Annotated in this window: 98 protein-coding genes, 1 tRNA gene and 1 pseudogene; 47 read left to right on the forward strand and 53 right to left on the reverse strand. The window is 48.6% G+C overall.

Annotated elements, in window-relative coordinates; genetic code table 11:
• Nucleotides 1-588: 588 nt before the first annotated feature.
• Nucleotides 589-1194, forward strand: coding sequence for an FHA domain-containing protein (locus AC5I6P_RS22890; protein WP_495696076.1), 606 nt, complete (start codon nt 589-591; stop codon nt 1192-1194).
• A gap of 56 nt (nt 1195-1250) precedes the next feature.
• Here the strand turns inward: AC5I6P_RS22890 and AC5I6P_RS22895 are convergent, their stop codons facing one another.
• The 5 genes from AC5I6P_RS22895 to AC5I6P_RS22915 form a co-directional block, all read right to left on the reverse strand.
• Nucleotides 1251-3257 (reverse strand): ribonuclease catalytic domain-containing protein, encoded by a 2007-nt coding sequence (locus AC5I6P_RS22895; protein ID WP_495696077.1) that lies wholly within the window; start codon nt 3255-3257, stop codon nt 1251-1253.
• 110 nt (nt 3258-3367) lie between these two features.
• A complete protein-coding gene (rpsR, locus tag AC5I6P_RS22900; RefSeq protein WP_162422596.1) occupies nt 3368-3583 on the reverse strand; it encodes a 30S ribosomal protein S18 in 216 nt (71 codons plus the stop codon).
• Nucleotides 3584-3715: 132 nt separating this feature from the next.
• Nucleotides 3716-3910 carry a 50S ribosomal protein L33 gene (rpmG, locus tag AC5I6P_RS22905; RefSeq protein WP_495696078.1) on the reverse strand — a complete coding sequence of 65 codons (195 nt, stop codon included), beginning with the start codon at nt 3908-3910 and terminating at the stop codon, nt 3716-3718.
• Between the two features lie 231 nt (nt 3911-4141).
• A complete protein-coding gene (locus tag AC5I6P_RS22910; RefSeq protein ID WP_495696079.1) occupies nt 4142-4987 on the reverse strand; it encodes a cyanophycinase in 846 nt (281 codons plus the stop codon).
• A 453-nt stretch (nt 4988-5440) separates the two neighbouring features.
• Nucleotides 5441-5638, reverse strand: coding sequence for a hypothetical protein (locus tag AC5I6P_RS22915; protein WP_495696080.1), 198 nt, complete (start codon nt 5636-5638; stop codon nt 5441-5443).
• Nucleotides 5639-5900: 262 nt separating this feature from the next.
• Between AC5I6P_RS22915 and AC5I6P_RS22920 the strand changes: the two genes are divergently transcribed.
• Nucleotides 5901-7811, forward strand: coding sequence for an ATP-binding protein (locus tag AC5I6P_RS22920; protein WP_495696081.1), 1911 nt, complete (start codon nt 5901-5903; stop codon nt 7809-7811).
• A gap of 38 nt (nt 7812-7849) precedes the next feature.
• Here AC5I6P_RS22920 and AC5I6P_RS22925 read toward each other — a convergent pair whose 3' ends face one another.
• On the reverse strand, nt 7850-8761 hold the full coding sequence (locus tag AC5I6P_RS22925; RefSeq protein WP_495696082.1) for a mechanosensitive ion channel family protein: 912 nt from the start codon (nt 8759-8761) through the stop codon (nt 7850-7852).
• Nucleotides 8762-8892: 131 nt separating this feature from the next.
• Between AC5I6P_RS22925 and AC5I6P_RS22930 the strand changes: the two are divergent.
• The 6 genes and pseudogenes from AC5I6P_RS22930 to AC5I6P_RS22955 all read left to right on the forward strand — a co-directional run.
• Nucleotides 8893-9195 (forward strand): annotated as a pseudogene (locus AC5I6P_RS22930) (efflux RND transporter permease subunit); the annotation flags it as partial.
• 384 nt (nt 9196-9579) lie between these two features.
• Nucleotides 9580-12093 carry a beta strand repeat-containing protein gene (locus AC5I6P_RS22935; RefSeq protein WP_495696083.1) on the forward strand — a complete coding sequence of 838 codons (2514 nt, stop codon included), beginning with the start codon at nt 9580-9582 and terminating at the stop codon, nt 12091-12093.
• 76 nt (nt 12094-12169) lie between these two features.
• Complete coding sequence (locus AC5I6P_RS22940; protein ID WP_495696084.1) at nt 12170-12781, forward strand: hypothetical protein; 612 nt, start codon at nt 12170-12172, stop codon at nt 12779-12781.
• A gap of 158 nt (nt 12782-12939) precedes the next feature.
• Nucleotides 12940-14388, forward strand: coding sequence for a hypothetical protein (locus tag AC5I6P_RS22945; protein ID WP_495696085.1), 1449 nt, complete (start codon nt 12940-12942; stop codon nt 14386-14388).
• A complete protein-coding gene (locus AC5I6P_RS22950) occupies nt 14385-17879 on the forward strand; it encodes a TonB-dependent receptor (RefSeq protein WP_495696086.1) in 3495 nt (1164 codons plus the stop codon). Before AC5I6P_RS22945 ends, AC5I6P_RS22950 begins: the two co-directional genes overlap by 4 nt.
• Nucleotides 17876-21085, forward strand: a complete 3210-nt coding sequence (locus AC5I6P_RS22955; protein WP_495696087.1) for an isopeptide-forming domain-containing fimbrial protein — start codon at nt 17876-17878, stop codon at nt 21083-21085. Before AC5I6P_RS22950 ends, AC5I6P_RS22955 begins: the two co-directional genes overlap by 4 nt.
• Nucleotides 21086-21107: 22 nt before the next feature.
• Here AC5I6P_RS22955 and AC5I6P_RS22960 read toward each other — a convergent pair whose 3' ends face one another.
• The 3 genes from AC5I6P_RS22960 to AC5I6P_RS22970 all read right to left on the reverse strand — a co-directional run bounded on the left by AC5I6P_RS22960 (nt 21108) and on the right by AC5I6P_RS22970 (nt 24179).
• The gene (locus AC5I6P_RS22960; RefSeq protein WP_495696088.1) at nt 21108-21668 is read right to left on the reverse strand and encodes a hypothetical protein; all 561 of its coding nucleotides are present in this window, start codon (nt 21666-21668) and stop codon (nt 21108-21110) included.
• A 42-nt stretch (nt 21669-21710) separates the two neighbouring features.
• Nucleotides 21711-21974, reverse strand: a complete 264-nt coding sequence (locus AC5I6P_RS22965; protein ID WP_495696089.1) for a YkvA family protein — start codon at nt 21972-21974, stop codon at nt 21711-21713.
• A gap of 585 nt (nt 21975-22559) precedes the next feature.
• Nucleotides 22560-24179: an MHYT domain-containing protein gene (locus tag AC5I6P_RS22970; RefSeq protein ID WP_495696090.1), complete on the reverse strand. Its 1620-nt coding sequence runs from the start codon at nt 24177-24179 to the stop codon at nt 22560-22562.
• Nucleotides 24180-24374: 195 nt separating this feature from the next.
• Between AC5I6P_RS22970 and AC5I6P_RS22975 the strand changes: the two genes are divergently transcribed.
• The gene (locus AC5I6P_RS22975) at nt 24375-24599 is read left to right on the forward strand and encodes a hypothetical protein (RefSeq protein WP_495696091.1); all 225 of its coding nucleotides are present in this window, start codon (nt 24375-24377) and stop codon (nt 24597-24599) included.
• Here AC5I6P_RS22975 and AC5I6P_RS22980 read toward each other — a convergent pair.
• Both AC5I6P_RS22980 and AC5I6P_RS22985 read right to left on the reverse strand, forming a co-directional pair.
• Entirely contained in the window at nt 24596-24982 is a 387-nt protein-coding gene (locus tag AC5I6P_RS22980) for a hypothetical protein (protein WP_495696092.1), read from the reverse strand. The two genes, AC5I6P_RS22975 and AC5I6P_RS22980, sit on opposite strands and share 4 nt — an antisense overlap.
• Before the next feature lie 131 nt (nt 24983-25113).
• Complete coding sequence (locus tag AC5I6P_RS22985; RefSeq protein ID WP_495696093.1) at nt 25114-25428, reverse strand: hypothetical protein; 315 nt, start codon at nt 25426-25428, stop codon at nt 25114-25116.
• Between the two features lie 79 nt (nt 25429-25507).
• Between AC5I6P_RS22985 and AC5I6P_RS22990 the strand changes: the two genes are divergently transcribed.
• A complete protein-coding gene (locus AC5I6P_RS22990) occupies nt 25508-26092 on the forward strand; it encodes an endonuclease dU (RefSeq protein WP_495696094.1) in 585 nt (194 codons plus the stop codon).
• Nucleotides 26093-26136: 44 nt separating this feature from the next.
• On the opposite strand, the gene AC5I6P_RS22995 is transcribed toward AC5I6P_RS22990, so the two are convergent.
• Nucleotides 26137-27189: an alpha/beta hydrolase family protein gene (locus AC5I6P_RS22995; RefSeq protein ID WP_495696095.1), complete on the reverse strand. Its 1053-nt coding sequence runs from the start codon at nt 27187-27189 to the stop codon at nt 26137-26139.
• Between the two features lie 180 nt (nt 27190-27369).
• On the opposite strand from AC5I6P_RS22995, the gene AC5I6P_RS23000 reads away from it, so the two are divergent.
• A complete protein-coding gene (locus AC5I6P_RS23000; protein ID WP_495696096.1) occupies nt 27370-28401 on the forward strand; it encodes a glycosyltransferase family 2 protein in 1032 nt (343 codons plus the stop codon).
• On the opposite strand, the gene AC5I6P_RS23005 is transcribed toward AC5I6P_RS23000, so the two are convergent.
• From AC5I6P_RS23005 to AC5I6P_RS23025, 5 genes are all read right to left on the reverse strand, one after another.
• Nucleotides 28357-28674, reverse strand: a complete 318-nt coding sequence (locus AC5I6P_RS23005) for a hypothetical protein (RefSeq protein ID WP_495696097.1) — start codon at nt 28672-28674, stop codon at nt 28357-28359. The genes AC5I6P_RS23000 and AC5I6P_RS23005 overlap by 45 nt on opposite strands.
• Nucleotides 28675-28701: 27 nt before the next feature.
• Complete coding sequence (locus AC5I6P_RS23010) at nt 28702-29223, reverse strand: pentapeptide repeat-containing protein (protein ID WP_495696168.1); 522 nt, start codon at nt 29221-29223, stop codon at nt 28702-28704.
• Nucleotides 29224-29330: 107 nt separating this feature from the next.
• Nucleotides 29331-29546 (reverse strand): hypothetical protein, encoded by a 216-nt coding sequence (locus AC5I6P_RS23015; protein ID WP_495696098.1) that lies wholly within the window; start codon nt 29544-29546, stop codon nt 29331-29333.
• A gap of 4 nt (nt 29547-29550) precedes the next feature.
• Nucleotides 29551-30243 (reverse strand): HAD family hydrolase, encoded by a 693-nt coding sequence (locus tag AC5I6P_RS23020; RefSeq protein ID WP_495696099.1) that lies wholly within the window; start codon nt 30241-30243, stop codon nt 29551-29553.
• 88 nt (nt 30244-30331) lie between these two features.
• A complete protein-coding gene (locus AC5I6P_RS23025) occupies nt 30332-31900 on the reverse strand; it encodes a metallophosphoesterase (protein WP_495696100.1) in 1569 nt (522 codons plus the stop codon).
• 393 nt (nt 31901-32293) lie between these two features.
• On the opposite strand from AC5I6P_RS23025, the gene AC5I6P_RS23030 reads away from it, so the two are divergent.
• The 5 genes from AC5I6P_RS23030 to AC5I6P_RS23050 all read left to right on the forward strand — a co-directional run bounded on the left by AC5I6P_RS23030 (nt 32294) and on the right by AC5I6P_RS23050 (nt 37368).
• The gene (locus AC5I6P_RS23030) at nt 32294-34003 is read left to right on the forward strand and encodes an iron uptake porin (RefSeq protein ID WP_495696169.1); all 1710 of its coding nucleotides are present in this window, start codon (nt 32294-32296) and stop codon (nt 34001-34003) included.
• 455 nt (nt 34004-34458) lie between these two features.
• Nucleotides 34459-34905 (forward strand): RrF2 family transcriptional regulator, encoded by a 447-nt coding sequence (locus tag AC5I6P_RS23035; RefSeq protein ID WP_495696101.1) that lies wholly within the window; start codon nt 34459-34461, stop codon nt 34903-34905.
• Between the two features lie 55 nt (nt 34906-34960).
• Nucleotides 34961-35929, forward strand: a complete 969-nt coding sequence (gene cysK / locus AC5I6P_RS23040) for a cysteine synthase A (RefSeq protein ID WP_495696102.1) — start codon at nt 34961-34963, stop codon at nt 35927-35929.
• A gap of 97 nt (nt 35930-36026) precedes the next feature.
• On the forward strand, nt 36027-36752 hold the full coding sequence (locus AC5I6P_RS23045) for a J domain-containing protein (RefSeq protein WP_495696103.1): 726 nt from the start codon (nt 36027-36029) through the stop codon (nt 36750-36752).
• Between the two features lie 364 nt (nt 36753-37116).
• Nucleotides 37117-37368, forward strand: a complete 252-nt coding sequence (locus AC5I6P_RS23050; protein ID WP_495696104.1) for a DUF7219 family protein — start codon at nt 37117-37119, stop codon at nt 37366-37368.
• A gap of 112 nt (nt 37369-37480) precedes the next feature.
• On the opposite strand, the gene AC5I6P_RS23055 is transcribed toward AC5I6P_RS23050, so the two are convergent.
• The 4 genes from AC5I6P_RS23055 to AC5I6P_RS23070 form a co-directional block, all read right to left on the reverse strand.
• A complete protein-coding gene (locus AC5I6P_RS23055) occupies nt 37481-38614 on the reverse strand; it encodes a glycosyltransferase (RefSeq protein WP_495696105.1) in 1134 nt (377 codons plus the stop codon).
• A gap of 26 nt (nt 38615-38640) precedes the next feature.
• Nucleotides 38641-38928: a hypothetical protein gene (locus AC5I6P_RS23060; protein ID WP_495696106.1), complete on the reverse strand. Its 288-nt coding sequence runs from the start codon at nt 38926-38928 to the stop codon at nt 38641-38643.
• Nucleotides 38929-38931: 3 nt separating this feature from the next.
• On the reverse strand, nt 38932-40083 hold the full coding sequence (locus AC5I6P_RS23065) for an NAD-dependent epimerase/dehydratase family protein (RefSeq protein WP_495696107.1): 1152 nt from the start codon (nt 40081-40083) through the stop codon (nt 38932-38934).
• Nucleotides 40084-40456: 373 nt separating this feature from the next.
• Entirely contained in the window at nt 40457-40645 is a 189-nt protein-coding gene (locus AC5I6P_RS23070; RefSeq protein WP_495696108.1) for a CsbD family protein, read from the reverse strand.
• 537 nt (nt 40646-41182) lie between these two features.
• On the opposite strand from AC5I6P_RS23070, the gene AC5I6P_RS23075 reads away from it, so the two are divergent.
• Nucleotides 41183-41599 carry a hypothetical protein gene (locus AC5I6P_RS23075; RefSeq protein WP_495696109.1) on the forward strand — a complete coding sequence of 139 codons (417 nt, stop codon included), beginning with the start codon at nt 41183-41185 and terminating at the stop codon, nt 41597-41599.
• Between the two features lie 344 nt (nt 41600-41943).
• Here AC5I6P_RS23075 and AC5I6P_RS23080 read toward each other — a convergent pair whose 3' ends face one another.
• Nucleotides 41944-42792, reverse strand: a complete 849-nt coding sequence (locus AC5I6P_RS23080; RefSeq protein ID WP_495696110.1) for a universal stress protein — start codon at nt 42790-42792, stop codon at nt 41944-41946.
• Nucleotides 42793-42913: 121 nt separating this feature from the next.
• On the opposite strand from AC5I6P_RS23080, the gene AC5I6P_RS23085 reads away from it, so the two are divergent.
• Nucleotides 42914-43393, forward strand: coding sequence for an acyl-CoA thioesterase (locus tag AC5I6P_RS23085; protein WP_495696111.1), 480 nt, complete (start codon nt 42914-42916; stop codon nt 43391-43393).
• A 70-nt stretch (nt 43394-43463) separates the two neighbouring features.
• Here AC5I6P_RS23085 and AC5I6P_RS23090 read toward each other — a convergent pair whose 3' ends face one another.
• From AC5I6P_RS23090 to AC5I6P_RS23105, 4 genes are all read right to left on the reverse strand, one after another.
• Entirely contained in the window at nt 43464-44465 is a 1002-nt protein-coding gene (locus AC5I6P_RS23090; protein WP_495696112.1) for a DMT family transporter, read from the reverse strand.
• A gap of 813 nt (nt 44466-45278) precedes the next feature.
• A complete protein-coding gene (locus AC5I6P_RS23095) occupies nt 45279-47003 on the reverse strand; it encodes an ABC transporter ATP-binding protein (protein ID WP_495696113.1) in 1725 nt (574 codons plus the stop codon).
• Between the two features lie 67 nt (nt 47004-47070).
• A complete protein-coding gene (locus AC5I6P_RS23100; protein ID WP_495696114.1) occupies nt 47071-47301 on the reverse strand; it encodes a hypothetical protein in 231 nt (76 codons plus the stop codon).
• A gap of 278 nt (nt 47302-47579) precedes the next feature.
• Nucleotides 47580-47652, reverse strand: a tRNA-Arg gene (locus AC5I6P_RS23105).
• 364 nt (nt 47653-48016) lie between these two features.
• Here AC5I6P_RS23105 and AC5I6P_RS23110 point away from each other — a divergent pair.
• The 3 genes from AC5I6P_RS23110 to AC5I6P_RS23120 all read left to right on the forward strand — a co-directional run bounded on the left by AC5I6P_RS23110 (nt 48017) and on the right by AC5I6P_RS23120 (nt 50773).
• The gene (locus tag AC5I6P_RS23110) at nt 48017-48691 is read left to right on the forward strand and encodes an Npun_F0813 family protein (RefSeq protein WP_495696115.1); all 675 of its coding nucleotides are present in this window, start codon (nt 48017-48019) and stop codon (nt 48689-48691) included.
• A gap of 85 nt (nt 48692-48776) precedes the next feature.
• Nucleotides 48777-49883 carry a hypothetical protein gene (locus tag AC5I6P_RS23115; protein WP_495696116.1) on the forward strand — a complete coding sequence of 369 codons (1107 nt, stop codon included), beginning with the start codon at nt 48777-48779 and terminating at the stop codon, nt 49881-49883.
• A gap of 272 nt (nt 49884-50155) precedes the next feature.
• Entirely contained in the window at nt 50156-50773 is a 618-nt protein-coding gene (locus tag AC5I6P_RS23120) for a DUF1003 domain-containing protein (protein WP_495696117.1), read from the forward strand.
• 79 nt (nt 50774-50852) lie between these two features.
• Here the strand turns inward: AC5I6P_RS23120 and crtO are convergent, their stop codons facing one another.
• From crtO to AC5I6P_RS23140, 4 genes are all read right to left on the reverse strand, one after another.
• Nucleotides 50853-52547 carry a beta-carotene ketolase CrtO gene (gene crtO, locus AC5I6P_RS23125; RefSeq protein ID WP_495696118.1) on the reverse strand — a complete coding sequence of 565 codons (1695 nt, stop codon included), beginning with the start codon at nt 52545-52547 and terminating at the stop codon, nt 50853-50855.
• Nucleotides 52548-52642: 95 nt separating this feature from the next.
• Nucleotides 52643-53683, reverse strand: a complete 1041-nt coding sequence (locus AC5I6P_RS23130) for a bifunctional heptose 7-phosphate kinase/heptose 1-phosphate adenyltransferase (protein WP_495696119.1) — start codon at nt 53681-53683, stop codon at nt 52643-52645.
• A 99-nt stretch (nt 53684-53782) separates the two neighbouring features.
• Entirely contained in the window at nt 53783-53950 is a 168-nt protein-coding gene (locus AC5I6P_RS23135) for a hypothetical protein (protein WP_495696120.1), read from the reverse strand.
• Nucleotides 53951-54068: 118 nt separating this feature from the next.
• Nucleotides 54069-54482: a hypothetical protein gene (locus AC5I6P_RS23140; protein WP_495696121.1), complete on the reverse strand. Its 414-nt coding sequence runs from the start codon at nt 54480-54482 to the stop codon at nt 54069-54071.
• A gap of 227 nt (nt 54483-54709) precedes the next feature.
• On the opposite strand from AC5I6P_RS23140, the gene folD reads away from it, so the two are divergent.
• The 3 genes from folD to AC5I6P_RS23155 all read left to right on the forward strand — a co-directional run bounded on the left by folD (nt 54710) and on the right by AC5I6P_RS23155 (nt 57211).
• Nucleotides 54710-55579 carry a bifunctional methylenetetrahydrofolate dehydrogenase/methenyltetrahydrofolate cyclohydrolase FolD gene (gene folD / locus AC5I6P_RS23145; protein ID WP_495696122.1) on the forward strand — a complete coding sequence of 290 codons (870 nt, stop codon included), beginning with the start codon at nt 54710-54712 and terminating at the stop codon, nt 55577-55579.
• 121 nt (nt 55580-55700) lie between these two features.
• On the forward strand, nt 55701-56624 hold the full coding sequence (gene crtE, locus AC5I6P_RS23150) for a geranylgeranyl diphosphate synthase CrtE (protein WP_495696123.1): 924 nt from the start codon (nt 55701-55703) through the stop codon (nt 56622-56624).
• A gap of 107 nt (nt 56625-56731) precedes the next feature.
• Complete coding sequence (locus AC5I6P_RS23155) at nt 56732-57211, forward strand: divergent PAP2 family protein (protein WP_495696124.1); 480 nt, start codon at nt 56732-56734, stop codon at nt 57209-57211.
• Between the two features lie 87 nt (nt 57212-57298).
• Here AC5I6P_RS23155 and AC5I6P_RS23160 read toward each other — a convergent pair whose 3' ends face one another.
• Genes AC5I6P_RS23160 through AC5I6P_RS23170 form a run of 3 tightly spaced genes read right to left on the reverse strand, consistent with a single transcriptional unit; the run spans nt 57299 to nt 59110 of the window.
• Nucleotides 57299-58042, reverse strand: coding sequence for a hypothetical protein (locus AC5I6P_RS23160; protein ID WP_495696125.1), 744 nt, complete (start codon nt 58040-58042; stop codon nt 57299-57301).
• Between the two features lie 17 nt (nt 58043-58059).
• Nucleotides 58060-58386 (reverse strand): MgPME-cyclase complex family protein, encoded by a 327-nt coding sequence (locus AC5I6P_RS23165; protein WP_495696126.1) that lies wholly within the window; start codon nt 58384-58386, stop codon nt 58060-58062.
• Between the two features lies 1 nt (nt 58387).
• Nucleotides 58388-59110 (reverse strand): pyridoxine 5'-phosphate synthase, encoded by a 723-nt coding sequence (locus tag AC5I6P_RS23170; RefSeq protein ID WP_495696127.1) that lies wholly within the window; start codon nt 59108-59110, stop codon nt 58388-58390.
• A gap of 478 nt (nt 59111-59588) precedes the next feature.
• On the opposite strand from AC5I6P_RS23170, the gene AC5I6P_RS23175 reads away from it, so the two are divergent.
• The gene (locus AC5I6P_RS23175) at nt 59589-60464 is read left to right on the forward strand and encodes a tRNA (5-methylaminomethyl-2-thiouridine)(34)-methyltransferase MnmD (RefSeq protein WP_495696128.1); all 876 of its coding nucleotides are present in this window, start codon (nt 59589-59591) and stop codon (nt 60462-60464) included.
• A 2-nt stretch (nt 60465-60466) separates the two neighbouring features.
• On the opposite strand, the gene AC5I6P_RS23180 is transcribed toward AC5I6P_RS23175, so the two are convergent.
• Nucleotides 60467-61621, reverse strand: a complete 1155-nt coding sequence (locus AC5I6P_RS23180; RefSeq protein WP_495696129.1) for a hypothetical protein — start codon at nt 61619-61621, stop codon at nt 60467-60469.
• A gap of 117 nt (nt 61622-61738) precedes the next feature.
• The gene (locus AC5I6P_RS23185; protein ID WP_495696130.1) at nt 61739-65095 is read right to left on the reverse strand and encodes a response regulator; all 3357 of its coding nucleotides are present in this window, start codon (nt 65093-65095) and stop codon (nt 61739-61741) included.
• A 663-nt stretch (nt 65096-65758) separates the two neighbouring features.
• Between AC5I6P_RS23185 and nrdR the strand changes: the two genes are divergently transcribed.
• Entirely contained in the window at nt 65759-66313 is a 555-nt protein-coding gene (gene nrdR / locus AC5I6P_RS23190; protein WP_495696131.1) for a transcriptional regulator NrdR, read from the forward strand.
• Between the two features lie 164 nt (nt 66314-66477).
• On the forward strand, nt 66478-68220 hold the full coding sequence (locus tag AC5I6P_RS23195; RefSeq protein ID WP_495696132.1) for a hypothetical protein: 1743 nt from the start codon (nt 66478-66480) through the stop codon (nt 68218-68220).
• Between the two features lie 231 nt (nt 68221-68451).
• On the opposite strand, the gene AC5I6P_RS23200 is transcribed toward AC5I6P_RS23195, so the two are convergent.
• Complete coding sequence (locus AC5I6P_RS23200; RefSeq protein ID WP_495696133.1) at nt 68452-68814, reverse strand: hypothetical protein; 363 nt, start codon at nt 68812-68814, stop codon at nt 68452-68454.
• 243 nt (nt 68815-69057) lie between these two features.
• On the opposite strand from AC5I6P_RS23200, the gene AC5I6P_RS23205 reads away from it, so the two are divergent.
• A complete protein-coding gene (locus AC5I6P_RS23205; RefSeq protein ID WP_495696134.1) occupies nt 69058-69594 on the forward strand; it encodes an orange carotenoid protein N-terminal domain-containing protein in 537 nt (178 codons plus the stop codon).
• A gap of 29 nt (nt 69595-69623) precedes the next feature.
• Here AC5I6P_RS23205 and AC5I6P_RS23210 read toward each other — a convergent pair whose 3' ends face one another.
• Genes AC5I6P_RS23210 through AC5I6P_RS23220 form a run of 3 tightly spaced genes read right to left on the reverse strand, consistent with a single transcriptional unit; the run spans nt 69624 to nt 72673 of the window.
• Entirely contained in the window at nt 69624-70235 is a 612-nt protein-coding gene (locus tag AC5I6P_RS23210) for a pseudouridine synthase (protein ID WP_495696135.1), read from the reverse strand.
• Between the two features lie 18 nt (nt 70236-70253).
• On the reverse strand, nt 70254-71480 hold the full coding sequence (gene hisC, locus AC5I6P_RS23215) for a histidinol-phosphate transaminase (protein ID WP_495696136.1): 1227 nt from the start codon (nt 71478-71480) through the stop codon (nt 70254-70256).
• The gene (locus AC5I6P_RS23220; protein WP_495696137.1) at nt 71381-72673 is read right to left on the reverse strand and encodes a cytochrome P450; all 1293 of its coding nucleotides are present in this window, start codon (nt 72671-72673) and stop codon (nt 71381-71383) included. The genes hisC and AC5I6P_RS23220 overlap by 100 nt, the downstream gene beginning before the upstream one ends.
• An 88-nt stretch (nt 72674-72761) precedes the next feature.
• Here AC5I6P_RS23220 and AC5I6P_RS23225 point away from each other — a divergent pair, with 88 nt between their 5' ends.
• Nucleotides 72762-73748 (forward strand): carbohydrate kinase family protein, encoded by a 987-nt coding sequence (locus AC5I6P_RS23225; protein WP_495696138.1) that lies wholly within the window; start codon nt 72762-72764, stop codon nt 73746-73748.
• A gap of 6 nt (nt 73749-73754) precedes the next feature.
• Nucleotides 73755-74219 carry a CYTH domain-containing protein gene (locus tag AC5I6P_RS23230; RefSeq protein ID WP_495696139.1) on the forward strand — a complete coding sequence of 155 codons (465 nt, stop codon included), beginning with the start codon at nt 73755-73757 and terminating at the stop codon, nt 74217-74219.
• Nucleotides 74220-74332: 113 nt separating this feature from the next.
• On the opposite strand, the gene AC5I6P_RS23235 is transcribed toward AC5I6P_RS23230, so the two are convergent.
• The 3 genes from AC5I6P_RS23235 to AC5I6P_RS23245 form a co-directional block, all read right to left on the reverse strand.
• Nucleotides 74333-75421: a DUF8738 domain-containing protein gene (locus AC5I6P_RS23235; protein ID WP_495696140.1), complete on the reverse strand. Its 1089-nt coding sequence runs from the start codon at nt 75419-75421 to the stop codon at nt 74333-74335.
• A 537-nt stretch (nt 75422-75958) separates the two neighbouring features.
• A complete protein-coding gene (locus AC5I6P_RS23240; protein WP_495696141.1) occupies nt 75959-76585 on the reverse strand; it encodes a hypothetical protein in 627 nt (208 codons plus the stop codon).
• A gap of 397 nt (nt 76586-76982) precedes the next feature.
• Nucleotides 76983-77411, reverse strand: coding sequence for an HHL1-like protein (locus AC5I6P_RS23245; protein WP_495696142.1), 429 nt, complete (start codon nt 77409-77411; stop codon nt 76983-76985).
• 122 nt (nt 77412-77533) lie between these two features.
• Here AC5I6P_RS23245 and AC5I6P_RS23250 point away from each other — a divergent pair, with 122 nt between their 5' ends.
• From AC5I6P_RS23250 to grxD, 4 genes are all read left to right on the forward strand, one after another.
• The gene (locus AC5I6P_RS23250; RefSeq protein ID WP_495696143.1) at nt 77534-77725 is read left to right on the forward strand and encodes a hypothetical protein; all 192 of its coding nucleotides are present in this window, start codon (nt 77534-77536) and stop codon (nt 77723-77725) included.
• A gap of 2 nt (nt 77726-77727) precedes the next feature.
• On the forward strand, nt 77728-77805 hold the full coding sequence (locus AC5I6P_RS23255) for a hypothetical protein (protein ID WP_495696170.1): 78 nt from the start codon (nt 77728-77730) through the stop codon (nt 77803-77805).
• A gap of 139 nt (nt 77806-77944) precedes the next feature.
• Nucleotides 77945-78190 carry a BolA family protein gene (locus tag AC5I6P_RS23260; protein ID WP_495696144.1) on the forward strand — a complete coding sequence of 82 codons (246 nt, stop codon included), beginning with the start codon at nt 77945-77947 and terminating at the stop codon, nt 78188-78190.
• 36 nt (nt 78191-78226) lie between these two features.
• Nucleotides 78227-78547, forward strand: a complete 321-nt coding sequence (grxD, locus tag AC5I6P_RS23265; RefSeq protein ID WP_495696145.1) for a Grx4 family monothiol glutaredoxin — start codon at nt 78227-78229, stop codon at nt 78545-78547.
• 202 nt (nt 78548-78749) lie between these two features.
• On the opposite strand, the gene AC5I6P_RS23270 is transcribed toward grxD, so the two are convergent.
• Nucleotides 78750-78998, reverse strand: a complete 249-nt coding sequence (locus tag AC5I6P_RS23270) for a DUF6761 family protein (protein WP_495696146.1) — start codon at nt 78996-78998, stop codon at nt 78750-78752.
• Nucleotides 78999-79234: 236 nt separating this feature from the next.
• Here AC5I6P_RS23270 and AC5I6P_RS23275 point away from each other — a divergent pair, with 236 nt between their 5' ends.
• Nucleotides 79235-79984, forward strand: coding sequence for a response regulator transcription factor (locus AC5I6P_RS23275; RefSeq protein ID WP_495696147.1), 750 nt, complete (start codon nt 79235-79237; stop codon nt 79982-79984).
• Here AC5I6P_RS23275 and AC5I6P_RS23280 read toward each other — a convergent pair.
• From AC5I6P_RS23280 to AC5I6P_RS23300, 5 genes are all read right to left on the reverse strand, one after another.
• Complete coding sequence (locus AC5I6P_RS23280; RefSeq protein ID WP_495696148.1) at nt 79981-80766, reverse strand: ABC transporter ATP-binding protein; 786 nt, start codon at nt 80764-80766, stop codon at nt 79981-79983. The genes AC5I6P_RS23275 and AC5I6P_RS23280 overlap by 4 nt on opposite strands.
• Nucleotides 80767-81270: 504 nt before the next feature.
• Nucleotides 81271-82323 carry a PstS family phosphate ABC transporter substrate-binding protein gene (locus tag AC5I6P_RS23285; protein WP_495696149.1) on the reverse strand — a complete coding sequence of 351 codons (1053 nt, stop codon included), beginning with the start codon at nt 82321-82323 and terminating at the stop codon, nt 81271-81273.
• 29 nt (nt 82324-82352) lie between these two features.
• The gene (locus AC5I6P_RS23290) at nt 82353-83765 is read right to left on the reverse strand and encodes an ABC transporter substrate-binding protein (RefSeq protein WP_495696150.1); all 1413 of its coding nucleotides are present in this window, start codon (nt 83763-83765) and stop codon (nt 82353-82355) included.
• A gap of 16 nt (nt 83766-83781) precedes the next feature.
• Nucleotides 83782-85203 carry a protein kinase domain-containing protein gene (locus AC5I6P_RS23295; protein ID WP_495696151.1) on the reverse strand — a complete coding sequence of 474 codons (1422 nt, stop codon included), beginning with the start codon at nt 85201-85203 and terminating at the stop codon, nt 83782-83784.
• 261 nt (nt 85204-85464) lie between these two features.
• Nucleotides 85465-86496 (reverse strand): LysR family transcriptional regulator, encoded by a 1032-nt coding sequence (locus AC5I6P_RS23300; RefSeq protein WP_495696152.1) that lies wholly within the window; start codon nt 86494-86496, stop codon nt 85465-85467.
• 577 nt (nt 86497-87073) lie between these two features.
• On the opposite strand from AC5I6P_RS23300, the gene AC5I6P_RS23305 reads away from it, so the two are divergent.
• The 4 genes from AC5I6P_RS23305 (at nt 87074) to ndhD1 (ending at nt 92351) form a co-directional block, all read left to right on the forward strand.
• Nucleotides 87074-87787 (forward strand): NnrU family protein, encoded by a 714-nt coding sequence (locus AC5I6P_RS23305; protein ID WP_495696153.1) that lies wholly within the window; start codon nt 87074-87076, stop codon nt 87785-87787.
• Between the two features lie 38 nt (nt 87788-87825).
• Nucleotides 87826-88179 carry a thioredoxin family protein gene (locus tag AC5I6P_RS23310; protein ID WP_495696154.1) on the forward strand — a complete coding sequence of 118 codons (354 nt, stop codon included), beginning with the start codon at nt 87826-87828 and terminating at the stop codon, nt 88177-88179.
• A 293-nt stretch (nt 88180-88472) separates the two neighbouring features.
• Nucleotides 88473-90554, forward strand: a complete 2082-nt coding sequence (locus tag AC5I6P_RS23315; protein WP_495696155.1) for an NAD(P)H-quinone oxidoreductase subunit 5 — start codon at nt 88473-88475, stop codon at nt 90552-90554.
• A 213-nt stretch (nt 90555-90767) separates the two neighbouring features.
• Nucleotides 90768-92351, forward strand: a complete 1584-nt coding sequence (gene ndhD1, locus AC5I6P_RS23320) for a photosynthetic/respiratory NAD(P)H-quinone oxidoreductase subunit D1 (RefSeq protein WP_495696156.1) — start codon at nt 90768-90770, stop codon at nt 92349-92351.
• Nucleotides 92352-92462: 111 nt separating this feature from the next.
• Here the strand turns inward: ndhD1 and AC5I6P_RS23325 are convergent, their stop codons facing one another.
• Nucleotides 92463-93182 carry a Crp/Fnr family transcriptional regulator gene (locus tag AC5I6P_RS23325; RefSeq protein WP_495696157.1) on the reverse strand — a complete coding sequence of 240 codons (720 nt, stop codon included), beginning with the start codon at nt 93180-93182 and terminating at the stop codon, nt 92463-92465.
• A 275-nt stretch (nt 93183-93457) separates the two neighbouring features.
• Between AC5I6P_RS23325 and AC5I6P_RS23330 the strand changes: the two genes are divergently transcribed.
• Nucleotides 93458-94360, forward strand: coding sequence for a DALR anticodon-binding domain-containing protein (locus tag AC5I6P_RS23330; RefSeq protein WP_495696158.1), 903 nt, complete (start codon nt 93458-93460; stop codon nt 94358-94360).
• 315 nt (nt 94361-94675) lie between these two features.
• Here AC5I6P_RS23330 and AC5I6P_RS23335 read toward each other — a convergent pair whose 3' ends face one another.
• Entirely contained in the window at nt 94676-95500 is an 825-nt protein-coding gene (locus AC5I6P_RS23335) for a Cof-type HAD-IIB family hydrolase (protein ID WP_495696159.1), read from the reverse strand.
• A gap of 181 nt (nt 95501-95681) precedes the next feature.
• Between AC5I6P_RS23335 and AC5I6P_RS23340 the strand changes: the two genes are divergently transcribed.
• Nucleotides 95682-96632, forward strand: a complete 951-nt coding sequence (locus AC5I6P_RS23340; protein WP_495696160.1) for a cation diffusion facilitator family transporter — start codon at nt 95682-95684, stop codon at nt 96630-96632.
• Nucleotides 96633-96679: 47 nt separating this feature from the next.
• On the opposite strand, the gene AC5I6P_RS23345 is transcribed toward AC5I6P_RS23340, so the two are convergent.
• Nucleotides 96680-97270 (reverse strand): chromophore lyase CpcT/CpeT, encoded by a 591-nt coding sequence (locus AC5I6P_RS23345; RefSeq protein WP_495696161.1) that lies wholly within the window; start codon nt 97268-97270, stop codon nt 96680-96682.
• A 193-nt stretch (nt 97271-97463) separates the two neighbouring features.
• Between AC5I6P_RS23345 and AC5I6P_RS23350 the strand changes: the two genes are divergently transcribed.
• A complete protein-coding gene (locus tag AC5I6P_RS23350; protein WP_495696162.1) occupies nt 97464-97670 on the forward strand; it encodes a hypothetical protein in 207 nt (68 codons plus the stop codon).
• 52 nt (nt 97671-97722) lie between these two features.
• Here AC5I6P_RS23350 and AC5I6P_RS23355 read toward each other — a convergent pair whose 3' ends face one another.
• Entirely contained in the window at nt 97723-98943 is a 1221-nt protein-coding gene (locus tag AC5I6P_RS23355) for an esterase-like activity of phytase family protein (RefSeq protein ID WP_495696163.1), read from the reverse strand.
• Nucleotides 98944-99073: 130 nt separating this feature from the next.
• Between AC5I6P_RS23355 and murJ the strand changes: the two genes are divergently transcribed.
• Nucleotides 99074-100699: a murein biosynthesis integral membrane protein MurJ gene (murJ, locus tag AC5I6P_RS23360; RefSeq protein WP_495696164.1), complete on the forward strand. Its 1626-nt coding sequence runs from the start codon at nt 99074-99076 to the stop codon at nt 100697-100699.
• 51 nt (nt 100700-100750) lie between these two features.
• Nucleotides 100751-101173 (forward strand): thiol-disulfide oxidoreductase DCC family protein, encoded by a 423-nt coding sequence (locus AC5I6P_RS23365; protein WP_495696165.1) that lies wholly within the window; start codon nt 100751-100753, stop codon nt 101171-101173.
• Here the strand turns inward: AC5I6P_RS23365 and AC5I6P_RS23370 are convergent.
• Complete coding sequence (locus tag AC5I6P_RS23370) at nt 101154-101360, reverse strand: hypothetical protein (protein ID WP_495696172.1); 207 nt, start codon at nt 101358-101360, stop codon at nt 101154-101156. The genes AC5I6P_RS23365 and AC5I6P_RS23370 overlap by 20 nt on opposite strands.
• Here AC5I6P_RS23370 and AC5I6P_RS23375 point away from each other — a divergent pair.
• The 3 genes from AC5I6P_RS23375 to AC5I6P_RS23385 all read left to right on the forward strand — a co-directional run bounded on the left by AC5I6P_RS23375 (nt 101294) and on the right by AC5I6P_RS23385 (nt 104170).
• The gene (locus tag AC5I6P_RS23375; protein WP_495696171.1) at nt 101294-101785 is read left to right on the forward strand and encodes an MEKHLA domain-containing protein; all 492 of its coding nucleotides are present in this window, start codon (nt 101294-101296) and stop codon (nt 101783-101785) included. The two genes, AC5I6P_RS23370 and AC5I6P_RS23375, sit on opposite strands and share 67 nt — an antisense overlap.
• A 192-nt stretch (nt 101786-101977) precedes the next feature.
• Nucleotides 101978-103459 (forward strand): DUF3370 domain-containing protein, encoded by a 1482-nt coding sequence (locus AC5I6P_RS23380; RefSeq protein WP_495696166.1) that lies wholly within the window; start codon nt 101978-101980, stop codon nt 103457-103459.
• 36 nt (nt 103460-103495) lie between these two features.
• Complete coding sequence (locus tag AC5I6P_RS23385) at nt 103496-104170, forward strand: lysophospholipid acyltransferase family protein (protein ID WP_495696167.1); 675 nt, start codon at nt 103496-103498, stop codon at nt 104168-104170.
• The last annotated feature ends 94 nt before the right edge of the window (nt 104171-104264 follow it).

The following is a 104264-nucleotide window of genomic DNA, read 5'->3' on the forward strand; positions in this document are numbered from 1 at the left end:
AGAAGAACTTGAAAGGTCATGTTAGCTACCTTTGTTTTTATTTCCCGACAACTCTCTTATTTAGAAGAAGTGTCTGCGGTAGCAAATTTCATCAGGAGTTCAGAAAGAGAATTGATTTCAGACCTCATGTAAAGCTTCCGAGAAGAAGGCAATGCAGCCTATTGTCACTTGTACAGAGAATGGTGTTTATTCTACTTAACACAAGCAAGCTCACACAAAAGGGTGAGAACGGCTCCGGTCCAACCCACCTGTTTTCATCCAAACGGCTTTTTCAAGTTTCGCTACCACTTCATTAACCTGGCAACATTTAACCTAGCAACATTTGATTTAGCATCCGAACCGCACTCACCCTAGCCCTCTCCCGCAGGAGAGGGAACAAGAGTTTGGCTCCTTCTCCCCTAGGAGAAGGGTTGGGAAGGTCTTTGACTCACTTCGTGAGGAGGGCAGCAGTAGTATCAATATTTAATATCAATATCAGTAATCGTCGAGTTAATCGCTGAAGTTCGTCAGCTTGATAGGGTCAGGTATTTAGGGTTTGGTAAATTGTTGGCTTATTGGCACAGTACGGTTACTTCTCAGATAGACATTATGTTAAATCCGTCACCGTCTAGTCAGGAAGAGGATTGTTATCGCAATTCAGAGTCGCTATCCTTCGGAGCTTCGTGCAGCGAATCGCACGGCTTTCTCAACAAGCATCCTGCCATTTCGCGATCGCGGCTTGCGGATTTTGACGATAACGTGGAGCAGTTGTCTACTTTAGTTGAGCCACTTTTAGAATCCCCCAGTCAGTGTACGACCCCCTATTTCATTCAAGGGGCAACGACAGGAAGAACGACATTTTTGACAACAAATCTAGCAGACACTAGAGAAGCTAAGCCTGTGCTGCGGTCTGCGCTAACAGCGTCTACCTGGCTGATTGGACGCAGCCACAATTGTGCAATTACTGTTTTAGACCGATCTATTTCACGCTGTCACGCGGTCATTGGGCATCATCCTGTGCAGGGCTTTTATGTAATGGATATGGGTAGCACCAACGGGACGTTTCTCAATCGACAGCGTTTGCCAATCTTAGAACGCCGCGTGTTGCAAGATGGCGATCTGATTGCGTTTAGCCATCTGCAAATCGAGTTTTTTATGATGAGTACTAAGAAAGAATCCGATCCGAACGATCGCACAATTATTGGTCAGCCCTGATCGTAGGCTTACCGAGCGATCAGTCTATCAGAATGCAGCCATCTCAGAAGGGCAACTTAGCCTACTGCTTGTGCCGCTACCTCTTGGAACCGAATTTCATCTTGACGCGGATCGACGCGACTGACCTTGAGGAGGAGTTGATCGCCAGGCGCGATCGTCCGGTTGAGCAGAACAGGCAACTCTAGCGCCAAATCTTCTAACAAAACGAGGGCTAAGCCTTCGTGTTCTCGCAGCCAGCGCAACATCAACGCTTGCCAAACTTGATCTGCATGGCGACGCAAGAATTCCAGTCCCCAGTATCGGTTCGTTTGACGCTCGACTAGGACCGCTTCATACGCGGTACTGCCGATTGTTAGCATCAGTTCTTTCACGGCCTCCTCCGAAAAGGGAGGAACGTCGCCCCGCAAGTGCGCCTTGATTTGAAAGTGAGCCAACAGATCGCTATACCGACGAATGGGAGAAGTGACTTGGGCATACGTGTCTAAACCCAAACTGGCGTGGCGAGCCGCCGTCACCGTCACTTCACTGCGCGGCATACAGCGACGAATTGCACAAGCGCGGACTGGACCCGCCGGAAGCAAGAGAAGCTCTTCCTCGGAGGGAAGGTCTGGCTGCGGCTGAGAGCGGAACGGTAGCGGAAGGCTGTGGGTCTGAGCGTAGCGAGCCGCGACTTCCCCTGCCAAAATCATCATTTCTGCCACTAGCTGTCGAGAAATGGAGTCCTCCAACACCTCGATTGTCACTTCTTCGTCCTGCACTTTGATCGACGATTCGGGCATGTGAATCGTGATCGAGCCTTGGGATTGCCGCCATGCCTGCCGCCGCTTTGTCCACCTGGCGATCGCTTCTAATTCCGATTCTGCCTGTACGCCCCACTGCACCATTTCATCAACATCTTCATAAGTGAGGCGATAGGTCGATTTGATCAAACTGGCGTGGATGCTGTAGTCCTCAACCGCCCCCGATTCATCCAAAATCACACTAAAGCTCAAGGCGCAGGATGTTTCTCCTTGATTGAGGCTCATCGGACCTGTCGCCAGTTCAGGCGGAAACATGGGAATCATGCCCGTCGGCAAATAAATTGTCGTGCTGCGGCGACGAGCTTCTAAATCAAGCTCATCTCCTGGCGTCAGCCATCGGGTTGGGTCAGCAATGTGAATCCACAGTCGCTCTCGACCATCTGGCAAAATTTCTAGACTTAACCCGTCATCAATTTCGCGGGTACTTTCATCATCAATGGTGTAGACCTTTAAGTGCGTTAGATCGAGGCGATCGCGGTCTAAATCATCGGGCGGAAACTCCAAACGCTGATGCGACACTTGCAGAACCTGGGTAGAAAACGTTGTAGGAACTTGGCTGCGCCGCAACGCAAGATTTTCGTGAGGACTCCACATCCCAAGTTCAACGAGAAGCGCCAGCGCAGCTTGAGGGGTTTCATGACGCTTGAGGGCTGCCAAAGTTTCCAGAGCGGGAGTGCGATTGGTCGCTTCCTCACCAAAGGTCGCAAATCGCTCCAGCGAATCGAGGCGTGGGCGATCGCTCGGTTGCCACTCAACCGTTTCGCCTGTTGTCGCGTGCTGCACTCGCTCTAAGAAGCTTTGCCATTCCCGCTGGCGTTGCGCCTCTGCTTCACCTTGGTGCTTCAGTTCGGCGACTTGAGCAGCAGGACGAGGTTCGTAGCGATCGCCCTTCTGTTTGAAATAAATTTTATCGTCGCTGAGAAGATGATGGGCAGCATAGCAGAGTGCGGCGCTCTGTTCAGAAAAGAGCAGCAGTGCCATCTCGCTAGGGTTAACGCTGTCCCCCATCTCATTCAGGATCTCCCACGCGACTTCCAAACTTGACGGATCGAGGTAGGGTTGAATTGTCTGGAGAAAGTGAGGAATATCGGAGGGCTTATAGGTTTGGTTTGAAATCTCGTATTCGATCTGGCGGGGATGAAGGGTGTGATGTTGACCGCGTTCATCAATCACAATCCAGTGCTTTTTGCCTTCTGGACGCTCAGCGATCGCAAGGCGGCGGTCTCCGTTGGCGCGAAATTCGACTAAAGTTCCCTTCTCCATGGAGGTCGTTGAGGTGTTATGTGTTAAATGCTACTAGTCAACAAAGTGAAGTACCCTTGGTTTAGACGAACCAAGTTCACATCCTAACACCTTAACAACACTCCACGGACTTAACCTTCTTGGTTAATAAAAGGCAACAGCGCAACAATTCTGGCTCGTTTGATAGCGACGGTTAAGTCTCGCTGCTGCTTAGCGGTTAGGCCAGTGATGCGACGAGGCAAAATTTTACCGCGTTCTGTGATGAATTTACGCAGAAGATCAACGTCTTTGTAGTCGATCGGATCACCTGGCTTGATGGGAGAGACGCGACGGCGGAAGTAACTCATGGTTCGACAATACGATAAGAGGTCAATGGGCGGTAGTCAGCAGGATAATCTTGCAAACTACGGGCAAAAACGAAGCGCTTTTGCTGACAACAAGCAGGCTATTGGATACTGCTAGCTATTTAATTTTGCAAGCTATTTAATTTCTTTGTGGTCGGTGTGTCTGTTACAGTGCGGGCAGAATTTTTTCAATTCTAAACGCGCTGTGGTATTCCGACGGTTCTTCATGGTGGTATAGCGAGAAACACCCGGAGAACGCTTAGCTGGATTGGTTCTACACTCAGTGCATTCCAGCGTAATCACAATTCTTACGCCTTTGTTTTTAGCCATAATTTCAGCAGCTTTGAGAAGATGATGGTGTCAAGACACGAATATCCATTATTTCACAGGACGGTTGAGTTGAGCAAATATTTGACTAAAAACAAAGATCAGCGCTCAATAATTCTCTTGAACGCTGGCTGTCGTACTTCAGTTTAATGAAAGGAGCGATCGCATTTAGCGATCGCTCCTCTCGATCATCTTTGTTGATTAAGGCAATAAGTGTTTCGCTCAGACAGGCGTTTAGGTCATTGGCGATCGCTTCTCTAAATCAAACTTGTATCCATCCGGCAGAATGTGCAGCGTGGCTCCGCACAGCGCTAATGGCTCGTCTTTTAATAATTCACCAACATTGTTGTGAGTGATGTTTGCAATATCAACAATAGTCACGGCTCCTTCACCGATGACTTCTAACTCCTTGCCGTTGACTGCGATCGCGGTATTTTCGTCGATACCAAATCCTAGATTGACGGGTTGTTGCGCCACCGCAGATAGCAAACGCCCTAATCTACCGCGTTGAGCAAAATGCTGATCAATGATCACACCCGGCAAAAATCCCATGCCCCGATCCATATTGACAACTTCCATCCGGGGGTTGGTTTCTGACTCACCTTCGACGATCATCATATCCGGCATCATGGCGGCTCCGGCACTCGTGCCTGCAATCACAATGCCTTCTGAGAATCGTTTGTGCAACATTGCGTCAAGTTGTGTATCTTTCATGCACTCGGTAATGCGAGCTTGGTTACCTCCGGTGAAAAAGATGCCTGTAGCTTGGGTAATCGTCTCCAAGGCCCTAGCATCATCTGCATCTTCGCGCCTTGCTGTGTCCACAACCTGCACGTCTTCAACACCCAACCGCTCGAAAATGCGCATGTATTGCTCACCCACTTCGCCAGGAAGACCAGTCGCCACGGTCATTACGGCAATTCGAGCCTGAAGTCCTCCTGCTCGGCGCACAAACTCCCGAAGGATTTTACAGTCTCCTTCTTTGTCCTCTGCTCCTCCAATGATGACTAGCTGCCCGTAGGTTTCAGGCAATGCTACATTCTCGGTTGCTTCTACGATGGATTCTGAATTCGCTACCATGTTGTTTCCTGCGCTCTGCCCTATGGGTCGTCCAGTGTATCCCTCAATAAATCACAGAACTGAAATGGGTAATAACACCCGTTTGGTAGAGATCAAGACATAAATTTGTAGGTCCTTATGGCAATAGGCTGAGTTTAATCAGCTACCAAAAAAGCGGGACTTAAGTTACGAACTTAACCCGCTTTACTCATTGTTTTATGACCGGTTTTTTATGATTCTCTGTCGATTTTTTTAGGATTAGAACTGGCGCATTCGGCTCTTATTTGCCAATCCTGAAGCATCCAGTGCGATCGCACAAGCCAGATTCTCACCGACGCTTCCAAGGAAATAGTCAGTTCTAACTACACCCTGTTACATATGAGATGCAATCTGTGTAGGCGCTCATGTTTTACCTGATAGCAAATTTCTGATTGAGCATGAGTGCTAATTGCGTGGATGGTAGTAATGTAGCCGTTAAGCGCACTCAATCAAATCAGATAGGAACGACCGAGCTTGCTCTAATGATAGGTGCCTTGGCTTACCTTGGTAAACGATCTGATACTCATTTGAGTATTCTCCGTCTCCGTATCCGGAGATTAGGTGATGGTGAAATGCATACTCAGCAAGGTGCTGCACTTCACCTCTAAGAGTGGCGTCTGTTGCAGTACTCATGATAATTTTGTTTCCTCTTTGAACTTTGTACGGTTCCTAGGTGCTATAAAGGCTACTTGATTAATGTATGAATTTCACCCACCTGTAGGCCTAACCCGATCGAGAGAACATTTAGCGCGATCGCTCTCCAGAAAGAGCAACGGAACCGGGTAATTTTCAAGATTTCATAACGCAGGCTGGCTCAATCAAAGCCTTATGGTAGACGCAAAAAGCGGGTTTCAGAACTAATGTCGAACCGTAGTTGCGATCGCATTCATGACCAATGGTTTTACATACAGATCCTCATCCAACTCGCGTAAACGCCAGGAAAACTGATGCGTTTGACCTATTTAATCTTAATTACTACATTGGTCCAAATCCGTACCTCAATACGGCTGCCTTTGCCTTTCAGTTCGCGCTGACAGGAAATACCGAACCCCTGCCGCTTGAACATTATGTTGCAAAAGTCAGCGATCGCTATCCTCATCTCGCGGATGAATCTTACGAATCCCACGCTCACTTATTTGTTCGTACCCTCGCCGAAGTCAGCCGGCTCGACATGGAGTTACATCTCGATCGCTGGAGCATTGCCCCGGCTCATGAATCGTTTCAGATTGCGGTGCAAGCCTTGCATCGCCGCACCAGTCGAGCCATCATTTACAGTGTATGGGACTGGTTTGAAGCGATTACGCAAGACAAACGATTTTGGATTGAAGACCAAATTGAAGAACTGCAAGCTTCATTTCGCCAGTCTGTCTATGGCGGGCCTACCGTGTATGCTTTGCTCAAAACGGCAGAAGAACATGGGATTCCGACCTTCTATTTGTGGGACGAAGGGCTGATGCAGTATGGCTACGGCAGAAAGCAAGTGCGGGGAATTGCCACCACATTTGATGGAGATAGCCATTTAGATTCTGACTTTACGACTCGCAAAGACGATTGCAAAGCGTTTTTGAGTACGCTTGGATTTCCGGTTCCTCAAGGCAGAATTGTTGTTGACCTCGATGAAGCTTTGACTGCCGCCGATCGCATCGGCTATCCGGTTGCTGTTAAACCCGTCGTCGGTCACAAAGGCATCGGCGTCACGGCAAACGTGCAAGATGAGGATGAGCTAGAATTTGCCTTCAATCGTGCGGTTGAAGCGATTCCACCCGACCAATCGATTCGCGTGATTGTAGAGCGCAGTATCACGGGTAAAGATTTTCGATTGTTGTGTGTGAATGGTCGGTTTGTGGCGGCAACGGAGCGGCATCCGGCAACTGTTACAGGCGATGGAGATTCGACGATTCAAGAATTGATCGATCGCGAGAATCGTAAGCCCGATCGCAGCGACACGCCAACCTCGCCCCTCGGAAAAATTAAGCTCGATGAGTCATTGGAACTCCATCTCAAAGAGCAACATTTAACGCTCGACAGTGTGTTAGAGGCAGGTCGAACTGTTCCTTTACGTAAAGTGGCAAACCTGTCAGCGGGTGGGATGAGCATTGATGCAACGCATTCCATTCATCCCGACAACATCGTGTTGGCCCAAGATATCGCTCAGCATTTCCGGTTGACCTGTTTAGGCGTGGATGTGATCGCTCGCGATTTAGCCCATTCTTGGAAATCTGGAGAGTTTGGCATTATCGAAATTAATGCGGCTCCTGGCATTTTCATGCACTTGAGACCTGCGATCGGGGAACGGGTCGATGTCACATCTGCAATCTTGAAAACGTTTTTCGCTTCTGGAGCCGATGCCCGCATTCCAACCATCACGTTCAATCGCGTTGCAGTTCAAGAACTTCAAGAATTGATCGATCACATCCTGTTGATTCATCCTGACTGGACGATTGGCGCAGTCTGCCGAGATGCTGTTTTCATCAATCGTTCCGAGAAAAACCAGCACGCGGACTACAACACGAATGTTCAGAACCTATTGCGCAATCCTAAACTCGATCTCTTGATTACCGAGTACCGAGAAAACGTTCTTGACACGGCCGGAATGTTCTACTACGGCAGTAATATTGTGATCTTGGATCATCCAACCGACATTGAGATGATGCTAACCCGAGATGTGTTTGAAGATTCGACGATTGTGATCAAGCAGGAAGATCAGATCTCCATTCGTCGTGAGGGATTGTTTGAGCAATATCAGTTAGGGTTTCACGAACCATTTAGCCGAGTGTATCTCAAGGAGGTCGCTACCATTCTGTAGCAATAGCCAGACTCAGCAGGCTCCAAACTCAGTAGGATTTAGTCATCTTGATGAGCAACTTGATCTAGCGACGTGCCTCCCTTTGTTAGTGTCAATTCCTTTGAAACTTCAATCTGAAGCGTTCGGATCGGAAACGGGATGTTGATATTAGCGCGATCGCACGTCGCTTTCAGTGCCATGATGACTCGACTTTTCGTTCGTCTAACATGCATAATCTGAGGTAACGTCCAGTACCGCACCATCAGATTGATCGAGCTATCGCCAAAGCTCACGACATCGACTTCAGGAGTCGGTTTTGGCAGAACGCCTTCGACTTCTAACAAGGATTGGTAGAGCGTCTGGACCGCCTCAGGTAAATTCGTTTGATAGTGAACGCCAATTTCTAAATCTGTGCGGCGATGAGGAAACGCGGTCAGAACGTGAACTGGACTTGTAAACACAAGGGCATTAGGAATCACCACTCGCTCGCCATCATAGGTACGGATTTGCGTGGCTCGAATGGTAATTTCATCAACCGTTCCTTCGTAATCATCAACAATAATCTGATCGCCGAGTCGAAACGGTTCGTTTAACAGTAATAAAACACCCGCTAGAAAGTTTTTGAAGATATCTTGAAACGCAAAACTGATTGCAACAGAACTTAGTCCTAACAATCCAATCACATCGCCTAAGCGCATCGTTGGAATTGAAATTACACAAGCCACTAAAATTCCAGCAATCCAAGTAGCAACATAGCTAAGTTGAGTAAATAGCAGTTGCAACGATTGACTTCGGAGTGTACGTTTTGCTCCAAGAATCATCATTCGCCTCACAAATTGCGCGAGATAGCGAGTGAAAAGTAAAACCGCGATCGCCATCAAATATCCTGGCAGCAAGCGGACTCCATCACCGATTAAGTTAAGCAAACTCTCGTGAATCTGTTGAATTAATGCATTCATAAAACCAGACATACTTCCCAAGGATTATCTCCCTCACCCTGACATAATCGTATAGCACTAGTCACCTCACCAAAGGTTCATTGAAAGACGAATGTTGCGCTTCTAAAACAGCTTTAAACCAGTCTCCTTAAGCGGATGCTGAAACCGTTGAAGAAACCGTGACCATGCCCGTCGAGCGTCAGGTGAACGGGGTGGAGAAAATAGCGTATATTTCTTCAACCAGCAGCAATGATGGCGCTAGCTCTGTCTCGACCTACTTCGAGACGGGAACTGATCGCAATATCAATCAGGTCAACGTGCAAAACCGGGCTGCGATCGCGCGCTGTTTTCTGCTAAAAGGAACTGTCCTCAGTCAAGTACGAAGTGAACCTGATGCACTATACACAAACGCCGCGCTTGTAGTTGGTACGCACTTTAAAGAGTTGAACCTGATCTGCTTTGTCTAAGTAATTTCCTCTAACCCTTTTCATATAGCCTTGGACGCCCGATCTCAGCGATGGGTTGATTTGTCGTGGCGCGTTGATCCGCTACCATGCGAAATTTAAAGTATAAATTATCACTATTATTCAGTGATCTTGCTGAGAAGACAATGGGCATTTCATCTCAATGTGTTCATCACGGAAATTTAGGGCAGTCTAATCCTAGTTCTAACTACTGAGCTGCTTGTTTCATTTGCTTGTGTCCTCCCTCTAAAGGGGTATCTTCAGTGCTCCGATTTGTAATGGAGATTAGAAGTTTGCTTCTCAAAATCTGAAGACCGAACGCTACGTTTTGCTGCCCTTTAGCTCTAACAGCTTTGCTTCTGACTGTTATTACTTCGATCTACCCGTATGAACCTCTCTCTACATTCACGCTGGCGGTATGTGTTAGCCGCAGTTGCAATTGGCAGTACCTTTCCCCTGACAGCTCCCGTTTTAGCGGGAGGCACAGCCGCCGGGGACACAATCAGAAACACGGCAACAGGTACATTTACAGATGGAACCACAACTTATAACACGACCTCTAATGAGGTCACGATCGTAGTTTCTGAAATTGCTGGAATTACCGTGACGGCTCAACCTCCGAGCGCGGCGACTCCAAATGCGGGGGACACGCTCTACGTGGAATTCCTGATTACCAACACAGGAAATGATCCGACGCAATTCTTTATTCCAGGCGTTGCTACGCTCTCTAACACCTCCAAATTTAGCCAAAACGGAAACATCCAAATTGTTGAATTAAACGGCACACCATTAGGAACATTTGTAAACGTTCCCAATGCTGGAGACACGACAGGCAATTTACTTGGAACCGGAGCAACCCAGGGATCATTGCCTGCAAATCCAGGGACAGGAGCAACCGGAACAATTAAAGTTCGTGTACCGATTAAGGTATTGGGGACTGCGATCGCAGGAGACGCGCTCACCGTATCGCTAGGTAAAACGACTCCTGCTAATGGACAGAATCAAGACCGGACAGGCAGCATTGAGCCAGAGGATGTCTACACCGTAGACAATGCGAACGGAGTTGGCGGCGAAACGAATGCGACCAATCCCGGAGTGAAGGAAGCAATGGCGACTAGCGCTTCTATTGTGGTCAATGCTCGACAGCAAGCCTTTGCATCTGTCCTCAAAGCAGTGGGTAGCTACGTCAACAACAACACACCAAACGTGCTTACAGATGACGTTCTCACCTATCGACTAGCACTACGAGTCGAGAATCCTACGACTCCTCCAACCGGAATTGTCGCATCCGATTTATACGGCACTCAGCTAGACGTTAATAACATCACGACCAAGCCTTACGTGCTTGTTTCCGATGCGATTCCTGCTGGCTTACAGCTCAGTGCAACAACCGATCCCACTCGTGCACCTGGGGGATGGATTCCAGTCTATACCCAAGATCCTGTGACCACAACGGCACTTAAGGCAAAGTGGACAACCGATCAACCGATAGCCGGGCCACCCATCACGCGAGTCGGCTTCATCTACGACACCACCACTACTCCACTTTCTAGAGGAACTGTTGGAATAGGAAATACCATTTCTGGCTTCGCCTTCGACCTCACTCCAATAGGCTCCTTTACAGGCGGACAAATTGCCAATATTGCTCAGGTCTTTGGTCAGTCTCAACCCGGCGCTGTTGTACCCGGAACACCGACCCAGATTGTATATGACGAGTCGGGTGACCAAACGGCGAACAATGGCTTAGCCAGCAGTAATCCTGATCCTACTGGTGGCTCTGCTGCTAGTGGTGGCATTAGTGATGGAGTTGCTAATCCTACTGCGGATGGGACAGATCCGGGAACCGGAAATGATCCTACAACGAGCGGCACGAACCAAGGAACGGATGGCGGCGGTAATGGAAGCAAAACGGTCGGTGGTGAAGACACCGTATATACGATCGCGGCAACGCCTCTCAACGGCCCATTCGGGCAACCCGGTGCAGTTGGACCAACTAGTAATAACGATGATTACACCAACAAATCAATCGTTGTTCCGCTTAATACATCGCCTAGTACTCCGCTAACGGATGCTCAAACGCCACCGATCACCTTTGACAACACGGCTCAAAACACCAGCGCAAGCTCGGCAGTGATTGCCCTCTTGCCAACGCGTCCCGATGTTGCAACGGCACTACCAGACAATACCAAGGTAACCATTACTGATCCGGCAACAGGCAATAACGCAATCTATAACTACACTTCAGCAGGCGGATTCGCTTTTGTATCAGGTACAGGAGCCACAGCTACCAGTCCAGTGAAGTTGACCATTGCAGGCAATAGCACAGCTAACTACAAGGTCACAATCGATTTGCCTGATGCGCCTCAACTGACAGGTTTCCCAGTTCCAATCACGGCGTTTATCGATACAAACAACGATGGTAGCCCAGCCAATGAGCCGAGTAACATCACCATTGATCGTCTCTACACCAACTACGTCAGTTTGGTGAAAGAAGCGCGAATGCTGGAATCGAATGGAACGCCAGTTGCAGGTGCGGCAGGTATATTTACGACCAATCAGGCCGACCTCAGCGCTGCTGCGACTCCAGGCAGAATCATCGAGTATCGCATCACCTACAAAAATATCTCGACGAGCGGTGGAACGAACAGCGTTACCTTACCCGCTAACAACCTGGTGATTACTGAAAATGGCAGTGCTGGAACCAACACTTGGTTTACGACCACGTTTGATCAGAAGTACGCCACGAGCGGCGGCAATGGTTCCGCAGTCGATCCAGGTGGAACGATCGCGGTGACAACCAGTGGCACTCCGGTAGACATCCAAACGTATACCGATACCGTACCATCTGTCGCGCCTGGTTCTGCGGGAGGTGTGTTCATCTTCCAGCGAACGATTAAGTAAAGGAAATGGCTTTGGCAAGGATGAACGGAGCTTGAAGAAGCCGAAATTTGAGTTGTTGCAGTCACAAGGATTAATCATGAAAAAGTATTGGATATTGGGTGCAGGTGCTGCGATTGCACTCTCGGCACTTCCGCTAAATGGCTCCCCTGCCCTCGCAGAGCGAGCTTCCCTTGGAATCGCGCAAATTTTCAACGGTTCAGCCATTAGCGCAACGCGCAACTTCGTAGAAATCGCGCAAAATGTTCTGACACAACCGAAGGTCAATCTACATCTGGTAGTAGATCAGCAAGTTGTGAAAAAAGATCAGCAGGGCAAAACCATCACGACTTGGCAGCCAATGAATGGCAAGGTGCAAGCAAAACCGGGCGATATTTTCCGGTTTACGGTGACGGGTAAAAATGAAGGCAATCGCGAAGCCAAGAATTTTGCAATTACGCAACCTGTGCCTAAAGGAACGGTCTATCAGCTAGATTCAGCGACCCTTGCTCAAGGTATTATCGCGACCTACAGCATTGATCAGGGCAAAACCTTTGTGGCGCGGCCCGTTGTTAAAGTGACGCTGCCCAACGGCAAGGTGGAAGAGCGCCCCGCGCCAGCAAAAGCCTATAGTCACGTGCGTTGGACGATGAGCCAAGATCTCAAACCTAACGCTAGTGCGATCGCGGCCTATCAAGTCAAAGTCCGCTAGTTTTTCTCAAGGTTAGGGAGGTAGTTTAGCCTCCCTACACCCTTCTATCCTCACCAAAAGATGTTGGGTGCTAGCCTCAGAACGCCTATATCAGTTTTGACGAGCGATCGTTCTACTGCTTCATCAGTCCGCAGTTTCCTACCCGATTTGGCTCCCCCATGTTTCACCGCAACCGAAGTCGTCTCTTAACGGCGTTACTTCTCTCCAGTATTCTCTTCCAACCCCTAGCTGTGAAAGCTGCCACTAGTATTCTCAACACTGCCTCTTATTCATTCCAAGATGCAGAAAAAAATACTGTTTCAGGAACAACCAATCAACTGAAGCAGGAGTTAGTTGATCCGTTTGGGCGAATTCGAGGCTGTGGGGGAGAAGTTTTGCCAGATTATGCTGGGTTTAGCGTCGGACTGTATGACGCGAGTGCGAACGATATGCCTATGGCATTGGTTTCACTCACTAGAACGGGAGCGGGAACGAGTTTCACAGGTGCGCCGCCTAACCTTCAAAATAGCAATCCTTTCTTTCTCGCAAATGACGAGCCAAAGGGAGCGTACAACTTCTTTCTCAATCGGAGCAACGGACAGATTGAAGTCGGTAAACGCTACATCTTAATTGTCAGTCCGCCTACAACTCTAAATCGCTACAGTCAACGCCAAATTCGGATTGTAATTACAGCAAGAGATGATGTTGCGAATACGGTTTCGTACACAGCAACGGCATTAGATGGTAGAGGCATCAGCCTGGACGGAGATCCAGCGACTTTCTCAACGACGGTAGCGATTAGTGATGCAGCCGGAACAGGACTCACGCTCTCGGCGCTAAGTTTGCTCGATCGCCCGATTTGTGTAGGTGCATCTCAACCCGTTCAGATTATCAAAACCGCCGATCGCGCCGCCGCAGAACCGGGCGATACAGTGATCTATCGCCTCTCGGTGCGGAACTTAAACACCGTTGCTAGCAATCAAATCGAGATTGTTGATCAATTGCCGCTAGGATTTGTCTTTCTGCCTAAAAGCATTCGGGGTGAATTGGGAGGAAATGCAGTTGTCATTTCGGCAACTCAGGCTGGCTCAACGGTTACGTTCAGATCCAATGGCAGCATTCCTCCAGAGGGTGTACTAAACGTTGCTTATGCGGTTCAACTCAGTCCTGACTCAGTGCGAGGCTCGGGCGAAAATCTTGCGAGTGTTAGCGTTCGTAGATCTGACACTAACGCTGTTCTTCGAGACGGACCTTCTAAGTATCGTATTCGTATTCGTCCTGGCATTCTATCTGATTGTGGAACGTTGATCGGGCGGGTGTTTGACGATAAGAACTTTGACGGTGAACAACAGCCAGGAGAACGAGGAATTCCGAATGCGATCGTGTTCCTAGACGATGGCACGCGCATCACAACCGATGTCAACGGCATCTTCTCCGTTGCAAACGTGATTGCAGGCAGCCGAACGGGTGTTTTGGATCTCAGCAGCGTTCCTGGCTATACCTTTGCCCCCAATCGCTACATCAAAGAACGGAATAGCCAATCCCGCTTAGTGCGCCTCGAACCGAGTGGATTAGCACGAATGAATTTTGCAGTCACGCCCGTAGCGTCGCAGGCAGGCAAACCATGAAGACAGTTCAGAAATCGTTTACCGCTTGTCTACTAGGGCTGCTGATCACTGAAGCAATCGGCTTGCTGCTGATCTCGTCTAGAGGAATGGCAGCGACTCCCGTAGCGTCGCCTACCCTAACGCCTCAACTTGTTGTACAAGCTCCCACCGTTCAACCTTCTCCAACAGTTAAGGCAACGCCTGCTCAAGCGCCGTCTCTCACGATCGTATCTCCACCTGCAAATGCGATCGCGGATGCACCTTCAACTACTGTTGTTCTAAAGTATGCGCTCGGTCGTCAAGTTGAACTACGGGTAAACGGAAATCTTGTGAATGCTTCGCTGATTGGTCGGACTGAAACCGATCAGCAAAATAAGCAAATCACACAAACCTGGTATGGTGTAACGCTACAAGATGGCGATAATACCATCACAGCGCAAACTTTAGTCAATGGTAAGGTTGAAGAAACATCTTCAATCAAAGTTCAAGTCCGGGGAGTCGCGAACCAATTATCAATTCGCACACTAGAGACACGAGTTCCGGCAGATGGGCGATCGACCGTGACTGTTATTGGAGAACTGCTCGACGCTGGTGGCAACCGCTCCAACCGAGATGCGATCGTCACTCTCAAGCCCAGCGCAGGTGAATTTGTCGAACCCGACTTTAGCCCCGAACAACTAGGCTATCAAATCAAGGCGATTGGAGGAGAATTTAGAGCGACGCTGCGATCAAACATTCAAGCGCAAACCGTGAGAATTCAAGCCAAAACAGACGCATTGGATGCGTTTACGCAAGTTCAGTTTGAAACCGATTTGCGTTCCTCAGTGGTCACAGGGTCGATTGATCTACGGTTTGGCAAACGCGGCACCGATTTCTACCGCAGCTTTCGAGATTTTTTGCCGACCGATGGCAACAACAACTATCACTTAGCAGGTCGGGGAGCCGTTTTTGCGACAGGAAAGGTAGGAGACTGGCTCGTGACCGGAGCCTACAACAGCGATCGCGCACTCAACGAAACCTGCGATGGCACAGCCTATCTATTTCGCGCTCAGCAATTTTGCGATCAGAACTATCCAGTGTATGGCGATAGTTCTAAAGTCGATGTGCTGACCCCTTCAATCGACAGCGTTTTCCTGAAGCTAGAGCGCACGTCTCGCCGCACGAATGGTGTTGATTACTTTATGTGGGGTGACTACAATACCGAGGAATTTGCGACGCGATCGCAGCAATTCACCGCAACCTCGCGTCAACTCCACGGATTTAAGTCTAACTACAACATTGCTAACCTCCAACTGAGTGCGTTCTACGGCAACAATGTGCAAGGCTTTCAGCGCGATACGATCGCGCCTGATGGGACGAGTGGGTTCTACTTTCTCTCACGACGGTTGCTTATTGGGGGTAGCGAGAACGTTTTTCTAGAAACCGAAGAGTTAAATCGCCCCGGCACAGTGCTTGAGCGAAAGCCGCTGAATCGCGGAGTTGATTATGAAATTGACTACGATCGTGGAACGCTGCTATTTAGACAACCGATTCTCAGAACGGACGTTGATGCGCTTGGACAGGTTCTTGTTCGGCGCATTGTCACGACCTATCAATACGAAAATCAGCAGGGCGATAAGAGCGATATTTTTGCAGGTCGTGCCGTTTATCACTTCTCTAAAACATCGGGGCAAGAGAGTTGGATTGGTGCAACGTATCTGCTAGAAAGCCAAGGCGTGCGAGACTTTGAACTATACGGTTCAGATGCCATGTTCTCGTTTGGTAATGGCAGTGTTATTGCGGAATATGCTCACTCTAGCAATCGTTCTGATGTTCTCGGTTTGGTTGACGGTTCTGCTTACCGGCTTGAAGCCAATGCTCAAATCGCGTCAAGAATTGGAGTGCGCGGCTATTACAGACACACCGATACTGGATTTGCTAACGATGCAACGGTGAGTTTTGTTCCAGGTCAAACTCGTTACGGGGCAGAGGTAACGGGTAATGTTTCTACAACCACAAAACTTCGAGTACAGTATGACCACGAAGACAATACAGGTATTGCACCTCGCCGCCTAGATACGTTTCAAGATTTATTTGCTCCTCGAACTGAAGCGATTCCTGGTACGCAAGTCGATAATTCTCTGACAACGATCGCACTCGGCGTTCAGCAACAGTTTGGTAGTGCTGCGCTTAATGTAGATCTGCTTCACCGCGATCGCACCGATCGGCTCTCTCCCGAATTTAGTGGCTCATCCGATCAACTGCGATCGCGGCTCTCGCTACCCATTGCAAAAAATCTCACGTTTCTAGCTCAGAATGAAACGACGCTTTCATCTGAAACTGACGCGGTGTACAGCGATCGTACAGGATTAGGACTGAGTTGGGCAGTGATGCCGGGAACCAGTTTAGATCTGAGCCAGCAGTTCTACACGCGCGGGCAATACGCCGGTCAAGCGATTACAACTCTGGGTCTGAACAGTGAATATAAGTTTGGGCCTGATACTACGCTGCACGCTCGCTATGGCATTGTTGGCGGAGCAAATAGCTGGACAACCCAAGGCGCGATCGGGGTCAACCAAGGATTAGCGATCGCGCCAGGGCTACGAATGAATTTGGCGTATGAACATATCTTTGGCGGCTTTTTTGGCAATACTGGTGCGGGAACTCGATTTGCTCAGCCGTTTGCGGTTGGGCAGAGTGCATCTGCTCTAGGATTACAAAGTGGCGATAGTTATAGTGCAGGACTGGAATATACGGGAAGTAAAGAGTTTCAGGCAAGCGCACGCTACGAACATCGTAGTTCTTCGGGTGGAGACAACACAGTTATTTCGGCAGCCGCAACGGGAAAGATATCACCTGCGTTAACCGCGTTGGTTCGTTATCAGCAAGCCAATTCTGCTAACCAAACGCTGATTGGGTTGGATGACACGAAGGAACTGAAGCTGGGATTAGCCTACCGCGATCCGAACGATGACAAGTTTAATGCGCTGCTGCGCTTTGAGTACCGTAAAAATCCGTCTACGATTCCCGATACGATTTTGTTTGGCAGTGGCACGGGAACAGAAGACCGTACGATCGCGCTCGAAGGCATCTACGCTCCGAACTGGCGCTGGGAGTTTTACGGTAAGTACGCATTGCGTCATAGTACAACCTACCTCGCCAGCGACCTAGCAGGAACGGGTGATGTTTCTCTGGCACAAGTGCGAGCGACTTACCGCTTTGGCTATAGCTGGGATGTGGTGGGCGAAGTGCGGCGGATTGCTCAATCGAGTGCTGGCTATAGTGAGACTGGAGTTTTGTTAGAAGCGGGCTATTATCTGACGCCAAATTTGCGCTTGGCGGCGGGCTATAGCTTTGGTCGGGTGAGCGACAGGGACTTTGACGGCTCGCGATCGGCGGGAGGATTCTACGCGGGATTAACAATCAAACTAAATGAATTGTTTAGTGGCTTTGGGCTGCAAAAAGCTGCGCCATCTCAGCAACAAGCGTCTACAGTGAAACCGAACATGGCATCTGCGCCAGAGAAGCAATGATGAAGCAAGTAAAAAAAGCCCCAATTCAGTCAACTCTATTTCGGAACTTGCTAGCAGGCGCGATCGCGCTAAGTGGTTTGGTCAACTGGCAGCAGAGCGCGATCGCAGAAGGCAGCCGAGAATTGGTCAAAAATGGCGGCAGCCGCCCTTACACTGAATGGAGAACTGATTCTACATCAACCTTTAAACGACGCACCATTCTAAAAGTTTATGCCAATGCTGGAGAAGTGATTAATCTTGGCTCTAGCGCCGTAGGAGTAGGGACTAATAGCAACATATTACTGTTTAGTGAGACAGATAGCGTTGATTCACCATCAACCGCTAAGCTTAACTGCAAAACTGCTCAATCGGGAAAAGGCATCTTAGACACCAGAGCAAAGGAAATAGCAGGTCCTCTACCCGCTAGTGGAGGGTATACGCCCTGTACTTATACAGTTCCAACAACCGGAGTTTATCAGGTTGTGTTTTACGGTCCTACAATCGGATCGGGCGCTGGAGCAGATCCAGTTGCGGCAACTAACGCTGACGACATCGCAAATCCTTGGATTGACAGTAACCAGAAGTCGTCTGTCGCTATGTGGGACATTACTGTGCGGAGTAGTGCTACCTCTACAGTTGATCTAAATGGTCGTGTCTTTTCAGACTATGTTTCTCTAAATATGGGTTCAAGTAATCGCTACTTGAAATCAGAACTTTTTATTCTGACGCAAGATGGCTACCGTTACAGTACAAATCTTGGTGTAGGAAGCGGTCTTGATCCCTACGGATTCATTTTCTTCTCTAATTCCCTAGGTCTTCTCAGTTCAAGCGGTAGTCCTTTGTATGCAACAGGAAAGCTCCCTTTAGCAGGCGGCATTACACTTCAACAACCTGTGCATCGGCTGTTTTTTAATGCACCTAGCACCACGGCGGTCGATGGGTTGGGCGTTCCACTCATGGCAATCGCTCCCTCTCCTGCTAGCAATTTTATGTTCACAGGCGGAACAGGAGGCAGTGGTAATCAAACGCCTCAAGGCGTCGGTGGAACCTTTAGCTTTGATGCACCTCAAAGTGGAAGTTACCAGATCATCATCGACACCAATAACAACGGTACTTATAGTTCTGCTGATGGCGATCGAGTATTGGAAGGAAAAACGAATTCAGGCTTTAATACTGTCTCTTGGGATGGCAAGAACGGAGATGGGACTGTGCTGCCTCCTCTTGCAGGTAATGCAGCCTATCCAACTAGAATTGTCTTGAGAGGTGGAGAATATCACTTTCCTCTCATAGACGTAGAATCAGGCAAAGATGGATTTAAGATTCAAATGTTAAATCCACCTGGTGGATTTTCGACGGGTGCTACAGCAACAACTGTTTATTTCGATGAGAGAAACTACACAACAAATGGAACATCCGTAACTCTTGGTTGTTCTAGTCCCACTGTTCCGATTTGCGATGGACGAGCAGGAGTTGATAGCGCTAGTGGCGCTCACAAGTTCGGAACAAACACAGGTAGTGAGAGTGATTATGGTGATCAAAAAGTAATCGATACTTGGATCTATTTTCCAAGTTCGATTGTTACGACTCCTTTAGTTGTCACAACGGCTAATAAGGCGAATGTTCAGGGTAAAAAAGCAGTCCGATTTCTTACTGACACTAATGGTGATGGCAAGGTTACAGTAGGCGATCAAGTTGAATATACCATTACCTATTCTAATTCCACTCCTGCTGCAACTAGCGATGCAACTAGCTTTGTCATAAACGACACGCTACCGTCTCAACTAACGTTTTCTAGTGCTGCTATTGTTTCTCAAACGGCAGGTAACACGATTACTCTCAATTCTAGCTACGGTGGATCTGGCGCTCTGACCAATACAGGTACTCTCCGCAAAGGTGACACTATTACAATCAAAATCGTTGCTACCATTAACAGTGACAATGGTGGAAGCGCGATCGCTAACCAAGCAAGTGCAACCTTCAGTACTCCTGACAATCCTGGTTCAACAGTTGGTACAGTTATTTCAGATGCTGATGCTGCTGGAGCCACGGCTAATCCGCCTTCAGTCAGCGCTCCTTTCTTTCAAGCCGCTGACAATGGCGTTAATTCTGGAAATGACCCAACCAGCACAGCCGATGATGATCCTACCCTAATCAATGTTGTACCAGTATTATCTAGTTCTCTTACAGCCGATAAATCAGTTGCTCTAGTAGACGATCGTGATAAATCTGGCGGTACAATTCCCCTTGCCAGCCAAACTGCAACTCCTGGTGATATTTTGGAGTATACGATCGCAGTCAGCAACACAAGTACTACTACTTCAGCCAACAACGTTGTTCTAACCGACGCTATCCCAACGAATACTACCTATGTTCCGAGTACACTACAAATTTCAACTGGAGCCAATAGCGGCGCTAAAACCGACGCATCAGCAGATGATCAAGCAGAAATATCAGGTTCTCAAATCACGTTTCGATTGGGAACAGGAGCCACTGCCGCAACAGGCGGTATGTTAGGAACAACAGCCGCTGATAAAAGCGCGACGGTTAAATTTCGAGTTCAAATTAATGATCCCCTGCCAAACGGAGTAGCGACTGTATCAAACCAAGCGATCGTATCTAGCGCTGGAGTTGCTAACGTCAACAGTAACGATCCCAGCACTCCTACCGCCGCTGATCCCACCGTTACAACAATCGGTCCTCGGTTGCGATTAGTGAAGCGCATCACGGGTGTGACCAAGGCGACAGTGGGTAGCACTAAACAGACAGTGGGTGGTTATAACGATTTAGCAACCGACCCCAATGACAACGCATCTGGTTGGGCAGGGGGCAGCGCGGCTTACCTGCTAGGAGCTATTACAGGTAGCCAAATTCCGGCCCCTAACCCTGGAGTACCCGCTCCCAAAGATGAAGTAGAGTATACGATCTACTTCTTATCCGATGGAGCAGGCACAGCCCAGAATGCAAGTATCTGTGACTTCGTGCCTGTTAACCAAAGTTATGTTCCAGGTTCACTGGAGTTGAATTTTAATGGAACGACAACCGCGATCGCAGATGGTTCAGGCACAGGTCTCAGTAGCGGTTTCTATACAGCCAATTTTCCAACGGCGTGTCAGGGTACAAACAATAGCAAAGGCGCGGCTTACTTCCAAATCGGGAACGTCACGTCGGTAAATGCTACCCCTGCGAGTTCCTACGGGTTTGTTCGTTTCCGCGCCAAAATAGATTAAGGCTTAATGAGTTTCAAGGCTATCAAATCTTAGCAACAGCGCTTTGCAAAAAGGTCTTCAACTGCTGACGAATTTGCTGTTCTTTCCTGGCGATTAATGCGCCTGCTCTACCAACCTTTAGTTCGGCTTCGGCTTGCTTCTGCTGAAACTCATTAGAAGAGGCAGTTTCAAGCGCGCTCTTATACCAGTTCACCGCTTGACCCACTCGTTGCTTTCCAGCTATGTAGCGATCGCTGTAGCGTTCGGTTAAGGTTCTGTCAGCCTGCGCCAGTGGCTCGCGCAGTTGGGTAACGAGTCGATCCTTAATCACGGTGAACAGCATTACGATGCTAGTCAATAGATCAGGTGAAGTGGCTCGATTCGTTTCTTCAGAGGCTTGAGAGCCATCGCTCAGATTTACCGTGACTGTATCAAATGTGTTTTGTGCAATCGCACTCAGCGTACCTGCTCCTTCTTTCACTTCAGCAAATGCCTGACTCGACGCATTCCAAACAATATCTCGAATGCGAGTTGCCCGCGTTCCACCTTCTGTCTTTGCTTTTTGAAGATTGGTTGAAAGTTGGTCTTTTATCGGATCAGACATAGTTTACCTTCCGTGTGATTGAAGTTTGCTGAGCGTGTGGTGTTAGCTGATTGTAGCGGCGTTGGTTGTATCGACTTTTGATTTGCGATTTTTGAGTTGTTCGAGCAGAATCTGAGAGACTTCTGTGACCAAGAGAGTTGCAACTACTCCGTCGTCAACCCAACCTAAGATGGGTAACAGATCGGTCAGAGCATTGAGAGGACTGACTAAGTAGAGCAAGCTACCCAACATAATCAACCAACGATATTTAGAATTCCGTAGCGTCGCACGATACCAGTTGTAGAGCGGCTGAATTAGAAATTTCATTAGGTTGTCCTGTTGTTGACTCTTCTATCATGCCAAGTTTCTCAGTCTCTGTCCGGTGGGGAAAACCCACGATTTTGTCGTAACATTCCCACTCGTTCTGTGGCGTTCCGCTTCACTCATTGCAGATAGCTTTTTAACATTAAACGGCTTCTGCTTCCATAGATAGATATCGTTATCCCAATCGTGGTTAGTTAATCTGTGCGATTGGCTCTGCCAAGCTCCGAAGGATCGCAGCAACGCGCTGGCTATCTACAAACTGCAATTCGGCGATTGAAATGAGGCGGTATATACGGTGCAGATGAGCAACGATAAGAATGACCGACGCGAAATGAAAAAACTCTGTTCGCCGCTCTATTATATTGCTAGGCTGTGTCTTCTGATAGACCTCCTGCATCATAGAGCAGGTTTAGATTTGCGGGCCTCATGCGTTTGCTGTTGAAGGCGCTGCACTTCTTGACTGATAAATTCGCTCCACGAGCAACGACTTCACCTGATCAGCCTTCTCGTGGAAAATGGTGCGGTTCAGTCCGGGAAAGTAGTCTAACTCAAAACCAGGGATTCTTTTCGTCTGCTGCAAGCTGCTGGTTAGACTGCTGATGAGCTTTGTTGCTGAATAGGAAGTTGAATGACAAACTGCGTCCCTTTACCAGGGGTTGAAAAACACTCCAACTTACCATTGTGTTTTTCGGTGATGATTTGGTGACTGATTGACATTCCCATTCCTGTCCCTTTGCCAATTGGTTTTGTTGTGAAAAATGGATCGAAGATTCGTTTTTGAATGGTTTCGGAAATACCGATTCCATTATCAGCGATCGCAATTTGCATCGACTGGGCATCTATCGCTGAGGTGCAAATGGTGATTTGATTGGAATGGTCCTTGATATCTTGATCAGTTTCCTTGACCTTAAGTTCTTCAATGGCATCGATTGCATTTGCAAGGATATTCATAAACACCTGATTCAGTTGTCCGGCGTAGCACTCCACTAAAGGTAAGTGTGCATAATTCTTAACTACCTGGATGGCTGTACGCTTTGGTGTAGCTTTTAAGCGATGTTGTAAAATCAACAACGTACTGTCAATCCCATCGTGAATATCTACTGCCTTGTATTCGGTCTCATCCAATCGTGAGAAATTGCGAAGTGATCGCACAATCTGAGAAATGCGATCACTTCCGAGCTTTATGGAGTCCAGTACCTTGGGTAAATCTTTCTGCACAAACTCCACGTCGATTTCGTCCACTCTCGCTTGAATTTGAGCTGCTGAGTCAGGATGGTAATTTTGGTAAAGCTGCACAAGTTCCAGCAAGTTTTGGCTATGTTCTTGCATGTAGCGCAGATTGCCGTGAATAAAGTTGACTGGATTATTGATTTCGTGAGCGACTCCTGCAACAAGTTGGCCTAGACCTGACATTTTCTCAGTTTGAATGAGTTGAAGTTGGGATTGCTGAAGCTGCTTTAAAGCTAAGGAAAGCTCTTTTGTACGATCAACAACTTTTGTTTCAGAAGAAGTTACCAGCGCTAAACATAAAATAGAAAATGTTGCGGCACTAATCAGGGACGAGAGCCAAGTTGCGTCGGGTGTAGAAAACTCCCTAGAGGATGATTCAATTGGACTAAAACAAACCGCAGCCATGCCTGTATAGTGCATGATTGGCACGGCTATTCCCATTAATGCTGCTGCACCAATTTTCTGCCACCAAATGACTGCTGCTTGCTTGTGCAGATAGTGCGTTAACCACAAGGCAACGAGTGAGACCATCACTGCAATCCCAGCAGAAAGTGTTACCAATTGCAGATCGTAGTGGGCGATCGCTGGTAGCCGCATTGCAGCCATGCCGGTGTAATGCATCGTAGTGATGCCCATCCCCATTATTAGGCTTGCACCTAGCAAGCTAGGAATCTGAAGCGTTTTGCGGCTAGCAATCCATAGGGCAAACCCTGACGACAAAATTGCAGGCAAGACAGAAGCCAAAACAATCAAAAAGTCATAACTGATTGGTACGGTTAGATGAAACGCCAACATACCGACAAAATGCATCGACCAGATGCCAATTCCAAAGGAACTTGCGCCACTCATCAACCAACCCATCCAAGACCACCCTTTAGCCGTTGCGATTCGTTCTGTTAGATCTAGAGCTGTATAAGCGGAGAGAATAGCGATCAGAACCGATAGAGCTACTAGATTTAGATCGTAGGAAATAGGCATAAGTTCATCAATCTACATTTACTGCTGTAGTTCAGGTGCTCTCTATTCCCAGTTCGCCGTTGTCAAATCTTTTCTTACAGATGCACAGGCTCAGATCAGGGCAGGCTTGTGCGTATCCTGATTTTTCGGGATATAAGCTCAGTATTCCCAGATCTCTGGTGGTCTAACGGTTTACACTAAAAGCGGCAGATATCAATGAAACCGAAGCCAGAAGTTGCCTCCTCAAAGATAAAGAGCATTTTTGTCCCTTTAGCTGGCTGCTTTATCTGTGGAAACCCGTTCCAGAATGCGATCGCATCCAGTGCGCGATCGCATTCGCTAAAGCATTCTTCCTACCGCTTCAAACAAAACCACCCTGTTAAATCGTTAGCAGGGTGGCAATTCAAACACACTGGTATCACACTCAATCAATTTGCTTAAGCGGCTTCCTCTTGCGATTTCTTCTTCGACACGCCCACACGCGCTTTCGACATAGTATGCGCCACATCACTCTTTCGAGCGCCACCTGCCATTACATATTGCTCGCTGTCCTTGCCATAAAACGCGCCCACACCCAACAGCATTCGCTCACTCAAATCTTTCAGCACCTTCTCAGATTCATCAACCGCAAGTGCCAGTTGTTCAATCGAGGATAGGGTGCGATTGTAATCATCCAATTGAGTTTTGTGAGTTGCGATCGCGCTCAAATAAACCTCTAAAGTTAAGCCTTTGCCGAGATCGAGAGCAGGGTCAATGGACTGTAAGCTAACAGAGCGTTGTTGCGCTCTTTCAAGGGTTTGAGAACTGCGTTTTTGACGAGGCATCTGAGTATCCCGGTTGCGAATGTTTACCGTTTCACTCTACTTCGTTGCTTCCAACAACACCCTGAGGGAATCTAAGGAACATGACGTGAAGTTTTAGTAAATTTGTCCTTGGTTAAGGCAGTACGCGGAGATTAGCGGGTGCAATTAACTTGAGCTTGGGCGTTCCTAAGGAATGCTTCCGTCACACCGACTTGAGCTTGGGCGTTCCTAAGGAATGCTTCCGTTACACCGACTTGAGCTTGGGCGTTCCTAAGGAATGCTTCCGTTACATCGACTTGAGCTTGGGCGTTCCTAAGGAATGCTTCCGTCACACCGACTTGAGCTTGGGCGTTCCTAAGGAATGCTTTCGTTACATCGACTTGAGCTTGGGCGTTCCTAAGGAATGCTTTCGTTACATCGACTTGAGCTTTAGCATTCCCGAATTGACAAATGGTTGAAGTGAGCACTCAGCAGATCACCAGTCTCTGAAAGATTGCTCGGTAAAATTAGAGGATGATGCACCGATGATTGGCTTGAACGAGAGGAATGGAACTTGCAAAACTGATTGAACAACGCCGCACGCTGCGAGTGATTGGATTTGATGATGCGCCCTTTGTTAGGCGAACCCCTGATCCGGTTGCGATCGCAGGCGTTATCTGCGCCGGAACCCGGTTTGAGGGCATGGTTTGGGGAGAACTTCAAGCCGACGGATGGAATGCGACTGAAACGATCGTCAATCTGCTAATCAAGAGCAAATTTTTATCTCAACTCCATCTAGTGCTGCTCGATGGCATCTCCTTTGGAGGCTTCAATGTTGTCGATCTTCCGGCGCTCTCAACTCAATTACGTCTTCCCTGCATTAGTGTCATGCGCCGCTTGCCTAACTTAGTCAAGGTTGAATATGCGTTGCGTCGGTTGCCCCAGCCTGATCGACGGTGGGCAACCCTGAAGCGAGCGGGAGAGATTTATCAAACGCCGCCGTTTGTGTTTCAGGTTTGTGGTACGACGCCTGCGATCGCAGCTCAAGCCTTAACTCGATTAACCGATCGCGGACATGTGCCAGAAGCATTACGACTCGCTCATCTCATCACATCAGCCGTGATCAAAGGAGAAAGCGGCAAGCAAGCGTAAATCGGTCGGCCCATCAACAGCCTCTAACTAATACGAGCGAATCTCTATTTGGAACGATCGAGCCGAGGGAGTTCGCTGGTGACGCTAACGTTTGAATCACGAGCATCTCCCGTCTTGTACACATAATCAAAAGCGGCTTGGTCATTCAGTAGGTGTGCCCGCAAAAACAATGCACTCCAACGCGCGATCGTTTCTGTTGCTTCGGCTTGGTTCAACGTGGGTCTAGTTGGATCACGTGGGCTATCTTGATTGGTGATGCTGTAATGATTTGCTCCGTTTACAACCATCAGCGCTTTGGGTGCATCTTGAATTTGCTTGTAGGTTGCCTGCGTCTCATCCAAGTCAGACACTCCATTGCGGCTTCCTGCTATCAAGGCAGTAGGAATATTTTGGTTCCGAATCGACGGAACTTTTCCAGTGATGGCTGGCACTCGGAAATTGGTTCCATAAAAGATGCCCGCTTTTAACGCTTGCGGTCGGGCAAACTGACCTGTGCAAACTCCCGGAAAACAGATATTTTGGATAGCTCCTAGTCCGGCATATCCACCCAGCGAATGTCCTAACAGCCCTAGCTTCGTTGTGTCCACCTTTCCAGTAAGGCGAGATTTAGCATTGGCGTTCTCAGAAACTAGCTGTTTGAGAACATCGTTGACTTGCTGTTGTTCAGCCGCTAATCCTGCGACAGATCGCCCATTGGGAGCGCTTACCGTTCTTCGGTGATTGGGAACCACCACAACAAATCCGTAGCTTGCCACTCTAGAGGCAAACGTTGAATACGCCGATTTATCAACCAATGCCCCTTGCAGCAATAGCACAGCGGGAAATTGAACCGACTTTGAAGCGTGAGCAGCAACCACAGGAAAGTAGACATCTGCTTGATCTAAAACGGGTGTAGCTCCTTTAGGAGGTGAGGAAGCAATGGTAATCGTGCCGCGATCGACTTGTTTGAATAGAGGTGACACACTGGCTGCTGTTTGTGTTTGTTTTGCATGGATTAACTGTGCGACAACCGTTGCCGCAGTGAGTTGCTTTTCGTTCAACACATTGCTCATCAGTAGACAAGCACAAGTCAAGGCGGTGTGAGCAAGCACTTTCACAATTTTCACTCCTGAGGACGAGCGGTTGCTTTACCAATGGATTTTACCGACTTATCCATTGAGTTTTTATGATGGATTCGGTACGGCAACAGATCTAACGCACACTCTTCGGTAGGAATGTTTGATCAAGACTGGTATTCTATTGGCAAAATGGCTCCAACTTGCTTCCAGCGTCTTGCTATGACTGAATCTACCTCTCCCAAATACTCGTTTGTGATTCCAATCTATAACGAGGAAGCCACTCTTTTAGAGCTTTATCGTCAGGTGTGCGCCGTGATTAATCAGCTTGACGGCGAAGCGGAACTGATATTTGTCAATGATGGCAGCCGCGATCGCTCCCTTGCCCTGTTAAGGCAACTGCATCAGCAAGACCCCCGCATTTGTTACCTCAGTCTTGCTCGTAACTTTGGTCATCAAATCGCGGTGACGGCTGGACTCAACTTTGTGCGGGGTCAAGCCGTGGTGGTAATGGATGCCGATTTGCAAGATCCGCCCGAACTCGTCATCGAACTGATCGCCCAATGGCAGCAGGGATACGATGTAGTCTATGCTCAACGCAGCGCCCGCCACAAAGAAGGCTGGTTTAAGCGAATGACGGCCTTCGTGTTTTACCGCATTCTCAAACGCCTTGCAGATGTCGATATTCCCACCGATACAGGCGACTTTTGCTTGATGGATCGGCGCGTTGTCGATATTTTGAATACGATGCCAGAACGAAATCGCTACATTCGCGGACTGCGATCGTGGATTGGCTTTGCTCAAACCGCCGTTCCATTCGAGCGTAACCCCCGCTATGCCGGAGATGTAAAATATACGTTTAGCAAATCATGGTCTTTAGCACTTAACGGCCTCGTTTCGTTCTCACGGGTTCCGTTACGCTTATCGACTTATATTGGATTACTGTCTGCGGCTCTCTCACTGTTGATGATGCTGCTGGTTTTATATTGGAGAATCTTTGTTCCGCACTCTCCCCTGGCTGGGCTCACCGTGATCATCATGGCAATCTTTTTCTTTGGTGCGGTTCAATTGATCAGCATTGGCATCTTAGGAGAATATATTGGGCGAATCTATGAAGAGGTGAAAGGGCGACCGCTCTACACGCTGGCTGAAGTTGCTGGATGTTTGCCAGAACCATCAACCTCGCAGAGCGCTACGCCCGATCCGCGATCATTGCGCTTGAATGGGCACGACCGACTGCTGCGGCGAGGGTGAACGATCAAACAGCCGTCTCGGTGCAGCTTGCCGGAAGGCTCCGCAGTAGTGCATTGTCAGCACAGCTTTGTACGCCCAATGGTTAGGGGAGACATCAGTAAAGGGATTCGGCAAAGTTTCAGCCCGATTTTGAGTACAGGCTTGATAGAGTTGCTCCGCTGTCGGCTGCTGTTGAGCCACTGGGCGAGTCGATGGTTCTGCCGATGGTTCGACGGCATAGGCAGGCAGCATGACGAGAAGCGCTAAGAGCGGAATAGATCGGTGCCACATCATGTCAAAAGAGTCCTATAAGAGTAGGTCTTACGGACATTCTAGCGATTCGCGCGTGCTAATTCCTGTGACCGGATTGACCCCGCTTGCGGTTTTGCAAAGCTGCACGACTTGATAGCGATCGAGCACAGCAAGACTAAAATCTGCACCCGTCACGTTGGCTCCAGTAAACACTGATCGCAGCATCATCGCAGAGGTGAGAACGGCATCACTCAAGTCAGCGCCAGACAGATCGCTTAGGTAAGCAATTCCTTCGCCAAAATTAACGCCATGAAAGTTCGCTTTACGAAGGTCAGACCCATTGAAGACGGCTCCTCGCAGGTCTGCTCCACTAAAGTTTGCCTCAGCTAGCCGAGCATTGCTAAATTCGGCAGAGATCAACGTTTGACCCGAATAGTCTTTGGTAGTGGCGTCGGCATCATCGTATGCCCGAACCGCCGCCGAGCTTGCAGCGTGGGCTGGAAGTGCCAAAAACGTCATGCCAATGACGAGAGCAAGAAGGAGTCCGAACAATGGGCGGAGCCAAGCTTCAAAGAATCGCAGTACACGCATATTCACTAGAGTTGACCTATCCAAAAGACTTAACACTTCTTTAAGCTTATCAGGGCAGGCTCACCCTCGGCGGTTTGCTCTGCAAGTTCCCAGAAGGTAATCGAACCCTATTTTGCCTTCCCGTCCACCAATTGCTTCAGCTTCAAATACGCTTGCTCAGCGCTCAACGCTTCAGATTCCTTCTCATTGGGAATATAAAAATCTCTATAATCCCGAAAATGATGGACAACATAGCTCGGAATTAACCCCTGCTTTAGCGCATCCTCCGCGAGTTCCGCGACGGCGTTCGCTAATGTTTCCTCATTATGAAAAGGATGCGCCATTGTGTTATTGCTCCACTAACTTCAGTGTTTTTGTTCCCAATGGAGAGCGATCGTAGTGGGCGAGTAAGTCGGCTGGATCATCGTAGATCGCGATCGCGCCTTCTAATTCACTGTCATTGAATCCGCCGCAGCGGAACATGATCACTTCGACGCCTGCGGTGTTTGCTGCTGCCACATCATAGGGTGAATCGCCAATCATGACAACCTGATTTGGTTCAAATCCGCCTCGCTTGAGAGCCGCGCTTACTATGTCAGGAGCGGGTTTTGAAGTCTCGGCATCACTGGATGAAGTCACCGGCACATCGCTCAACAGATCTTTGATATCAGCCGCCTCTAGCAACACCTCAAGTTCTTCTGGCGACGCTGAACTGGCAACGACGATCGAATAGCCATCTTGCTGAAGTTTTTCTACCAGTTGTCGCGCTCCCTTCGTGGGCGATAATGTCGGTCCAAGCTGTTCGACCATAGTAGCTCTCCGGTGAGTGCTAATTTTCTTACCCTCGCCCTCCTGGTCAGATAATCCCGGAGTTAGCATTGGAATGATCTGATCGCCGCCCATGCCGATTAACGGTCGCACTTGCTCGTATGAGATCGGATGACCAAACGCCGCAAATGCCTCAACCCAAGCGTTGGCATGGGCATCATTACTCAGGATCAATGTCCCATCTACATCTAAAAGGATGCCTTGCAAGGTCATATGATCGTTTCTCCGAAATATATTAAAGTTCTCTTAGCGTAATGATTGCAAATGGGGGTAGCGTCTTCAGTAAGAGGTAAAGAGCCAACTAAATCGTAAAGGGCGTCAAGGCGCGATCGCTCCACTCTCCTCGATACCATTCCGACACAAACGGGCGCACCACAAACTTAACTGGATTTCCGGCTTGCACATCAATGCGGACAAACGAGTAGGGACGGCGTTTCCGCGACCCCTGTCCTTCACGTCCCACAAATAAATGAGACTTCGCAACAGTGGTCTCGTTGCTAAACACGCGAAACCGCTCCGTCAACACAGGTCCTTCCATGCGCTGCCGTCGCAAACTGTAGCCACTGCCGCCACAGACAATCCAGTTGACATTCGCATCGCCCGCTCCAGTGTCAACCGTTCTCAGATACTCAAAACAATGCGCGTGACCATTCAGCACCAAATTGACAATCGGCTGATCATTCGCAATGTCTCCCACAGCAGCTTTTACGTCATCTAGCACTTGCCGCAAGCGCGACCGCACCGCTAACGTTTGTGCCTGCTGCCACTTCGTTGCTTCTGTCACATAGGGCGGATGGTGGAAAAACAAGACGCGCCCTCGCACTTCCGGGTTGCGCCAAGAATCAATTAAGCGATCGCGCAGCCAGTTCAATTGCTCGGTGTCAACCACGATCGCTTGATCGGCGGTTAATTGTTTATCAATGTCTATCTGCACTTCTTCAAGCTGCTGCAACTTAACCCGCATATCGTCAATTTGATCCGCCTCCTCTTGCTGAGTTGGGCTAAGCGTTTCAATCTGAGTCACCAAGGCTTGCATTTCAGCTTCTACCTTACGACGGCGAGCTTGTAGCACCTGCCGATACTCGTCTCCTGCTGAATCGGTCGGCAATGGAGCAGGTTCATTAAACGTGTTGGAATCGAGCGCAAAAAAATCAACGCCGCCATAGCAGAAACTATAGTAGCGGTTTGGCACGCGGGTAAAGTGCCCCGGTTCGTACTGCAAACATCGTCCGGTAGAGGTTTTGGCGCTGTAATGCCGATCGAGGTGTTGTCCCAACTGCCCTTTCATCTCGACCATCCACAACGGATCGATAAAGGCTTGAGTGTAGGCTTTGCCCTGCCCTGAGCCGTGCCAACCCAAATCGAACTCCAGCCGCGATTGCAGCAAGCGGCGAAGCGGGTAGGTCAGCTGTGCGATCGCACCCAAAAACACAGGCAAGTCATAGTAGTCGTGGTTTCCTGGCACAGGCAGAAACGGCAACTTAAACACCATCTGCTCATAACTCAGCCGCTTGTAATGCTCCCCGCCGACCAGAAATTCTCGGTATGGCTCGATAAAGTTTGGAGGATAAAATTCGCTCGAACCCACTAAATAGATCACATCTCCCGTATGTAAAATAAAGCGGCACTCATCCCACTGAGTCAACATCTGTTTGGCAACTCGTCGCTGTGGGTTGTGTCCCTGATGTTTGCCAGAGCCACTATCGCCAATCACTAAAAACGAAAATTCTGGCACATCATTCTGCTCATCAGCCAGTATCAAGCGCGTTTGATCAATGCCGCGCGTTTGAATCTCCGGCGACCCCCAGCGGACTCGCTCTTGCATCTTCTGAATTTTGATGGCGGTTGCTGGATCAGTTACGAATCGCATAACTCTTCATTTCTAGGTGGGCGCTGTTCCCTAAATCGTAGCGATATCCCTAGTTTTAATTACATCTACCGTGAGCAAAGATTTTCGCCTCTGCCGATCGAAGCTCATGCCTTGAAATGGAGCTTTTCAGCCACCATTTGTATTCGAGGAAACAACACTTTTGACAGAATTTCTGTATACTTCATCTGCCGCGAGTTAGAAGAATCTTTCTCTAACACAAACTTGCTTAGGATATCCCTTGCTTAGGATATACTCTTGAGCGGGCTAAATATGCAGCTTTAAATTGAATAAGTGTGCAGTTTAGTAAGGACAACGCAGGTACTGGCTTTTGCAAGCATTGCAGTCTTGTCCAAGCCGACTCGGTTTATTAATGGTGTGAAAGGAAAAGCAAACATGTCGAATCATTTGTGGAAGTCATTGCTGACTAGTCCTGCACTTTTGGGTGCTGCGATCGCGGTCTCTGCTACCGTTGGTGCGGGCATGGCTCAAGCTGCTGATGTGCCTGCTCAAGCTCAGGCCCCAGCTTCTCTAGACCAAATTGAGACTTATGGCAGTGCAGAAGATGCGAATGCTGCCGATCAAGTCACTTCGGTTTCGCAACTTTCTGATGTTCGCCCTACAGATTGGGCATTTCAAGCGCTGCAATCCCTAGTTGAGCGTTACGGCTGTATTGCAGGTTATCCTGACCGCACCTTCCGCGGCAATCGCGCCACCACTCGATATGAATTTGCCGCCGGTCTTAATGCCTGCCTCGATCGCGTCAATGAACTCATTGCAGCCTCAACCGCAGATTTGGTTAAAAAAGAAGATTTAGCCACGCTTCAAAGGCTGCAAGAAGAATTTGCGGCTGAATTAGCCACATTGCGGGGACGGGTAGACGCAGTAGAAGCTCGCACCACGACCTTAGAGAAGCAGCAGTTTTCGACCACAACCAAACTTCAAGGTGAAGCCATTTTCGGCATTGCTGGAGCCTTGGGAGGAGATAGAGCCGTGCCTTCTGGGGCAGTTGCTGGGTCAGCAGGTCGCGTCGATGAAAATACAGTATTTAGCGATCGCGTCCGCCTAAGTTTGAGATCGAGCTTTACCGGAAAAGATACGTTACTTACCCGCCTTCAAGCCCGCAACATTCCGAACTTTGCTGGAGTAACGGGAACCAATATGGCTCGTTTGTCCTATGAAGGCGCGTCGCCTTCGGGTACCCCTCCCGATAACAGCTTAAGACTGGACAAGTTGTTCTACCGTTTCCCGGTCGGAGCAGGTAATCTGACGATTGATGCGGTGGGAGGTGAGTTCTACAACAACGCTCCGAACTTTAACCCATTACTCGCCAGCGATACTCAAGGGTCGATCTCTCGCTTCGGTCGATTTAACCCAATCTATCGCCAAGGGTCGAGCCCCAATGGCAGCGGCGCAGGTGCAACGCTGACTTTACCTTTGAACCAAGCCTTTACGGTGTCTCTGGGCTACTTGGCAGATGAATCGTCGGCTCCGGGTGAGTCACAAGGTTTCTTTAATGGTTCCAATGCAGCGCTCGCGCAGTTGGCGTTCAAGCCTAGCAGAAATATTGATTTAGGCTTCACCTATGTACGTTCTTACGATCGCGGTCCTCTGAATGGAGTGGGTGCGACGAACGTGAGCGCGTCGGGTGCGACAGGTAGCGCTTTTGCTAACAATCCATTTAACGGTGCTGCAACATCAGCAGACCACTTCGGGGTACAAGGGTCTATTCGCATCACGCCCAAGTTTGTGTTGTCTGGCTGGGGTGGTTTAACCAAGGCTCACCGTCAAACAGGACCAGATGCGGATGCTGATATTCTGAACTGGGCTGTCACGTTGGCCTTCCCCGACTTAGGCAAAAAAGGCAACATGGCAGGCATCGTTGTTGGTATGCCTCCCAAAGTTACTGATAATGACTTTGTAGGCGCGAATGGAGTTCGCCGAGAAGATGAAGATTCTTCGCTGCATCTAGAAGGTCTATACCGCTTCCAGTTTAGCGACAAGATTTCCGTCACGCCTGGCATTATTGTGATCTTCAATCCTGAACACAACAACGCCAACGATACGGTATACGTCGGAACGATCCGCACGACCTTTTCGTTCTAGAGTCCCTGATTGAATTTCGGTTGATAAACGCCTCGCCCTAACGCGGGGCGTTTTTTGTGAAGCGTAGAGGATGCTTCAGAATCTTCAGTTAGAAACAGTGCGACAGCGCGATCGCTAGACTTTGCCAACCCCTTTGGAACTTCGCTTTGATATTTCGTGTATTAGAGAAAACATAAGCTTTGGAGATAAACCATCTGAACGGGTAGTAGGTTATCCAGACGATACATTGCACACTTTGCTTTGTATAAAAGCATTCTGCTCTACCTCTTTACCTTATCGTCATTCTGCGCAGCCAGACTGTACTCTACAATTATGCTACGACCCCAGAGAACACAAGACTCGGCCATCTACGGGAGCTTCTCCGTCAATTCTTTAGAAACCTACAAAACCCTAGCAGGAAACCGGAGTATACTAGAAGAAGCCCGTTCTTGATTGATCCCCAACCTACCGTGCCCGTGGAACTGTCTTGTAAAAGTGAATATGCGCTCCTCGCGCTTCTAGAACTCGCGGCTGTTTACACCAGTAAAGAGCCACTCCAAATTCGACAAATTTCTGCTCAACAGCACATTCCCGATCGCTACTTAGAACAACTGCTAGCGACTTTGCGGCGAGGAGGGATAGTGCGATCGCAGCGCGGCGCAAAGGGTGGCTATCTGCTCGCCCGCGAACCTCGGAAAATTACACTTCTTGAAATCGTCGCCTGTTTAGAAGGCTTTGATGCTCAAACGAAAGAGCAGGAAGATGCAACAAAATTCACAAAAACGCTTGAGGGCGGTATCATTGCCGAGGTTTGGCAAGAAGCCGATCAAGCTGCAAAGACAATTTTACAGAACTACACGCTTCAAGATTTGTGCGATCGCCGCGATGCCCGACAACAGCTTGACCTGATGTATTACATCTAACGGTATTACATCTACATTGTTTTTTCTTAGACGCTGTTTTACCTTGATTAAAGCCATGCATATTGCTCAAAACGTTACGGAACTCATCGGTCACACGCCGCTCGTTCAGTTAAATCGAATTCCTCAAGCGTCGGGCTGCGTTGCTCGCATCGTCGCCAAACTAGAAGGCATGAATCCTTCTGCGTCGGTGAAAGACCGGATTGGCATCAGCATGATCAACGCCGCAGAGCGGGAAGGCTTGATTACCCCTGGAAAGACAGTTTTAGTCGAGCCAACCTCTGGAAATACGGGGATTGCCTTGGCGATGGCATCGGCAGCAAAAGGCTATCGGCTAGTCTTGACCATGCCAGAAACTATGAGTTCTGAGCGTCGATCGATGCTGCGCGCTTACGGAGCTGAACTCGTGCTAACGCCAGGAATTGAAGGCATGGCAGGCTGCATTCAACAAGCGCAACGCATTGTCGATACTACGCCTCATGCCTACATGCTGCAACAGTTTCGCAATCCTGCGAATCCTCAAATTCATCGGGAAACCACCGCAGAAGAAATCTGGCAAGACACCGATGGGGAAGTTGATTTCGTAGTAGCAGGGATCGGCACGGGCGGCACGATTACAGGCGTTGCAGAAGTGATCAAGCAGCGAAAGCCTAGCTTTAAGGTCATTGCGGTTGAGCCGACCAACAGCCCAGTTCTCTCAGGTGGGCGTCCGGGACCTCACAAAATTCAAGGGATCGGAGCTGGCTTTATTCCGCCTGTGCTCAATGTCAACTTGATTGATGAAGTGATTTCTGTGAGCGATGATGATGCGATCGCTTATGGACGGCGGCTTGCACGGGAAGAAGGATTGCTCTCCGGTATCTCTAGTGGTGCTGCCCTAAAAGCGGCTTTAGAGGTGGGAAAACGCCCAGAAAATGCCGGTAAGCTAATTGTGATGATTCAACCCAGCTTTGGCGAGCGCTATCTCAGTACTGCCCTGTTTCAAGATTTAGAGATGGCGATGCCCGCTGCGATGTTAGACGGCTAGACCGATCCGAATTTGCTATGTGAATAGGAGAAAGAAAAGGAAGCAAAAGGTTCACTGAGCCTTGGTCTTCCTGGCTTTCTTCTTTTAAAATAGCGGTATGTCGATTTCTTCAACTCACTACCAAACCCTAGATCTTCAGCCAACCGCATCCCAAGCTGAAATCAAACAGGCCTATCGGCGCTTAGCAAAACGATTCCATCCCGATACCAACGCTGAAACCGCTAACCACGACAAAATTTCTCGAATCAATGCTGCCTACGAGATTTTAGGTGATCCGCAAAATCGTAGACAGTACGATCAGTACCTGCACTTGAGCGAACAACTCGAAGCGGTTGGATTTTCTGTCGATGCTGTAGAGGAACGTCGCCAACGAACAGAAGCGGCGCAAGAGCGCTATCGCCAGCAACGAGAGGCAGAACAAAATGCAGACCATCAGCTTAAGCTGTGGCTCAAGCGGGTCTACACACCCGTCAATCGCATCTTAAACCAGATTTTGCGTCCGCTCAAATCCCAACTCGATCAGCTTGCGGCTGACCCCTTTGATGATGGATTGATGGAAGCATTTCAGTTGTACCTAGAGGACTGTAAAGCTCTAATCGACAAAGGACAGCAAAGCTTTCAAGCACTACCCAATCCGCCAAGTGCTGCTGCTGCCGCTGCCAACCTGTATCACTGTATAAACCAGGTGAACGACGGAATTTATGAGCTAGAGTACTTTACGCTAAACTACGACGATCGCCATATCCACACGGGACGCGAACTTTTTCGGATTGCTGAACGACTGCGACGAGAAGCCGTCGCGGCGGTTCGGGAGTTGCCGTAGTAGGGTGAGGAGATGAGTACAGCAATTTCAGTTTGTTAGGAGCAGTTGACAAATTAAATCAGTTGCTCTCTGCGTCGATCTCAACTCCAAAGGAGCCACTTTGCACGCTTTAAAGGACTGCCTGTACTAGATGCGCTAGGGGTTGCACCGCTTACTTCCGCCTAAGGTAGTTACTTTAGGTATATTATATTTCTGCCTAATTAGGTTAACATCCGATTAAGGTTGAGTTAAACTAAAGACCTTTCGATTGCCACCGTGTCCTTGGGAATACTCAAGCTGTTCCTATCTACTCAGTTTCAGCCGAGTAGCATTAACGCTTTTGCCCTCGCTGAAACAGAAACAACTTTTAGATGAGGAGATAAAGATGCCAGACCAATATAACTTTTTGTACCCTCGCAGTCGTTACCGTGGCGCGGTGAAGCCTGAGAACTTAGTTTTTAATGCTAATTTACAGGAGTTTTCTCAGCGCGTGAGCTATATTTCTTGTCTAGAAACTGGCGGAAAATTGACGCCAGAAGAATCTTATCGAGAGATTCGCTCGCTCTGGAAGCAGCTTAAAAAGAGCCGAAAGCAGTTAGGCATTGGTAGTAGCAATTCTAATTCGGAAAATTCTTAGTCAGCAACGACGAATCAACCGGATCAGCATAGTTAAATCCGCTTAATGAATTCTGGAAGCAAACGCGCGATCGCTGACCTTCCAGAATTTTTTGCTTTCTTCAGCCCTCACCTCAGACGGCTGAAGAAAGCGGACGTTTTGTAGCAACACGTTGATAGTACTGTTGCAATTGCTTGGTGGCGGCTGACCAACTCCAACGCTCCGCTTCTTGTCTGGCATTACGCCGCAACGTTTCTCGCTCTTCTTGTTGAGAGAGCAGATATTGAGTTGCCGCGATCGCGCCACCCTCGTCTTTTGGATCAAACAAAAATCCGTTGACCCCATCTTCTACAATGTCGGGAATTCCCCCCGATCGCGCTGCTACAACTGGGCATCCAGCTGCCATCGCTTCGAGCAACACTAATCCTAGCGTTTCGGTTCGAGACGGAAACACAAAGGCATCGGCAGAGGCAAACGCAGACGCTAATTCTTGCCCTTCAAGATAGCCGACAAAATTTGTAGGCGTGTCTGCAAAATGCTTTTCTAAGGTTTGGCGGTTCGGTCCATCTCCTACCAAAGCTAAGCGAGCGTTAGGAATTGCGTCCAGAATGGGTTTGATGCGATCGATTTCTTTCTCAGCGGAGAGCCGACCCACATAAAGCAACAATGGCGCTTCAGGACGCCCTTGGCTTAGGCGGTTTCGCATCTCCAAACTGGCGAGATGCGGCTGAAAAGTTTCGGTATCGACTCCACGTTGCCACAGGTTGACCCGCTCGATCCCGTGTTCTGTAAGAGCTTGCAGCATGGCAGTAGACGTACACAAATTGATCTCTGCCTGATTGTGTCCAGCTTTTAAGAGTTCCCACAGTACTCCTTCTAACATACCCAAGCCGTAATGCTGAAGATATTCGGGCAGATGAGTGTGATAAGACGCAATTAATGGAATATCTAAGGTCTTGCTATAAAACAATCCTGCTAATCCAAGGACAGCAGGATTAACAATGTGAATGATGTCAGGTTTAAAGTTCGATAATTCGTACCCGATCGCAGGTCGCGGCAACGACATTTTCAATTCTGGATACAATGGTAACGGAAATCCAGATACGCCATAAATCCTTGCGCCTTTGTATTCGGTTAGCCCTCCATCTGGCGAGAAAATTAAAACTTCATCACCTAGGCGTTGCAGATGATCGATCGTGTGCCGCAATCGAGTAACGATGCCATCAACTTTGGGAAGAAACGTCTCAGTAAATAAAGCGATTCGCATAAATGAAGAGGTGAACAATAAAACGGTTACTGCTGCTTAGGGAGTGTGCATCCATGCACGCCAATTGCAACAATCACACTCCCTAGTAGAACGCCTACGCCTTCTGCAAAACAGTTGAGGCGGTGTCGCATTTCTGCTGATTCTGCAATAGATAACTCTCGCATACTCGCGCCTGCGATAATGAGCCTTTCATAGTTTTGATGACTTTTATCTAATGCCGTCCAATCCGCAAATAGATAAAAAGTGCTGAGCACCATTGCTCCTAATCCAGGCAGAACCGTTGTCAGCAGCAATATCAAAACTCGAAGGGGCATGAGCTATCGCTTCCACGTTACTTTGGGCAGAATCTGAGACTCATCGACTCGATGTTTGTATTTCATCGCAAAGTTGAGCAGCGAATCGAGCAGTGAATCTGACAGGAAGTGGGGCTGAAGTCCAAGATCTAGCAAATTGGTGTTTTTAGCGTTGAAGTAGTGTTCTTCTTTCTCAATGCGAGGATTGTCCACGTTTTGAACGTCTACTTTCACACCTAATGCTGATCCGGCTTTCTGAACCATGTTTGCTAGGTCACCCACGCTAAACATTTCGGTGAATTGGTTGAAGACGCGGAATTCTCCCGGATTGGCAGGGGTCGCGATCGCTAGCTCAACGCATCGCACTGTATCGCGAATGTCTAACAGTCCGCGAGTCTGTCCACCTGTTCCATAAACTGTGAGCGGGTGACCTACTGCGGCTTGAATGCAGAATCGGTTTAACGCTGTGCCGAACACGCCATCGTAATCGAGGCGGTTGATCAGCAATTCATCCATGCCCGTTTCTTCAGTCAAGACCCCGTACACGATGCCTTGGTTAAGATCAGTGGCACGCAAGCCCCAAATTTTACAGGCGAAATGAATATTGTGAGAATCATGCACCTTGCTGAGGTGATACATGCTTCCAGGTTGCTTTGGATAGGGCAGTGTGTCCTTGCGCCCGTTGTGTTCGATCGTGATGTAGCCTTCTTCGATATCAATATTGGGCGTGCCGTATTCCCCCATTGTACCGAGCTTGACCAAGTGGCAATCGGGGAAGCGCTCTTTAATGATGTAGAGCAAGTTGAGCGTTCCAACGACGTTATTGACCTGCGTTAGCACTGCATGTTCGCGATCGATCATGGAGAAGGGAGCGGAGCGCTGTTCGCCAAAGTGAACAACTGCCTCTGGCTCAAACTGATTGAGTGATTTATCGAGAAATTCGTAGTTCGTGATGTCACCAATGAAGAGATCGATCGTTTTACCCGTGAGGTCTTTCCATCGCTTCAAGCGTTGTTGAATCGGCGCGATCGGCGTTAAGGTATCGATGCATAGCTCGTTATCCCAATGTCGCCGCACTAGACTATCCAAAATTCCGACGTCATAGCCTCGATTTGACAAGTACAAGGCTGTCGCCCAACCGCAATAGCCATCACCACCAATCACTAGAACTTTCATCTTGCTCAATTTTATGTGCTGATACTTTGCCAAATCTACCAGGTTTGGGGTCGCAGTTGATAGTAGTTAATGAATGGGCGTGGGTGAAAGAACAGAAGAGATTTGAGTCAATGAATGGGCATCTAGCTGAAGAGTTAAGTTGCGGTTAAGAAGAAACAGAAATTGGGGCAATTGCCCTCAGGAGCTTAGCAGAGCTATTTTTTCTGAAGTTGCGCTTTGTGCTAGGTGCGGCAATACCCAAAACTATTAGAATTCACACATCCTTCGATGCCGCGCTTGTAAAGACGCGATTAATCGCGTCTTTACAAGCGCGGCATCGAAGCTGATCAACAGGTCTACAACACTACCGAATCGCGGATACGAAGCGCAGAAATTACACTTGGTCTACGTCACGCTTAAAGTCATCTTTGATATCTTCTTTGACATGACGAGCCGCCGCTTCTACTTGCTTTGCTTTCCCTGCCATTTGATCTTTAGGATCACCTGTTATCTCACCTACAGCTTCTTGCACTTTGCCTTCAATGTTTTTAGCTGCTGCCTTCGCTCTTTCTTCTAAGCTCATGACATTACTCCTTAATTGATTTGATTTTAGATACTTAATTTAGTGATAGTTACTGACTTATCAGAAGAGCATTAACTCAGAGGTAAATAACTCAAAGATAAACTAGCTCATTCCGCCTAGTCCATTTTCTCTTCTGATAATTAAAAAAGTAGTGGGGTTTGCTCTCTAAAGCATCAATCTACAGAAATAAATCTTTAAGCGATCGCGGTTATAAAACTCCTACTCAAGCATGAGGTGAGATTGCGATCGCAGTTAACTTTACCTTAATGCATTTCTATCCAAAGGGGGGCATAGTTGAGTCAGAATGTCTGATAGGTTAGGACGTATAAAAGTTACATGAATAGAAAATTCAATACATTTAGACATGTAACAACAATTGTTTGGTACACATAAATCAATAAAACTAAGCATGGTAAACGTAAGGCTTACTGAGCGAGGTTTTTGTGTGTTCACTGTTGTTTAATCACTGTTAGGAACCAACTAAGTTTTGTTACGGTTTCGCCTGAATGTAAACTAATCATTACAAGTGAGAAAATTATGAGTCAAGATTCTAGCAACACTAAAACAACTGCTACCGATTCAGCAGAACGGATGCAAGACGATCATTACGATCGCGGGATTGTTCCAGCAGAGACGGCAGCTCGTAGGGAACGAGAAGGCGATCAATTCAAGACGACTCCGACTGAAGAGAGAGAAGCGAGTGCCGCAACAGACGATCAGACGGATAATGAGAGCGTACATACAACTGATGGATATACGGTTGATAAGGAAGGACTGGTGAACAACTACGCCGTCGAGCCGGAAATGTATTACGAGGTTCCGGGCGATGCAAAACAAGCAGAAGCGGAAGCAGAAGCAGAGCGCGTTGAAGAGTACCACGAAATCAATCAGGATGAAAAAGGGAAGCTAACCACGGAGGGCGATCAGCGCGGCAAAGGGCCGGGAGCGGTCTAAGCGTTAGGGCATCATAAGCAACGTTTCGGGAGCAACGTTGCCGAAAAAGGGTAAAGGATAAACTATCCCCTCTCAACGTTCATCCTTGATCAAGATTACGCCGCTAAATGCTGAAGCGATGGTTAGACTACACATCTAACCATCGCTTCGTCTATGCCACAAGTGAACTCGCATCTAGCATCAGGTACAACACGCAGAGTGGCAGCGGATGAGTAGCGGATGCCTTGCAATGCTCCGCAACTAATGGGTGAGATTAACAGGATGAAATCAACAACTCATTCACTATATTCTGACAGCCGCTACTCATCCGCTGCTAATGGAGAATCATTAACTCAAAGCGCAACCTATCCTACTGTTCTGGTTAATAAAATCGGACAGTTTGCATAAACTCGAACATAGTCAGATAGCGAGGTACCCAACAAGCGATCGAGGTCTGGTAATCCTTTCGCGATCGAGGGACGACGATCGGGCGATCCAAGCATCAGCAGATCGGTTTTAACTTCCTCTGCCACTCGGCAAATTGCTTCTCCCGCTTTACCCGTTGTCACAATGCAGCGATAGTTGATGCCTAAGCGTTTAGCATCTGCGATCGCGCTGGCAAACACTGGATCTTTTTCAGCCTCTGCGCCTTTTTTATCGGCTGTCACTTTTGGATCAGCACTGACGTTCACTAAATTGAGTTGTCCGCCCTGAATGTCACGCAATAGAAATAGAGCAAGATTGAGGCAGTGTTTTGCGGCTTCCGATTTGTCGAGCGCAACGGTAATCCGGCTTAGGTTTCGAACATAGATATCATCTTTTACCAGCAGCATCGGGCGCGAGGTCAACTGAAACACATACTGACTAACAGAATTTTCTAAAATCGAGACGAGCCGCTTTAGACCGCGCGACCCCATGATGATTAAGTCAGCATCAATTTCATCTGCAACCTTAAGAACAACGTCTTTCGGGTCGCCCTGGCGGAGAATGGCAGTCATCCGGCTCGGGTCAAGCTTAAGCGATTCAACGGCTTTTCCTAACAGCTTTCCGCCTTCTTCCCAACGCTGCGACATCGCCTCAGACGTGACCTGTTCGGGAACAACATGCAGTACCGTTACCGATGCACGCTGAATCGATGGAATCTCCATCAGCGCTTTTAACATCTCTTCGGAGTGTCCGGTTCCTGAATCAGCCAGTAAAATTTTTTCTATCATCGCATTACCTCGGTTTAATTAGACTAGAGCAAAGCGGAAACATATCGCTCAACAGTAATCCTGTGAACTACACTTTCCGTTACTCATAGTCAGGTCTAGTCGTGATTTTTGTAGGACGATCGTGAACGTGACAGAACAATCTCAACTCCCCACTTCCAACATTATCCAACCTTCGTTGTCTGTCGTTGCAGAAGATTGGTTTAAGTATTTGGTGAAAGTCCATCCTCACCATACTGACTACGCGGGCATAGTTTGGCATGGAACCTATTTGACCTGGATGGAAGAAGCTCGTATTGAATGTTTACGATCGCTGGGAATTGAGTTTGCCGATTTGGTCGCTGCGGGCTGCAATCTCCCTGTAATTGAAGCATCCCTTCGCTATCACCAACCGATGCGAATGGGCATGGAGGCAATTGTTAAGACCCGGATTGGGGATATGGAAGGCGTCAGAATTCACTGCGATTACCAGATTCAATCGCTCAACGGCGAGGTGCTGTTTCTAACGGGTCGAATTACGCTGGTGGCCGTGGATTTGCAGAATGGAAAGGTGATGCGACGGTTGCCGCCGAACATGAAAGACGCATTGGAGAAAATGAGATAATAGCTTAACATTTACTATGTATTAAGGGTTTACTGGGCGTCTAGGGCTGGTGCTGCTAGTTCTAAAGTACTTATCCTTTCAGGCTTGGCGAAACCAGTTCAGATGGCCCATTGAATAAAGCATCATCTTGGCGCTCTTTATCAATGCCTTGACTAGACTTTGCTAAATAGATCCCAATTAAGACTAAGCCAAACGCTAGTCCACTGGCGACGCTAATCTGTTCGGCAAATATTATCCAGGCAAAAATTGCCGTCAGAATCGGATCGAGCAGCAGAAACACCGCAACAAAACCTGCCGAAAAGCGCTTCAGGTTGTGAGCCTGAAGACTTTGCCCAATGACTTGACAAATCACACTCATCGCGATCACGCATATCCAACCCGACCCAGTGTTGGGAAACACAGGTTCTCCGGTTAGCAATACAATTGGCAAGGTTAAAACAGCTCCGATCGCAGAACACCACAGCAGAATGGTTGAGGCAGAAAATCGGGTTCGTAAGTGTTCGACCAACATCAGATTGGCTGCCGATAGCACGGCTGATCCGATCGCGGCGGCATCGCCGACGAAGTGTTCACCGGAAACTTGCCAATCTTGTACTGCAATCAAGCCCGCTCCGCCAAGCGCGAGCGCCATCCCGACTAAAAAACGGTTGTCAAACCGTTGTCTCAAAAACAGCCATCCCCCGATCGTAGTAAATAAAGGCGTCACGTTATGAAATAAGTTGGAGTTGGCCACTCCAGTCTGGGTCAGTGACCAAGCCCACGCGAGTAGTGTCCCGACAAACGTGCAGGACATCGCGATTAGCAGAAGTAACGTTTGCCCTGTAAAGGGTTGTGGTGGTGCAACAGCAGGCGGTCGGCGGTGCATCGTGATCACTTGTCCCACGCCCAGTACGATCGCTCCGACCCAGAATCGGTTAAAAATGGTTGAATTCGGTCCTAAACTTTCTTCGTTTAATCGAATAAAAATAGCAGCAGAGGAAAGGGCAAAAATCGCCAGAAGCAGAGTCGTCAGATCGATGAAGGTGATAGGCTGCCACTCTACCTTCTGTGACAGTCGTAGTTGATGGGTCATGATTCAGTGCCTAAAAGCTGTCTATAACACCCCTCATCCTTTAGGCAAAGCGTTAATTCATAGGGATTACGTACATTCATCAAAAATTTGCCTCCGTGTCTCACGTTTAGAGAGCAGATAATCTTCCGAACTTGAGGATTTTGGAGGGAGAATGCGTACGTTCTGACTTAAGTTAACTCTTCGCGAGTTAACTAAGCTAGGGCTAGAATGCTTCGTGGATGGGAATAGCTCTTATTATTGTTGCATTTTAGGTACACAAAACACGCACCAAGAAATGAATTCCACCATCATTCTTTATTTGTGTGTAGAAATGATTTGTATGTAGAAATGCCGTGTCGCGATTAGCGCAAAACGCAATTTTGGAGAGAATGGCTTTGCCACATTCTAAGCGACGGTGAATCGTGAGAAATATCTGCAATCGCTACTCCTGGTGTCGTCCACTTCGATAAGAGAGGAACCTGCGGCTTGAAGGACACAACATGCATATATACACCTTGTACAGATTTGGTCTATCAGCAGACAGATAGATAGATTTTTCAATCGTTAGAACAGCAGAATTCAAACGTTGATACTAATGAGAATTGAACAAAGTCCAAAAGTAAACGAAATAGTTAGCAATTTAGCATTTATGTCGCATCTCTTATGACTAAGCTTGTGCCTTCAGGCTACAAGTTGAGAGAAATGCTAATCACTTCAGCATCAGAATTAGAAACAGAACCTACATTGCTAACCACAACATAATAGTTCTCGTCAATCATGTCTTCAGCTTGGCAGCGAATGAATTAAATCTGCTGCCAAGCTGAATTTTCTAATTCAACTAAACTGCTGAGCGTAAAACCCTGCGTATCTTCCACCTTCGGCAATCAGTTCCTGATGCGTGCCAGATTCAACTACCCGGCCTTTTTCTAATACCAAAATCCGATCAACCCGCCGTACTGTTGCCAATCGATGGGCAATAATGAAAACTGTTCGGCTCTCCATAATGCGTTCTAGGGCTTCTTGTACCAGCGCCTCAGATTCAGAATCGAGCGCAGACGTGGCTTCATCGAGAATCAGAATGCGGGGATTAAGCAAGACGGCTCGTGCGATCGCGAGTCGTTGCCGTTGTCCGCCCGACAAATTCACGCCGCGCTCACCGACCCAGGTGTTATAGCCGTCGGGAAACTGACTAATGAATTGATGAGCATTGGCAATCTTCGCGGCTTCCTTCACCACCTCTAGGTCAAATTTAGCCTGTCCAAACGCGATGTTTTGCGCGATCGTGCCCGTAAACAAAGTCGTTTCTTGCGGCACGATCCCGATCTGCCGTCGCAAACTTTTGAGCGAAATATCTCGGATGTCAATGCCGTCTACCCGAATTTCTCCCGCTTGCGGATCGTAAAAGCGAGGAATTAAATTGACGAGCGTAGTTTTTCCGGCTCCAGAAGTTCCAACCAACGCCACCATTTCTCCTGGCAGCACCCGCAAATTTAAATCTTGCAATACAGGTCTGCCAATTTGATAGGCAAAACTGACCTGATCAAATTCAACTTTGCCATTGACAGACGGGAGTGAGGAAGCGTTCGGTTTTTCGACAATAGAAGGCTTTAAGTTGAGCAACTCAAAGATGCGATCGACCGAGGCTTCTCCCTGCTTAAACTCGTTGTAATTATTGGTCACCGTCGCGATCGGCTCAAACAAAATCACCACTGCCACAATGTAGCTAATAAAGCCACTTCCGGTTAAGTTGCCTTGAGCGATCTGAATCCCGCCGACCATCAACAGCGACAGCATACTCAACGCTTCTAAAAAGCCCACCACTGGGTATTGAATCGCTCTAAGCCGCTCGGTTCCATATTTGGCTTGCCAATTGCGCCTCGCCGCATGATTAAACCGCTCAATCGAGTAGTCTTCTGCCGCAAACGCCTGAACGAGCCGAATCCCGCTAAACATCTCAATCAGCAGTGCCGACAGATCCGAAACCCGATTTTGGCTCCGGTAAGAGAGCGATCGCAGTTTCTCACCAAACCAGGCAATCAGAAACGCCATTAGGGGAGCCACAATTAGCGTTGCAAGCGTTAACTGCCAGTTGAGAATCACCATGTAAATCAGCATGATCACCAACCGCAGCACGTTTGGCACAAACTGATGAAACACCTTATTGATCACTTCGCCGATGCGATCAACATCCTCCGTCAGTCGATACGCCAAATCCCCTGTTTGCGCCGTTTCAAAATAGCTCAGACTCAACTGTTGAATATGGGCATACGCCTGTTGCCGCAGTTGCAGCGCAATGGATAACGCCGCCTTTGCCATCAGCGTATCCTGTCCGTACTGAACCAGCTTTTGGCTCCCCCAAACTAGGGCAGCGAAACCTGCTAGTTGAGCCACGGCACTCACTTTTCCCGCCGCGATCAACTCAGACATCTGCTGAGCCAGCCATGCCAAAATGGGCCACGTCGCCGTAAAGACCAGAGTACAGGCCATCGCTTGTGCAATGGTTTTCCACTGAGGGCGCACGTAGGGAAGAATCTGCCAGTAGCTAGAGCGATGTTTCAAGGTCGGTTAGATTGTCGGTCTTGGTAGATATGAAAAACAGACGGCAATAATGAGACAACAATAATCATTAGGATAATCGGCAAGGGGTACTTGTCGAGTTGCTCGGCAGGCAGAATTTGTCCCAAAAAGTGGCCGAGGAGCGTAACGCCAAAACAAACAGCAGGCTGTCTCCCGGCAAGAAAAACCCTATCAGCAACCCAGACTCTGCAAAGATAATCCCCAAAATGACAAACAAACCGTCCCAGAACCCTAAGTACTCGATCGTTTGCTGTAGGTGTGGTACATCAAAGAAGTTCATGCTTTCCTCATCTCAAATTTCATGACGGGCGATGTCGTTGCTTTGTGCCACAACGCAAATTCCTCCCTTACAAACTACGAATTCTAACCTCCTCTTCAGGACACCATGACTCATTCATGACCTACCCATGACTCATTGTGATGGAATTCGCCTCAATCCGTTCTTTCAAAATATCAGCAGTGTCTCACGAAACCGCAGAACTTCTACTAAAGTCAAGGTTTCTCTAAACTCAAGGTTCTTTAAGCTTAAATTTTCTGTAATTAATTTTTTCTCATCAACGGGTACTACAGGGTTCGAACCTGTGACCGACCGCTTAGAAGGCGGTTGCTCTATCCACTGAGCTAAGTACCCAAGGGGAAATGTATTTAAATATAATAGACGGCTCTGGAGGAATTGGAAACCAGGGTAGACAGAACACCAATGACAGAGCCTCCCTTTGAGAAGAATTTTTGGAGTGAAAATAGAAAACTTAACATCTCTCAATCTACAAGTCTTAATCTACAAGATGGCTCGGATTTTATAAGGCGTATGTAAATCGAGCGCTAGAAAAAGGGAATTCAAAGGTGTGAGACATTTGTTCTGAAACATGTGTGCAATGACACGCTGCTGAGTCCAATGACTGAATTGCCGCGTCAATTCCAACGATCGCAGGCATAATGGCAACTGTTTACGGGGATCGTGTCTCGCAATCCCATACCCCTCCTCTAGCTGTTTTATGTTCATCCTGAAACGGCAGGATGTTGAAATCACCAGCATTCAACATCCTAAACGTGATCAAAAAGTTCCGATTCTGTCCTATCAGGGGCAGACCTTTCGACTTATCAGTGTGTTCCAAGCCAACCAAGAGGAAGAGGCAAGGGCATTTTGGCGCGAGCTAACCGATAACCAAGGGAAAGCCTGCGTTTTATTAGAAGAACCAGAACGCTATAGTGTTTGGGGCAAAATTCGCCTCGATCAGTTAGGCAACGAAGCAGCCCCTAGCGGTGTTGTTGGAGGGGTGACACCCACCGTATTTACTCAAGCCTGTCTGCTGATGCTGCAAGCGGTGTATATCGATATCGAAGATTTTATGGGTACCAAGCAAGCGGCAACCTTTCAGAAAGAAATGGCAGATGTCTTCTCGAAAGGGCGATTTCCTGAAGCAGAGACTCCAGAGGCAATCAAACATCTGCTGACTGTTGACCCACTCAACAGTCAGCAAACTCCTGTTTGGCAAGATAAGCATTTGAGTGTGCTGCTGCAAGAGCTGCATCGTCTCAGCAAATCCTATTTTGGTAAGTCTCCTTTTGTATCCCGCATTTTAGAGGCTCTGCAAGATTTATCACCGAGCGATCGCACTCAGTTTCTAAATTGGATGCGCCAATCGCCCGTCGGTAAGTTATGGCAGTAGTGACAAACAGTTCATTTAAGGGATAGCTGTTTTTACGCTAGGACTCACCCAAACCCATTCCCCTTGTTCTATTGAAAATCAACGTATGAGTAGTTCACTAGGAAAATCTGCGACCAAATTTGCATCGGTGCAAACGATTGTGTTTGCAGAAATCATTTGGGCGGTCTTAGCCCTGCTATTTTTTCTGTTGTTTAGTGTTGCTGATCCTGGCAAAGACCGCGAAAGTTGGTACCTCTTGGGAACCGCCGTGTTTGAAATTGCGGCGTTTGCCTCAGCCGCTATCTTGTGTTTTAGAAATTGGCTGAGTCCACAGATTGTGAGTGGTCGTCGAGTTTGGCTGGGCATTGGGTTAGGAATGCTGTTCTATGTGCTTGGCAGCATTTTATTTACTGTGTGGGAAGTCGGATTCAACCAAGAGCCTGATGTCTCTCCGGGCGATTTCTTTTACATTCTCACTTACCTTTGTCTGGGTTGGGGAATGGTCATGGCATTCGCCGATCGTCGCCTCAATTTAGAACTATGGCAGTGGGGTGTTGTTGCTGGGATTGCCGCTGTGAATATTGCGCTGGCAACTTCGATTACGATCGCGGGCAATGCTCAGGATGCTCCTCAAGCCGATCTATTTGGCATCGCTCCAGTTTCGGCACAAACGGCTCCGGTGAAGCCTCAAAAACCTGTTGTGGCGTCACCAAAACCTAGCACTCTAGCCTCTCCGAGAGTATCCGTCACGCCTAGCTCAAGTCCTGCGCCACAACTCAGCCCGCTGCCGAGTCCGTCTGGTGGGGTGGCTCCAAAGATTCCTTCTAAAGCAGAGGAGCTTAAACAACCTGTACCAGAATGGGTGAACGCGATCGAAGACGGGCTCAAACCTCTGAAAGCCTTTGTCAATTACTTCTACGTCATTGCCGATGTGTTTATCATTATTATTGCAACGACGTTGTTGCTTGCCTTCTGGGGCGGGCGATTCTCGCAATCGTGGCGAATGATTGCGGCGGCAGCGTTCTCGCTTTACATTGCTGATATGTGGCTGAAGTACGCGACCAGTCCTCTGTTTCCGGGCTACCCTGACTATCAAAGTGGCGGATTGCTAGAAGTATTTTGGGTGTTTAGTGCTGTTTTGTTTGGCATTGGTGCGGCGCTTGAGTATGACCTCAGCCGATCGCGTCGGACGGGAGGACGGCGAAGAGCTTGACGTTATCAGAAAAATTCTACGGCGGCGATTCAACTTTTCGGCATTCCTACGATTGGGGATGCCTTTGTCGTGATAAACGATTTTTGATCAGATCAAGGCTTTTTTCGGCAAATAAGTACTCGGTGAGATTTTCTGCGGCAGTGTCAACTTCTCGATCTCAAGTCCCTCGCAGCTTGTCTCTAGCGATCGTAAAGTTCAGCCTTAGGCTTCTAGCGGCATAGCTCGATCGAGGCTTACCTTAAGGGCGTATCTTTTGGTCGTTATTATTAAACATGGCAACTAGAAAAGGCTTCTCTATGTTTGGTCGCCGCGCCGCCCCGCGAAACATTCTTCCAACGGCTCCCCTCCCCGATCCAATTGGTGAAACCATCCAGACGATTATTGCGCTGCAAACCAAAGCAGAACGAGATGTTGCCCCTCATCAACGTAGAGTTGAACTCATCACTGGTTTTTTTGGGCGTCCTGCTTTTTTATACGGACTGATGGCTGCGATCGCGCTTTGGCTACTTCCCAATCTTTTGCCTGCCGCGTGGGGCATTCCTCACTTTGATCCCCCACCGTTTGAGGGACTCGACAAAACGATTAGCATTGTCTCGCTGCTGATGACGGCTGGCGTGTTAGTGCGGCAAAGTCGGCAAGAGTATTTAGCTGAACAACGCGCTCAACTCAGCTTACAACTGAACCTTTTGGCTGAGCAGAAAATTGCAAAAGTGATTGCCCTAGTAGAGGAACTCCGACAAGATTTACCGGAGGTCAGCGATCGCTACGATCCGGAGGCAGAGGCGATGCAACAAGCGGTTGATCCACAGACGGTGATTGAAACGCTAGAAGAAACGCTGACAGTGGAATTAGCGCGATTGCAAAACGAATCTAGGCAAGCTGAATCATGACGCTGAGTGCGATTCCGGCGGAGTTATGCCTAGCGCTAATCGTACTGGCGCAAACAGAATCTTTAGAAATCCCATCATCCTAGGAACGACGGAACAGAGAAGAAATTGTAGATTGCACTGATTCTTTAGCATCGCGCAACCTCTGTGTGACGGGTTGCTGCGTGTGCAGAAAGACACGCGCGCAGTTGCGTCCCGGCATCCCTGAAATTGACCCGCCGGGATGGGTTCCAGCTCCTGTCAGAAACAGCCCCTCGATCGGCGTTTTGTAGTTGGCGATTTCGGGTAGAGGACGGAAAAAGATCATTTGGTCTAAAGTCATATCAATGTGATAGTAGTTGCCATTGACTGCCCCTAATCGCTCTCCCAATTCCGCCGGGCTTTCTACCCGCCGCGCGATCGTTGACCGCTTTACATTCGGCGCATACTGAGCCAGTTTGTCAATGCAGCGATCGGCAACCTGATTCTTGATCTCGTCTGTCCAACCTGTCCCGTGTTTGCCTGTCCCTTCCAATCCAGCAATCTTGTAGGGCGCAAAGAACTCGATCCAAACTGTGTGTTTACCGTCTGGAGCCATTGAGGGATCAAGCATCGTTGGTTGTACGACATACATTGATGGATCGTCGTCTGGGATGATGCCTTGGCTCGGATCAGTGTGCGATTTTTCCACGTGCCGCACCGAATCTGCAATCAGCACTGAACCAATTAAGTATTCATCGCGATGATTGTATTGCTCAAATTTCAGTGGCTCTGACATCGCCAGGTCAATTTTGAGAATCGTTTCATTGTTGTTGACAATCCGGCGCTCTAGATGCTCACGCAACGTCGGATCGGCAGCATCGACCTCGGCGGGGTTCAGTAGGTGCAAGAACACGCGCTGAGCATCGATATTTGAGATTACGCCTTTGGTCGCTCGGTACTCCTTACCATTCGCGGTACGGACACCCACAGCACGACCATCATCGATCAGCACTTGCTTCACCTGCTGATCGGTTAAGATCACGCCGCCTAATGTCTTGACCAGATTGAGCAACGCCTGAACCAGTGCCCCTGTGCCCCCTTTGGGTCTTGCCATACCAGGATTGTGCCGCATTGCCATCATGATCATGCCGATGCCTAGCATTTTTTGAGAGGGTGGCGCACCTAGCTCGGCTGCCAGTCGTGCCAGCGGAGCTTTGAGAAATTCTGAATCAAACCATTCGTTGACGACATCTTCTGCGCTGTTGAGCATGGTGCGAATCAGATCCAGGGTCTTGATGGGCGATCCCACAACAGAAACCAGATCTCGAATTTTCTTGAGGTTATAGTTGCCCGCAATATCAATGATTGATTTAGGCGGGGCATTGAACATGGGGGACATTGCGTTCAGCACCTGCTGCCAATACTGAGTGAACTGAGCATAGCGCTCTGCATCGCGCGGGCTGTAGCGGGCAATCTCGGCACAAGTTTTTTCAACCGAGCGATGTCCTAGAAAATACTTTCCGTCAGGATGGGGACAGAAAACGACAGGATCGCAGAACAAATACTCTAGCCCATACTTAGCCAGTTCTAATTCCTCGACGACTGGGCCTAGATGAATGAATTCATGATCAATGGCGCACAGATTAAACTTAAACCCAGGTGCATCTTCGGGTAACACCTCTTCTGTGGTTGCGGCTCCTCCCGGAACGGATCGCTTCTCTAAAAGCAACACGCGGTAACCCGCCTTAAGCAAGTAAGCCGCACAAACCAATCCATTGTGCCCTGCGCCAATAATCACCACATCATAGGTTTCCATGAAAGCCGCCCTAGAACGAATGGAGTTTTAGATTGAAGCAAAATCAATAAATTATCTTCTCGCTGTGGATAGAAATAGGGTAGGAGCAGCAGTTCTTACAGCAACTCGCTCAGTTCAGCTAAAAGGGTTTCTAGCGCGGTTTTGATGGAGATCGCATCTGTCGTTGTCGTGCCAAATTGCCGCACAACAATACTTGCTGCCAAGTTACCCAACACTGCCGCTTCCCATACTGTCGCTCCCGCGCTTAACCCTAATGTCAGCGCTGCTACCACGGTGTCCCCGGCTCCCGTAACATCAAACACCTTAGTGCGATTAAACGCGGGGATATGCTGTTGCGTTCCCTTTTGGTCAAACAGTGTCATGCCCTGTTCGCCGCGCGTGATTAGAATGTGTTCTGCTCCAGTGAGCCGCAGCAGATCGCGCCCTGCCTGAGATAGTGTTTGGGTATCTGTAATCGAATAGCCCACCGCAAGTTCTGCCTCTGGTAGATTGGGGGTGAAGATAAACGCTTTCTGATACTGAGGCATCTGTTTTTGAGAATCAATGATCGTGCGAGAATGCTTCAGCGTCGCCTCGATCACGGGTTTGGTTAACGTTCCATCGCCGTAATCTGAGCAGACGATCGCATCTACAGTATGAATTTGTTCAAAAATGTATTGGGCTAACTGTTGCTGAAGCTCTGGGCTTGGCAGCGCATCGGATTTGCGATCGACTCTAACAATTTGTTGAGTCACAGATTGCCTGGCATGACCCGAAATTCGAGTTTTCGTTACCGTTGGACGATCCGGATCAAGAAAAATTCCGTCTGTATTCACACCAACGGTTTCAAGAAGTTGCTGTAGTGCTTGCCCTTGTAAATCTTTTCCCAGTAATCCAACGGCTTTTACGGTTGCTCCTAGCTTTGCAAAGTTGTAAATCGAATTTGCTCCGCCGCCGGGAACTTGTTGCGTTTCTTCGTGACGCAAGATCAGAACTGGAGCCTCGCGCGAGACTCGTTCGACCCGTCCCGTAAGAAATTCATCTAGCGTTAAGTCACCCACCACTAAAATCGTGGCTTGAGCGAAGTGATCAAGATAAGTGAATAAGCGATCGCGGCTCTGACGCAACCGATCAGTAAATGTAGGATCGAAAGGCATGGTGGGTTAAGTTGCCAGGAACCGACAGAAATTAGATTTGTCGTCAAATAAAACAAGTAAATAGTCGTTTATCTTTCGTTTCCCGACAAATCTCTATAATTATGTCGTATTGCAAGCTGCCTTTTCTGGAGCAGGTCGCTCCCGTCTTTGCAATTTTGTTGCCTCTGCAATAGCCTGATCGAATTGCTGCTGAGCAAACTTTTGGTCTGCGATCGCGTTAATTACTGCTTGTCGGGTTTGCACCAACGCTTCTTGCATTTCAAGCAAAAGCTTCTCTATGCTTGCAAGAGGCTCGTTGGCTTGGTTGATCTGACCTCATTGAGACTCGCCCGAACCTCTAAAGCAGAACAGAAAAGCCCTCTTGATTAAAGGGTCGCGGTTGCAATTACGAGCTACTTTCCACCTTCCGCTGTTCTAAATACACCGTGCTCTGATCTTGTCCACCGACTTGAATTTGCTGCAAGCGAACCGTTCCCTTCACCACGATCGGTGTGCCTTGCATCGGAATCTGATTTGTCGTGACAATCCAGATGCTGCCCGTCTCATCCTTCAACTCATAGGCACGAACACCACCCATCAACGGAGCTTGCGCCCCAACCACACCCCGCACATGCACCGAGAAATGTCTTTTATTTTTCCCAATATCACGAACCTTTGTAATGTTGCCAAAATCAAACACCGATAACATTCGCTCTCCTGGCGAAACCGTTCCAGGAGCCGTAGAACCTGTGCAACTCACCAAACTAGCGAAACAGAGTAAACCGAGACTCTGATGAAGGATCAAAGGAGGGAGACGCATGATCGCTGACTCAGGGTAGGGGAAATTGAGAGTCGAGATAAGCTTCTATCGTCTTTTTGCCATAAGATCGCCCGAATCTGCGAAACTAAGAAAAGTTTGTCAAACGAAGGGCAAACGGCATTAGAACTATTGCATACTCATTGTAAGAAAAGTCTTTCTAGTGTCAATTGTTTCTCAGCATTTTTTGCTGAGATGTCTTTCGTTGTGCTGTTGTCGTTGCGCACCTTATGTCTTCTGTCGCTCAATTACTAGATGGAAAAGCTTTAGCTCTGCGAATGCAAGCGGAGCTAACAGAACAGGTGAAAACCTTGCAAGCTAAGCACGGGCGCGCTCCAGGTTTGGCTGTTTTGATGGTAGGAGACAACCCAGCCAGTGCTGCCTATGTACGCAACAAAGAACGCGCTTGCGAAGCGGTTGGAATTGTGTCCTTCGGCACTCACTTTCCTACTGACACTACGCAAGCAGAACTAGAGCAAGTGATCCAGACTCTCAACCGTGACGATCGCGTGGATGGCATTCTCGTTCAGCTTCCCCTGCCCGACCATCTCGATAGCGTGGCACTGCTCAATCAGATCCATCCTGATAAAGACGCAGATGGCTTGCATCCCATGAACCTCGGTCGTCTTGTGCGCGGAGAACCGGGGTTACGAAGCTGTACGCCCGCAGGCGTGATGCGGCTTTTAGAGGAGTACAACATTGACCTGCAAGGCAAGCAAGCCGTTGTCGTCGGTCGAAGCATTTTAGTCGGCAAACCAATCGCGATGATGCTCTTAGAAGCCGATGCCACCGTGACGATCGCGCACTCGCGATCGCACGATCTTGCCGCACTGTGCCGCAGTGCCGACATTCTAATTGCCGCTGTCGGTCGCCAAAATCTGATCACTGCCAACATGGTAAAACCGGGCGCAGTTGTGGTAGATGTAGGCATCAACCGCATCACTGATGAAGCAGGCAAAAGTCGCCTCGTTGGAGATGTCGATTTTAGTGCAGTGCAAGCGATCGCACGCTACCTCACTCCTGTTCCGGGTGGAGTTGGTGCGATGACTGTGACCATGCTGTTGCACAATACTGTATGGAGTTACTCGCAAAAATTTTAAGAACACCCGCGGCAAGGCTCCGCACCCAGGGACAAGCGTTGAATTTAAGCCGTAATGAACGCTAAACCTCTTCAATTCACCCTCATTCTTCATCCCTTTAAAATCGTTAGAGGCAATCCGCATGATAGCAACCAGTGAGACCCAAACTAATAAAGCCAAATCCTTCGATCTGAAGGCCTATTTAGCCGCACGGCAGCAACTCGTTGAAGCGGCACTCGATCGCAGTCTCCCGGTTATCTATCCTGAACGGATTTATGAGTCGATGCGTTATTCTCTCCTAGCAGGCGGAAAGCGCTTACGCCCGATTCTTTGTCTCGCCACCTGCGAACTTGCAGGCGGCACAATGGAGATGGCCATGCCCACTGCCTGTGCGCTGGAGATGATCCATACCATGTCTCTGATTCACGATGACCTGCCCGCCATGGATAACGACGATTATCGGCGCGGCAAACTGACTAACCACAAGGTGTTTAACGAAGCCGTTGCGATTTTGGCAGGAGACGGACTGTTGGCCTACGCCTTTGAACACATTGCCGAAGAAACTCACAACGTCCCTGCTGATCGATTAATGAAAGTGATTGCTCGTCTTGGCCGGGCAGTCGGTGCAGCGGGGCTTGTTGGGGGTCAAGTCGTCGATCTCGACTGCGAAGGAGCAAAAGACGTTACGATAGAGACCCTGAATTTCATTCACACCCACAAAACGGCGGCCCTATTGGAAACCTCTGTAGTAAGCGGTGCCATTATTGCAGGTGCGTCTGATGAGGATGTACAGCGATTATCCCGCTATTCACAGGCGATCGGGCTTGCCTTCCAGATCGTAGATGACGTGTTGGACATCACCTCATCGTCTGAAGAACTGGGCAAAACGGCGGGCAAGGATGTTTGCGCTGAGAAAGCAACTTACCCTAAGCTATGGGGCGTCGATGAGTCGTGTAAACAAGCCCAAAAGCTGGTTGAACAGGCAAAGTCAGACGTGTCTCCCTACGGCGAAAAAGCCTATCCGCTGATGGCGATCGCAGACTTTATCACGGCTCGAACCAATTGATGGAGAGATGAGGATGAGAGATGAACGTGTAATTTCAGTCTCTTCCAGCATTCAAGCATTTTCTCCAGCACACTCTGTATTTATCCCTCATCCCTCTCTTCCCTTCTATGCAGGACTTTGGCGACATTCTCAATAATCAGGTGCTGCTGATTGCCCTCGTTGCGTGCCTTTCTACTCAAGCGGCGAAATTAATTGTCGAATTGGTTCGACATCGCAAGATCAATTTCCGCGTGCTAGTAGAAACCGGGGGAATGCCAAGTTCCCATTCTGCACTAGTGACGGCGTTAGCAACTGGAGTGGGGCTAACGGACGGATGGGGCAGTACAGAGTTTGCGATCGCAACGATCCTTGCCTTTGTGGTGATGTACGATGCGGCAGGCGTGCGCCAAGCGGCAGGAAAACAAGCTCGGATTTTGAATCAGATTATTGACGAGTTTTTCCAGGGCGAACACCAATTTACTGAAGATCGCTTGAAAGAACTGTTGGGTCACACGCCTTTTCAAGTGATCGTCGGATCGCTTTTAGGAGTGGCCATTTCGATTGCGGGGCAATGGTGGTTTAGCGGTCGTTGGGCCGCGATTCTTTAAAGCTTGACGGAACACCAATTAGGGGTTGTCATAGCCGAGAGAGCGGCACAATTTTAATCTCCCGCCGTTCCTTGCGCGACTCATCGATTAGCTCCCCCCAATTCCTGACAAGCTCACAGATGGCTTGAGCAATACGACCTGACGGCTATCGACCACCGTAGCATTGAAGCCTCGCTCGCTCAGCGATCGCACGATAGAATCCGCAATGCGTTGATCCGTCGTGTGAGCCGCTAACAGAAAAGGCCGTTGTCCGTAAGAAGCCAGACCGATCTGCCGATTCAAGGTCTGGCTTACCTGTGCTGCCACTTCCGGGCGATTGTAGTACTGCACAATCACCGCATAACCCCCTCCTAAGAGTTGTGGGTTGTACGTAGAATTAGCGCTGGAATCCCCTGAATAGCCGCTGGGCGGTGTGCCCCACGGTTGCTGAGCATTGATTGCTCCACCAGTAGAAGGACGAGCCACAAACGCAGACAAACCAACGGTTCCACTAAAGTAATTTGCCCAAGAGGTGGCGGATTCTGCACTGCGGAACCCACCGACCCGCGTCACGGTGTCTTGAAAGTAGTTGCAAATCGTTGAATCTGCGTTGTTGGAGAGCGTGCTACGCACTTTTGCCTGGGCGTCGGCAGATTGGCTCACCACCAGTACCAAGTACTCATCCGATCGCGGCGGTTGACAGGTCGGATAGGCTTGAGCAAGTCCGCTTCGAGCAGACATTAAGACTCCAGCACTCGCAAGAAAAATGCTTAGCGCTCCTCTGGAGCTTGGCAAAGCCAATTGTGCGGCTGCAAGTCGCTTTATGGTACTTCGGCAGTTAAGCTGACTCATGACGGTTTAAAGGGGGCTTAAGAAACAGTTTCTAGAGAGGCCAACGGCTGCGGAATGGTGTCCGAAGGTTGGAATTCTCCAGTGATGACATATTCTAGCCGCAGCTTAAGCCATGTAATAAATGTTTTATCGGTCGAGATAATAGCGGCGGCTGGTTTCGGACATTCGGCTTTGATTGGTGCCATTTCTGGCGCTTCTAGAAAGGCAGGTTGCTTCACCAGCCAGAAGTCAATCTCTTTTTCTTGCTCTCCGTAATTTCGTGTCCGCTCTTTCAACACTTCATAGGTCGGCTCTTCTTCCAACATGAATTTTTGGCTAGCTAAGACGTAGTAGTAAGTTGTCATTTTAAAGGTCTCCTTGAATGGCGTGTTTCATGTCTCGCACGGCGCGTTCCAACCCGACTAGTGCGGCACGACTGATGATCGTATGTCCAATATTCAATTCTTCCATGCCAGGGAGACATGCAACAGGGTAAACGTTCCAATACGTGAGTCCGTGTCCGGCGTTGATGCGTAATCCGGTTTGAAGGGCGCGATCGCAGCCTTCTTTCAAAATCTGCAATTCTTTCTCGCGATCGCGTTCAGTCTTTGCCTCAGCGTACTGTCCGGTGTGCAGTTCGATGAATTTTGCTCCACTGGCAGCGGATGCTTCAATTTGGTTTGAATCTGCATCAATAAACAGACTCACCGGAATGTCTGCATCTTGCAATTGGCTGACAATATGAGCCATGCGATCGCGCGCTCCCGCCACATCCAATCCGCCTTCTGTGGTGACTTCGGCGCGATTTTCAGGAACGAGAGTGACATAATCGGGCTGAATGTCGAGTGCGATCGCGACCATTTCATCGGTCGCTGCCATTTCCAAATTAAGGTGAGTGCGGACGGTTTGCCGCAAAATTCGCACATCGCGATCTTGAATGTGCCGCCGATCTTCGCGCAGGTGAACAGTAATGCCATCAGCTCCGGCAAGTTCGGCAAGAACGGCAGCTGCAACCGGATCAGGCTCCACCGTCCGGCGGGCTTGGCGAATGGTGGCGATGTGATCAATATTGACACCAAGGGTAGGCATTGGGGTCTCCGGAACGTCAAACCCTGATTGTACCGTTTCTGTTGAGTGAGTGTTCCGATTTATTGTTCTCCTGCCAAGGTTTGAAATCTGGCGAATCAGTGAGTCTGATGACCACATCCCCCGCTGTTGTACTTGAGAAATTAAGGTGTTATTGCGCTCAATTGCCTTGACTGTCTTGATTCAAGCAAAACATTAAGAGTTCCAGTACCTTTCAGCCTATAAAAATTCGCGATCGCTCTATCAAGCTGATCATTCAAGATGGGCAAACGGCCAGAATTCCCCATTCTCAACGCAATGACTGAGGAAACAGGACTTCGTTTTACGGCAGTCACTCTCACGCAGATCCTATCGTTTTCTAAATCGTTGGAAAGTCACATTGAAGCAATCTGGTATTTTGTTCATGACGATATCATTGTTTCCGTAACACTTAACTTCCGTCACTCTATCGGAACGCGACAAGCAGCCCTCATATCTCCTAATGCTTTGGATTCCTCAACTCACGCAGGATGGCTCCTACACCTTCTTTTCCGAAGAATTTGGGGAAGCGTTTCACAGTCATCAAGGGGCAAAAGCCGAAGCCTTTGAGAAATTTGCCGAGGCGACTCGGCTGGCTCAGAAAGCCCAATCCAACCGCCTTAAACTGCTGGATGTCTGCTATGGCTTGGGTTACAACACGGCGGCGGCGTTAGAGGTGATTTGGACGGTGAATCCGACCTGTCAAGTTGAGCTTTATGGGTTGGAATTAGATGCAACGGTTCCCAAGAGCGCAGTGGCTCCAGCGTTACTTCAGCCGTGGTCAGCGACTGTTCAGAATGTGTTAACGGCACTGGCAACGCATCATGTCTGTGTGCGATCGCATCTAGAGGCGCGATTGCTAATTGGAGATGCTCGACAATCTATTCAAACCATCCGCCAGAGGAAGTTTCAGGCGGACGCAATCTTTTTTGATCCGTTTTCTCCTCGTCGATGCCCCCAGCTTTGGACAGTTGAATTTTTTCAGGCTGTTGCTACCTGTTTAGGCTCAACCGGGCTGCTTTCGACCTACTCGCGATCGGCGGCAGTCCGCTCGGCTCTGATTGAAGCAGGGTTTCAGATAGGTACGATTCCTCTAGAGCGATCGCATCTACGGCACGACTGGGCGCACGGAACTGTGGGCGCACTGAGCCAAAACTCATCGCTACAACCGTTATCGCAGATGGAACAAGAACATTTGCACACTTGTGCGGCGATTCCCTATCGCGATCCAACGTTGAACGATTCGGCGGAAAAAATTTTAGAACGACGCGCCCAAGAGCAGCGATCGTCAACCGCAGAATCAACCTCAAGCTGGCGAAAACGTTGGGGCATTGCGTGACGTTAAGAAGCAGGGGTGATATTGATGCGTAACAAAATCTCCCAATCCGATTCAGGAGAAATATTGCCATTAGGCCCAGGCTCTACAACAACCTTGTACTGTGTTCCCTCAAGTACATTTCTAGCAATTTCCTTAAGCCGACTTCGATCAAGCTCAGGGCGCCTCAATAAGCTGGGGCTATCGTCCTGAATCTGATTAATCCGCAAAAACTCCCCAGTTTCATTATCAATTGAAAAGTTGACTAGTAATTCCAAAACAGTCTCGCCTCTAAGATCACGAGCAGCATCAATTTGACTCGGCTCAATGTCAAATGACTGAAGGGAACTGATTAAGGCGGCGCTTTTTGCACTCGTTTGGCGCGCCGAGGCCGGGATTGCAAGCTGACCAACGATCTGCCCTTGATACGTCTGTGCGCCGCTTGGCAGAGGTTGCTGACCTGAAGAAGAATTTACAGGAGGCAATGGAGTTCCTGAAGCGGCTGTGTCTGGCACTTCTGGGGTAGAAGGGTCAGATGGGCGCGAGTCTGGAGTAGACGTAGCTGGATTCGAGTTTCCACCTGCCTGTGAGTCTGGAGTAGACGGACGAGAGGGGGATTGCGCATTGGGGAGCGGACTGGTTGACGATCCTTCAGAACTTGGCGGAGCGGGTCGCGTGGAGGGATTAGTAGAGGGCGTGGGAGACGGACGGGACTCTTCTCGATCTGGTTCTGGATTAGTAGATTGCGGTCTGTTAGAAGGCGTTTCTGGCACTCCTTGTTGAGTAGGTTGAGTGACGGGTGCTAGAGGCTGAGGAGAAGAACTTGGGCGTGAGCGAACCGGCGGCGGGGACGCTGTAAAACTTTGAATTGACGCAGTTGAAGACGGTTCAGCAGTGTCTCTTGGAGGAGAAGCATTTTGCGGCAACGAAGAACTCTTCGCTTCCGTATTAGATGGTGCGATCGCTTGCGATCTGGAGATAGAAGCGTTCGGATCGACTTCTACAAATTCAATCGCCTTTGACGATCCTGCGACTTGAGATCTGGATGTTTGGGTAAGGTACCACCGTCCAAGTAACAACACTGCTAAATGTAAAACAAGCGACCCTGCCAGCACTAACAGCCAGAAGAGCGGAGAATCGCGGCGATCGTTTGCGCGATCGTAAGTCGAGAACTGCGCCATACGCCCTCAAGAAACCAGAGACTCAGCAGAATGAATTTTACCTTTGAAGGATCGAATACCGGATCAACCCCTTCAGAATTCCTTCTATCCTAGTCTCTGATGGTGAATTTCTGTTCCCTAAGCGATCGCTGGCGCTGGTACATGAGGATTGACGGAGAAGGTTAGAACGGTTTCATCAACCCCTTTAAGCTTCAACGGGCTCTCTTTGGTCATAATATCCTCGTCGAGATAATCTGCCACTGCCGCCGACACTAAGATTGCACCCGGTTGAGCCGCTTCTTGAAGCCGAGCAGCAATATTGACGCTTGGACCAATCGCCGTATAGTCAGAGCGCTCCTCGCCGCCAAACATGCCCACAACAGCAGTGCCTTGATGAATCCCGCACCGGAACTGAACGCGGTGAATGCCTTGAGATTCCCATCGAGCATTGAGGTCATCGAGAGCAGCATACATTTGACGTGCTGCTGCGATCGCGCGTCGAACCTGTTCGTTCGGTGTCAACTCTTCCGGCGCACCAAAGATGGCTAAAATCGCATCGCCCATAAATTTGTCCACTGTGCCGCCATTCTCGAAAATCGTGCGCGTCATGCAGGCGAGATACTCATTGAGCAACTCCGCCACGCGGCGCGATCGCAGGGTATTGGAGAGTTGGGTAAAGCCAACAATATCGCTAAATAGCACTGTGATCATGCGCGGTTCGGGGCGCAAATCAAGCGACAACTCACCTTTGGCGGCTCGATGTACCAGGCTAGGCGGTAGAAAGCGGCTGAGAACAGAGCCAGTCAGATAAGTATTGAGCCGAGAGACGCGCTGTTCATTTTCTTTGAGAGACAGTAAGTTACGCACTTCTGCCAACAGTTCGCGATCGTTGAACGGTTTGGATAGATAGGCATCCGCTCCTCGCTCAACGCCTTCAATGCGAGTATCTTCATCGGCTTTTGCCGTCAACAGCACGACCGGAATTCCTTTCAAATCGTCTTGCTCTCGCAGCATCCGAATCAGGTCGAGACCGGATACCTTAGGCATCATCAGATCGGTGACAATCAGCGACGGACGCAGCGTTTGAGCATGTTCAAAGCCTTCCCCACCGTTGCGGGCAGTCCAAACGAGATAGCCCTGCTGTCGCAAAATGCCTGACACATAGGAACGCAAATCAGGATTGTCGTCTACGACTAAAATTCTGGGCTGATCAGAACTGTGAGGCACAACTAATTCGGGGTTGAGCACATCTGAGGAGTCTGCAAAGTCTTGCAGTTCGGTCTCTAAGTCTGCTAACTCGATCGAAGCCCGACTTGCTTGAACTTCGGCTAAGGAGTCTTGAATTTGCTCAGACGGCAAATGATCTGAGCCAGTTTGCAGGCGAATTGTAAAGGTTGTGCCCTCACCGTAGGTAGAGTCTACCGTGACCTGCCCGCCATGAATTTCGACTAATTCTTTCACTAGAGCAAGTCCTAAGCCTGTGCCCTCAAAGCTACGGTTAGTCGAGCCTTCTGCTTGACGAAATCGCTCAAACAAGCAGGGAAGCTGATCGGCGCGAATGCCAATACCGCGATCGCGCACCTGCAAAATGCACTGTTCGCCATCTGATTGCAATGTCACCGTGATGCTCTTACCCGCAGGTGTAAACTTCATCGCGTTGGAGAGCAAGTTGTACAGGACTTTATCAAACTTTTCGGCATCCAGGTATATTGGCGGGCAGTCGCTCAACTCGGTCGAGAGGGTGAGTCCCTTTTTCTCACAGTAGGCGCGGAAGGTCTCGACAATTTGAGCCACAAAGTCTGTCAAGTTGCACGCTTGAAACTTGGGCTGCATTCTTCCAGCATTGAGGCGCTGTAGATCTAGAAGTTGATTGACCAATCGAAGCAGACGACGAGAATTTCGCAACGCGATCGTCGATTGCTCAAAGGATAAGCCTTGCTGCTGAGCCACTGCCCCTTCAAGCGGTCCGACCATCAGCGTCAGGGGCGTGCGGAACTCGTGGGAGATATTTTGAAAGAACTCCGTTTTTTGCCGATCGAGTTCGATCAATTTCTCGGCTTGGTTACGCGTGGTTTCGTAGAGGCGCGACTGCTGCACCGCGATTGCGGCTTGAGCCGCAACGGACTGAGCCAATTGAATCTCCGCCGCTTGCCAATAGCGAGGATAGTGATTTTGCCGCAAAGAGATGCTGCCAATAATTTTGCCGTCTGCAATCAACGGAACGACCAGCAGTGCACAGGTGGGCGAGCGAAACTCTAGATGATCCATTTCTGGGTGGTTCGCCAAACTATTGAGAACAACTGGCTGTTGCGTCGCCATTAGCTGTTGCAGAACCGGATTGCCCGCAATGGGAATGCTCGACTCAGGTAATTCATACTGTTCCGGTGGCGCTTGCCAACTGCCATCATGCAAAGCGACACATTCAACAAATTCATCGTCTTCTGTCCACAGCGACAGAACGCAGCCATCGACTTCTAAGCCCTGTCCGAGTTGCTGGGTGATCGCAGAGAAAATCTTTTGCCGATCAAGACTCGATCGGATCGCGGTTGTGATCGTATTGATCAGTGCTTCCCGTTTTGCCAGTGCCCGGACTTTTTCATACGCGCGGGCTTGAGAGAGCGCTAAGGCAGATTGATCTGCCACCATGCCCATCAGTTCTACTTCTTCTTGTTGCCATTGGCGCGGTTCACCACACACATGAAGCGCTAGAACTGCCATCAGTTCAGATTGAAAGGCGAGCGGCACAATGAGGCTAGAGCGAATGCCCGTCTGCTGATAGAGCGGCTGAAGACTATCCTGCTCTATTCGCAGATCGCTTTCGCTGTCTTGAATAACTTCAATCTGAGATGTTTTCCAAATGGGAGGAACAAAGCAGGTCGGTTCTTCTATCTCAGAAGCAGAAAATCTAAAGTTTTGAGCGTCAAACTCGCCATCTTTTACAGAGCGGACGATCGCGTGGCTCACTTCTAAGGTGCTGCCAACTTTTTCAACGAGCGTTTGCAAAATTTCCTCATAGCTCAAGGCACTGCGAATTGTGCCAGTGACCGCATTGAGCAGCGATTCTCGCCGTAAGGTGCGTCGAAGCTCTTGAGTTCTGGCTTTCAGAACATTGTGCGTATCTGCTGCTTGTCGCACCACCAGTTTGAGTTCTTCATCATCCCACGGCTTCGTGACGTACTTGAAGACTTTGCCAGAGTTGATCGCTTCTACCAAGTCTTCTACATCGGTGTAACCCGTCAAAATAATCCGAATAATATCGGGATACTGAGCGGCGGTGAGGCTCAAAAACTCTGTACCGCTCATTAACGGCATGCGCTGATCGGAGATGATCACCGCGATATCTGGCTCTTGCTCTAATAGCTGTAGCGCCACTGGCCCGCTTTCTGCCTTTAGCACTCGAAACTCGCGATGAAAGGTGCGGTAGAGCAAGTCAAGGTTATCTGGCTCGTCATCCACGACCAAGAGTTTCTGCTTTTTAACGTCAGAAGATATCATGCGTCACACTCCCGCTGTGAGGGCACTAACAGAAGAAACAGGCGGAGGCAGAGCGTAACCAGCCCCAACGCCCACCGGGAACACGGCGTGAATCGCTGCTTCATAATAGAATTTATACGGGTTGCCTTAATGGTTGGGATGCTGAAGGAGTCTTGCTCGGAAAGACGGCAAGAGGAATACAAAAAAACGGGCAATTTGGCGCTGAGAGAACGTTGGCAGAAGTAGCGCATCAGCAAGGGGACAACGGGCTGATGGGAAGACACAATCTAGGGGGAAATGACTGTCTCCGTCTTCTTTAGTAAAGTTGCCCATCGTCCGTCCAGTTCTAACGAGTGTGAAGGAATGTTTGTGATCAAGATCGCACCAAGCAGGAGATCCACGTCAGAAAAAAGTTATATTCGGCAACGCGTTGCTGAATATGTGCCCTTTAATTGGAACGAAAATCACGATAAAAAAACAACGCTGCCGATAGCGGAAGAGAAAAAGTTCTGAGACTTAACACACTAGGGGTATGATGGGACTTATAAGACGCAAGCCAGTTTGGGGGCGTTTTACCCCTGATGCTGACTCTACTGTGACTGCTGTTGCATTTACAATTGCCTTTACAGAGATTCACAACAGGATTTAGAAGGGATTCAGATTGCTCCCTAAGAACCTTTAGGGATGCGTGAGCTACTATTTCTTTGGTCAACAGAAATTATGCGCTGTCCTGTTTGTCATCATCTGGAAAATCGGGTTTTGGAGTCACGATCGGCGGAGAGCGGGCAAAGTGTCCGGCGACGACGGGAGTGTTTGAAGTGTACCCATCGATTCACGACCTATGAGCGAATTGAGTTTGCGCCGATTGTCGTGATTAACCAGAACGGAGAACGGCAATCGTTTGATCGCTCAAAGCTGCTGCGGGAAGTGATTCGAGCCTGCGATCGCACCCACGTTCTAGAAGCTGAGGTCGAAGCGCTGGTGAGTGCGGTAGAGGCTGAGTTGCAGCAGCGCACCTACCGAGAAATTGAGAGCCGCGAAATTAGCGATTTGGTGTTGCAGCATCTGCGATCGCTCAGTGAAATAGCTTATATTCGCTATGCGTCTGTGTACTGCGACTTTGAGAACGTTGAGAGCTTCGTTGAAACCCTCGATCAGCTGCGGTCTAAACCACCTTTGAGGAGCACGGAAATCCATCGATCAACAGAGGCAGAAAGCGCCGAGCCCAGCCCAGTTTGATCCGCGATATACTATTCCCTCAGATTCGGCTTGTTATGCTAAGGGGTGCTCGAACAAAACAAAGAAATTAAGACAGGTTGCTCCGCATAAGCTGAGCGGTCTTATGTCTAATTTTTGTTGACAGTCTATCGTGATGCTTCCTCATTCTCTATCAAGCCGGTCTTATGTTTCACTCTACGTTTTCTGATTCCCTGGAGACAGCGCTTGAGCATGAAATTATTGGACATGTAGCAATCGGTCAGTACCGTTTAGCCGTTGGGTCAAAGCACGGGGTTTTGCTAACGGTTACAGAAACGCCAGTGGCAGCGCCAATGCTAAGAGCTACACCGATTAGCCAGTTGCCGGACGCCCCCAATTTAATCGGACGCAAAGCTGAGTTAGAACTGGCGCGATCGGCATTACACACTCATCGAACGCTTGAGATTTGTGGAGAACCCGGAGTCGGAAAATCGGCTTTTTTGAAACAACTGATTTTGCATCCGCAAGTTAGTCCTGGAGGTGCAAACTCTGAAGGGCTTGCTCAGCCGAATCGGTTTTACATTGGTCAACCGCTAACCGTTTCAGAGGTGTTTCAACACTTATTTGAGGCGTTTTATACGACTCCTACGGGTGTTCAGCGTTCAATTCACGAAATGCAGCGAGCGTTGCGCGCTCGCTGCGCCATAATCGCGCTTGACTCGCCAACCCTGACTGAGCCTGAAATCAATCGGATCAAAGCTGCACTGCCTAATTGCACCTTAATTGTCGCGTCAAGGCGGCGAGTTGGCACAGCAGAGGTGACGGTTGCTTCAGAGTCGCCTCTGCTAATCGAACTGTCAGGGTTGACGTTAGAAGAGACCTGCCTGTTGCTCGAACGAGAGCTAGGACAAGTCGCCTCTCACGGGCGCGCACCTGTTACACCAGAGCAACGGCCTTTTGAACAGACCACACTCAAATCGCTCTGGCAATTGCTCGAAGGAAATCCGCAGCGATTGCTGCAAGCGGCAGCTCTTGTGCGAGAAGACAGAGTATCTCTAGAGCACACGCTTCAGTACATCCAGACCAACGAGCCGATTCGCACGTTTACGCGCTTGAGTTTGGCATCGTTGCCGAAATCCCAACGGTGGATTGTGGCGCTGTTAACAGCAATGGGAGGAACTGGGCTGAGAGCAGAACAAATTGCAGCAATGGTAGGGCCGCCCAATCCATACCCAAGTTTGCAGTCGCTTTTGGAGCGGCATTTAATTCAATGCATCAACGATCGCTACGTATTGACCGACGGATTAGCCGATGTGTTGCAAGCCGAGTTTAATGCCACACCTTGGATGGAGCGGGCGATCGCATATCTCATTCCTTGGGCAGAAACGCATCAATCTCAGCATACTGAGATTTTAGGAGAACATCGAGTTCTGATGTATGGGCTTCACTGGATGATGGAGCAACGGCGGTGGAGAGATGGGCTAAGGCTAATTTCTGCTATTGAAGTAGCACTTGTGTTGGGAAACCAATGGGAAGCATGGCGACAGGCGTTGCGCTGGAGTTTGAAAGCGGCATGGGCACTGAGTGATGAGCAGATCGAAGCGTGGGCAATGCATCAATTGGGAACGCTCTCGTTTTGCCAAGAACGTATTACAGAGGCTTACGATGCGCTAACAGAAGCACTGAGAATTCGGCGGGCAAATTTGGGCAATGAACTAGCGACAACGCTAACTCGCCATAACTTAGCTCAGATTAAAGAAACAGTGTTGCCTTCAAAACTCAAATATCCCACTCTCCGACTAGATCAACGCCGCACTTACCGAACCTTGGCGCTGATTGGGATGTTAGTGTTTCTAGCTTCGGTTTTGATAGGATTGGCCATTTCGCAGCGATTAATGCAGAGACCATCGGGCGGAGACATGCTTAACCCTACTCCATTGCAAAAGTAGAATAACAGCAGAAGACCTCTGCTCACATCTTAAAATTCCATAGTTCGACAAGCTTAACGACTAGAGTTGAACAAACAATAAAGTTGCCGTTATACAACGCCCGCCTGTCAGATTATGGCAGCGCTCAGCGTTCCATCCCTAAACTGAGAAACTCATAAATCAGCAACCTTTAGTCACATAGCAGCGATTCTAATCGCTAAGCTCTGTTCGCCGATCTGACGGTGAAATGATCTACGACTGACCAGGCGTGCCGAGATCCATTGCCTTTTTGACGGGATCGCCATCAGTTTTTGTACTGCCCGAAACTGAATTCACTTCTCCAGCCATCTGCTTGTATGCGCTCGGATCACCTGTAGGTTCTGCGCTAGTTTTGGTCTCTTCGGCTTCAGGAACTTTAAACTGAGGTGCAGTAGCAGCTTCAGCAGCTTTAGCGCCTTCCCCACTTTGATCAACGCTGCTGACGCTGAGTTCTTTGGAAGCTTCATAGTCTGCTGAAACATCAACGTTAGGAGCAGGACGATCGCCGCTCTCAATCTCTTCTGTCATTTCCTCAGCGTCGTAAGTCTGATTGAAATCTTTATTAGTTTCTGACATAACAAGCTCCTGGTAATAAGTTAAGTCCAAACAGCACACTCTATCAAATCTGAAAATCTGAACTTGCTGTCACCCTATCAGAATTGCACCCACTGTCTTAAACCTTCTGAAGGGGGATTTCCGATCTCTTTCATTAGGAGGATTAGAAAGCGATCGCAAGGTCGTTCTAGAGAAAGGCGACGCCCAATGGTCGAACCTGATACACCTTGAAGCGACTGAAACGTTATAGCTGGAGAATAGATTATGGCTGAGTCTGCAAATCAGAACACAGAGCGATCAGACTATTTAGATGAAAAGACATTAAAGGCAATAGAAACGTATGAAAAGTTAGGCACGGACGACAAGCTAGCCTTGCTCTATTACGTTTACAAAAAGATGGGAGATTCAGTGACCCCGGCTGACCCAACGGCTGCTGAACCGGAGTTGTCGCCTCTTTTATCGGATACTTTTTACAATCTTTCTCATGACGATCAGCTCAACGTGATGCGTGACATTGTAAATGGTGCTGACACTGAGTATTCCCACGCTTATGGGGCGATCAAAGAAAACAACCAACTGCTAATTTGGTTTGATTGGGCAGAACGCATGGGTGAAACGGTTGTGGGAATGCCAAGTGACTACAATGCAGCCGACTCGGTTAATGCAAGCTTGAGTAGTATTGAAGCGCTAGATTTTGAGCAGCAAATCTCGTTGCTGCGAGAAATTGCTCACGGTATGGGCTATACAGATGTAAAACCAATTCCAACACAAGCTGAAACGGGAAAAACATCTAGTCTCTAAGGTGAGGTAATCTCTCCATCGGAGCGAGTCTATCTTCGATGGAAGAGCTTCAGCACAGACTGTACTTCTTCAGGTGTTAAATCGCGCCATTGTCCGGGAGCAAGCCCAGTGAGTTGAAGAGGTAGATTTGTAGGCGAAGTGTTGATCGCGACTCTTATTAAACGTAATGTCGGAAAGCCGACGGCGGCGGTCATGCGTCTGACCTGGCGATTTTTCCCTTCAGTGAGGATGATTTCGAGCCATGCCGTCGGAATCTGCTTCCGAAACCGAATCGGTGGATCGCGATCGGGCAGATCAGGTTCGGCAATCATCGATACGCGAGCAGGGCGCGTTTTATAGTCTTGAATTTTAACGCCCTGTCGCAAAATATCCAGCGCCTCTTCAGTTGGAACGCGCTCAACTTGTACCCAATAGGTGCGCGGATGCTCAAATTTTGGGTCATTGAGGCGATGTTGAAGCTGTCCATGATTAGTCAGCAACATTAGTCCTTCGCTGTCGTGATCGAGACGTCCAACAGGATAAACATCAGGAATTGGAATGAAATCTTTAAGGGTTAGTCGTGTTTGACCTGGCGGACTGTTATCGGTAAATTGGCTTAGAACGTTATACGGTTTGTAGAACAGAAGATAGCGGTAAGGCATGAGTTAGGAGAGAAATCATTAGAGGTGACGGCTGGCTGATTCTAGGTTAAGCAGAGTTTCGATCAAGCGTTGATTTTGCGCTTCTGTTCCAACTGTAATTCGGAGCTTGTCATCTAATCCAGGCTGGTTGAAGTAACGAACAAGAATACCTCGATCTTTTAGTCCTAGATATAGGTCTTCTGCCTTCTGCGATAAGGGAGTTGCAAGAACAAAATTCCCGTGAGACTCACCTACGGTAAACCCTAAATTCTTGAGATCGACTGTCAGTTTTGCTCGTGATGTTTTGACTTTCTGAGCGCACGCCTCTTTATAAGCTTGATCGCGCATAGCGGCAGTGCCGACTAAGGTTGCGATCGCGTCGATGTTATAACTATCCTTCACCTTGAACAATCCTTCTAGCAAGGCTGGATTCGCAATTCCAAACCCCATTCGCAATCCGGCTAGCGAATATCCTTTCGATAGGGTTCTCAACACAATCACGTTTTCATATTGAGATACTAAAGGAAGCGCAGAATAGTCAGCAAAATCAACGTAAGCTTCATCGATCGCTAATACGCCTTGTAGCCGTCTTGCTAACTCATGCAAGTCATCGAGCGGAACAACGTGCCCGGATGGACTATTGGGAGACGCTATAAACGTTACTGCGCCATTTGCGGCAACAAGATCGTCAATGGGTAGTTTAAAGTCTGACGAATAGGGAATCTCAACGACTTCCGCAGGCTGCATCGCAGATAGCGTGCGGTACAACACGTAAGTTGGAGTTGGATAAACAATTGTGCGATCGCGCCCTTCTCCGCAGGCTCTCACCAACACGTTAAGAATGTCATCACTGCCATTGCCTACAATGATCCAATCAGCAGGTACACCCAGCGCCTCGCTGACTGCCTGACAAAAATCTCGTGCAAACGGATCAGGATAGCGACGTAACCACTCACTATCGAGATGGTGTAGAACTTCTAGCGCTTTGGGCGATGGCGGATAGGGATTTTCGTTCGTGTTGAGTTTAATGATTTGGGTTCCGGGTTTGGGTTGTTCACCGGGAATGTAACCCTTCATAGCTGCGATCGCAGGACGAAAATAACTCATGGTAATAGCGACTAGAGGCAAGATCGTTATTGTATGGCAGATTGCTCCAACCCGTTCTGCTAGTCGATTGCAGAGCGAAAGATCACCCGCAGTCCATCTTTGGGTCGGCGAGTTGGAATCTGTACGGGTTCCAAGCGTTGATCGGGCAACAGTTCCCATTCGTAATGCCGTAGTAAATGCGCCGCCACTAACTTCATTTCTAACTTGGCAAACGCTAATCCGATACACACTCTAGAACCGCCTCCAAACCCAATCAGACTAAACGGCTTTTGCTTCGTGTTGTGCCAGCGATCGGGGTCAAATTTCTCCGGTTCGGGATACACTTCGGGAAGGCGGTGCGTGTGCAAAATTGAGTACTGCGCCAACCACCCTGCCGGAACGGAATAACCATTGAACTCAAACGATTTAACAACTCCTCGAAAGCCGCCGGCGACAGAGGGATGCAAGCGTTCAATCTCATTGAATATCTGATCGAGATAGGGCATTTTGCTGATCTGCTCCAATGTCACAGGATCGCTAAATGTCTGCTGTTCTGCCTTTGCTTTTTGATACACACCTTTATTTCTGGCTACCTCTAGCGCGAACCACGTTAGCACTGACGTTGTGGTTTCATGTCCTGCAAAGAGGAGTAACATCGCTTGCGCTCGAATTTCTTCAAAACTTAGGCGATTTCCCTCTTCATCTTGCGCATCTAACAGCAAACTCAACGCATCGTCGGTGGGATTTTCTTTTCGCTGATTAATTACAATGGCAAGATGATCTAAAAGGGCATTTCGAGCGGCGAGAGACTTCTTAAACTGGCTTCCGGGAAGATTTGGAAAGCTAAACAACCCGCTTGTTAAGGTGGTAAACAACTGGCTTAAGCGTTCTGTTTCTTCGCCGGGTGGTGTTCCTAGAAAAATTTGACTGGCAATATCAAAGGTCAGTTGCTTAAATTCTTCATACCATTGGAGAGTCTGCTGTTGTTCCCATTTCTTTAAATATTGCTGCGTAATCTCTTCCATTGATGAGAAATATCGCGCTAATGCTGCTCCGTGAAACGCAGGCATAATCAGCCGTCGATTTCTACGATGTTCTTCGCCCTCTTGCACAAACAGCGATCGCCCCAACAAAATCTTGAACGTGTCAGGCCACCCATCTTGCCACGAAAAATTGTCGAATCCGCTAGAGAGCAGAAACTCTACGGCATCTGGCCCGACCATAAACACGGTTGGTCTGCCTATGATGTGGCTTTTGAACACCGAACCGTGACGCTGATAGCGTTTCTGCACAAAATTGCGATCGGTCAGAAACTGAAGCGTTTCACCAATGAGCGGTAACCCCATTGATCCGGGAGGTAGAGAAGATGCCATAGGTCAATTGATAAGGGAATTAAGAGTTTCTTTAGGTTTCGAGCAATTCTGGCAAATACACTATAAATGACACCTCAAGGAAATAGCTGTGCTGAATCCGCGTGTAATCTGTCTAGGTGAAATTCTATTTGATCGTATTGCCGACCAGCCAGGACGCCCGCTCGAAGCGGTCACGTCATGGACATCTTACCCTGGAGGTGCGCCTGCAAATGTTGCCTGTGCCCTAGCAAAATTGGGCACTCCAACAGCGTTTGTCGGCTGTATTGGAGAGGATGAAGAGGGGCGATCGCTTGTCAAATTGCTGCAAACGGTTGGGGTTGATACGCGGGGAGTGCAATTTCATCCTACGGCTCCGACGCGCACCGTGCTAGTGTTGCGCTCCGATAGCGGCGATCGCAGTTTTGTTGCCTTTGGTGACCAGCGCTCGTCCGACGAATTTGCCGATACTCATCTCCAAGCCGAGCACCTGCCCGTGGAATTGTTTCAGCAAGCAGATTACCTCGTGCTTGGCACACTGGAGTTAGCGTATGTGGACAGCCAAGCCGCGATCGCACAAGCACTATCTCTTGCCGAACAGTTTTTCGTCAAAATCGTACTAGATGTCAACTGGCGTCCGGTGTTTTGGAACGATCCAGAAGCAGCACCGCCGCTAATTCACGAGATGATCAAGCGCGTTGATTTTCTCAAACTGGCAGAAGAAGAAGCCGAGTGGCTGTTTGGAACGACCGATCCGGGCGCGATCGCATATCGACTCGGTTCGCTTGAAGGCGTGCTTGTCACCAAAGGGGAACACGGTTTAGCCTACTGCTTGGGAACCAACGAAGGCACGATTCCCGCGTTCAAGGTTGATGTTGAAGATACGACCGGAGCCGGAGACAGCTTTCTAGCCGGATTTGTGCATCAACTTTGCCACCATAATTTACAAGACTTTAAAGATCCGCAAGTAGTGCGACAAGTGGTGCAGTATGCCAGTGCTGCCGGAGCATTGACAACGGTTCGGGCGGGCGCGATCGCGGCTCAGCCAACATCTGAAGAAATTTCAGCCTTCTTATATTTACGTGAACAAACAAGCTAAGAGGTCATGATGGAAATTGAGCGTAAATTTTTAGTGAGCAACGACGATTGGCGTACCCTAGCCACGGGAACGCTCTATCGTCAAGGCTATATTCCAACCACCGATCAACGGACGGTGAGAGTGAGAATTGCAGGTCAGCAAGGCTTTTTGACGATTAAGGGAAAAACGCAAGGCATTTCGCGATCAGAGTTTGAGTATGAGATTCCCCTTGAAGATGCTGCGCAACTGCTCGATACACTCTGCGATCCGCCTCTGATTGAGAAACATCGCTACCGAATCCCTCTAGATGGATTAGTTTGGGAGGTCGATGAATTTTTGGGTGAAAATGCGGGACTGATCGTCGCGGAAGTAGAGTTGGCTGATGAAGCCCAAGCGATCGCGCTTCCTAGTTGGATTGGACAAGAAGTGTCTAGCGATCTGCGGTATTACAATTCAAATTTAGCGAAGCATCCGTTCAGGCACTGGCACTAACCGTTCCTCCCTGCAACAAACCCTGCAAGTGACAGATTACATAGGCTTGGTTATGTCACAAAAATTGCAAGGCACATCCTAACTTGGTTTTTGCAACACAACCCGCCGTCATTCTATTTCTCCTGCTTTTCCCAACTTTGAATCACTTGCCGTAATGCTTCGGGAAGATTGTCTTTTTCCAGGTCAATATATTGAACAGTGCTTCCCATCGCTTGCAGGGTTGTGGTCGGATAATCTGCAAATGCTGCGCTACTCAAATATCTTAGAGCATTGAGATTGCTGAACCGTTGGTTTTGCAAGACCTGTTGAAACTGCTGCACCTGCTGCTCAGTTAACCGCTTCAACACGACAGGACGAGAGCGAATATTTGGGGCAGTAACCAATCGTGTGATCACACCGTCAGCCGTTAAAGAGGTTTGCGTCACCTTTCCTGAAAGATCTCCACTAATCGTGGATTGAAAGATGACATTGGGTTCGAGCGTAGGAATGATGTTCTGCTCTGGAATAAACGAAGGCACTAATCCACCTCGGCTGCCGCTCGCTGTTGGATTTTGGGCTATCCGGCTCCCCGATTGATCGAGGTGATAGACCCAACTGCGATCGCCTCCCGTCAAAATGGCTTGCCATCCTTGAAGGGCAATTCTGGTACACGCTTGTCCCGGTTTAAAGATGCCCAAACAGCCATCCCAAACGGCAGATTTAACTTCTGCAATGCGTAACCGAGACGCTGGAATCCGAATCTCTCTAGCCACCCTGCGAATCAGGCGTTGACGAACGGCTGACGGCAACACGACAGTGTTAGATTGTGGTTCTAATCGGAGTGCGTTGGCGGTTTTGTCGGTTCGATAGACCCACGTTTGCTGTCCATCAGTGACTTCCACTCGCCATCCTGCCACCTGAGCTAGCAAGCAACCTTCTGCTGGCCCCCCCAACCCCAAGCAACCATCAGGCCACGTTTCCCGACTGAAACTGGCAATCTTCAGATCCTGTACTGGCACGTTGAGACGCTGTGCCAAATCTTGGCGAACCTTTTGTTCGACTGATTGAGGCAGTTGTAGCGATTGCTGAGCAACTTCAGCCTTGAGTGGAGCGCTCAGTGCAGATTGTCTTGATACGGCTGCACTAGATATTAGGAGCAGTCCAGTTAGCGCAACCGTGATGACTTGGCGGGAGGACTTAAATGTTTTTTGGGTTGTATACATGATCGTTTGCCCTATTTTGAAAAGCTCTGAGAAGCATTGTGACTGAGTTCTAACTTAAGCAATCGGATGCCTTTTTCAGTCGCTGTTGCTGAATTTGCTACACAATATCTCATGCGCCAATATTCAATTTGCCTAATTACAACCTACTGATTGCGCAGATCAACATGCAGATCGATCGCTGTTAATTCAACTCATTTGCACTCTTTTCTATAGACGTCGGTTCCAGCATTCTTGTTGCAATGGCTGCGTTCTTTTTCGCGCGTGGATGCCACATATGCTCTGATATTTCGCTACTTCAATGCATTTGATGCGATCGCTGACTTTGGTATCTCTGAAAACACGTCTAAAGTGAGCGCATGGGGATACTTGTTATTGGAGACACTTGTTAGAGGATCGTCCTTCAATTCACAAGGCATACAGAAGTAGAGCAACCTATTCATAGGGTTTCATGATCTGAATGTAATAATTCTCATGAAACCCCCTCCGTATCATGATTTCAAGCGTTTGTTCTGTAATTAAGTTGTGAACTACTAGCTGCTACCTGACAAATTTAGCTTGATCCAGTTGAAAGTTACCATCAACAAAAACCGAAGTTTCTGTCCCGGCTTCGTAAGTCACATTCTTGCCTTTCATCAGCAAGAAAAGTGGGTTAATAACTGCCGCCAACGCAATCACACCGCCTGAATTGCCTCCTCCGCTTTCTTGGCTTGCTCGAACTGCAATTCGTTCACCGCTCGTCAAATCAACATCATTAATCGCAATTTCTAATTTGCCTTTCCGACCCAGCATTCCAGAACGCTGTACTTTAGTGACAACGCCTCTTCCTGTTGCTCCTTTAGCAATCACGGTAGTATTGCCAATTCTAATATCTTCAGTAACTTCAAATTCAATTGGATCGTTTTGTTTCGCCGTCTTAGAAGAAACGGTTTGCTTAAACTTCATCTTGACCCGCGTTCCGTCTGCCAAGCCAAATGTCATGGCGCTAGTCGGCTTCTTAACTTCGACAGGTTGTGCCGGCATCGGAGTTTTTGTTACCTGAGCAATTTGAAAAGATTGTGTAGTTTCCTTTAGGGTAGACTCAGTGCCAATTGCTGTCGCTTGTCCCATCGCCAATGCTTCTGCACCGATTAGTAATGCAGAAGCGATTCCAAAAACTGTCTTCATCTCGGTAATACCTTTGTTTACGTAGAAATGATTGAGAAGCTGTTTGCGAAGCGAAACGTAATTTACAACGCTAAGATGCACAAGCTAGCCTAAGAGATGTAAAACCAGGTCAAGGGTTAAGTACATCAAGTTGGCGCAGTGAATCCAATGCTTTAGCTAAGCCCTCACGAAGTTAACCCGGATGGAAAACTTCGTCAATACTCTCTCTAGGCAAGTTTATGTAGTTATAGTTAAAGACAAATTATGCAGTTTTCGATCTATGAAGTGCGCGATCGATGCAGAGCGCAAGCCTAGAAAGACAATTCGGAGCTTAACGAAGCGAATCGTAACCGCACGCAAAATCCACAGCGTCTTCCAGCCTTTTAAGTTCGTAATGCCTGCAACAGGCTATAAATTTCTAATTTTTCTTAAACAGCGAGCTAATTTTGTCGCCGACTTGCGAAATCGCTTGCTGAACACCACCTAAAGCTTTCGTCGCTGGACGTGTAGCGAGTTCGATCGGCTCGTCCTTGTATTCTTTTAAGCGATAGCCATATTCCAGATTCTCTTTATTTTTCTTGAGAATCGGAAACAGGCGAAACGCGCCTTTTAGCAATTCTTCTTCATTGCCATAAATTGCCGCATTAATTTGGTTAGAACGTTTCACCGCGATCGCGCCCACCGGAAACCAAGGCTTTTTATCTTTGACCCGCATGTAAATCTCATATTCCGGCAGCCCGCTCGACTTAAATTCGTCATACTGCTTCGAGGCTTTCTCTCGCTTTGATGCGCCCTGAGACTGCTTTTTCTCTTGGTGAACTTTCTTGCCAAATCCGGGGGTGGTCATCGCGGTATATGAATGTCATTAACAAAAGTTTACGACATTTTTTAGAAAATTAGAAATTTCTGGGGCTGTTGTTTACAGTAGTGGATCTTTAATTCCAAGTATTGTGATCGAAGAGTTGCACTATGGCGCAAAGAAATCAAGGCGTTTTCAGGAAAATTTGTTTTCAGGAGAATCTAAAGCGGATTGAGGAACTTGATTATAAACAGCAAATTGAGTGTAATGCTGATACGGCTCGTTACTATGCTGACGCGAGAACAGGTGAAGAATTAAGGGCCGTTCATTACCTGAAAATGATGTTTGGATTGCAGCATTAGCATTGCAATCTGGTTTGACGCTTGTGACTGGCAATGCCCATTTTCAAGAAGTGGAGAATCTGCAACTAGTAGCGTGGTAAACGGCCTCCGACTAGCTAACCCTGCACTGCAAATCACTTTTCTGCGATCGCGCTCCCCATCTATCCTGCTGATCGAGCGATCGCTTTCCCTAACCAGTTAGACTATAAGAAGTCTTTGCAGTCAGTGAGAGGAGCAGGAATGATTAGCCCGGATCAGGTTGAAGCGATGATCAAGGCTGGGTTGCCAAATTCTCAAGTAAGCGTTGTCAGCCCAGATGGGGAGCATTTTGATGTCACCGTTGTCTCTTCGTCGTTTGAGGGCAAACGCCGCGTGCAGCAGCATCAGCTTGTCTATGGCGCAGTCAAGCAAGCGATGGCATCAGAAGCGATTCATGCCCTATCGCTCAACACCTTTACTCCCGAAGAATGGGCAGCAAAGCCCTAATCCATCTTTACTGAAGTTCATCCCTAAATAACACTTATGACAGACACCAACGATCGCATCGACAATCTAGTCAAACAAAGCAAAATTGTCGTTTTTATGAAGGGCAGTAAGCTAATGCCCATGTGCGGATTCTCAAACAACGTGGTTCAAATCCTCAATGCGCTAGGCGTTCCTTATGAAACGGTGGACGTACTGGAAGACCCTGAAATCCGCCAGGGAATCAAAGAATATTCTAATTGGCCTACCATCCCGCAAGTGTACGTAAATGGCGAGTTTTTAGGCGGCTCTGACATTTTGATTGAGCTGTACCAAAAAGGTGAACTTCAGCAGCTTGTAGAAGTTGCTTTGGCATCTTAAGACTCACCAGAGGGCGCGATCAGGCAGACTTCTTGAAGCCGATCGGCTCCGATCGCAAAAGTGCCTGACGATGCCTCATTATCCAGTTAGCGCAGAGCGCAATTTCCGGAGGAGTCACACATCCGCAAACCTCTGCCAGAACGTTTTAGAACGTCCTCAAAGAACGCGTTAGGGCGCTTTGGTCAGCGCCCTAACGTATTCCTTAACGATAGTCTCGGTCTGGTTCTGGCATCGTCATCTCAAAATTTGAAGGGTCATAGAGGTATCGCGTCAACTCTTCTTCTAATCGATGAATCTGGAACGGTTCCAGCGCATTAGAGTGACGAAGAGAAGCGATGTATCCCTCCATATACATCCGGAGATCATCATAGCGATATCCCCGGTTCCAATGCTCAACCAGAGCGTCGGTGAGCCTTTGGTAGTAACGAATCGTGGGCGCGTCTTGAAGCATAAGTCCCGTGTAAACGACGACGATGTCCTGTAGTAAAGAACTTACATTCCTAGTCTTAATCTTAACATCAACCCTTCTTAGCTCACCCCATGTTGCATAATCCTAACGGCATAAACTTGAGGTAGACTTTTTGCCTTGTGTAGGATTAGACAAGAGCCTGGGTAACAGGCGTTACAAACCGATACTGATTGGCTTTGCTAATCTGAAAGGCAGCAAACTAAGGGAAATCAGCCTCCGTGGGAGCCTCAAACATTCAAATCGTAGAAGGGAACCCGCATCTGCGATCGCTTCTTGGATGGCATTTACAGCAGGCAGGATATCACGTCCATCAGTCGGCTGATTTGCACCAAGCGCGAGAGATCTTTCTGATGCGTCAGCCGAATCTGGTAATTCTCGATTCTGATTTACCAGATGGAGATGGAGTGGAGTTTTGCCGTTGGCTACAGCAGCAACAACTGGCAATGATCTTGATGCTGTCGGCTCGCACATCAGAGCCAGACATTGTAGAAGGATTGCGAGCGGGTGCCGATGACTATCTGACGAAGCCTTTTGGTATGCAGGAGTTTTTAGCCAGGGTAGAGGCTTTGATGCGTCGGCGTCGGGCATCGGCTCCGCCTGCTCATCTGGACTTTGGCGATCTCAAAATTGATCTGGTGCATCGCCGGGTTCATTTTAAGGGTGAACTGATCGAGCTGACACCCCAAGAATTTAGTTTGCTGTATGTGTTGGCTCAAGCGGGGGGAACGGCGCTTAGCCGATCGGAGTTGTTGCAGCGGGCGTGGCCCGATGCGATCGATAATCCCCGCACGGTGGATACGCATGTGCTGTCCTTGCGAAAAAAGGTCGAAATTGATCCCCGGCAGCCTAATCTAATTCAAACGGTTAGAAATGTCGGCTATCGGCTCAATCTTGAATTGCTGAATGCGCCTTCATATTCTCAAAACGGGCATCAGGCAAGCCGAAAGACGGTTGCCTCAGGTCGCTAATCCCATTCTGCGGATTCTTCGGCTTCAATTCGGGCGATCGCACCTCTTAGATCCTGCCAATCTACTTGATGGGCCATCAAATCTTGGATCAGTTCACCTTGCTGCAAGTGCAGTACTCGATTAGTGCAGGGCGCAACTCCGCAGGAACCACTAAATTGTGCGGCAAATTCTAGGTGATGAGTGGCCATCAGAATCGTTTGAGGAAGTTCCGAAAGCAGTCTGAGAAGATGATCTTGTCGTCCAACGTCGAGCGAAGCGGTTGGCTCATCAAGCAGCAAAATAGCAGGTTGACAGACGAGAGCACGCGTGATCGCAACCCATTGCCGCTCTCCTAAAGACATTTGAAGTTCGGTGCGCTCCAACCAGTCGCGAGGAATATGTAAGCGCTCAATCCACTCGTTAACGGATGGTTCGATCTCTCGTTGGGGCATCCCTTTTAGTTTGAGCGGATACTGAATTGCTTCTTGAACTGTCATTCCTAGCAGTTTTGGCTCTTGCGAGACGAGCATAATTTGCTGACGCAGAGAGAGCACTGGAATTTTGGGGAAGGGAATTTTGTCTAAATAGAGTGTTCCTTCAAGGGGATCAGCAAGGCGGTTAAGCAATTTTAACAAAGACGTTTTGCCAGATCCTGATGCACCCACGATCGCGATCTGGTCTCCTTTAAAGACGTTGAAGGAAAGCGATCGCAGCACACACGGCCCCATTGCAGGACTCAGTTTTCTAGTAGCAATGCGTCCCGCCGCGAAACTGACGTGTTCGGCTCGAAGTTGTGCGGTCAATGATTTCTATCCCAAACGGCAACGTTCTAGCAGTGTATCTAGATCTTTCTACTACTTTAAGAGGGTTTTTGCCCTTTACCGTTTTACTGCTTTGATAACGGATAAGACGGACTATGTCGAGCGGGCAGGGCTGTTTCATTGTGATCAGGAGATATCTGGAAGTCGTAAGCCCTCGTTTGTGAGGTTCAAAAAATTCAAGAATGCTAAACGAGAGAATCGAGTGTCCAGATTTCTATTTTTGACAATGAAACAGCCCTGGAGCGGGTAATGTTCTAGACAGGGGGACAATAACAATCAAACTGCTCGACCAAAGTCATAGCGTTGCCTTCGGCTCACGCGAAACGTGCATGATGAACAATCCAATGACGACAAGGCAATCAGGCGAACCACCAACCCGCGATCGTAGCTATCAATAAGCTCCGTACCCGCTATGCTGCACAGTCATCTCAAGAAAGGGCATCTCAAGAAAGGGTATTTCCAGAAAGGGTGCTGCAAGAAATCTAATTATCGGCTTCTCACAAACCCAGCTTTAGCCACTAATTCTTGTCCTTGTTCGCTCAGCAGCAAATTCGCATAGGCTTCTCCCGCTTGCTGCTCTACGCCTCCGTCCTGCTTCACAATCACAAACAAATTGCGGGTTAGGGGATACTCGCCGCTCTGAAATGCTGGTGTGTTTAATTGATTGCGCTGATTAGGACATTGATTAATCAGAGGTTCCTGATAGGGCGGAACGAGTTTGTCAAGCGATCGCCCAATGGGTAACGGCTTGATTGAACACTGAGGCACAACTTCGGGTGCAGAGGCAAAATAAATTCCTCCGGGTGTGGCTCCAAGTTGTCGTAACGCTTCCGTTGTTGTCCCAACAATCTGCACATTTCTACTCAGCGCTTGTCCGCCTAACACTTGCTCGACAAACAGTTCGACGGTGCCACCCGATTCCGCACTGCGAGAAATAGGGGTAATCGGCAAACTCGGCCCACCCACTTGCTGCCAGTTATTAATTTGCCCTGTGTAAATTCTTTTGAGTTGCTCAACGCTCAAGCCTGGAACATTTAGACTCGGATTGACCGCAACTGCCAGACCATCGACTGCGATCGCAATCTGTTTTAGCGTTGTCCCTCGGATTTGCGCTCGTTGATACTCTTCATCACTCACGGGGCGCGACGACTGAGCAAACGCGAGATTCCCATCAATCAACGCTTTGATCCCCGTTCCAGAGCCCGGACTACCTGTGGCGGGTTCTGTATACTGCAAGCGATATTCAGGACGCGCCGCTTGCAGTGCCCCATCTACGGCAAGTCGAATCGGTGCCCAAGAGGTACTGCCACCATAGCGAAATAATCCTGATGGAACATTTTGAACTTGTGCGAATGTTCCACTACTGGGTTGCCCAGAATTTGGGGCAGTGTTTGACTTACTAGTCGGATTGCTGCTTTGCACTATCGGTGCACCAAAATTCCCTGAGCGCTGAGTAAACCACCAGAATGCTCCGCCCAAGAGTCCTGCCGTTACCAAAAGCGAAGCAATTAATGCAGGTGTTTCATTTTTTTGAGACATACAGAACCCAGTGATGTTGCAGAGAAAAATTAATTGCGATCCACCGGCATAAAGTCAAAGCCTGTCCCTGATCGAGTGCCTGGAACGACTTTAACCAGCTGAATCCCGGCAATGCGATCGCCCGATGGTAAAAATCGCACGGTCTGAGATGCTCCTGTTGCTGAAAAGTTAGCGGTAGCTAGGGCTTGCTGTACGCCTTGTCGAGTTGGATTTTGCTGTAATGCCGCGATAAACGCTTGCGCGGCATCGTACGCGATCGCAGATCGCCAATTAACATCTGCTCCCCAAAGCTGACGCGACCCGACTACAAATGGCGAGCGCGGATTACTTTCGATATGCCAAGGCACTGCGACGATCATGCCCTCCGCTTGCTGTCCTCCAACTTCTAAAGTTTTGGGTGTGTAGATATCATCTCCGCCTAGCAAAGCTCTGCCCTTTTGATTCACCTGAACGACTTGTAATGCTTGATCTAATGTTCCCGTGTTGGCTGCCAACATGAATGCCTTGGCTCCTGACTTGCGGGCTTGGTCAACCGCCCGTGCTGCACTAAAATCAGAACCCGATAAATCAAATTCATCTGAAACTTGTCCGCCGACCAGCGATATGGCGGTGAAAAATTCAGACTTGAGCGATTGGCTGTAGGCACTTTGAGAATTGAAAAAAACAGCGACAGTTTTCTGTTGCAGCGTTTTTGCCGTATATTCTACCAGCGCTCGGGCGGCAACATAATCACTAGGAACGGTGCGAAACACGTATTTCCCCAAGCCTGAGAGTTTCACAGTGCTACTGGTGGGCGAAATGCTCACGAGCTGACCGGAGTTGTAGACGCTGCCTGCTGCTAAGCTGACATCACTGGCATAATGCCCGACTACGCCCAAAATATTGGAATCTTGAATAAAGGCATTGGCGAGTTGCTTAGCGGTTTCAGGATCGTTATCGTCGTTCGAGATCGCAACCTTCAACGCTACGCCGTTTATTCCACCTGCTCGATTAATGTCATTCTGCGCCTGCGCCACACCGCGCAAAATCTCGGCAGAACCAGCTAAATCTGTTTTAATCGGCACAGCAACTGCGATTGTGTGGGCATTGCGTTGTCCAATTCGAGCATTGTTGAGATAAATCAGCGTCTCTGGCGCATTTTTATATTTCTGCATCGCAGACTCAAACATCCTCACCGCTTCCGGATATTGAGCCGCTGCGATCGCGTTTATGCCTGCCTGTTTGAGTGAATTGAACTCTGGATTGGATGATTCTGAAGGTAAAAGAATGCATTCTCCAGCACTAATCCGGTCTTGCAGTGAAGCAGTTTGCAGGCTGACTGGGGACGACGTATCGAATTTCATCCCTGATCGTTGCATGAACCACCAAAACCCGCCGCCTAATAATCCTGCGGTAATCAAAAGCGAAATGATCAAGGCTGGGGTTTCGTTTTTTTGGGACATCTTTTGGGGCACCGTGTTACAGAATTCTGGAAACGAGCTTATAGATCAGTTGGAAAAAAATCGCAACCACGACCACGACCAAGCCTCCTACAATTGCCAGAAACAGCACATTAAGAAACGAGTTTCCCAGCGCGACAAAGGTAGATGCTCGATGCAGTTGACCAAAGAAGCCGACGATGCCAAACGTGACGGCTCCTAGAATCACCAAATCGACTTTTTCAATGACTCGGAGGCGCTGTGCCAGAACTAAAATGCCGAGCAGGATCAGCCAAAAGCTACCGCTAATCCAGGTTGTTCCCAGCAAACTGACGAGCGCGATCGCAATTAATCCTGCCTCAAAACCCGTAAAAGCCGCTCCACTCAAAAGGCTAACCATTGATAATGCAGGAAGTGTAGATTTCTGAGGCACAGGCGGAGAGGGAGGAGCAGGCGAAGAGAAGGGAGTCGCAGGGGGAGATGGAGTTGCGATCAGCGGACTCATGGCAGGCGGTTTAGAAGTGAGTGCATCTAAAACATCTTGTGCTGATTGAAAACGCTGACTCGGATTAGCAAGCAACATTCGATCCAGTACGTCTGCTAATGAACGGCTGGGCGTTGCAAAATTTTGCCATCTCCATGTGTTGCTGTAGGCATCAAACAATTCGTTGTGGGGCTTGCCCGTGAGCAACATGACACACGTTGCAGCCAATGCATAGAGATCGGTTGAAGGATAAATCTCTCCCCCAGACACTTGTTCTGGTGGCGCATAGCCAATCGAATAAATTCCTGTAGAAGAATTTGAGTTTCCGGCGGCTTTTGTAGCGTATTTCACAGCCCCAAAATCGAGCAGGTAAATGCGTCCATTCTGGTGACGCATAATGTTCGACAATTTAATGTCTCGGTGAATCGATCCATTCGCATGAACGAATTCTAGAATCTTGAGACATTCCTGGAGGACGACTATAACCTCTGATTCTGAAAATTTTTCCTTCTGGAGAAACTCGTCTTCAAGTGTCTGCCCGTCAATGAATTCTTGAACTAAATAAAAAAACTTATCGTCCTGCTTTGTCGATGAATTTGCAACAGGGAGTTCAAAAAACGCGAATAAATCAGGGATTTGAGGATGTTCCCGCCCCAGTTGTTCTAGTGCCTGTGCTTCTCGCTCAAACAAATCTTGAGCAATCTTAAGCTGTGTCGTGCTGAGATGCCCTGAAGGCTGAAATTGCTTGATTACACAAGAACGCAATCCGGGCGTGTAGCGATCGCGTCCTAAAAAAGCTGCCCCAAACCCTCCCTGTCCTAATAGTTTGACTGGTAGGTATCGACCCACCAAGATTAATGGCATTCCACAGTTAGTACAAAACTTTTGCTGAACCGTTTTCAGGGTTGCGGCATCATCAAGGTCAGGGAAAACATTAGTTGGTCGAGAACAACCCGGACGAGTGCAATGAAGCTGCATAACAGGGAGAGGGGGATTTGAGATTTAACTTAACCGCAAGATAAGATGAGTGGCACTAGTTCTGAGTATTCCTTATGTATAACTAGCTCTTCCTAGTAGTTTGCCACGCTAATGCCAGCGAGTCATAAGTGTTTCTCGTCCGCGAGCAATAATAAGCAAGCACGAGAAAGCTACGCTGCCTCTATACCTTTCCCCACATTTCAAGTCCTATCCCATCTCACACAGATCCGCAGCTTGATTACTGAAGCAGCTTCCTCGTTGCTAATTTTCCATCTCTGGTATTCCTCGATTATTGCTTGCGGCTTGAAGCATAGCTTTTAAACTTTGGGGTTCAGGATAGCTTTTAGATTCACGTCGCTCGAAACTTACAGCACGAGGGGTAAACTTGGGCAAAATTTCGCGACAAAAGGCATCAGCCGCTTTAGAACGATATCGATTGGGGTTAATAATGACAGACAAGGTGCGCTTCACGATGACATCATCGATTTTGGCACGGTGTAGCATTCCCATCTGGAGTTCTTTCTCGATCGCAGAAACAGAGACAAATGATGCTCCCAAGCCAGACTGCACTGCATTTTTGATGGCTTCAATCGAGTTCAATTCCATCTCAATTTTGAGGCGGCGAGTTTCAATGCCGCAGCGCGCCAATACCTGATCAATTACTTTTCGGATCGTTGATTGAGAATCGAGAGCAATAAACTGCAATCGATACAAATCGTCCTTCTGAATTGTTTCGGTTCTAGAAAGAGGGTGGGTCGGCGGCAAAATCAGCGCGAGTTCGTCCTCAGCATAAGGAATAATTTCTAAAGAATCTTGAAGTTCTGGGGAGATCTCTCCCCCAATAATTGCCAAATCGATCTGACCGTTTGCCACACTCCACGACGTGCGTCGTGTGGAGTGGACATGAAGCTGAACCGCAACATCCGGATACTGCTGGCGAAATAGCCCGATCATCCGAGGGAGTAGATAGGTTCCCGTCGTCTGACTCGCCCCGATGATTAATGTGCCTCCTTGGAGATTTTGTAGGTCTTCCAGCGCTCTGCACGTCTCCTGGCACAACGTCAAGATCTTCTCGCCATAGCTCAGTAGCAGATGTCCTGCCTCGGTTAGCTGCGCTCGTCGCCCGCCTCGATCGAACAGCGGCACGTCTAACTGCCGCTCAAGATTCTGCACCTGCAAACTCACCGCGGGTTGGGAAACATATAAACTATCGGCTGCGCGCTTAAAGCTTCCCTCAGTGGCGATCGCTTTGAGAATGCGTAACTGATCCAGAGTAAAAGGAAGGTCAGACATACGGCTTAACCAGAAAAGTGTGTAAGGAGCGTTGCGTAAAAAATAGACTCAGTACATTAACGTTTTGAGCGCAACCTATTAGCTAAACGACAAAAGGTTTAAGAAAAATTACAAATTGAGTTAATCTACAAAATTTCCTTAAACGCTGGGCACGGCAAGCAGCGTAGGGAAACTTAAGCGAAAAAAGTGATACATGAGAGGATACTAAGGACTTTCTGAATTTACCAGGAATTGCGGAAATTGCTCTTATTCATGAGCAATCTCCTAGAGCCTTGCAAGGAGAATCGTATCCTGTTTTCTACAGTCTTGATCCCGCTTTCGGAATTCCTCACAATGGATGGTTTACCTATAACCTCTTACACGCCATTGCAACGAGTGCGACTGAACTTAAGGTGTTCGAGTTCCGCTTTTCTACTGAATTAATGATTAATTTAGATGCAAATTGTATAGATTGCAGCCTGCGTCTCGTGCTACTTCCTGGATTGCAGCTGAGCCAATGTCGAATTGATTACCCGAAAGTGTGGCTAAGCGCTAAGCTGTAACCGATATCGGATCTACATTTTCTTCTTAATTTTCTATGGTGTTTGACTGGTTGACGCCTAGCCACTTTGTAATTCTTGGGCTATTGGTTGGGTTTGCGATCGCTCATAGCGGACTTGCCGCATTACGTCCTTGGGCAGAGAAAAAAATTGGAGCGCGACCTTATCGAGTGTGCTTTGCGCTAGTTAGTCTCGGGATTGCGGTTCCCATGATCATTTATTTCTTCAATCATCGCTACGATGGGTTGACCCTGTGGGACGTCAGAGGAGTTCCGGGCATCGGTACGATCGTGTGGATCCTGTCAGCGATTTCGTTTCTTTTTTTATATCCTGCAACCTTTAATCTTTTAGAGATTGCCGCAATTCAGAAGCCCCAAGTCCATCTCTACGAGACTGGCATTATCAGGATTACAAGACATCCTCAGATGGTGGGTCAAGTGATTTGGTGTATTGCTCATACGCTTTGGCTAGGAACAACGTTTACGCTCGTCACCTCTTTGGGATTGATTTTGCATCATCTATTCGGAGTGTGGCATGGTGACCGACGCCTTACGGCTCGGTACGGAGCGGCGTTTGAAGCAGTGAAAGAACGCACGTCGATCGTGCCGTTTCTCGCGATTTCGCAAGGAAAACAGCCTCTGAGGTGGACAGAATTTTTGCGTCCTGCCTATGTCGGAGTGGCTGCATTTGTTGGATTATTTTGGTGGCTTCACCCTATTTTGATCGATGCAACAAGCAACGTAGCCTGGTAGCATGATCCCAGCGTTAGTAAAACTCATTAAATAGGACTATGCAATCAGGAATCAGCGAGCAGGCTTTCAGAAGCGAGGTCCTCGAATCTTCTACTCCTGTTCTTGTTCATTTTTGGGCACCCTGGTGTAGTATTTGTCGCTTAATCGAACCGTCGCTTAATCAGCTTTTGGCAGAGTGGGGCGGACAACTGAAACTCATCGGGATTAATGCCGATGAGAATCTTAGACTGGCTAGCAGCTACCGAATTGCTACTCTCCCAACGGTCATTCTGTTTCAGGGTGGTCGGGTGTTGCATCGGCTAGATAGCTATCAGAAGCGCGATGAACTACGGGCAATTCTTCAAGAGACTCTGACTCTAACAAATAAACAGCCCCAGTCAATTTCGCGTTAGACGCGGTTTTATAAGATCTTTTTAAGGAAGAGCGATTAGCGCAAAGCGCAATTCCGTAGGAACCGCAGCGATCGCTCTTTTTCCTATGCTAAATTCTTAAAGAATCTAAAGCGTTTGCCTATTTTATTGACAATTTTGACTATAAATTGTAAATCCAAAGTTTGAAGTGTAAATCCAAAGTCTGAAGACGGAGGAACTCTCTAACAATATCCTTAACTTTGGATCTAGGGTGTCCCACAGTCCAAGAAATTGACTACCCTGGATAGTAAAGAAATCTAAACTAGGCGTGAGTGATGGAATTCATATATCAGTATGCCTGGCTTATTCCGGTTCTGCCCCTAGCGGGGGCGATGCTGGTCGGTCTAGGGCTGATTACATTTAGCAAAGATGTCAACCGACTTCGGAGCGCTAACTCGGTGTTTATTGTGTCGCTGATTGGAGCGGCAATGACCCATGCATTTAGTTTGTTCTGGAGTCAATTGCACGGGCATGAACCCTATGTTCAGTCCTTTGAATGGGCAGCCGCTGGGGATTTTCACCTATCGATGGGATATGTCATTGATCCCCTCTCCTCGCTGATGCTGGTGATTGTGACAACCGTAGCGTTTCTGGTGATGATCTACACCGATGGCTACATGGCTCACGATCCGGGATATGTCCGGTTCTATGCGTATTTAAGCTTATTCAGTTCCTCAATGCTGGGGTTGGTGATTAGCCCTAACCTGGTTCAGGTCTACATTTTCTGGGAACTGGTGGGCATGTGTTCATATCTGCTGATCGGATTTTGGTATGACCGAAAAGCAGCGGCTGATGCTTGTCAGAAAGCATTTGTGACGAACCGAGTGGGTGACTTTGGGTTGCTACTCGGCATTTTGGGTTTGTATTGGTCTACTCGCAGCTTCGATTTTGGGGTGATTGGAGAACGCCTTCAAGATCTTGTCGCGACGGGATCGATGAGCGGTTTTCTCGCCGCGCTGTTTGCAATTTTGGTTTTTCTAGGACCAGTGGCAAAGTCGGCGCAGTTTCCGCTGCATGTCTGGCTACCTGATGCGATGGAAGGCCCAACCCCAATTTCGGCGTTGATTCATGCGGCAACGATGGTTGCGGCAGGGGTCTTTCTGATTGCGCGAATGTTCCCTGTGTTCGAAGGCATTCCAGCGGCAATGAATGTCATTGCGTGGACAGGAGCATTCACGGCATTTTTGGGAGCGACGATCGCAATCACTCAAAACGATATCAAAAAGGGCTTGGCGTACTCCACTATGTCTCAGTTGGGCTACATGGTGATGGCCATGGGAGTTGGTGCTTATAGCGCAGGCTTGTTCCACTTGATGACCCATGCCTATTTCAAAGCCATGCTGTTCTTGGGATCGGGGTCTGTCATCCACGGGATGGAATCTGTGGTTGGTCATGATCCGGCTTATGCTCAAGATATGCGAATGATGGGTGGCTTGCGGAAGTACATGCCCCTGACTGCCTTTACCTTCTTGATTGGAACGCTTGCCATTTCGGGAATTCCTCCCTTTGCAGGATTTTGGTCAAAGGACGAAATTCTCAGTTCTGCCTTTGCGTCTAACCCAGCCCTTTGGTTAATTGGGTATGGAACGGCAGGCATCACGGCGTTCTACATGTTCCGCATGTATTTCTCTACTTTTGAAGGAAAATTTCGAGGAACAGATGCTACGGTAAAGCAGAGCATTCGCAACGAGCAACTTCAGAATTTGGGGTTGGCATTTGGCCCAGGCGCAATGGATCCGAGAGAACTGACTATGGACGCGCCACATGGCGAAGCGGTTGATTCTGGACACGATGAGCATCATGCCCATGAGCCGCACGAGTCACCATTGACCATGACCCTGCCATTGCTCATTTTGGCAATTCCTTCGACACTGATCGGATTGACGGGAACTCCCTTTGCAAATTACTTCGAGGAGTTTATCCATGCTCCAGGTGAAGCGGTGCAATTAGCCTCTGAAGCTGGACAGGAAACTTTGTCTGAGTTTTATGTGATGGCTGGAAGTTCGGTTGGAATTTCGCTGATTGGCATCTCGCTGGCAGTGCTGATGTATCTGTCGCGGAAGATTGATCCGGGTGCGATCGCCGCTAAAATTCCGTTCTTCTACCGTCTCTCGAAGAACAAGTGGTACTTCGATGAAATTTACGACCAGTTGTTCGTTCAAGGTAGTCGTCGGTTAGCACGACAAGTTCTGGAAGTCGATTCCAAAGTTGTGGACGGCGTTGTTAATCTCGCAGGTTTCGTGACGCTGCTGACGGGTGAAGGGCTGAAATACTTAGAAAATGGTCGCGCTCAGTTCTATGCACTCATTATCTTCGTGGCAGTCCTGGGGTTAGTGATTTTCTCAGGCGTTTCTTAAGTCTTAGGGGATCACGGCTCCCTTAGTAATCTGTCAGGCGATCTGATGAGGGATGAAACAAAGAATCTAATTTCACTTCGTCCCTCATCCCTAGCTTGACGAAGTACTAGTTGACTTTGCAAGACAAGCAGAATCGAGATTTAGGCGACTTGCCTTCTAAATGCTGACTGCACAAATAGTCTGGACTAGCGATAAATAAATCTTAATAACGAGATGCTAACTGCAAATTTTCCTTATCTCACCGCGATTATTTTGTTCCCGATCGCGGCTTCTCTTCTGATTCCGATTATTCCAGACAAGGATGGTAAAACCGTTCGCTGGTATTCCCTCATCGTCGGGCTGATTGATTTTGCACTCATCGTTTATGCGTTCTATACGCAGTACGATTTTTCGAGTCCAGAGCTTCAGCTGTTCGAGCGATATGCTTGGGTTCCTGCACTGGATTTGAACTGGTCTGTCGGCGTTGATGGGCTGTCGATGCCGCTCGTGATTCTGACTGGATTCATTACAACGTTGGCAATTTTGGCGGCTTGGCCTGTCACCTTTAAGCCCCGGTTGTTCTACTTTCTGATGCTGGTAATGTACGGCGGACAGATTGCTGTCTTTGCTGTTCAAGACATGCTGTTGTTCTTTCTGACCTGGGAACTTGAACTAATCCCGATTTACCTGCTGCTCTCGATTTGGGGCGGTAAGAAGCGGCTATATGCTGCGACTAAGTTCATCTTGTATACCGCAGGGGGATCGCTGTTCATCTTGGTCGCTGGGCTTGCAATGGCATTCTATGGCGACACGGTCACGTTCGATATGCGAGCGCTCGCTGCCAAAAGCTACCCACTCGTTTTTCAGCTTTGGGTCTATACAGGGTTTCTGATCGCTTACGCAGTCAAACTGCCAATTATTCCTCTCCACACGTGGCTCCCAGATGCTCACGGTGAAGCCACGGCTCCGGTTCACATGCTGTTGGCAGGTATTCTACTGAAAATGGGTGGTTATGCCCTAATTCGGATGAATGCCGAAATGCTGCCAGCGGCTCATGCAACCGTCGCGCCCGCGTTGGTTATTTTAGGCGTAGTGAATATCATTTACGCGGCGCTAACCTCGTTTGCTCAGCGCAACTTGAAGCGAAAAATTGCGTACTCGTCGATCTCGCACATGGGATTTGTGCTGATCGGGATCGCGTCGTTTACCGACCTGGGCTTAAGCGGAGCCGTTCTACAGATGGTTTCCCACGGGTTGATCGGGGCGAGTCTATTTTTCTTGGTAGGGGCTACCTACGATCGCACTCATACCCTTATGCTCGATGAGATGGGTGGTGTTGGTAAACAAATGCCCAGAATCTTCTCAATGTTTACGGCTTGTTCCTTGGCATCTTTAGCATTGCCTGGCATGAGTGGTTTTGTTGCCGAACTGATGGTGTTTGTTGGATTTGCTACCAGCGACGCTTATGGCATGACCTTCCGAATCATTGTGGTTGGTTTAGCTGCGATCGGAGTAATTCTTACGCCCATCTACTTGCTCTCGATGCTGCGAGAAATCTTCTACGGCCCCGAGAACAAAGAGCTTACATCTCATGAAAAACTAGTCGATGCTGAACCACGAGAAGTATTTATCATCGCCAGTCTGCTTGTGCCAATCATTGGAATTGGCTTCTATCCCAAGCTACTCACTCAGATTTACGATTCTAAGACCGTTTCTTTAACAGCACGATTGCGGGCGGAAGTTCCGACAATTGCAAAACTCAATGATGCGCCTGCTCTAGCTTCCAAAGAAGCGTTGTCAGCCCCTGAAATTCGCTAGCCTTAGTCTAGTCCTATAATAAAAAGCGGGTTCTATCAAAGTGTAGAACTCGCTTTTTATGTTATTGAGATAAATTGAGATAAAACAGCTACCAGACCAGTGGTGTTTTCATTAATTACGATTTGGAGAGCCTTCGTTGCGGTTAAGAACTGAATCCGTAGGCAGACAGAGTAAATTGTCACCCTGAGTGCGAATCATGCCTTTTTGACGAAGCTTACCCATCAATCGAGTTACAGTCACGCGAGTCGATCCGATCGCACTACCAATTTGAGCATGAGTCAGAGGAAAAGGCAGACAATAGCCTTCGTCTGTTGGTTCACCGTACTCCTCGATGAGCAGCGTCAGAAAACCGAGCAGCCGATCGATCGTTCGACGCTGACCCAATGTGCTAAGCCAAAGTAGCTTGCGCTGGTGCTGATAGCGGAACGCATCTAGGACCTCGCGTCGGAAGTGAGGCCAATTGTCTAAATCGTGCCAATACATCCAGACTACTGACGTTTGATCGACGTGAGCGTAAGCTTGAAGCGTAAATGGCGATTGCGCCACAATCTCAAAGGGTTGACCTGTACCGACAAAGCCCAAAAATGCTTCCTCTGGACTAACCCGTGCCAAACGAGCCGCATTGCTTCCGGTAGCATTAACCTGTGCTGTACCCACTAGACGCACTGCTCCTTTCTGCACAAGATAGAGCAGACCGGGACGAGTCGGAACTCGTTCATCCTTGCTGAAATTACGGATGCGGTAATGTTCTTGTGCCCAGTCAATGATTCTCTGCCAAGTGAGAAAGGGGCGAGCTGCTTCTGAATTTTGTTGAGGGGATACTGAGTACATAGTGTAAGAGGCTGCTAGAGAACAATTGTGGATGCTTTGACAAGCGCTGAGACAGCGTGAGTCATAAAATTGGACTCATTCCTTCAAGCGAAACTCTGGTTTTTTGAGTGATCCTCGAAGTTCCTGTACTTGACTGTCATAAAGAGTATACGAAAAGAACGATGTATTGCCCGTGAAATTACGGTGCTAAACACCAATCTCAGCATTGATCGGTAGTAGCGCTTGAGTTTAATCACGAAACCGAACCCTACTTCAGAGCATCAACCGTAAATATCATGAATTCTAACGTACCTACGGTTACTTATCCTACGCTTCGCATATTGTTACTGTCGCAAATTGATGAAGCAATCCGCCTCTGGGAGGATGTTTCGGTAACAAGACGATCGCTTCATCCTACCGCTATTCGCGCAAACGCCCTCGATTCGGAGCTTTCACACTCTATTGATGTTGTGAAGAGAGTACCATCAGAAACGCTGATTTCTACGTATCGCTCCGCCATTGCACTGAAATTAGCCCCCCATTTTGATTACTCAGCGGAGCAGACTGCCAATCAGCTTGTTGAGTTTTTGTATAAAATGGATACAAAAACTCCTGGAATGAGTGCTATTTTGGCGGAGTCGCTTTTGCGTGATCTTACGGTAGCAGTAGTTTCACCAGGATTCCTGGAATTTAGGTTTAGCGATCGCGCGATCGCAACTTGGTTGCAGTCCCTGATTGATCTAAAAGACAAAGACTTACGGTATGGTTCCTTCGAGATGACGCGAAATAATAGTGACTTTGATTCTGGCTCGTCTAAAGTCTTTTTCTGCCAGTCCACTCACGCTCGCTGTTGCTCGTTACTTAGGCTGGCGCGGCAACGTGATCTTGCTTCAATAGAACAGGCTTGTTGGTTAAATAGGTCAGATCAACTGTTATTACAAGAGTCGGTCGAGCGGAAACTACTCTCCCAATTTGTAGCGGTAACAGACGGATTCCTTGAAAACAATGTTCTAGAAATGGCAGTTGGGTTGAGTCATGCATTCCACCAATTTGAGAGATCGTGCCGCATCGTCGGTGCATCTCAAGCTCTAGATCGGCATCTTTTGCAGTGCCGATTAGGATTAGTGATGATTACTCAGCGTCTACTACGATCGCTGCTAGAGCAGAAGTTGGGTGTTCCTGCGCCGTTGGAACTATAGTCGAACCGTTAGTCAGACCGTTAGTCGGACTGTTTCTAGTAGTTTCACGGCTACCGTATGTTGTGAGTTTTAAGTCATATAGATGTCATCTCAACGTCATAACTTATTTTTATCTACCAAAGGGGTGACAAAGCTGGGAAATGCATATATATTTAATCTTGTGTGAGGAGCGAACCAGCAAGAGTACCGAGACGAAACACGGCCAGTCGTCGGTACTCTTTCTGATTTTAAAGCGATTTACATAGAGACTTTATATTGCACCCCGTAGACTGTTATGCCCCACGTTAGAAGAGGCAAATGCAGACTGAGAGCAACTCAAAGCAAGAATTCTTCGATTGCGGCGGCTGCGCCATCAAGCTCTACGGTCGGTGCAACCCATTGAGCCTGTTGCTGAACTTCTTCGGGAGCGTTGCCCATGGCCACGCCAATGCCAGCGTATTGAATCATTTCTAGATCATTGAAGTTGTCGCCCATGGCCATCACGTTTTCGGGCTGCAATCCTAGCAATTCTTCGGCAAGATACTTCACGGCTAAGCCTTTGTTGGCAGCAGGATGAGTTGCTTCAAAGAAGGTGGCAACTGATTTGGTGAGATACAGTTCTGCGGGAGTGTACTGTTCTTGCAATGAGCCCAGCATGGAGCCAATTAGTTCTGTATCGTCGCTGAGGGCGAGAACTTTGGTCGGCTCGGTTGTTAAAGTAGAGCGCAAATCACCAACGGCGATCGCTTCAATTCCCGATCGCTCAGAATACGCTTTTGTTTCGGGCGTGATCTCTCGCACATACAACTGGTCGTTGATGTAGAAATGGACAGAGAGTAGCGATCGCAGGTCAGGCGTCTCGAAGTAATCGAGCAGCGATAGCACCATTGCTTTAGGAACTGCCAAGTGCTGATGCAGAGTTTGCGTTTTGGGATCTTGGATCCACGCGCCTTGATAGGCGATCAGCGGCAACGATGACTCAACCATGTGATGGAAGCGCAACGCTGACTGATACATGCGACCCGTTGCGATCGCGACTTGAATTCCGTTTTTCTGTACTTTGTGAATCAGCCGAAGGACAGGTTCACGGATATCATTAGACTTGCCCGCAATTGTGCCGTCGATATCTAGAACGAGTAGTTGGATGTCTGACTGATGCATAAGGGCAAAGGATGGGTAAAGGATAATAATTGCTGACTGCAAGCCTCAAGATTTTAAAGTGAATTCTTCGCTTTTCACATTGCATGATTGATTATTCTGCTTTCGTTCTTCCTTGCGGTTCTTACAGAGTTGCGCTCTGCGCTAATCGGGTTGCACAGGCGTCTACCATCCTTCGTCTACCATGTCTGAAGTTAAACATCCACGCACAGTTAGTCGCCAAATTTTGTTGGTCACGCTTTGGCTAACGCTGCTGATCTTGGCGGTGAAAGTGGGGGCGGGGTGGTCAACGCGATCGCTCGCGCTGTTAGCCGAGTCGCTGCATACGCTGATCGATGGGTTCAGCGCTGTTTTGAGTTTGATTGCGCTCTCGGCGTCGCCTCAGCGTCCTTCAGGGCGGGAGGTGTGGGGTCATGGGCGACTGGAGACGGCGTTGGCGCTGCTGTTGGTTGGATTTTTGGGATTTGCGTGCCTAAGTCTGCTTGGACTGTCGATCGAGCAATTAATCACAAGTCCCAGTCTTTTGATGATGCCGTCGGTGAAAATGCGGTTCTCGTTGATTATTATCCTGGCGGTTGTGTTTCTTGGAAGTCTAGCTTTGGCTTACTTTCAGCGTCGATTGGCAAAAACGCTCGATAGTTCTCTGTTGCGGCTGAATGCAAATCAGATTTTGCGGGATGCTTGGTTGACGTTTTTGTTGCTGATTGGGTTGGTGGGCGTTTGGCGGGGCTATCACTGGCTTGATCCCCTCATGACGATCGCGCTGGTGGTGACGGCGCTGTTGAGTTGTTGGCGGGTGTTGAATTGGCAACTCCCGCTGGTGGTGCGGCAAATGGCGATCGCGCCAGAAGCGATCGCGCAACTTGTGCGGCAAGTGCAGGGGGTAACGCATTGCTATGGGATTCAGTCGCGCGGGATTGTGGGACGGCAAGTGTTTGTAGAACTGCGGATGACCGTTCATCCTGAGTTTGTGGCAATGAGTCCGTGGATTATGGAACAGATTGAAGGGCGGATTCGGGAATGCTACGGCCCGGTGCAGGTGTTAATTCACATTGATGAAATCGAGGATGATCCGCAGCATCCTTTAGATTCGGTCAAGTCGGACTATCCGAGCCGTAAGTCAAATTGGGATTGAAACGCGCTGAACAGCGGTTCAATCGGGTCTACAACACGACTTCCGCTCTAAACTCTGACTTCGTCGGCAAAGCTTTGGCGACGCTCAAACTCAAACGGGCCTGCGAGAGAACCCCAAAGTTGTTCGTCTGTTTGAGGATCGCGACCGCGATCGAGGCTGTAAAACTTTTGATCGTCAATCTCGAATTCGTTATCTAAATAGGTTGTCTTGCCATCGCGAACGATGATGCATCCTTTCCCAGGTTCGACTTGTCCTTTAAAGCTGTGCCCCGTCCATTCTGCGTAGGACGTGCAGCCTGACATCAGTTCTAGCTGATCCGCTTTCAAGTCTTTCAACCGCTCTGGATTGCGTGCTGCGCCATAAAATTTTTGCTCGTCCTGCACGAGGTAATTCTCGATCGCAATTTTGCCGTTCTGTTCAACAAGCTTCAGCACTCTCAATCGGTAAGGCTTGTTTAACATGTAGTCGTAGGCTTGCTCCAGAAAAAGACTTACGCCGTTTAGCAACTCGAAGGGCAACGGACGCATACAGACTCGAATATGAGCATACAGAGGAGGGTTTTCAAACGCCTGATGCTGATTGCTAAAATCCGATGCCATCCAGCGAGCAAGAGTGGCAATATCTGTCGAATGAGTCATAGGACGAGTTGGAGTAGAATCTGAAATTTATTGTACGGTGTCAGGTTCTCACTACACTCATTCTCAGGGATCGGAAATTCGAGGGGTTCCGGATGCACACGGTAGGGATTGGGTTCTGCTTGTATCTGCGATCGATTCGGATTAGATACTCGTCGCTACAGACAAAATGAGTTGAGCGATCGCGGCGCACGTTTTGAAGGATCGCTCAACTTACATTGCCGATTACACCCGATCCATTGCCAATGTTCTCTATGACATCAGCAATTGCAGCCGATCCATTGCCAATGTCACCACTTACATTACCGATCACGCCCGATCCATTACCAATGTTCTCTATGACGTCAGCAATTGCAGCCGATCCATTGCCAATGTCACCACTTACATTACCGATCACGCCTGATCCATTACCAGAGATCTCTCAATCCTTTATCAAGTGATCCATCCCTTCACTCTTAACTCTTTAATCCCTTCACTCGAAACAGTAGAACCTGCGTCACTTGAGTAAAGGTATTAAAGTTATCATCGCTTACCAGAACAAGGCTTGGAGATCGATCGGGCAATCGAGGTCCTAACGTCATTCCTTCCAAGTTATCGATCGTGATTCCCAAGTCAGCCATATCGAGCAACAGCCGCTTTCTTGCAATTTGAAGATCTTTCATATCTCCGCGCAGACTTTCGATCTCGGTGGTATCGGTTGCGGTTCCGGTCGCCGTTTGAAACAGTTTGACGTTGAACCCGCTCAAGCCAAAGGTGCGCTCTAAGCTCAGGAAATGCCCTGCTTGATCAATCGATAACATCTCCGTCAGACCGTGATCCAGCACTGCCGTAGGCTTTGGTTCGAGTGGATAAACATGCTCAGCGATAATCGTGGCTCGATTGCCTTCGATCAGATAATGCAACAGCCGATTTCTAGAAATGCGTTGGGGAGCGGGAGCTTCTAGATCTTGAATCAGTGGCGATTCGACGGCTGTAAATAACCGAGATGGCTCAGCCGCCGTACCATTTAAGCTAACGGTAAGCGCTTCAAAGCCTAAATTGTCTCGAATGCCTCGCTGCTGTATGGGTTTAGAGTCATCAGGCAGATACCGTTCTGGAATGGGTAGCTTGCGGCGGAGTTGCCCCGTTTTTAGATCGAATTCCCCAATAAATGGCGGAACGCCTTCTTTCACAACGCCTTCGCTAGAGATGAATAAAGAGCCAGTTTGAGACAGCGCAATGCCTTCGGGATCAATTGTTTTAGCTGGAAACGTCTTGCCGTTCTCGTCTTTTAGCAACGTGACATCCTGCACATCGACCTGTTTAAGACTGGGTGGCTTTGAGGTCGTATCTATTTGCAGCTTCAGCGTGTAAAACCGAGCGGGAGCGCGATCGCTGCGATCGTCCGATACGGCGTAAAACTGATCTTGCTGGCGATCATAAGTAATACCCGACAGTCCTCCGACTGCGGTGTCCTTAAAAGCTTTGGTATCGAGGGTATAACTTCCTAGAAACTCCAACGATAGCGGTAGAAATAATCGATCTTCTGCGCTGACTTGCGGCAGACTGCACGCCGACAGCAATCCCGAAAGTGCGATCGCACTTCCCGCCAATGCGATCGCTGCGCCAGCTTTTGTTCCGGCTCTCCGTGCGATTGCCGCCGATGCCCTCCAAATTTGTCGAATGTACTCAAACATTCAACTCCTCCAAACTCTAACGTCGTAGTTTCTGTTTCAATGTAGCAGTGATCCTCAGACTTTCCCGTTCAAAGCATTTCACCCAAAGGTGCTTAAATGATTGAAGCCATTTAGCCCCCTTGATTATCCTGTGTCTGACTCTCCTAAGCTGAAGCGATCGCTCGCTGGAATTGCTGGAATTGTGGCGATCGCAACGCTAATTAGCAAACTCATGGGTCTGCTTCGCACCGTCGCGATCGGTGCTGCCTTTGGAACGACGGCTGCTAAAAGTTCTTACGACATTGCATCGATTATTCCGGGCTTCTTTTTGATTCTGCTGGGTGGAATCAATGGCCCGTTTCATAGTGCAATGGTGAGTTCTCTGTCTAAACGGACAAAAGAAGAAGCGGCTCCGTTGATGGAGACGATCTCTACGATAATTGGTGCAGTCTTCTTGCTCGTCACGATTGGGATAATACTTGCGGCTCCGCTCTGCATCGATATTCTAGCTCCGGGTTTGCAGCAAACGGCTCAAGGGTTGCAGGTGAGAGCGATCGCCATTCAAGAGTTACGCATCATGGCTCCGATCGCTTGGTTTGCAGGCATGATTGGCATCGGGTTTGGGGCATTAAATGCAGCAGATTTGTATTGGCTGCCCTCGATCAGCCCATTGCTCTCTAGCGTCACGATTATTATTGGGGTCGGAGCTTTAGCGCTGGCGGTTGGGGGGCAAATTGTCACGCCGCAGTATGCCTTGATTGGTGGACTTGTGTTGGCGTGTGCAACGCTCGCAGGCACAGTGTTGCAGTGGTTAGCTCAGTTTTGGGCACAGCGTCAGGCGGGGTTAGGACGATTACGATTGCGGTTTGATTTTCGTGATCCGGCGGTTCGGAGCATCTTTGGAATCATGGGTCCTGCCCTGTTTTCATCAGGAATGCTACAAATCAACGTGATCACAGACTTGTTTTTTGCGTCTTTTTTGCCAAATTCTGGTCCTGCGATCGCCAGTTTTGACTACGCTAATCTATTGATTCAAACGCCACTCGGAATTCTTTCCAACGTGATTCTTGTGCCGTTGTTTCCCGTGTTTTCTCGGCTCACCGATCCCGAAAATTGGGGCGAACTGAAAGGACGAATTCGGCAGGGACTGTTATTAACTGCGATCGCCATGCTACCGCTGAGCGGTCTGATTGTGGCTCTGGCAACACCCATCGTGCAAGTTGTCTACGAGCGAGGCGCGTTTAAGCTCAACAATTCATCTCAATTAGTTTCCTCGCTTCTAGTTGCCTATGCGATCGGCATGTTTGTCTATCTTGGACGAGATGTATTGGTGCGTGTCTTCTACGCGCTAGGTGACGGAGAAACGCCCTTCCGCATTAGCGTTGTCAACATCTTTCTCAATGCTCTGTTTGACTTCATATTGATCAAACCCCTAGGCGCACCCGGACTGGTTTTAGCCACTGTCTCTGTGAATACGCTTTCCGTAATTGCGCTCCTCTGGTTTCTCAATAAGAAACTAAACGGATTGCCACTGCGAGAATGGAGTTTACCCATTGCTGGACTCACGGTAGGTAGCTTTATTTCCGGCAGTATGGCGTGGGCAATGCTCAACTTTATGCAGCCGTTACTCGGTGAAGGGTTTTTCGATCACCTGATAGAACTCGTTGTTGCAGGCGGAGTGGGATTGATTGCATTCATCGCGTTTGCCATGCGACTTAGATTGCCCGAAGTAGATATGTTTGCTGCCCGCATTCTTCAGCGTTTGCCGGGACGGTGATGCATGGACGATCGTTTGTCGCTATCGTAGATAAGTAGCCGCGACGAATTTATGAACTACACAGTCATTTACGACGGACAATGCAATCTTTGCTCTAACTTGGTGCAGCTATTAGAAAAGCTCGACCAAGGAAAGCGCTTTCAGTACATCCCCATGCAAGACGAAGCGGGATTAGCTCAATTTAATGTCACGCCTCAAGACTGTGAGTTTGGCATGATTTTGATTGATAATGCGATGCCCGATCGTCGTTGGCAAGGAAGTGATGCCGCCGAAGAGATTGGGCAGTTACTTCCGCTTGGCAATGTATTCGTCACCGCGTATCGCAATCTACCCGGCATGAAGTGGACGGGCGATCGTGTCTATGAGCAGGTTCGAGACAATCGATATGCGCTGTTTGGCAAGCGATCGACGATCTATCAGACTGTCTATCCCTACGATTGTGAGCAGTGTTCCTCTACACCCAATCAATCTTGATAGTGTCCAATTGTTGCGCGTTCTCCATGCTTAAATGCGGGATGTCTGAATTCATCAATTCTGCGATCGCTTTATCTAATGCCTTCTCTTTCTGACCTGAGCTACGAGCAGCATCAATTCGTGATCCGCCACACTCAAAGGCTTCTACAGAGCTTTCATCATTGGACGGGGCAATCTTTAAGTACATTTAATTCGGCTGGAAATGACGTGACCAGCTCCGCGAATGCCAGAGACGCCGCCAATAATTCAGATGAACACATCCTATTTCATGCTCCATTTATAGTCCTCTCTCACGGCACTGAGGCTGATCCGATTCTGAACTACGGTAATAACCAAGCCCTGCTTCTATGGGAGATGGATTGGACAACCTTTACACAAACTCCCTCTCGCAAAACAGCCGAACCGATAAACCGAGAAGCGCGATCGCGCCTTCTCACCGAAGCGAAAACAAAGGGTTATATAGACAACTATCGAGGCGTTCGGATCTCCAGTACAGGGAAGCGCTTTTGGATCGAAAACGTAATTCTCTGGACAGTTCTGGATGAAGCGAGTTCTCCCTGTGGTCAAGCTGCCGCCTTTTCAAACTGGCAATACATCCCTACTGAACTCTAGGTGGTCGAGTGCGATCGCGCTCAAATTCTATGCCCTACACTCTTAGCCTTGACGCTCCTTCGTACTTTTAGATCGTGCAAAATTCCAGTGAACTGGGATTTATACAAGTAGCATTTCTTGATTTCTTGTCGGTGAATTCTCTTAAATAAAGAGCTATTCGCCCAAATCGCAGTTTCAAACGCTATTTCATTCATGCTTCTGTTGCCGCTCATTCCAGTTCCTGTCCAGTTTGCTCAACTGCCTGTCGCTCCTCTTTTGCGTCCTGCAAACCTTTCTCCGCAAGCTCTTCCAGCTCAAGAAGCTTTGCCGCTTCAACGAGAACTCCCCGCTCAAGAGATCATTCAGGCTCAAGAAGTTCGAGTGCTGCCGGGTGCGCTAGACGAAGTTCCCGTTTTCAACAGCAACAGTCCAGAAGTTGTCACAACTGAAGGTATTCTGCTCTCCACCTTTCCGCCTACCGGAAAACGGACCTCGTCTGCTCACCTAAACTTTGTGTTTAACGGCAGATTTGATATTTTCTCCCATCACATTTCCAAGGCGAGTCGTTCAGATCAAACGCGATCGCTCTTTCAAGGCATTCTGCTCTACAATCCCACTTCTCGCCCCGTTCAAATTGAAGTCTTACAAGCAGCGACCTATCTTACTCGCCCCGATGCGCTCTTTGTCGATTTGCCAGCTTATGTTGAAGACCCACTCGGTAACGTATTTGCTGGCCCCGGCAGCCGAGTCGCCAACGACATTCTACGAGGACGCAAACAAGGCAGCCTGCCGTCTTCCATCCTCCTTCCTGCTGGACAAACTCAGCTTCTGATGAGTCTCCCCATCCCTGCGGGCACCGTTCCTCCCACATCAAATGGACGGTCTACTTTAATGCGGCTTTCGAGCAATGGTTCCGTTCACGTGGCGGCCCTAGCGATGTTTGCTCCCCTCAATCCTGATAAGACAGAGCGCATTCCCACCCTAGAAGAATGGCAAACTCTACTGAATAATGGCGCTTTGGCAGGTCTGCGTGACCTTCCGCCTAGCCTAAATGTAAAGCGCAGATCTTGTGGATTTCTACCTTGTCTCGATCGCATCACCTATGGTCGTGTTTCAGGTGTAGCGAGGGGGTCGCTCTGGCAAGCAAAACTCATCGATAGTCCCAGCAGAGGTTATCTCAGCATTCCGCAGCAAGGGCGAGCGTTTTCCTACGGTCTCAGCACTGTTGAGCAAGGAACCTTTGGAACAGGGCAAATTCAAAGTGCGCCAATGCTTGTTCGGTATCCTGATACAGCCTATCTAGCCAATGGGAATTACGGCGTTCAATACAGCCTGACCCTGCCTCTTCGCAATACGACTCAGCAGAATCAAACGGTTGCGATCGCGTTTGAAACTCCCATCAAGCAGGATAGAGCTAAAAATCAGCTTCTTTTCCTATCTGTTCCCGAATCAAGAATCTCCTTTCGAGGAACAGTTCGCCTGCGCTACACGGATGATGTTGCCGCTCCCCAAACGCGCTACATCCACTTAGTGCAACGACGCGGACAACAAGGCGAACCTTTAGTTACGCTAATGATGAAACCGAGTGAGCAGCGATCAGTAGAAGTTGACTTCTTATATCCTCCCGATGCTACTCCCCCTCAAGTCTTGACCGTCAAAACTCTAGATATACTCAATACTCAAACTAAAAAGTAAAGCGCTACTGGCTTTCTTACTATCGTCCAACTCCCTATGTCTGTTCGAGCGCCTGAAACTGCAACTGTTCAACCATGGCTGTACTGGTCACTTCTTCCAATTCATCGTTTGCTTCTCAAGACCTACTTTAGTTCAATTACAATCACAGGACGCGAATATCTGCCCGCCAAAGGTCCAGTCGTTCTAGCTTCAAAGCATTTTAGCCGTTGGGATCCTCTGATTCTGTCCCTTCTCAGTACCGAACCGCTCCGATTCATGACAGATGTACAGCAATTGCAAGGCGTTCAGGGCTGGCTCATCAAACGACTTGGAGCATTTCCTGTAGATCGAACCCGTCCGAGCATCTCTAGCTTTCGTAATGCAATCGATTTGCTTCATTGCGATCGTAAACTCGTAATCTTCCCAGAAGGCGGAATTGTCAGAGATCAACCTCTACGAGCCTTTAAACCTGGATTGGCACGGCTAGTCCTTCAAGCAGAGGCAACTTCTGCTGAGAAAATTTCTGTGCCAATCGTCCCGATCGCTCTACATTACAGTCCCGACTCATCTGCTAGGGCTAAAGTTTTCATCCGAGTCTGCTCCAAGCTTCATTCGCACAATCACCAGCAGGCGAACGAAAAGCAAACTGCTCAATTCTTAACCAATGCCCTATATGAGTCCATATTAGAGGGACTAAAAGTGATCAAAGCTCAATCTGAGAAGGTTCAATAGTTTGAATATCTTCAGTAAGAGCTCAACTCTGGCGGCTGAACCTTTTTCTGAGCTTATGTTTGAGCCTTTTCCTTGAATTGTTTCGAATTTTCCC

The organism is Myxacorys sp., from assembly GCF_059501405.1.

Excerpts from the sequence above, each read along its gene's own strand:
- AC5I6P_RS22890 (WP_495696076.1), top strand. The coding sequence starts at position 589 with ATGTTAAATCCGTCACCGTCTAGTCAGGAAGAGGATTGTTATCGCAAT.
- AC5I6P_RS22895 (WP_495696077.1), bottom strand. The coding sequence starts at position 3,257 with ATGGAGAAGGGAACTTTAGTCGAATTTCGCGCCAACGGAGACCGCCGC.
- rpsR (WP_162422596.1), bottom strand. The coding sequence starts at position 3,583 with ATGAGTTACTTCCGCCGTCGCGTCTCTCCCATCAAGCCAGGTGATCCG.
- rpmG (WP_495696078.1), bottom strand. The coding sequence starts at position 3,910 with ATGGCTAAAAACAAAGGCGTAAGAATTGTGATTACGCTGGAATGCACT.
- AC5I6P_RS22910 (WP_495696079.1), bottom strand. The coding sequence starts at position 4,987 with ATGGTAGCGAATTCAGAATCCATCGTAGAAGCAACCGAGAATGTAGCA.
- AC5I6P_RS22915 (WP_495696080.1), bottom strand. The coding sequence starts at position 5,638 with ATGAGTACTGCAACAGACGCCACTCTTAGAGGTGAAGTGCAGCACCTT.
- AC5I6P_RS22920 (WP_495696081.1), top strand. The coding sequence starts at position 5,901 with ATGGTTTTACATACAGATCCTCATCCAACTCGCGTAAACGCCAGGAAA.
- AC5I6P_RS22925 (WP_495696082.1), bottom strand. The coding sequence starts at position 8,761 with ATGTCTGGTTTTATGAATGCATTAATTCAACAGATTCACGAGAGTTTG.
- AC5I6P_RS22935 (WP_495696083.1), top strand. The coding sequence starts at position 9,580 with ATGAACCTCTCTCTACATTCACGCTGGCGGTATGTGTTAGCCGCAGTT.
- AC5I6P_RS22940 (WP_495696084.1), top strand. The coding sequence starts at position 12,170 with ATGAAAAAGTATTGGATATTGGGTGCAGGTGCTGCGATTGCACTCTCG.
- AC5I6P_RS22945 (WP_495696085.1), top strand. The coding sequence starts at position 12,940 with ATGTTTCACCGCAACCGAAGTCGTCTCTTAACGGCGTTACTTCTCTCC.
- AC5I6P_RS22950 (WP_495696086.1), top strand. The coding sequence starts at position 14,385 with ATGAAGACAGTTCAGAAATCGTTTACCGCTTGTCTACTAGGGCTGCTG.
- AC5I6P_RS22955 (WP_495696087.1), top strand. The coding sequence starts at position 17,876 with ATGATGAAGCAAGTAAAAAAAGCCCCAATTCAGTCAACTCTATTTCGG.
- AC5I6P_RS22960 (WP_495696088.1), bottom strand. The coding sequence starts at position 21,668 with ATGTCTGATCCGATAAAAGACCAACTTTCAACCAATCTTCAAAAAGCA.
- AC5I6P_RS22965 (WP_495696089.1), bottom strand. The coding sequence starts at position 21,974 with ATGAAATTTCTAATTCAGCCGCTCTACAACTGGTATCGTGCGACGCTA.
- AC5I6P_RS22970 (WP_495696090.1), bottom strand. The coding sequence starts at position 24,179 with ATGCCTATTTCCTACGATCTAAATCTAGTAGCTCTATCGGTTCTGATC.
- AC5I6P_RS22975 (WP_495696091.1), top strand. The coding sequence starts at position 24,375 with ATGAAACCGAAGCCAGAAGTTGCCTCCTCAAAGATAAAGAGCATTTTT.
- AC5I6P_RS22980 (WP_495696092.1), bottom strand. The coding sequence starts at position 24,982 with ATGCCTCGTCAAAAACGCAGTTCTCAAACCCTTGAAAGAGCGCAACAA.
- AC5I6P_RS22990 (WP_495696094.1), top strand. The coding sequence starts at position 25,508 with ATGGAACTTGCAAAACTGATTGAACAACGCCGCACGCTGCGAGTGATT.
- AC5I6P_RS23000 (WP_495696096.1), top strand. The coding sequence starts at position 27,370 with ATGACTGAATCTACCTCTCCCAAATACTCGTTTGTGATTCCAATCTAT.
- AC5I6P_RS23005 (WP_495696097.1), bottom strand. The coding sequence starts at position 28,674 with ATGATGTGGCACCGATCTATTCCGCTCTTAGCGCTTCTCGTCATGCTG.
- AC5I6P_RS23010 (WP_495696168.1), bottom strand. The coding sequence starts at position 29,223 with ATGCGTGTACTGCGATTCTTTGAAGCTTGGCTCCGCCCATTGTTCGGA.
- AC5I6P_RS23015 (WP_495696098.1), bottom strand. The coding sequence starts at position 29,546 with ATGGCGCATCCTTTTCATAATGAGGAAACATTAGCGAACGCCGTCGCG.
- AC5I6P_RS23020 (WP_495696099.1), bottom strand. The coding sequence starts at position 30,243 with ATGACCTTGCAAGGCATCCTTTTAGATGTAGATGGGACATTGATCCTG.
- AC5I6P_RS23025 (WP_495696100.1), bottom strand. The coding sequence starts at position 31,900 with ATGCGATTCGTAACTGATCCAGCAACCGCCATCAAAATTCAGAAGATG.
- AC5I6P_RS23030 (WP_495696169.1), top strand. The coding sequence starts at position 32,294 with ATGTCGAATCATTTGTGGAAGTCATTGCTGACTAGTCCTGCACTTTTG.
- cysK (WP_495696102.1), top strand. The coding sequence starts at position 34,961 with ATGCATATTGCTCAAAACGTTACGGAACTCATCGGTCACACGCCGCTC.
- AC5I6P_RS23045 (WP_495696103.1), top strand. The coding sequence starts at position 36,027 with ATGTCGATTTCTTCAACTCACTACCAAACCCTAGATCTTCAGCCAACC.
- AC5I6P_RS23050 (WP_495696104.1), top strand. The coding sequence starts at position 37,117 with ATGCCAGACCAATATAACTTTTTGTACCCTCGCAGTCGTTACCGTGGC.
- AC5I6P_RS23055 (WP_495696105.1), bottom strand. The coding sequence starts at position 38,614 with ATGCGAATCGCTTTATTTACTGAGACGTTTCTTCCCAAAGTTGATGGC.
- AC5I6P_RS23060 (WP_495696106.1), bottom strand. The coding sequence starts at position 38,928 with ATGCCCCTTCGAGTTTTGATATTGCTGCTGACAACGGTTCTGCCTGGA.
- AC5I6P_RS23065 (WP_495696107.1), bottom strand. The coding sequence starts at position 40,083 with ATGAAAGTTCTAGTGATTGGTGGTGATGGCTATTGCGGTTGGGCGACA.
- AC5I6P_RS23070 (WP_495696108.1), bottom strand. The coding sequence starts at position 40,645 with ATGAGCTTAGAAGAAAGAGCGAAGGCAGCAGCTAAAAACATTGAAGGC.
- AC5I6P_RS23075 (WP_495696109.1), top strand. The coding sequence starts at position 41,183 with ATGAGTCAAGATTCTAGCAACACTAAAACAACTGCTACCGATTCAGCA.
- AC5I6P_RS23080 (WP_495696110.1), bottom strand. The coding sequence starts at position 42,792 with ATGATAGAAAAAATTTTACTGGCTGATTCAGGAACCGGACACTCCGAA.
- AC5I6P_RS23090 (WP_495696112.1), bottom strand. The coding sequence starts at position 44,465 with ATGACCCATCAACTACGACTGTCACAGAAGGTAGAGTGGCAGCCTATC.
- AC5I6P_RS23100 (WP_495696114.1), bottom strand. The coding sequence starts at position 47,301 with ATGAACTTCTTTGATGTACCACACCTACAGCAAACGATCGAGTACTTA.
- AC5I6P_RS23110 (WP_495696115.1), top strand. The coding sequence starts at position 48,017 with ATGTTCATCCTGAAACGGCAGGATGTTGAAATCACCAGCATTCAACAT.
- AC5I6P_RS23115 (WP_495696116.1), top strand. The coding sequence starts at position 48,777 with ATGAGTAGTTCACTAGGAAAATCTGCGACCAAATTTGCATCGGTGCAA.
- AC5I6P_RS23120 (WP_495696117.1), top strand. The coding sequence starts at position 50,156 with ATGGCAACTAGAAAAGGCTTCTCTATGTTTGGTCGCCGCGCCGCCCCG.
- crtO (WP_495696118.1), bottom strand. The coding sequence starts at position 52,547 with ATGGAAACCTATGATGTGGTGATTATTGGCGCAGGGCACAATGGATTG.
- AC5I6P_RS23130 (WP_495696119.1), bottom strand. The coding sequence starts at position 53,683 with ATGCCTTTCGATCCTACATTTACTGATCGGTTGCGTCAGAGCCGCGAT.
- AC5I6P_RS23140 (WP_495696121.1), bottom strand. The coding sequence starts at position 54,482 with ATGCGTCTCCCTCCTTTGATCCTTCATCAGAGTCTCGGTTTACTCTGT.
- folD (WP_495696122.1), top strand. The coding sequence starts at position 54,710 with ATGTCTTCTGTCGCTCAATTACTAGATGGAAAAGCTTTAGCTCTGCGA.
- crtE (WP_495696123.1), top strand. The coding sequence starts at position 55,701 with ATGATAGCAACCAGTGAGACCCAAACTAATAAAGCCAAATCCTTCGAT.
- AC5I6P_RS23155 (WP_495696124.1), top strand. The coding sequence starts at position 56,732 with ATGCAGGACTTTGGCGACATTCTCAATAATCAGGTGCTGCTGATTGCC.
- AC5I6P_RS23160 (WP_495696125.1), bottom strand. The coding sequence starts at position 58,042 with ATGAGTCAGCTTAACTGCCGAAGTACCATAAAGCGACTTGCAGCCGCA.
- AC5I6P_RS23165 (WP_495696126.1), bottom strand. The coding sequence starts at position 58,386 with ATGACAACTTACTACTACGTCTTAGCTAGCCAAAAATTCATGTTGGAA.
- AC5I6P_RS23170 (WP_495696127.1), bottom strand. The coding sequence starts at position 59,110 with ATGCCTACCCTTGGTGTCAATATTGATCACATCGCCACCATTCGCCAA.
- AC5I6P_RS23175 (WP_495696128.1), top strand. The coding sequence starts at position 59,589 with ATGCTTTGGATTCCTCAACTCACGCAGGATGGCTCCTACACCTTCTTT.
- AC5I6P_RS23180 (WP_495696129.1), bottom strand. The coding sequence starts at position 61,621 with ATGGCGCAGTTCTCGACTTACGATCGCGCAAACGATCGCCGCGATTCT.
- AC5I6P_RS23185 (WP_495696130.1), bottom strand. The coding sequence starts at position 65,095 with ATGATATCTTCTGACGTTAAAAAGCAGAAACTCTTGGTCGTGGATGAC.
- nrdR (WP_495696131.1), top strand. The coding sequence starts at position 65,759 with ATGCGTGAGCTACTATTTCTTTGGTCAACAGAAATTATGCGCTGTCCT.
- AC5I6P_RS23195 (WP_495696132.1), top strand. The coding sequence starts at position 66,478 with ATGTTTCACTCTACGTTTTCTGATTCCCTGGAGACAGCGCTTGAGCAT.
- AC5I6P_RS23200 (WP_495696133.1), bottom strand. The coding sequence starts at position 68,814 with ATGTCAGAAACTAATAAAGATTTCAATCAGACTTACGACGCTGAGGAA.
- AC5I6P_RS23205 (WP_495696134.1), top strand. The coding sequence starts at position 69,058 with ATGGCTGAGTCTGCAAATCAGAACACAGAGCGATCAGACTATTTAGAT.
- AC5I6P_RS23210 (WP_495696135.1), bottom strand. The coding sequence starts at position 70,235 with ATGCCTTACCGCTATCTTCTGTTCTACAAACCGTATAACGTTCTAAGC.
- hisC (WP_495696136.1), bottom strand. The coding sequence starts at position 71,480 with ATGGGAACTGTTGCCCGATCAACGCTTGGAACCCGTACAGATTCCAAC.
- AC5I6P_RS23220 (WP_495696137.1), bottom strand. The coding sequence starts at position 72,673 with ATGGCATCTTCTCTACCTCCCGGATCAATGGGGTTACCGCTCATTGGT.
- AC5I6P_RS23230 (WP_495696139.1), top strand. The coding sequence starts at position 73,755 with ATGATGGAAATTGAGCGTAAATTTTTAGTGAGCAACGACGATTGGCGT.
- AC5I6P_RS23235 (WP_495696140.1), bottom strand. The coding sequence starts at position 75,421 with ATGTATACAACCCAAAAAACATTTAAGTCCTCCCGCCAAGTCATCACG.
- AC5I6P_RS23240 (WP_495696141.1), bottom strand. The coding sequence starts at position 76,585 with ATGAAGACAGTTTTTGGAATCGCTTCTGCATTACTAATCGGTGCAGAA.
- AC5I6P_RS23245 (WP_495696142.1), bottom strand. The coding sequence starts at position 77,411 with ATGACCACCCCCGGATTTGGCAAGAAAGTTCACCAAGAGAAAAAGCAG.
- AC5I6P_RS23250 (WP_495696143.1), top strand. The coding sequence starts at position 77,534 with ATGGCGCAAAGAAATCAAGGCGTTTTCAGGAAAATTTGTTTTCAGGAG.
- AC5I6P_RS23260 (WP_495696144.1), top strand. The coding sequence starts at position 77,945 with ATGATTAGCCCGGATCAGGTTGAAGCGATGATCAAGGCTGGGTTGCCA.
- grxD (WP_495696145.1), top strand. The coding sequence starts at position 78,227 with ATGACAGACACCAACGATCGCATCGACAATCTAGTCAAACAAAGCAAA.
- AC5I6P_RS23270 (WP_495696146.1), bottom strand. The coding sequence starts at position 78,998 with ATGCTTCAAGACGCGCCCACGATTCGTTACTACCAAAGGCTCACCGAC.
- AC5I6P_RS23285 (WP_495696149.1), bottom strand. The coding sequence starts at position 82,323 with ATGTCTCAAAAAAATGAAACACCTGCATTAATTGCTTCGCTTTTGGTA.
- AC5I6P_RS23290 (WP_495696150.1), bottom strand. The coding sequence starts at position 83,765 with ATGTCCCAAAAAAACGAAACCCCAGCCTTGATCATTTCGCTTTTGATT.
- AC5I6P_RS23295 (WP_495696151.1), bottom strand. The coding sequence starts at position 85,203 with ATGCAGCTTCATTGCACTCGTCCGGGTTGTTCTCGACCAACTAATGTT.
- AC5I6P_RS23300 (WP_495696152.1), bottom strand. The coding sequence starts at position 86,496 with ATGTCTGACCTTCCTTTTACTCTGGATCAGTTACGCATTCTCAAAGCG.
- AC5I6P_RS23305 (WP_495696153.1), top strand. The coding sequence starts at position 87,074 with ATGGTGTTTGACTGGTTGACGCCTAGCCACTTTGTAATTCTTGGGCTA.
- AC5I6P_RS23310 (WP_495696154.1), top strand. The coding sequence starts at position 87,826 with ATGCAATCAGGAATCAGCGAGCAGGCTTTCAGAAGCGAGGTCCTCGAA.
- AC5I6P_RS23315 (WP_495696155.1), top strand. The coding sequence starts at position 88,473 with ATGGAATTCATATATCAGTATGCCTGGCTTATTCCGGTTCTGCCCCTA.
- ndhD1 (WP_495696156.1), top strand. The coding sequence starts at position 90,768 with ATGCTAACTGCAAATTTTCCTTATCTCACCGCGATTATTTTGTTCCCG.
- AC5I6P_RS23325 (WP_495696157.1), bottom strand. The coding sequence starts at position 93,182 with ATGTACTCAGTATCCCCTCAACAAAATTCAGAAGCAGCTCGCCCCTTT.
- AC5I6P_RS23330 (WP_495696158.1), top strand. The coding sequence starts at position 93,458 with ATGAATTCTAACGTACCTACGGTTACTTATCCTACGCTTCGCATATTG.
- AC5I6P_RS23335 (WP_495696159.1), bottom strand. The coding sequence starts at position 95,500 with ATGCATCAGTCAGACATCCAACTACTCGTTCTAGATATCGACGGCACA.
- AC5I6P_RS23340 (WP_495696160.1), top strand. The coding sequence starts at position 95,682 with ATGTCTGAAGTTAAACATCCACGCACAGTTAGTCGCCAAATTTTGTTG.
- AC5I6P_RS23345 (WP_495696161.1), bottom strand. The coding sequence starts at position 97,270 with ATGACTCATTCGACAGATATTGCCACTCTTGCTCGCTGGATGGCATCG.
- AC5I6P_RS23355 (WP_495696163.1), bottom strand. The coding sequence starts at position 98,943 with ATGTTTGAGTACATTCGACAAATTTGGAGGGCATCGGCGGCAATCGCA.
- AC5I6P_RS23365 (WP_495696165.1), top strand. The coding sequence starts at position 100,751 with ATGAACTACACAGTCATTTACGACGGACAATGCAATCTTTGCTCTAAC.
- AC5I6P_RS23370 (WP_495696172.1), bottom strand. The coding sequence starts at position 101,360 with ATGTACTTAAAGATTGCCCCGTCCAATGATGAAAGCTCTGTAGAAGCC.
- AC5I6P_RS23380 (WP_495696166.1), top strand. The coding sequence starts at position 101,978 with ATGCTTCTGTTGCCGCTCATTCCAGTTCCTGTCCAGTTTGCTCAACTG.
- AC5I6P_RS23385 (WP_495696167.1), top strand. The coding sequence starts at position 103,496 with ATGTCTGTTCGAGCGCCTGAAACTGCAACTGTTCAACCATGGCTGTAC.